This window comes from Streptomyces sp. NPDC038707 (assembly GCF_040636485.1).
In the GTDB taxonomy this organism is placed as follows: domain Bacteria; phylum Actinomycetota; class Actinomycetes; order Streptomycetales; family Streptomycetaceae; genus Streptomyces.
The window spans coordinates 57,672-169,541 of sequence record NZ_JBEZUP010000007.1; the positions used below are offsets into that span (position 1 = coordinate 57,672).

Genomic DNA, 111,870 nt, shown 5'->3' on the forward strand with positions numbered 1-111,870 from the left:
CCCGCCGTGCGGGTGCACCCGGTGCACGGGCAGTGGCTCGTTGTCTGCCAGCGCTCTCCGCCCCGTGGCGGTGGAGCCTGAGCCGGAGTAATGCGCGGCCTGCGCCTGTGGGTGCTGCGTCGCTTCGGCCGGTACGCGGGTCCGCTCTACCTGGCCGTGATCCTCGGCAGCGTGGCCCTGTTTCTTGCCGGAGCCCTAGCGATGCGGTAGCGGCCTCACTGGCTGCTGCCCTCCCTGTCTTCCCGCCCGACCCCTGGCGGGAGTTCCCGAGAAGAGAGAGGTAGTCCGATGGTGGAAGAGAACACCGGTTCGGTGGCCCCCGAGGGGGGTGGCCTGCTCGTCGCGAAGCGGAAGATCGTGGCCGCGCGCACCCGCGCCGAGCAGGAGTCGGACGTCAGCGGTGGTCGTTCCGACGGCAACGACTGACGGGAGCGCCCACGTTGGTTGATGCAGCCTCGTGGGCGGGGCGTCTGGGCGGGGACAAGTTCCTCGCCCGGACGTACCACCGCTCCTACGCGTACTTCCCCGGAGCCGCCGACACGGCGGGGCTGTTCTCCTGGAACGACCTGAATCGGATCATCGCCACGCAACGGCTGGAGCCGCCCCGGCTGCGCCTGTCGGTCGACGGTGAGATGGTCCCGATCCACCGCTATGCGATCCCGACCACAAACCGCCGGTCGGTCACGTGGTCCCGCATCCAGCCGTCCGACTTCCACGCCCAGCTCAGGGACGGGGCGTCGCTGGTCCTCGACGCGGTGGAGAAGATCCACCCCGCCGTGGGAGCGGCTGCCGAAGGGCTGCAACGCTTCCTCGGCACCTCCGTGCAGGTCAACGTGTACGCCTCGTGGACCGAGCGGGAGGGCTTCGGCCGACACTGGGACGACCACGATGTGGTGGTGGTCCAGCTGCACGGCTCGAAGCGGTGGCGCCTGTGGGGCATGACCCGTGAAGCGCCCACCTTCCGGGACGTGGAGTCGCCGGAGGAGCCGGAGGGCGACCCGGTGGCCGACCTCGTTCTGTCCCCGGGTGACGTGCTCTACCTGCCGCGCGGCTGGTGGCACGCGGTCACCGCTGATCAGGGGACGGAATCCCTCCACCTGACTTTCGGCATGGTCACGCATACCGGCGCTGACCTCATGCTGTGGGTCGTCGATCAGCTTCGGGCGTCCCCTGCGTTTCGCAAGGACATTCCACGGTTCGGCTCGCTGGCGGAACAGTCGGACTTCATCGAAGCCGTGCGTGGTGAGGTGGCCGACATGATGGCGGACTCCCGCCTTGTGGAGCGGTGGGCGGAGTCGATCGACACGACCGACCTGGGCCACGCGATTCCCTCGCTGCCGTACGTGGACGGGCTCCCCGCACGGAGGGAGATCACGGTAAAGCTCACCGCTTCGAGGGGTCGCCTGACCCCGAACCGAGCAGAGGGCACAGTCACGTTCTCGGCGGCCGGTACCGCGTGGGACTTCGCCGAGTCCGCAGCGCCCGCGCTGGGCACGCTGCTGACCAACCAGCCGACCACGCTCGGGGAGCTTGCCGACTCCGCCGGACTGGAGGTCAAGGACGTGGCCGAACTGGTCTCCGCCCTCATCGACGGCCATGCCGTCGCAGTCGTGGGGACCGCGCTGTGACCGCCGCGCTCTCCCTAGGGACATACCGCGTGCGTGCCGTCGGTCAGGCGGCACGCACCGCCCTGGCTGCCGGTAGCCCGTGGGTGGACACGGCACCCAACTACGCCCATGGTCGGGCGCATGAGGAGTTGCGCCCGGTTCTCGGGGAGTACCCGACCGTGCGGGTAGCTACGAAGGCGGGGTTCTTCACGGCGGAGCAAGGCCGCACCGCCCTGGACGAAGGCGTGCTCACCCGGTATGAGACGGCCGGCAGGCACAGCCTTGAACAGGGCTTCGTCCGATGGCAGACGGAGCGTTCGTTGGCCGCGCTCGGGCGTGTGGACCTGGTGTTCGTACACAACCCGGAGCACCACGGGCACGGCCTTGACCGTGCTGCTCTGCACTGGCGTGTTCGGGAAGCCTTCACGGCGTTGGAAGGGTTCGCCCGTGCGGGCAGGATCGGCGGGTACGGCGTCGCCACCTGGACGGGTCTGCGCTCGGGAGCGTTCAGCGTGCCCGAGCTTCTCGCGCTGGCGCGGAAGGCGGCGGGTTCCGCCAGCCATCACTTCACGGCCTTGCAGATGCCCGTCAGCCTGATCATGGACGAGCCCATCACGCAAGCACTCAACGGCGGCGGGCCGCTCGTGCAGGCGAAGGACGCGGGGCTGATCACGTTCGGCTCCGCTCCCCTGCACGGCGGCACACTCCTGGACGCCATGACACCTGGACTGGTGAACCTCATCCGCCCCGGCCTGTCGGCCGCAGCCGCTGCCCTGCTGGCTGCTGGCTCGTGTCCTGGCCTCGATGTCGTCCTCACTTCCGCGAGCACCCGCGACCACTGGGACGATGCGGCGATGGCTCTGGCTGCCCCGCTGACAGCCCAGGAACTGAGGAGGGTGACCGATGAACTCGCCGCTGAATAAGGACGTGCAGACCCTGATGGAAGCCGCCCACGACCGGGCGGCCAAGGCACTGGGCCTCACCTGCACGGGGCCGATGGCATGGGGCTTCCTCGGCGTCACCCTCGGACGCCAAGCGGGGGACCGGTGGCTACGGGTCAGCCGGATGGCGAAGCGCAACACGGGCAGGAAGCAGGGGGAAGGCATCGTGGGGGCCTCCCTGCTCGTGCCCGACGCTGTCCCGCGCCCGCGCCTGTACGAGGTGCACGACTGGACTGACGGCGAGTGGGCTTTCGAGGCCGAAGTCCTCGACTGCGTCACGCAACCCATCGTGTCCCCGGACCGAGCCGACATCGACCACGACCCCGGCTTGCCTGACGAGTGGTGGGCGGACCTTCGCCGAGCCCTTGCCTTGCTCGCTGAAGCGGAGGGGGTGAAGGTCACCGTCCGGGACGGCTGGATCGAACGGGCCTTCCCCCAGTTCCTCGGCGTCCCGGCGCCCGCAAAGGTGGAGCGGGTGACCGGGCACGGTGACCTGCACTGGGGAAACCTCACGGCCGCGCCCCTGTGCCTGCTGGACTGGGAGCGCTGGGGCCTGGTGCCCTTGGGCTATGACGCCGGACTCCTCCACGCGAACAGCCTGCTGGTGCCCGAGGTGGCGGACCGCATCCGGCTGGAGTTCGCGGCCTTCCTCGACACCCCTGCCGGCCGAATCGGAGAACTCGCGGCCCTGGCCGAGATGCTGCAAGCCGTAGCCCGTGGCTGGTACCCCGACCTTGCGCCCCACCTTGTCGCCCGCGCGGAGGCGCTCACCGGAGTGCGCCCGCCCGTCCCGGTGCGCTCGGAGGTGAGCGCCTGACTGCGTCCCTGTGCGCCCATCTCAGGCGCTCTCTCCGATGCGCCGGTCAAGGTGGCCCGGGAGATCCCCAGGGCCTTGGCGCTGGCGGTGACGCTCTCTCCCTTGGCGTGCCTGGCACGGGCTACGGCTAGCTCGTCGTCGTCCACGACGGAGGGGCGCCCACCGTGGTTGCCCTTACGGGCCGCACCTTCCAACGTCTTCTTGCAGGCGGGGATGTTGAGTGCTCGGTGGTTGTTGTAGACCCACGCGGGCGTCACGCCCAGGTACTCGGCCAGGTCGGTAACGCTCATCAGACGGGTGTTCTGCAAAGGACGGCTTTTCGGTCAGTGGAGGGATTGGTTCCCCTGGGGCTGCCCATCCCGAGTTATCAGCCTGCTTCCGTCAAACCCGGATGTGTCACATCCGGACTTGTCTGGTTCGTTGTGTTCAGTAGGTTGGCGACCGTGACTGAGAAATCAGAGCTTCCCGAAGAGGGGAAGTACCTCCCCGGAGAGCACTTCACGGAGATGGTGCAGGACATCGGGCCGTGGCGGGTTGCGATGCTGTGGCCGCCCGACGCTGTCGGGGGCGGTCCGCGATCCATCCACATTGAGCCCCGTGATGGTGCTGACTCCCAGGAAGTTGCACGGGGCATCACGACCACGGTCCTCCGCAAGGTGGACATCGCCGCAGCGGCGAAGGAAGCGGAGAGCTCCGCCCCGTTGACGCGCATCGCACGTGGGGCCGTGGAGACTGAAGGGGATCAAGGGTGAGGAAGCGCCACAGCCGTAGCGGCTGGGACAGAACGAGGGGGAACTAGGCGGGTGGCAAAGCGCGGCAACCGGCTCGGTAGGACCCCGGTGGAGATCCCGCGCACGGGCCGACCGGACACCTGGGGCGTGCGTACGCCCCTGCACTTCAACCCGGTGACGGGAGAGGGAGCGCTACTGGATAGGGCGCGAGTGCAGGAACAAGACCGAGGCGGAACGGGCACTCCGTAAGTGACACAGCGACCACGTGGCAGGCACCCTCACGCCCCGCTCAGACATGACCATGGCCCAGCTCATGGACGGGTGGCTCGCCAAGCACCGGGGCGAGGACACCACGAAGGAGGGGGACGAGCCGAAGATCCGGCTGCACATCAAGCCGCACATCGGCAAGGTGAAGGTGGTGGAGGTGACGGACGCGCGACCGGACGAGTTGTAGCGGCTCTTGGAGAGCACGCCCATCGAGGCGAACGGGAACAAGCCGCTCGGCCCCAAGAGCGTCCGCCGCATCCACAACATCTTCTCGGCCGCGCTGGACTCGGTGACCGGACCGAGGAAGCTCCTCGCGGTCAACCCCGCCCATACTGCCAACCCGCCCACGGAACGGCAGATCAAAGCGGCACAGCCGGACTTCCCCACGCTCAACGATCACGAGACGGGGCGGTTCCTGGCGGACATCTGGAAGCCGTGCGGCAACCGGGCCCGTGACGGCGGGCTGACTCACCACTGCCTTCGGGACGCCCCGCTGGGACCTCGTACGCGGCCACCTCATGTCGACGCAGCGAAGTGCTGGGGTGGAAGTGGTCGCTCATCCACTGGGATGAGTGCGCCATCGAACTGGCCTGGATCGTGGTCGAGGAAGGCAACACCTACCGGCTGCGCAAGCTCACCAAGGACGGAGACGACAACGCGATCATCTACGTAGACCAAGCCCTGATGAACGTCCTCAAGTGGCAGAAGGAATGCCAGGACGCGGAGCGGGAACGCCTCGGGGATCTCTGGGTGGACCATGACCTCGTCTTCGCCCGCGACGGCTTCAAGCTGTACCGGGGCGAGGCAGGCGGACCCCAGGACCCCGAGAAGGTGTCGGCCCGCTGGCGCACGGCACGCAACCGTCCGCACCTACCGGAGAACTTCCGGCTGCACGACTGGCGGGCATCGAAGATCACGAACGGCCTCGACAACCACGAGAACCCGGTAGAGGTCTCCGCCAACGCCCGGCACCACTCGCCGGGCTACACCATGGCGCGCTACGGCAGGCGTCGCGCCGAAGGGGCGAAGAAGCTGGCTGCTTCCAGCGCTGCCCGAATCGGCCTGTCATCCCTGGTCTGACCAGGAAGTTCGCTCGGCTGTTGGTCACGTGGTTGGTCACGCCACAGCCGGAGAAACAGAAAAACCCCAGATCAACTGGGGTCTCTGCTGGTGTCCGAGGGGGGACTTGAACCCCCACGCCCGATAAAGGGCACTAGCACCTCAAGCTAGCGCGTCTGCCATTCCGCCACCCGGACCAGGTGTCTGCCGCCTTGCGGGGTGTGTTCCCCGCGGCGACATGGACAACAATACCAAGGTTTCGGAGTGCGTTTCACCTGCGTATCCGCCGCCGAGCCGCGGCGCGGGGTGCTCCCACCTGCGCGGCACTCCGGACGTACGCCGACCGCGACGGACCCCTCACGGTGCGCTACGGGCCGGATTCCGCCGAGTCGCGGTGGCCGGAAGTGCACCTGCCCCTCTGGACACCGCCCACCGGATGCGGGATAACGAGTCCATACAGTATTCGTCGACTGTATGCAATGTACGGTATGCGCACCTACGAAGGGACCTCGTCATGCCCGACACTTCCGACGGCAACCAGGACCCCCACCCCGCCCAGGACCTCGTCTCCGGCGGCCACCTCGTCGCCAAGGCGCTGAAGGCAGAGGGTGTCGACCGGGTCTACACCCTCTGCGGCGGCCACATCATCGACATCTACGACGGTTGCGTGGACGAGGGGATCGAGGTCGTCGACGTACGGCACGAGCAGGTCGCCGCGCACGCCGCCGACGGCTACGCCCGGATCACCGGCAAACCGGGCTGCGCGGTGGTCACCGCCGGCCCCGGTACGACCGACGCCGTCACCGGGGTCGCCAACGCCTTCCGCGCGGAGTCCCCGATGCTGCTCATCGGCGGCCAGGGCGCCCTCGGCCAGCACAAGATGGGGTCGCTGCAGGACCTGCCGCACGTCGACATGATGACGCCGATCACCAAGTTCGCGGCGACCGTGCCGGACACCGCCCGCGCCGCGGACATGGTGTCGATGGCCTTCCGCGAGTGCTACCACGGCGCCCCCGGCCCCTCCTTCCTGGAGATCCCCCGGGACGTCCTCGACGCGAAGGTGCCGCGCGAGCGGGCCCGGGTGCCGCGGCCCGGCGCCTACCGGGCCTCGACCCGCTCGGCCGGTGATCCGGAGGCGGTCGAACGGCTCGCCGACCTGCTGGTGCGCGCCCGCAAACCCGCGATCCTGCTGGGCGGCCAGGTGTGGACGACCCGCGGCACCGAGGCCGCCGTCGAGCTGGTGCGCACCCTGAACATCCCGGCGTACATGAACGGCGCCGGCCGGGGCACCCTCCCGCCCGGGGACCCGCACCACTTCCAGCTGTCCCGGCGGTACGCCTTCTCCCACGCCGACGTCATCGTGATCGTCGGCACCCCGTTCGACTTCCGTATGGGCTACGGCAGGCGCCTCTCCCCCGACGCGACCGTCGTGCAGATCGACCTCGACTACCGGACGGTGGGCAAGAACCGCGATGTCGACCTCGGCATCGTCGGCGACGCCGGACTGGTCCTGAGGGCCGTCACCCAGGCCGCCTCCGGACGGATCGACGGCGGGGCCGTGCGGCGCAAGGAGTGGCTGGACGAGCTGCGCGCGGCCGAACAGACGGCCGTAGGGAAGCGGCTGCCGCAGCTCAGGTCGGACGCCTCGCCCATCCATCCGTACCGGCTGGTCAGCGAGATCAACGACTTCCTCACCGAGGACTCGGTGTACATCGGCGACGGCGGCGACATCGTCACCTTCTCCGGGCAGGTCGTCCAGCCCAAGTCGCCCGGCCACTGGATGGACCCGGGCCCGCTCGGCACCCTCGGCGTCGGCATCCCCTTCGTGCTCGCCGCCAAGCAGGCCCGCCCGGACAAGGAGGTGGTCGCCCTCTTCGGCGACGGCGCCTTCTCGCTGACCGGCTGGGACTTCGAGACCCTCGTCCGCTACGACCTCCCCTTCGTCGGCATCGTCGGCAACAACTCCTCCATGAACCAGATCCGTTACGGCCAGGCCGCCAAGTACGGCAAGGACCGCGAGCGGGTCGGCAACACCCTCGGTGACGTGCCGTACGACAAGTTCGCGCAGATCCTGGGCGGTTACGGCGAGGAGGTCCGCGACCCCGCCGACATCGCCCCCGCCCTGCGCCGGGCCCGCGAGTCCGGGAAGCCGTCACTGATCAACGTCTGGGTCGACCCGGACGCGTACGCCCCCGGAACCATGAACCAGACCATGTACAAGTGAGGTGAACGCCCATGACCGCCAGGGCACTTGAGGGCATACGGGTCCTCGACATGACCCACGTCCAGTCCGGGCCGTCCGCCACCCAGCTGCTCGCCTGGCTCGGCGCGGACGTCGTCAAGCTGGAGGCGCCGGCCGGCGACATCACCCGCAGGCAGCTGCGGGACCTGCCGGACGTCGACTCCCTGTACTTCACGATGCTCAACTGCAACAAGCGCAGCATCACGCTGAACACCAAGACCGAGCGCGGCAAGGAGATCCTCACCGAGCTGATCCGCCGCTCGGACGTCATGGTCGAGAACTTCGGGCCCGGCGCGGTCGACCGGATGGGCTTCGGCTGGGAACGCGTCCAGGAGATCAACCCACGGATCGTGTACGCGTCCATCAAGGGGTTCGGGGACGGCCCGTACACCCGGTTCAAGGCGTACGAGGTGGTGGCGCAGGCCATGGGCGGGGCGATGGCGACCACCGGCTTCGAGGGCGGGCCGCCGCTGGCGACGGGGGCCCAGATCGGGGACTCGGGGACGGGGGTGCACGCCGTGGCGGGGATCCTCGCGGCCCTGTTCCAGCGGGAGCGGACCGGGCGCGGGCAGCGGGTCGACGTGGCCATGCAGCACGCCGTGCTCAACCTGTGCCGGGTGAAGCTGCGCGACCAGCAGCGCCTGGCCCACGGGCCGCTGCCCGAATACCCCAACGAGGACTTCGGCGAGGAGGTCCCCCGCTCGGGCAACGCGTCCGGCGGCGGTCAGCCGGGCTGGGCGGTCAGGTGCGCGCCGGGCGGCCCGAACGACTACGTGTACGTCATCGTCCAGCCCGTCGGCTGGCGGCCGGTCACCGAGCTCATCGGCCGGCCCGAACTCGCCGACGACCCCGAATGGGCCACACCGGAGGCCCGGCTGCCGAAGCTGAACAAGATGTTCCAGCTGATCGAGGAGTGGTCGGCCACGCTGCCCAAGTGGGAGGTGCTGGAACGGCTGACCGCGCACGACATCCCGTGCGGCCCGATCCTGTCCACCAAGGAGATCATCGAGGACGCCTCGCTGGCCGCCGAGGGCATGGTGGTCCGCGTCCCGCATCCCGAGCGCGGCGAGTTCGTCACCGTCGGCAGCCCGATCAGGCTCTCCGACTCCCCCGTGGAGGTGACCGCCTCACCGCTGCTCGGCGAGCACAACGAGGAGGTCTACGCCGGTGAACTGGGACTCGCCGTGGACGAGTTGCCCCTGCTGAAGTCGGACGGGGTGATCTGAGGCGATGGACGCGGACCGGGTGGAACGGGTGCGGGCGGTGCTGGAGTCGGTGCGGGCCCAGGGCCGTACCGCGCTGACCGCGCCCGAGGGCAGGGTGGTCGCCGAGGCGTACGGGATCGCCGTACCGGGCGAGGAACTGGCCGGGGACGTGGACGAGGCGGTGGCCGCGGCGGCGCGGCTGGGCGGGCCGGTGGTGCTGAAGATCGTCTCACCGGACATCCTGCACAAGACCGAGGCCGGCGGGGTGGTCGTGGGGGTGGAGGGCGCGGAGCGGGTGCGGGCCGCGTTCCACGAGATCGTCGGCAACGCGCGCGCCCACGACGCCGGGGCCCGGATCGAGGGCGTGCTGGTACAGGAGTTGCTGCCGGCCGGCCAGGAGGTCATCGTCGGCGCGGTCACCGATCCCGCGTTCGGGAAGGTGGTGGCGTTCGGGCTGGGCGGGGTGCTGGTGGAGGTGCTGAAGGACGTGACGTTCCGCCTCGCGCCGGTCGGTGCCGACGAGGCGCTGTCGATGCTGGACTCCATCCGGGCCGCGGAGATCCTGCGCGGGGTCCGGGGGCGCGCCGGGGTGGACCGGCGGGCGGTGGCCGAGCAGATCCGGCGGGTGTCCGAACTGGTCGCGGATTTCCCCGGGATCGCGGAGGTGGACCTCAACCCGGTGATCGCCACGCCCCGGGGCGCGGTCGCCGCCGACATCCGGATCATCCTCGCCGAGCGGCCGCCCGCACCCCGGCGGACGTACAGCCGCGAGGAGATCCTCACCTCGATGCGCCGGCTGATGCGGCCGCGGGCGGTCGCCGTGATCGGTGCCTCCAACGAGCCGGGAAAGATCGGCAATTCGGTGCTGCGCAACCTGATCGACGGCGGCTTCGCCGGTGACATCCACCCGGTGAACCCGAGGGCCGACGACATCCTGGGCCGCAAGGCGTACCGGAGCGTCGCCGAGGTGCCCGGCGAGGTGGACGTGGCCGTCTTCGCCATCCCGGCCCGGTTGGTGGCGGCGGCGCTGGAGGAGGCGGGACGCAAGGGCGTCCCCAACGCCGTGCTCATCCCGTCCGGGTTCGCGGAGACCGGCGAGCACGCGCTCCAGGCGGAACTGGTGGAGATCGCCGAGCGGTACGGCGTGCGCCTGCTCGGTCCGAACATCTACGGCTACTACTCCACCTGGCAGGACCTGTGCGCCACGTTCTGCACGCCGTACGACGTCAAGGGTCCGGTGGCGCTGACCTCGCAGTCCGGTGGCATCGGCATGGCCGTCCTCGGTTTCGCGCGCACCACGAGGACGGGGGTGTCGGCGATCGTCGGCCTCGGCAACAAGGCCGACCTGGACGAGGACGACCTGCTCACCTGGTTCGGCGAGGATCCGCGCACCGAGTGTGTCGCCATGCACCTGGAAGACCTCAAGGACGGGCGGGCGTTCGTGGCGGCGGCCCGTGAGGTCGTGCCGAGGAAGCCGGTGGTGGTGCTGAAGGCGGGCCGTACGGCGGCGGGCGCGAAGGCGGCCGGCTCGCACACCGGGGCGCTCGCGGGCGACGACGCGGTGTACGACGACATCCTCCGGCAGGCCGGGGTGATCCGGGCGCCGGGTCTGAACGACCTGCTGGAGTACGCGCGCGCGTTGCCGGTGCTGCCCACCCCGAAGGGGGACAACGTCGTCATCGTCACCGGCGCGGGCGGCAGCGGGGTGCTGTTGTCGGACGCGGTGACGGACAACGGGCTGTCGCTGATGGAGATCCCGCCCGATCTGGACGAGGCGTTCCGCCGGTTCATCCCGCCGTTCGGCTCGGCCGGCAACCCGGTCGACATCACCGGGGGCGAGCCGCCGTCGACGTACGAGGCGACGATCCGGCTGGGCCTCGCGGACCCGCGCGTGCACGCCCTGGTCCTGGGCTACTGGCACACCGTCGTCACCCCGCCGATGGTGTTCGCGGAGCTGACCGCGCGCGTGGTGGCCGAGTTCCGCGAGCGCGGTGTCGAGAAGCCGGTGGTGGCCTCCCTCGCCGGGGACGTGGAGGTCGAGGAGGCCTGCCGGTACCTGTTCGAGCGGGGGGTCGTGGCGTATCCGTACACGACCGAGACGCCGGTGGCCGTGCTCGGTGCCAAGTACCGGTGGGCGCGGGCGGCCGGCCTGCTGCGGGGCGGTTCATGAGGTGACCCGGCGGGGTCCCGGCCCGGTGGACCACGGGCCGGGACCCCGCCCGGCGCCTCGGCACCACGGGTTCAGCCCGCCCCCGGTGCCTCGGCACCACGAGTACGGCGTACCCGCCTTCCTCCTCCGCACGGCGCCGGGCCCCACCCCGCGTCCGGCGCACCGTCCGTCCTCCATCCGTTCCCCCCACCGGCGAGGAGCTGGCCTGACATGACGTCAGATCACATGAAGACACGGAGAGTCCCGGCCGAGCCGGACCGGTCGCACCACAACACCTACCGCGAGGTGACCGACGCCCGCGGCCGGGTCTACCGCGTCGGCGAGACGGACCGGGACATCCTCGGTCACTCCCGCAAGCTCATGGTGTACCTCCCCTGGCTCTCCATGATGGCCATCAGCGTCTCGGAGTACGCCTACGGCTCCGCGGAGGACACCTTGTCCGCGGCCCACGGCTGGACCCAGAGCGACACGTTCTGGATCCTGAGCGTCTGGATCTTCTTCCAGGCGGGCATCGCGTTCCCGGCGGGCTGGCTGCGCGAGCGGGGCCTGCTCACGGCGCGCCGGGCGATGTACATGGGCGCCGTGATGTGCCTGCTCGGCTTCCTGGCCCTGGCCCACCTGCGTGACGTCGTGCCGGCGATCGTCGGCTTCGGGGTCGTGGGCGGGGTCGGTTCCGGGCTGATCTACGCCACGTGCATCAACATGGTCGGCAAGTGGTTCCCGGAGCGGCGCGGGGCCAAGACCGGCTTCGTCAACGGGGGATTCGCCTACGGGTCGCTGCCGTTCATCTTCATCTTCAACTACGCCTTCGACACCGGGAACTTCGAGCAGGTGCTGGACCTGATCGGCGGGTACGTGCTGGTCGTGGTCGCGGTCTGCGCGTTCTTCTTCCGGGACCCGCCGAAGAACTGGTGGCCGGCCGATGTGGACCCACTGGCCCGTCCCGGGAACGGTGCCGGTGCCGGTGCCGGTGCCAGTGCCAGTGCCAGTGCCAGAAGCCTGGTGAAGAACCCGCCCGCGGTGCGCCAGTTCACGCCCGGGGAGGCGGTGCGGACCGGGATGCTGCCGCTGATGTGGGTCATGATCGTGATGACCGCGGGGGTGTCCATCTTCGGGATCTCCTTCCAGGTCGACTACGCCAAGGAGGTCGGCTTCGGTCCCCTGGTCGCCGCGTCCTCGATGGGTGTCATGGCCGTCATCAACGGCATCGGGCGCGCGGTGGTGGGCTGGCTGTCGGACCTGTGGGGCCGCAGGACGACGCTGGTGTTCGTCATCGTGGTGCTCGGGCTCGCGCAGTTCGGCGTCATCTGGGCCGGCGAGGCGAAGAACCAGTGGCTGTTCCTGTTCTTCGCCTTCCTCTCCGGCTTCGGCGGCGGCGCGTTCTATCCGCTGTTCGCGGCGCTGACCCCGGACTACTTCGGCGAGAACTACAACGCCACCAACTACGGCCTGGTGTACAGCGGCAAACTGATCAGCGGCCTGTTCGGCGGCGGCCTCGGCTCGATGGTGGTCGGCGCCTGGGGGTACGACGGCGCCTACGCGCTGGCCGGTGGTGTCTCGATGGTGGCGGCGGGGCTCGCCCTGCTGCTGCGGCAGCCGGGCCGGGGCGGCACGGACCGGGTACCGGCGCCGAGGCCGCGTCCGGCCGCCTGACGGCCGGCCGGTCCGACGAGCCGTCATGCCCCGGGCGTTCCCCCCGTTCCCGGCCGGACGGGGGGAACGCCCGGTGCGCGTTGCTCAGGCGCTCTCGCGCTCGTGGTACGACCGCCGGGTGTGCTCGGTGTGTTCGCGCATCAGCCGGGTGGCGCGCTGCTCGTCCCGGGCGGCGATGGCGGCGATCAGTTCCCGGTGCTCGGTCCACGACTGGCCGCCGCGCTGCCGGGCCACCGGGGTGTAGTACCAGCGGACCCGCCGGTCCACCTGGGCGGCGAGCCCGGCGAGGACGGTGTTGCCGGCCAGTTCCATCACCTTGCCGTGGAAGGCCGCGTTGAGGGCGACCGCGCGGTCCACGTCCTCGGCCGTCACGGCCTGCTCGCCCTCGGCGCACAGTTCTTCGAGGACGGCGATGCCGGCGCTGTCCGCGTGCGCGGCGGCCAGCCGGGCCGCCTCCGCCTCCAGCAGGGTGCGGACCGTGAGCAGCTGGTCGGCCTCCTCCTCGGTCGGCTCGTGCACGAACGCGCCCTGGGCGGGCCGCAGATCGACCCATCCCTCGGTGTTCAGCCGCTGCAGCGCCTCGCGCACGGGCTGCCGGGAGACACCGAGGTGCCCGGCGAGTTCGCTCTCCACCAGGTGCTGGCCGGGCCGCAGGGCGCGGGTGGTGATCAGCTCCAGCAGCGCCTCGTACACGCGCTCGCGCAGCGGGCCGGGCCTCTCCAGCCTGGGTACCGCCCCTTGCGGCAGTCCGGTCGACAACATCGCGGTCCTCCTGGGCGGGTCTGAACGCGTGGACGATGGACGCTCAGTATCGATTGTCTTTCGTCTACAGTCTACGGTGCACAGGATCCCAGCTACAGTGCACAGGATCTCCGCTACGGCGCACGGGATCCCGGTCTGGGAGGCGCCAGGACGGACGCGGGGCGCGACGACGGAAGACGCAGCCGCGCGCGGTCCGTTCGCCGGACGTCCTCAGGGGCAGCGCACGACCTGCCCGGCGTACGACAGGTTGCCGCCGAACCCGAACAGCAGGACCGGGTCGCCGCTGCGCAGGGCCCCCCGTTCGAGCAGCTTGGAGAAGGCGAGGGGGATGCTGGCGGCCGAGGTGTTGCCGGACTCGGTGACATCGCGGGCGACCACGGCGTTCACGGCGCCGAGCTTCTCGGCCAGTGGCTCGATGATCCGCAGGTTGGCCTGGTGCAGGACGACCCCGGCGAGGTCCTCGGGGGCGACCCCGGCCTTCTCGCAGGCCTGGCGGGCGATGGCCGGCAGCCGGGTGGTGGCCCAGCGGTAGACGCTCTGGCCCTCCTGCGCGAACCGGGGCGGGGTGCCCTCGATCCGCACGGCGTGCCCCATCTCGGGCACCGAGCCCCACAGCACGGGCCCGATGCCGGGTTCCGTGTCCGGCGGGCAGGCGGTCAGGACGGCGGCGCCGGCCCCGTCGCCGACCAGGACGCAGGTGCTGCGGTCGGTCCAGTCGGTGACGTCGGACATCTTGTCGGCGCCGATGACCAGGGCGCGGGTGGCGGCGCCGGCCCGCAGGGTGTGGTCGGCGGTGGCGAGCGCGTGGGTGAAGCCGGCGCAGACCACGTTGACGTCCAGTGCGGCGGGCCCGGGGATGCCGAGCCGGGCCGCGACGCGGGCGGCGGTGTTCGGGGAGCGGTCGATGGCGGTGGAGGTGGCGACGAGGACCAGGTCGATGTCGTCCGGGGTCAGGCCGGCGGCGGCGAGGGCCTTGGCGGCGGCGTGCGCGGCCAGCTCGTCCACGGGCTCGTCGGGGCCGGCGATGCGCCGGGTCCGGATGCCCACCCGGCCGCGGATCCACTCGTCGCTGGTGTCGACCAGGGCCGCCAGGTCGTCGTTGGTGAGCACCCGGGCGGGCTGGTAGTGGCCGATGGCGACGATGCGCGAGCCGTTCATTGCGGAGATCCCCTCGTTGCCGTGGGTGGCGGGATCCACCAGTGTGCGCAGTGACCGGCCGGTACGGCGGCAGGTGAGGCCACAGGAAACGGGCGCCGGGATTGTGGCCTCCGGTCAGACGGTCGGACGTCCATGTAAGCGGACCCCCCTGCGGGTGATGCGTGCCCCAGGTGCAGGACAATGGGACGGTCGGCGGCCAGCACGCACAGAACCGGGGCTGATCGGAACATGGGACGAGTCACGGAACGACGCAAGGTCCTGCGCATCCGGGACGGGGCGGTCTCCACCCGGGCGGACACGCTCGTCGCGGAGGAACCCCTGGAGATCCGGCTGAACGGCAAGCCGCTCGCGATCACCATGCGGACCCCGGGCGACGACTTCGCGCTGGCGGCCGGCTTCCTGGTGAGCGAGGGCGTGCTGGGCACGGCGGCGGACCTGCGGAACATCGTCTACTGCGCGGGGGCCACGGCGGACGGCTCGAACACCTACAACGTGGTCGACGTGCGCACCGCCCCCGGCCTCGCCCTCCCGGACTTCACCCTGGAGCGGAACGTCTACACCACCTCCTCGTGCGGCCTGTGCGGCAAGGCCAGTCTGGACGCCGTCCGGACGACGGCGCGCTGGCCCCTCGCCGACACTCCCCCGCTGCGGGTCACCCCGGAACTGCTGGCGGACCTGCCCGGCCGGCTGCGGGCGGCCCAGCGGGTGTTCGACCGGACCGGGGGTCTGCACGCGGCGGCCCTGTTCGACGAGGACGGGGAGCTGCTGGACACCCGCGAGGACGTGGGCCGGCACAACGCGGTCGACAAGCTCGTGGGCCGGGCACTGCGGAACGACGCGCTGCCGCTGTCCCGGACGATCCTCATGGTCTCCGGCCGGGCGTCGTTCGAGCTGGCGCAGAAGGCGGTCATGGCGGGCATCCCGGTGCTCGCGGCCGTCTCGGCGCCGTCGTCGCTGGCGGTGGACCTGGCCGCGGAGACCGGCCTGACCCTGGTGGGCTTCCTGCGCGGCACCTCGATGAACGTGTACGCGGGCGACCACCGCATCGCCCTGCGGGAGCCGGCCGCCCACGGCTGACGGGAACCCCGGGCGGCGGCGTCAGCCCGCCGTGGACGTCACCCCGGAGATGCGGGCCAGCAGCTCCAGGAACCGTTCCCGTTCGACGGCCGACAGCGGGGCGAGCAGTTCGTCGTTGGCCTCGCGCGCGGCCTTCTCGCAGCGGACGAGGAGCCGGGCGCCGTCGTCGGTGAGGCTGACGGCGTTCTTGCGCCGGTCGCGGGGGTCGGGGGCGCGCTCGACCAGGCCCTGGGACTGGAGGTCGTTCAGGATGCCGACCACGTCCTTGGGGTCCAGGCTCACGCTGCGCCCGAGGTCGGCCTGTGCGACCGGGGCGAGGTCGCGGACGGCGGAGAGGACGACGTGGTGCCACATCCGCAGCCCCTCGGCCGCCAGGGCGTCGGCGACCAGGGCGCGGCCCCGGGCGGCGGCCCGGCCCAGGAGCCAGCTCGGCAGGGAACGGATCGCGGGCAGGGGTGCTTCGGCCATGACCGCAGCGTAACCGAAGAACCATTGGACTTCCCAACGAACCTCCCCTACCGTTGGGACCCCCAATGAATCCGTGGGAGTTCCCGGCGAACGCTCCCGCGACCGACGGTGCCGGCGTGCCCGGCCCGAGGAGGTGTGCGATGCGTCGCGTCCGGTACGAGTCCCCCGCCGGCCCCCTGTTCCTGGAGGAGGCGCCCGTCCCCGAGCCCGGCCCGGGCGAACTGCTGGTGCGCTGCGCCGCCGTCGGTCTCACCCTGCCGATGGTCCGCAAGGTGACCGAGGCCGCCGCGCCGGTGCCGCTGGGCGGGGAGGTCGCGGGCGAGGTGGTGGCGACCGGCCCCGGTGCGGCCCGCTTCCGGACCGGCGACCGGGTCACCGGGCTGTGCTTCGGCCACGGGTACGCCGACTACGCCGTGATGCACGAGGCCATGGCCTCGCCGGTGCCGGACGACGCCGGCTTCGTCACCGCGGTCGCGCTCGTGCGCAGCGGCCTGGTGGCGTACGGCGCGCTGGAGGCCGCGCGGTTCGCGCCGGGCGAGTCGGTCCTCGTCACGGCGGCGGCGAGCGGCGTCGGGCACCTCGCGGTGCAGCTCGCCCGGGCGCGGGGCGCGGGCCGGGTGGTGGGGGCCGTCTCCGGCGCCGCGAAGGCGGACTTCGTCCGCTCCCTCGGCGTGGACGACTGCGTGCGGTACGACGACGGAAGCTGGGGCGAACCCGTCGACTGCGTCCTGGACGCCGTCGGCGGCGAGCTGCTCACCCCGGCCCTGGCCGCGCTCGCCCCGCACGGCCGTCTGGTCGCCTACAGCTCGGGCGGCGGCACGATCGCGGCGTACGACCTGCTGACGGGCGCCAAGTCGGTGATCGGCTTCCAGATGGCACTGGTCGCCCGTGAGCGGCCCGAGGTGTACGAGCGGTGGCGGCGGGAGCTGTGGCGGCTGTACGCCGAAGGCGCCCTGAAGCCCGCCGTGCACGGGGGGTTCGCCTTGGCCCAGGCGGAGGAGGGGCACCGGGTGATCACCGCCCGGGCCAATCTCGGCAAGGTCGTCCTGCGCCCGTGAGTGCACGCTTCTTGTGAGCCGCGCGGCCCGCAACTACCTTCGGTGGAGCGCACGTTGACATGGGATGTCCGGATGTCCGTATGTCCGGCCGACGAAGGGCGGGTCGCACCGTGCCGTCATGCCTCAGCGCCCGCCTCGGATCCGTACTCGCCCTCGCCGCCGGCCTGCTCCTGCCCCTGTCCCCCGCCCATGCCCAGCCGGCCTCCCCGGCAGCGGAGTTCGAGCAGCAGGTGCTGTTCAAGGCGGCGCAGGATCCCGGTTACGCCTGCTTCCGCATCCCCGCGGTGGTGCGCACGACCGACGGGACCCTGCTGGCGTTCGCCGAGGGCCGGGTCCTCAACTGCGGGGACGCCGCGGACATCGACATCGTGCTCAAGCGCTCCACCGACGGCGGGCGCACCTGGGGGCCGCTCCAGGTCGTCACCGAGGGCGCCGGTGACACCCACGGGAACCCGGCGCCCGTCGTGGACCGCGACACCGGCCGGATCTGGCTCGCCGAGACGTACAACACGGGCCGTACGGACGGCGCCAGCTGCCGGGTGCCCTGCGACCGCACCCCGCACCTCCAGTACAGCGACGACGACGGCGAGACCTGGTCCGCGCCGCGCGATCTGAGCCCCGAGATCCTGCCCGCCCACTGGAACTCCTGGTACGCCACCGGTCCCGTGCACGGCATCCAGCTCACCCGCGGCCGGTACGCGGGGCGCCTGGTCCTCGGCGTCAACACCGAGACCTGGGACGGCACGAGGGTCACCGCCAACCACGCGGCGCTGATCGTCAGCGACGACCACGGCGGCCACTGGCGGATCGGCGCCACCGACACCTGGCCCATCGCCGCCGACGGCACCTTCCGGCAGAAACCCTCCGAACTCACCCTCGCCGAGCGCGCCGACGGCTCCGTCCTGGTCAGCGGTCGGGAGCAGGACGGCACCGACCTCGGACACCGCACCCAGGCCGTCAGCCGCGACGGCGGCACCTCCTTCGCCGGGCCGTTCCGCGGCCTGCCGGACCTGTACACCCCGCAGGTGCAGGGCTCGCTGCTGCGGCTGGGCGACCGGCTGCTGCTCGCCTGCCCCGGCGACCCCGACCGGCGCCGCACGATGATGATCCGCTCCTCCTGGGACGGCGGGCGGACCTGGGAGAGCGCGGACCGGGGCACGGTCGTCACCACGGACTGGTCCGGCTACTCGGACCTGGTGCGCATCGGCTCCACCACGGCCGGCCTGCTCTACGAGGGCGGGACGGCGGACGCCCGGGACGAGATCCGCTTCGCCCGCTTCACCGAGGACACGCTCGCCCCGCGCCGCGGCCCCGGCCCGGTCACCCCCGACCTCGCCCCGCACGCCCGCCCGGCGGCGGTGCTCGGCGGCCCCGGGCGGACCGACGGTGTGTCGGGGAGCGCGCTGGAGTTCGACGGCACGGGCGACGCGGTCCGGCTGCCGTACCGTGCGGGGCTCCCGCTGGGCACGGAGGACTTCACGGTGTCGCTGTGGTTCCGGTACACGGCGACCGCCGGGGAGCAGCCGCTGCTGTGGATGGGCGGGATCGGCACCGGCCAGCCGCAGGTGTGGCTGCGCGGGGAGCCGGCGAGCGACCGGGTGCAGGCACTGATCACGGTACGGAACGCGGCCGCCTCGCCCCAGTCCGCGTCCGTGCGCACCGCGACCGCCTACAACGACGGCCGGTGGCACCACGCCGTGCTCCGCCGGGGCGGCGGGCTGCTGTCGCTGTCCGTCGACGGTACGGCCGTGTCCACGGCGGACCGGCCGGGCTCGGTCAGCCGCAACTCGCCCTTCGGGGTGCACCTCGGTCAGCGCATGGACGGCCGCGCCTTCCTCACCGGCGCGCTGGACGAGGTGCGGGTGTGGGACCGGGCGCTGACCGACGGGGAGCTGGCGGACCCTGACGTGCTGCGCTCAGCGCAGGACACGGTTGTGTGGCTGCCCCTGGACCGGGTCCGCGGCTGACGCAGCGGGCGGGTCCTCCGGGCGCGGGGACGCGTCCTCGGCCGCCTCCGGGTCGTGGGAGCGGCGCTTGGCGATGACCGCGCACACCATCAGCTGCATCTGGTGGAAGAGCATCAGCGGCAGGACGGCCAGGGAGGCCTGGCTGCCGAACAGGACGCTCGCCATGGGCAGCCCGGAGGCGAGGGACTTCTTCGACCCGGCGAACTGCACGGCGATCCGGTCCGCCCGGCCGAAGCCGAGCGCCTTGGCGCCGTACCAGGTCAGGAGCAGCATCACCGCCAGCAGGACGGCCTCCACACCGAGCAGCCCGGCCAGCCGCAGCGGGCTGACCTGGTGCCAGATGCCCTGGTTCATGCCCTCGCTGAACGCGGTGTAGACGACCAGCAGGATGGAGCCGCGGTCGACCAGGCCCAGCACCTTCTTGTGCCGGGCGACGAACTCCCCGATCCAGCGCCGCAGCAGTTGCCCGGCGACGAACGGCACCAGCAGCTGGAGCACGATCTTCACCAGCGAGTCCGTGGAGAACCCGACCGCGTCGCCGCCGAGCAGTCCCGCCGCGAGCAGCGGGGTCAGGACGATGCCGGCGAGGGAGGAGAAGGACCCGGCGCAGATCGCCGCGGGCACGTTGCCGCGGGCGATGGAGGTGAACGCGATGGACGACTGGATGGTGGACGGCACCAGCGTCAGGAACAGCAGGCCCTGGTAGAGCGGCTGGGTCAGCAGGACCGGCACCAGCCCCCGGGCGGCCAGCCCGAACACCGGGAAGACGACGAAGGTGCAGATCAGCACGGTGAGGTGCAGCCGCCAGTGGCGCAGTCCGTCCAGCGCCTCCCCGGTCGACAGCCGGGCGCCGTAGAGGAAGAAGAGGAAGGCGATGGCGGCCGTGGAGGCGCCCGAGGTCACGTCGGCGGCGGTGCCGCGGGCCGGGAGGAGGGCGGCGAGCCCCACCGTCCCGAGCAGCAGCACGATGTACGGGTCGATCGGCAGCCAACTGGGCCGGCGCAGGCGTGTCACGGTGCTCCGATTGCTCTGTCGTGGTGCTCTGTGTCGTACGGTCCCGGGCCCGCAGGGCCCCCCTCCATCGTCCTCCCCTCACCGCCGATCGGGAATCCGGTACACCGCTCTGACTGTGATCGTGGTCCGTGATGACCGCGCTAGGCTCGGGGTGTGTACGACCCGACGCACCTGCGCACCTTCCTGGCGGTCGCCCAGACGCTGAGCTTCACCCAGGCCGCCCGGCGGCTGGGGCTGCGCCAGTCGACGGTGAGCCAGCATGTGCGGCGGCTGGAGGACGCGGCCGGGCGGCAGCTGTTCTCCCGGGACACCCACTCGGTGGAGCTGACGGAGGACGGCGAGGCGATGCTCGGGTTCGCCCGCCGGATCCTGGAGGTGCACGAGCAGGCGGCGGCGTTCTTCTCCGGCACGCGCGTGCGGGGCCGGCTGCGCTTCGGCGCCTCGGAGGACTTCGTGCTGACCCGGCTGCCGGAGATCCTCGAGGGCTTCCGCTACGACCATCCGGAGGTCGACCTGGAGCTGACGGTGGAGCTGTCCGGCACGCTGTACGAGCGGCTGGCCGCCGGGAAGCTCGACCTGGTGCTGGCGAAGCGGCGCCCCGAGGATCCGCGCGGCGAGCTGGTGTGGCGCGACGACCTGGTGTGGATCGGAGCCGAACGGCTGCGGCTGGAGGCGGACCGGCCCGTGCCGCTGATCGTCTATCCGCCGCCGGGCATCACCCGGGCCCGCGCCCTCCAGGTGCTGGAGCGGCACGGCCGTCCCTGGCGGATCGTGTGCACGAGCGGCAGCCTCAACGGGCTGATCGCGGCGGCCCGGGCCGGCCTCGGGGTGATGGCCCACTCCCGGCGGCTGATCCCGCCGGGCCTGTTCCGGCTGCCCGACCGGGCGGGCCTGCCGGACCTGGGCAAGGTCGACTTCGTCCTGGTGCACGGGCGCCGCCGGGGCCCGGCCGGGGACGCCGCGGACGCGCTGGCGGCGGCGGTGCTGGCGGGCGGCGAGCGGCTGCGGCGCAGCGGCGGCTGACCGGCGCGGGCGGCGCGAACGTCACCGCGTCGGCCGGTAGGTCAGCTGCTTGACCCGGCGCAGGAAGGGCGTCGCCTCCACGTGCTGCACCCCGTCCAGGTGGCCGAGGGGGCCGCTGAGGTAGGCGTACAGGGCGGCGGTGTCGCGGACGACGGCGGTGACCACGAGGTGGGAGGGGCCGGCCGTGGCGGCGGCGAACGCGATCTCGTCGTGCCCGGCGAGGGTCCGGCCGACGGAGTCCAGGGCGCCCGGGGAGGTGGTGATCCACAGGATGGCCGACTTGGGGTGGCCGAGGGCCGCGGTGCTGTACTCGATGTCGACGTAGACCGCGCCGGAGGCGATCAGGGCGGACAGCCGGCGTCTGATCGCGGACTCGGAGCGGCCGGTGGCGCGCTGGAGTTCGGGGTAGCCGGCGCGGCCGTCGCGTTCCAGGACGGCGAGCAGCGGGGCGTCCTCGGGCTCCGGCCGGACCACCGGTCCCGGCTCGGGGGGCTCGGGGCGGAGCGCGGCGATCTGGTCCGCGTCCAGCGCCCGGAACTTGGGCAGCCAGCCGACCGGGCCGCCGTAGAAGCGGTGCAGCAGTTGCTGGGCGCGGATCTCGACGACGCTCGGGGTGCGGGGCAGCTTGCCGAGCAGCAGGTCGTCGTGGTCGCCGGGGCTGCGCGGCCGGGTGATGCAGGCGATCTCGGTGCCGCCGGAGCACAGCCCGATCCAGTAGGTGTCCGGCCGCCGGGCGAGGGCGTCGGCGATGACGGCGGCGCCGTCGGGCGCGCAGCGCAGCCGCAGCATCCACTGGTCCTCGCCGAGCCGTACGGCGTCCCGCAGCACGACGACCCGCAGCCCGGCCTCGGCGCACAGGCGGCGGTAGCGGCGGGCGACGGTGCGGTCGGAGACGCCGAGCACGGCGGCGATCCGGCTGAAGGGGGCCCGCCCGTCGACCTCCAGCGCGGACAGCAGCTGGAGGTCGAGCAGATCGAAGGTGCCGGATTCCATCCGCAGCATGCGCTCCCCCGTCGGTTTCCGTCGCGTTCGGCGCCGTGAGACGTCCGATCTGCCGCCGTCCGGTCATCGTACGCGGCGGAACACAGCCGTTCGCACAGGGAGTTGAGGAGATTGCGGAGCTGGGGGACGCTCACGGCGATATGCCTGGGCACGTTCATGCTGCTGCTGGACGTGACCATCGTGGTGGTCGCGCTGCCGGACATGACGGGGTCGCTGCACGCGTCGCTGGGTGACCTGCAATGGGTGGTCGACGGGTACGCGCTGGCGCTGGCCGCGCTGCTGCTCGGGGCGGGGGCGGCGGCCGACATCCTGGGCCGGCGCCGGGTGCACGTGGTGGGCGTGGTGCTGTTCGCGCTGGCCAGTCTGTGGTGCGGGCTGGCCAGCGACCCGGGCGTGCTGGTGGCGGCGCGGGCGGTGCAGGGCGTCGGCGGGGCGGCGATGTTCGCGACGACGCTGCCGCTGCTGGGGTCGGTCTACCAGGGCCGGCAACGCTCGGCCGCGCTCGGGGTGTGGGGCGCGGTCAGCGGCGGGGCCGCGGCGGTCGGCCCGGTGCTGGGCGGGCTGATCACCGAGGGGCCGGGCTGGCGCTGGATCTTCTTCGTCAACCTGCCGGTGAGCGTGGTGGCGGTGTGGCTGACGCTGCGGACGGTCCCGGAGTCGCGCGGGCCGCGCGGCATGCGCGTCGACTGGGCGGGGACGGCGGCCTTCGCCGTGTTCGCGGGCGGGGCGACGTACGCCGTCGTACGGGCCGGCGAGGACGGCTGGACGGCGTCCGCCCCGTCGGCCGCGTTCGCCGTCGCCGCGCTGGCCCTGGTGGTGTTCGTGCTGGTGGAACGGCGGGTGGCACATCCGCTGCTGGACCTCTCGCTGCTGCGCCGGCCGGCCTTCACCGGCACGATGCTGGGCGCGTTCGCCTTCAACGGGGTGGCCTTCGGCGGGGTCCCGTACCTGTCCCTGTGGATGCAGACACTGCTCGGGATGTCGCCGGTGCGGGGCGGGCTGACGCTGCTGCCGATGACGGCGGTGTCGATGGTGGTGGCGGTGCTGGTGGGCCGGTTGCTGCACGGGGTGCCCGCCTGGCTGACGGTCGGCGGCGGGCTGCTGCTGGTCGGCGCGGGCACGCTGGGCCAGGCGGTGCTGGGCGCGGGCTCGGACTGGACGGCGCTGGTGCCGGGATTCGCGCTGGTCGGGGTCGGTACCGGGCTGGTGGCGCCGACGGTGGCCGGGGCGGCGCTGGCCTCGGTACCGGCCGAGCGGGCCGGGATGGCGGGCGGCGCGGTGAACACCGTACGGCAGCTGGGGTACGCGCTCGGGGTGGCCGTCTTCGGCACCGTGCTCACCTCGCGGATGACGGGCCGGCTCCCGGACGGTGCGGCGCACGGACTCGCCGGCGGGGGCGCCGGGGCGCTGCTGCGCGGCGGGGTCCCGGAGCACACCCTGCGGTCCGCGTTCGCGTCCGGGCTGAACGGCGCGCTGGTGGTGGCGGGCCTGGCCGGGCTGGTGGCGGGCGTTTCGGTGATGGTGCTGGTCCGCCGGGGCCGGCCGGCGCCCGCGCGGACCTCCGGAGAGGTACCCGAGAAGGCGGTGACGGCGCGCGGCTGAGGGCGCCGGCCCGCGCACGCCGGTACGGACGGAAGCGGACGCACGCATTCCGGTGGCCGCGACGGCACGGCCCGCGGGGCGGCCACGGGGCGAGGGCTCCGGGTCCGCCCCGCGCTCGTGGGGGCCGGTCGCCGGGGCGGCCGGGGCGGTCCGGAGCCGGAGCGGAGGCTGGTCCCGCACCGGCCGGCCCGCGCGTGCGCGAGCCGCTCCTGGAGATCAGCGACGGCGAGACCCGCGTCACCGGCCGTCCCGCGCCAGCGAGAGCCGCCCCGCACCCGCCGCCGGAGCACGCGCCGCCCTCCGCCACCCGGCCCCGGCGCGTGGGTCGCCCGCCCGGGCAGCCGCCCTACGGTCCGGGCCGACGGGCCGGCCCCGCGCACGGGCCGGGCCCCCCACCGGTCCCCGGCATGCCGTTCGCCGGGCCGCCCGCGCGGGAGAGCCACGGCCCGCCTTCCCGCCGCCGCCGGTCCGCGCGTGCGGATCCGGCCCGCCGTAAGCGGCGCGTACAGATTCGGTGGAGATTACGGTACCGAAACTTACGGACCCGTCAGTAAGGTGTCCGGCCCTTCCCCATGTGCGGGTATTTTCCGGAGACCGTCCGGGCGGAACACGAGGTTTGCCCGGATCCGGCACCCCTCCCGCGCACGGAACGTGTGGGGTAGCTTTCACGGCGCTGTTGCGGTGCGTGGACCAGCGACACCGAGACGCGAGAAACGGGGAGCGAGGTTGCGCGAGTACACCAACCCTCCGCTGGTGTCGCCGCCGCCCGCGGGCGGTCTGGCCGACATCGTCTTCGAGCACGCCGAAACCGATCCGCGGCACATCACGCTCGGCCGCAAGGACGTCTCGGGGCAGTGGCGGGACGTGACCGCCGCCGAGTTCCGCGACGAGGTCGTGGCCCTGGCCAAGGGCCTGCTGGCCAGCGGCATCCGCTTCGGCGACCGCGTCGCGGTCATGTCCCGGACCCGCTACGAGTGGACCCTCTTCGACTTCGCGCTGTGGACCATCGGCGCCCAGGTGGTGCCCGTCTACCCCACCTCCTCGGCCGAGCAGTGCTGCTGGATGCTCCACGACGCCGAGGTGTCCGCGGCCGTCGTGGAGCACGAGGACCACGCGATGACCGTCGCCACCGTCATCGACCGGCTGCCGCGGCTGCGCCGGCTGTGGCAGCTGGACGCCGGCTGTGTGCAGGAGCTGTACGACGCCGGGGCGCACCTGGACGACGAGGTGGTGCACCGGCACCGGCAGGCGGTCACCCCCGACTCGGTCGCCACCGTCATCTACACCTCCGGCACCACCGGCCGGCCCAAGGGCTGTCTGCTGTCCCACGGCAACTTCATGTGCGAGGCGGACACCGTGCTGCGGGGGTGGGAGCCGGTGTTCCACTCCCGGAAGGGCGACGAGGCGTCCACGCTGCTGTTCCTGCCTCTGGCGCATGTCTTCGGGCGGATGGTGGAGGTCGCCGCGATCCGCGGCCGGGTCCGCTTCGGGCACCAGCCGCAGCTGCACGCGTCCGCCCTGCTGCCCGACCTGGCCGCCTTCCGGCCGACGTTCGTCCTCGCCGTGCCGTACATCTTCGAGAAGGTGTTCAACGCGGCCCGCCGCGAGGCCGAGCGTGAGGGCAGGGCGGGGCCGTTCGAGAAGGCCGTCGACGTCGCCGTGCGGTACGCGGAGGCGGTGGAGGCCAAGGCGTGGGGCACCGGGCCGGGCCCGTCGGCGGGGCTGCGGATGCAGCACCAGCTGTTCGACAAGCTGGTGTACGCGAAGATCCGGGCCGCGATGGGCGGCCGGATCCGCAACGCGATGTCCGGCGGATCGGCGATGGACCGCCGGCTGGGGCTGTTCTTCGCGGGCGCGGGCGTGCAGATCTACGAGGGCTACGGCCTGACCGAGTCGACGGCCGCGGCGACCGCCAACCCGCCCGGGCGCACCCGCTACGGCACCGTGGGCCCGCCGGTCCCGGGTGTGACCGTGCACATCGCCGACGACGGGGAGATCTGGCTGCGCGGCGGCACCGTCTTCCAGGGCTACCTCAACAACCGGAAGGCCACCGACGAGACCCTGCACGACGGCTGGCTGGCCACCGGCGACCTGGGCGCGCTGGACGCGGACGGCTATCTGACGATCACCGGCCGCAAGAAGGAGATCCTGGTGACCTCCGGCGGCAAGAGCGTCTCCCCGGGGGTGCTGGAGGAGCGGGTCCGCGAGCATCCGCTGGTCGGCCAGTGCATCGTGGTCGGCAACGACCGCCCCTTCGTCGCCGCCCTGGTCACCCTGGACCAGGAGGCGGTCGCGCACTGGCTGCAGATGCGCGGCAAGCCGGGGACGTCCCCGGCGGAGCTGGTGCGCGACCCGGATCTGGAGGCGGAGGTGCGGCGCGCGGTGGTGGCCGCCAACACGCTGGTGTCGCAGGCGGAGTCGATCCGCACCTTCCGCATCCTGGCGCAGCCGTTCACCGAGGAACAGGGTCTGCTGACGCCGTCGCTGAAGCTGAAGCGGAAGGCGATCGAGAAGGCGTACGCGAACGAGGTGGAGGCCCTCTACCGGGCCTGAGGCCGCCGGTCCGGGCAGCCGCCCGGACCGGCGGCGGGAGTGTGTCGCACGGTCAGGAATGCGGAACGGCCGCTGATCGTTGACCATGGGTGCAACACCTGTCGACAACCGAAGGACCAAGAGGCTCGTGAGCAGCAACGTCCCCCCGATCATCCTCAACAACGGCGTCGAGATGCCCCAGCTGGGATACGGCGTCTGGCAGGTGCCGGACGACGAGGCCGAGCGAGCCGTCGCCACGGCGCTGGAGGCCGGTTACCGCAGCATCGACACGGCGGCGATCTACGGCAACGAGGAGGGCACCGGCAAGGCCATCGCCGCCTCCGGCCTGCCCCGCGAGGAGATCTTCGTCACCACCAAGCTCTGGAACAGCGACCAGGGCTACGACGCCACGCTGCGTGCCTTCGACACGTCGCTGGCGAAGCTGGGGCTCGACTACGTCGACCTGTACCTGATCCACTGGCCGCTGCCGTCCCGGGACGCGTACGTCGACACGTACAAGGCGTTCGAGCAGCTGTACGCCGACAAGCGGGTGCGTGCCATCGGTGTCTCGAACTTCCTGCCCGAGCACCTGCGACGGCTGACCGAGGAGACCTCGGTCGTCCCGGCGGTCAACCAGATCGAGCTGCACCCGCACCTCCAGCAGGGCGAGTCGCGCACCGTCCACGCGGAGCTGGGCATCGCCACCGAGGCCTGGTCGCCGCTCGGCCAGGGCAAGGGCCTGCTGGAAGTGCCCGCGATCGTGGCGATCGCGCGCAAGCACGACCGCACTCCGGCCCAGGTCGTGCTGCGCTGGCACCTCCAGCTGGGCAACATCGTGATCCCGAAGTCCGTGACGCCGTCCCGGATCAAGGAGAACATCGCGGTGTTCGACTTCAGCCTGGACGACGAGGACCTCGCGGCGATCAGCGCGCTGAACGAGGAGCGGCGGCTCGGCCCCGACCCGGCCACCTTCGACATGGCCTGATCACCGGCCCGGCGTGGCCGGGCGGTTCAGTCCGGGCGCACGTCGGCGTGCACGACCTCGAACTCCTCGAGGCCGACCACCTCGACGTGCGCCTTGGCCGACGCCTCGTGACGCGCGCCGGCCATGGCCCCGCGCGAGGCGGCCAGCGCGGCACGGTCGGCGAACAGGGCGCCGGCCACGGCCCGGCCCCCCTCCCGGTCGAGCAGCAGGGAGGTGCGGCACAGCCCCGGCAGCGACTCGGCCCGCGGCACCACCGTTGCCCGGAAGGCGTCGACGACCAGGTCCGCGTCGCGCGGGTCGAACTCCAGCCGGGCGGCGCGCAGCCCGCCGCCCGGCCGGGGGCGGGCGAGCTGGTGGAACACCGCGGCCTCGTAGTTGGCGACCGACACCGTGCCCGCGAAGGGATCCAGCAGCGCCTCGCGCCGCTCGCGCATCACCTCGTCGCTGTTGTGCCGCGCCTCCTCGGTCTCCCACCAGCTCACGGTGAGGAGGGCGCCGAGCTCACGGTTCACGAAGATGCCGGCGCCCCGGTATCCCGGGCGTTCCTCCAGCAGGTCCCGCCCCTCGCTGTTCAGCGACCGCACGGCCGTGTCCAGCAGCGCCGGATCACCGGTCGCGTACACCGCGCGTACGAACATGAGACTCGCCTCCGCAAACGGCGACCGCGGATCAGCCGGACACACCGGACATGTCCGACCCCACCAGTCTCTCCAGCGACCGCAATCACCGCAATGCGCCCGCGTTTCAGCCGTTCGCGACCCGAGGATTGACGGGGGCATGCCGTCCGGGCACGGTGGACGCATCCGGTCAGGAAACTTTCCTAACAGAAGGGCTCCACCGTGCGTCTCCGTATCCTCACCCTCGCCCTCGGTTCCGGCACCGCCCTGCTCGCCGCCGGCCTCCTGCCCGCCCACGCCTCCGCCGCCGCCTCCCCGAAGTCCGCCCAGGAGGGCACGGTCAGCGCCGCCGACCTGCTCGCCAAGGTGACCTCCTGTGCGCAGATATCCAACGGCAAGTACCGGACGGACGAGGAGACCTCGGCCACGGTCCCCGTGTGCGGCAAGAACGGCGCGGTGTTCTGGAAGGCGGACATGGACATCGACTGCGACGGTCAACGCACGGCCAACTGCAACGAGGACCGCGACCCCTGGTTCCAGGACGACACCGCCTTCCACCAGTCCGACGGCAAGGCGCTGAACGCGGAGACCCTGCCGTACGTCGTGGTGCCGAGCACCAGCGGCATCTGGAACTACGCGAACGCCGGGATCAAGGGCGGCGGCGTGGTGGCCGTCATCTACGGCGGCAAGGTCGAGTACGCCGTCGTCGGCGACACCGGCCCCTCGCAGATCATCGGCGAGGCGTCGTACGCCACCGCCAAGGCGCTCGGCATCGACCCGGACCCCGAGACCGGCGGCGCGGACTCGGGGGTGACCTACCTCCTGTTCAAGAACTCCCAGGTCTCCCCCATAGAGAGCCACAGCGCCGCGGTCACCCTCGGGGACCGGCTGGCCAGGCAGTTCCTGGCGGACAACTGACGCCCGTCGTCCGTCAGACGGGCTGGCCCACCGGGCGGACGACCACCGTGTTCACATCCACCCCGGCCGGCTGCCGGATCGCCCAGACCACCGAGTCGGCGATCTGGCCGGCCGTCAGCAGGTGCCCCGGGGGCAGACTGCCGTAGCCGTCCCAGAAGGGCGTCTCCACCCGGCCGGGGGCCACCAGCGTGACCCCGACGCCGAACTCCGTGACCTGCCGCCGGGTGTTCTCGGCGAGCCCGGTCACCGCCCACTTGGTGGCGCCGTACAGATTGCCCGGGCCGTGCACGAACCCGGCGACGCTGCCGACCAGGACGATCCGGCCCCGGGTCTCCTTCAGCGCGTCGATGGAGGCCCGGATGAGCAGGGCCGGACCGAGCACGTTGGTGAGGACCATCTCCCTCCAGCCGGCCGGGTCGCCGTCCGCCACGGTGTCATGGGTGGCGAAGCCGGCGTTGGCGACGACGGTGTCCAGCCGGCCGTACGTCTCCAGCGTGCGGTCGACCGCGCGTCGGACGTCGGCGTGTTCCGAGGCGTCGCCGGTCACCGTCAGCAGCCCCTCGGGACGGCCGAGTTCCTCGGCGAGGTCCCGCAGCCGCCGCTCCCCGCGCCCGGTGACGGTCACCCGGTGTCCGGCGTCGAGCAGTCGCCGCGCCACGGCGGCGCCGATCCCGCTGCCGCCGCCGGTGATGAGCGCGACCGGAGAGTCGTTCGTGGTCATGTGTCTGGCCCCCTGCACGTCGGTGAAGTGCCCGGAGTCCATCACTTGGAGAGCACTCCAGGTCAAGTGCGGGATCAGTGCGGGCGGACGGCGGTGTGCACGGTGAGGGCGCCGAGCACGAACACGTCCGGGCGCACGTGCACGCTCGCCGGGTCGGCCGGGTCCAGGAGCCGGCCGAGGGTGGCGCGGTCGCCGGCGTCCAGCGCCTCGCCGACGCCCTCGCGGACCCGGGACAGGTGTGCGGCGACATAGGCGCGGGCCCGGTCGTCGGCCGGGGCGGGCAGGTCGAGCAGGAAGGTGCGGGTGCCGGTGTGCTTCAGGCCGGCCGCGGTCAGCAGGGCGGGCCAGTCCTCCGTCTCGGCGACGGAGCCCGGCAGTCCGGCCCGCATCCGGGCGAACCACTCCTCTTCCAGGGCGTCGAGCCGGGACTGGAGTCCGGGGCGGCCGATGCCGAAGTCCCGGGGCAGGAAGCGGGAAGGGAGTCCGCCCTCCAGGAGGGCCAGGGTGCCGCCGGGGGCGAGGTGGCCGGCGAACGCGGCGAGCGCGGCCCGCTGGTCGCCGAGGTGGTGCAGGCTGCGGCTGGCCCACAGCAGCCCGGCCGGGCGGTCCAGGCGGCCGAGCGCCTCGGGCAGGTCGCCGGCGACGGTGTCGAAGCGGTCCCCGACGCCGAGGCGGGCGGCGCGGTCGCGGGCGCGGTCCAGCAGCGGGGCGGTGCCGTCGACGGCGACCACCCGGGCGGTGGGGAACGCCTCGGCGAACAGGCAGGAGACGACGCCGGGACCGCTGCCCGCGTCCACGACGAGCCCCGGCTCGGCGACCTGCTGCCCGAGCCAGGCCAGGGCCTGCCGGTAGACGGGGGCGAACAACTCCGCCTGCGACTCCAGCAGGTCGGCCAGTTCGTTCCAGTCGATGTCCGTGCCGTGCCCGTGGCCGTGCGCGTGCCCGTGGCCGGCGTGGTGCGGGTGATGCTGCTCGCGGTGTTCGTGCGCCATGGAGATCAGCCTCTCGGTCCGGTGTGCCGTCAGGGTGCGACGGCACACCGGCCGGAAGCCACTTGCGTTGCCGTTCCGGCAAACGGGGATGCCGGAACGGACCGCCGGGGCCCGGGGGTCGGGCGGGCCCCGGCGGAGTCACCGCGTCACGAAAGCGGCGGGTAGGCGTTCTGCACCAGCTGCTGGAACTGGGCGGAGAACCAGTGCCCGGCCAGCGGCGCGTTCGGCAGCGCCCCCGAGGGGTTGTTGCCGTTGCGTGCGTTGCCGCCGTAGGTGGGGTCGCACATCCGGTCGAAGCCCTTGCCCTCGTCGTTGTCGACGGCGGAGCTGGCACCGTCGGACTCCCCCGGGGGCTTGGCCCACACGTAGGCGTCTATCCCGGCGGCGGGAGCCGCGGTCGGCCGTTCGCCGAGTCCGGCACCGCTCTGGTTGCACCAGTTGCCGACGTGGATGCGCCGGTCGATGCGGCCGCCGTTGACGTAGTTGTCGACCGAGGTCAGCGGGCCGGGGCCGGCGGGCCGGGCGGTGCCGCCCCAGCCGTTGCGGGAGGTGTCGATCAGCATGCCGATGTTGGAGCTGAACCCGGTCGAGATCAGCTTGTCCCGCAGGCCCTGCGCGTACGACTGCTCGTCCACGTACTGGTTCCAGTCGACCCACTTCGACTGGCGGACGGTCTGGCCGTTCACCGTGTCGGAGACCTTGAAGTAAGGCTCCTTGGTCGGGCTGTAGTTGGCCGTGTTGACGATGAAGCCGGCCACGTCGCTCAGGCTCGCGCCGTTGGTCGTGGCGACCTTGTAGAACTCCTGGGCGACCGGGCCGAGGTTGGTGTCCCAGCCGAGCCAGCCGTGGTGGCCGGCGTCGATGTAGTTGTAGACGTTCGAGAGGTTGCCGAGCTTGTCCAGGGCGTAGCTCACGCCCTTCTCGTAGTTGCCGTTGGACTTCATGGTCACGCAGGCGTCGGTGGTGGTGTTGGTGCCGCCGGCGTTGGTGACCAGGTTGGGCAGCGAGTCCGGCTCGATGAGCGCGGAGATGCGCAGGCCCGCGTACTTGGCGTCGGACAGGATCGAGGCGATGGCGTCGATGTACTGCGTCTTGTACTTGTCGATGTCCGTCGGGCCGAGTTCGCCGTTGGAGGCGAGGGCGGCGCAGTCGCGGCCGGGGAGGTCGTAGATGACCAGCTGGACGACCAGGTTGCCGGTGCCCTTCTGCTTCAGGGCCTCGTCCAGGTGGGCGCGCAGGCCCATGCCGCCGTTGACGCCGTTGATGGCCGCGATGCGGTCCAGCCAGACGAACGTGGGCTGGCTGGAGACCCGGCTGCCGCCCGGCTCGGCGGCGGCCAGCTTCGACCACTCCGGGTTCACGTAGACCTTGGAGCCGGAGTACGGGTTGTCGACACGGCCGGCGCCGCCCCCACCGGTGTCCCCGCCGCCGCCCGTGTCGCCACCGCCGCCCGTGTCGCCACCGCCGCCCGTGTCGCCACCGCCGCCGGTGTCACCGCCGCCGCCGCTGTCGACGTTGCAGGCGACCCCGTCGAGGGTGAAGGTGGCGGGCACCGCGTTGGTGCCGCTGTAGGTGCCCTGGAACCCGAAGCTGACCGAACCGCCGGTGGCCAGCGAGCCGTTGTAGCTCTCGTTCGCGGCGGTGACCGCGGTGCCGCTCTGGCTGAGCTTGGCGTTCCAGCCGCTGGTGACCTTCTGGTCACCGGCGTACGACCACTTCAGGGACCAACTCGACTTGGCGGGTGCGTTGTTGGTGATGGTCACGGCGGCGGTGAAGCCGGTGCTCCACTGGTTCTGCACCTTGTAGTCCACGGTGCAGGGGACGGCGGAGGCGGTGGCGGAGGCCGACTGCATGCCCACTGCCGTCCCGGAGGCCCCGGCGATCAGCGCCAGGGCGGCGAGCAGTGATGTTCTGGTACGACTCATGAGTGCGGGTGTCCTTCGGTGTGCTGTCGATGTGATGTCGTGCCGTTCGTGCGGTGTGGTGCCGTGTCGGGAACTACGGGGTGACGGCGCGGAGACGGCCGCGCAGCCCGGTGCCGTACGCGGCGGGTGTGCCGGCGCAGGCGCAGGTGGTGCGGGCGGCAGGGAGTCCGCCCGCCGGGTCGGTGTGTTCGCGGGTGTTCCACTGGCCGAGGTCGTCGCGGTACGCCGCCCCGCCGGCCCGTCCGGGCAGGCGACGGCCGCCGCCGTCGAGCCGGAGCCCGGCCGGCCCCGCGACGCGGCCCGGCCGGGTCTTCACCGGACCCTGGAGGTCCTTCGACCACGGGCCGGTGCCGGTTGGAGGTACGGAGAACGGGGGGTGACGCATGAGCGAGACCTCGCAGTGTGGCGCGCCCTGACGGACACGTTCGACTGATGGAATCGCTCCCACTGGTGCGAAGGAAGGTAGCGCCAACTGGCCGGAAAGCCCAGGGGGGTCGCTTTACTTTTTTACGATCGGGCTCCCCGAATCTTTTCGCCATGTCCAGGTCTTGACCCTCCGTTACGCCGTCTTCACTATGGGAGCGCTCCCACTGGTTCAAGCCTTGACCTCTTCCCCGAGCCGCAGCCGCAAGGAGGAACCAGCACATGGATCCCGGAAGCAGACGCAGAACGGCGCGTCGGTTGTGGACGGCGGTGGCCGCCGCGCTGGCCCTGCCACTGTCGATGCTCGCCACCGGCGCGGAGACCGCCCACGCGGCCGCCGTGCAGTGCAGCGTCGACTACAAGACCAACGACTGGGGCTCGGGCTTCACCGCCGACCTCACGATCACCAACCGCGGTACGGACGCCATCAACGGATGGACGCTGACGTACGCCTACGCGGGCAACCAGAAGCTGAGCGGCGGCTGGAACGGGACCTGGTCCCAGTCCGGCCAGTCGGTCACCGTGAAGAACGCCTCGTACAACGGCGCCATCGCCGCGGGCGCCGCCGTCTCCACCGGGGCCCAGTTCACCTACAGCGGCACCAACACCGCTCCCACGTCCTTCGCCGTCAACGGCACCACCTGCGCCGGCGCCCACCAGCCCCCGGTGACCGTGCTGACCAGCCCGAGCGCGGGCGCGGTCTACACCCAGGGGGCCGCCGTCCCGCTCGCGGCGACCGCCGCGGCGGCCGACAGCGCGTCCATCAGCAAGGTGGAGTTCTACGACGACACCACGCTGCTGGGCACGGACACCACCGCGCCCTACGCGCTCTCGGTCTCAAGCTTGACCGTGGGCAGTCATTCTCTGGTGGCCAAGGCGTACGACAGCCTGGGCGCCTCCGGCACCTCCACCCCCGTGGGCATCACGGTGGCCTCCGGCCCCGCCGTGGTCGCCTCGCCCAGCCAGCTGGGCGTCCAGCAGGGCAAGTCGGGCACGTTCTCGGTGAAGCTGTCCACGCAGCCGAGCGCGAACGTCACGGTGAGCACGACCCGCACGGACGGCAACACCGGCCTGTCCGTGACCGGCGGCTCCTCGCTGACCTTCACCCCGGCGAACTGGAACACCGCGCAGACCGTGACCGTCACGGCCGACTCCTCCGGCACCGGCAGCGCGACCTTCACCGCGTCGGCCACCGGCCACGCCAAGGCGACCGTCACGGTCACCGAGCTGCCCGCGGCGAAGGCGTACGACGCCCGCTTCCTGGACCTGTACGGGAAGATCACCAACCCGGCGAACGGCTACTTCTCCCCCGAGGGCATCCCGTACCACTCGGTGGAGACACTGATCGTGGAGGCCCCGGACCAGGGTCACGAGACCACCTCCGAGGCGTACAGCTATCTGCTGTGGCTCCAGGCGATGTACGGCAAGGTCACCGGCGACTGGTCGAAGTTCAACGGCGCCTGGGAGATCATGGAGAAGTACATGATCCCCACGCACGCCGACCAGCCGACGAACTCCTTCTACAACGCCTCCAAGCCGGCCACCTACGCGCCCGAGTACGACACCCCGAACGAGTACCCGGCGAAGCTGGACACCTCGGTGTCGGTGGGCTCGGACCCGATCGCCGGTGAGCTGAAGAGCGCGTACGGCACGGACGACGTCTACGGCATGCACTGGATCCAGGACGTGGACAACGTCTACGGCTACGGCAACGAGCCCGGCAAGTGCGAGGCCGGCCCGACCGCCACCGGACCGTCGTACATCAACACCTTCCAGCGCGGCGCGCAGGAGTCCGTCTGGGAGACGGTCCCGCAGCCGACCTGTGACGCCTTCAAGTACGGCGGCAGGAACGGCTACCTGGACCTGTTCACCGGCGACAGCTCCTACGCCAAGCAGTGGAAGTACACCGACGCCCCGGACGCGGACTCCCGCGCGGTGCAGGCCGCCTACTGGGCGGACGTGTGGGCCAAGCAGCAGGGCAAGGGCAGTGATGTCTCCGGGACGGTCGCCAAGGCCGCCAAGATGGGCGACTACCTGCGCTACGCGATGTACGACAAGTACTTCAAGAAGATCGGCAACTGCACGAGCACGTCCTGCCCGGCCGGTACCGGCAAGGACGCCTCGCACTACCTGCTGTCCTGGTACTACGCCTGGGGCGGCGCCACCGACACCTCCGCCGGCTGGGCCTGGCGGATCGGCTCCAGCCATGTCCACGGCGGTTACCAGAACCCCCTGGCCGCCTACGCGCTCAGCTCCGTCACCGACCTGAAGCCCAAGTCGGCCACCGGCGCGAGCGACTGGAGCAAGTCGCTCCAGCGGCAGCTGGAGTTCTACCAGTGGCTCCAGTCCTCCGAGGGCGGCATCGCGGGCGGCGCGACCAACAGCTGGGGCGGCCGCTACGCCTCCCCGCCCGCCGGCACCGCCACCTTCTACGGCATGGCCTACGACCCGGCGCCCGTCTACCACGACCCGCCGTCCAACCAGTGGTTCGGCTTCCAGGCGTGGTCGATGGAGCGGGTCGCCGAGTACTACCAGCAGACCGGGAACGCCCAGGCCAAGGCGATCCTCGACAAGTGGGTGAAGTGGGCGCTGTCCAAGACCACGATCAACCCGGACGGCACCTACCGCATCCCCTCCACCCTCCAGTGGTCGGGCCAGCCCGACACCTGGAACGCCACGAGCCCCGGCTCCAACAACGGGCTGCACGTCACCGTCGCCGACTACACCGACGACGTGGGCGTGGCCGCCGCCTACGCCAAGACGCTGACGTACTACGCCGCCAAGTCCGGTGACGCGACGGCCAAGTCCACGGCGAAGGCGCTGCTGGACGGCATGTGGAACAACTACCAGGACAGCCTCGGCATCGCCGTGCCGGAGACCCGGACCGACTACAGCCGGTTCAACGAGAGCGTGTACGTGCCGAGCGGCTGGACCGGCACCATGCCGAACGGCGACGCGATCAACTCCTCGTCCACGTTCTCCTCGCTCCGGTCCTTCTACAAGAGCGACCCGAACTGGTCGAAGATCGAGGCCTACCTCAAGGGCGGCGCAGCGCCCGTGTTCACGTACCACCGGTTCTGGGCCGAGGCGGACATCGCCCTGGCCATGGGCTCGTACGCGGAGCTGCTCGAATAGTCCCCGCCGGCGCTCCGCGTACCCGGCCCCGCCACAGGACGGCGGGGCCACCCGGGCCGGGCGGCCCCCGTCCGCACAGGGGGCCGCCCGGCCCACACGCAATGCCACCTCCGTGACCTTCTTGAATCCCCGTCAGGAAAGGTGTCCCCACCGTGCGCAGAACCCGCATCCTGGTGGCCGCGTTCTCGCTGGCCGCCGGACTGCTCGCCGGCACCCCGCCCGCACTGGCCACCGCCACCTCCGCTCCGCCCCTCGCGGCGGACACCTACACCTGGAAGAACGCCCGGATCGACGGCGGCGGTTTCGTCCCCGGGATCGTCTTCAACCGCACCGAGAAGAACCTGGCCTACGCCCGCACCGACATCGGCGGCGCCTACCGCTGGCAGGAGTCGTCCAAGACCTGGACCCCGCTGCTGGACTCCGTGGGCTGGAACGAGTGGGGCCACACCGGGGTGGTGAGCCTCGCCTCCGATCCGGTCCAGCCGGACAAGGTCTACGCGGCCGTCGGGACGTACACCAACGGCTGGGACCCGGGCAACGGGGCGGTGCTGCGCTCGGCCGACCGGGGCGCGAGCTGGCAGAAGACCGACCTGCCGTTCAAGCTGGGCGGCAACATGCCCGGCCGGGGCATGGGCGAGCGGCTGGCCGTCGACCCGAACCGGAACAGCGTGCTGTACCTGGGCGCGCCCAGCGGCAAGGGCCTGTGGCGGTCGACGGACTCCGGGGTGACCTGGTCGCAGGTGACGAGCTTCCCCAACCCCGGCACCTACCGGCAGGATCCGACGGACACCAGCGGGTACGCGAGCGACAACCAGGGCATCGTCTGGGTCACCTTCGACGAGTCGACGGGCACGTCCGGGACCGCGACGAAGACGATTTATGTGGGCGTCGCCGACAAGGACAACGCGGTCTACCGCTCCACGGACGCGGGCGCCACCTGGACGCGGCTCCCGGGCCAGCCGACCGGGTACCTGGCGCACAAGGGCGTTCTGGACGCCCGGAACGGATATCTGTACCTCGCCTACAGCGACACCGGCGGCCCCTACGACGGCGGCAAGGGCCGGCTGCTGCGGTACGCGACGGCGACCGGCGCCTGGACCGACATCAGCCCGGTCGCGGAGGCGGACACCTACTACGGCTTCAGCGGGCTGACGGTCGACCGGCAGCACCCGTCCACCCTCATGGCGACCGCGTACAGCTCCTGGTGGCCGGACACCCAGCTGTTCCGGTCCACCGACAGCGGCGCCACCTGGACGAAGGCCTGGGACTACACGTCGTACCCGAACCGCGCCAACCGCTACACCATGGACGTGTCCTCCTCCCCCTGGCTGACCTTCGGCGCGAACCCGTCACCGCCCGAGCAGACGCCCAAGCTGGGCTGGATGACGGAGGCGCTGGAGATCGACCCGTTCGACTCGTCCCGCATGATGTTCGGGACGGGCGCCACCGTCTACGGCACCGAGGACCTCACGAAGTGGGACAGCGGCGGGCAGTTCAGCCTGAAGCCGATGGTGCGGGGCCTGGAGGAGACGGCGGTGAACGACCTCGCCGCCCCGCCCTCGGGCGGCGCCCAGCTGTTCAGCGCCCTCGGTGACATCGGCGGATTCCGGCACACGGATCTCACCGCGGTGCCGTCCATGATGTACACGTCGCCCACCTTCACCTCGACCACCAGCCTGGACTTCGCCGAGTCGAACCCGGCCACGGTGGTCCGCGTCGGCGACCTGGACTCCGGCCCGCACATCGCGTTCTCCACGGACAACGGCGCCAACTGGTTCGCGGGCACGGACCCTTCGGGCGTCTCGGGCGGCGGCACGGTCGCCGCGGCGGCGGACGGCAGCCGGTTCGTGTGGAGCCCGGCCGGCACCGGGGTGCGCCACACCACGGGCTTCGGCACCTCCTGGGCGGAGTCCACCGGCATTCCGGCCGGCGCGATCGTCGAGTCCGACCGCGTCGACGCGAAGACCTTCTACGGCTTCAAGTCCGGCAGGTTCTACGTCAGTTCCGACGGAGGGGCGACCTTCACCGCCTCGGCCGCCACCGGCCTGCCGAGCGGGGACAGCGTGCGCTTCAAGGCGCTGCCCGGCGCCAAGGGAGACGTGTGGCTGGCGGGCGGGGCGGCGGACGGGGCGTACGGGCTGTGGCACTCCACCGACGGCGGCGCGAGCTTCACCAAGCTCACGAACGTGGAGCAGGCCGACACCATCGGGTTCGGCAAGGCCGCGCCGGGCGCCTCCTACCAGACGCTGTACACCAGCGCGAAGATCGGCGGGGTGCGCGGCGTCTTCCGCTCCACGGACCGGGGCGCCTCCTGGACCCGGATCAACGACGACGCCCGTCAATGGGGCTGGACCGGCGCCGCGATCACCGGCGACCCGCGGGTGTACGGCCGGGTGTACGTGTCGACGAACGGCCGGGGTGTCATCTACGGCGACGTCTCCGGCACGGGCGGCGGGGACGAGGGCGGCGGGGGCGGGGGCACCGACCCGGCACCGGTGCCCACGGGCGCCTGCACCGTCGACTACAAGGTCACCAACCAGTGGGCCGACGGCTTCCAGGCCGACGTGCGGCTGACCAACACCGGCTCCTCGGCGTGGAACGGCTGGTCCCTCACCTGGTCCTTCGCCGACGGGCAGAAGGTCACGCAGATGTGGAACGCCGGCTACACCCAGGCCGGTGCGACGGTCACGGCGAAGGACGCGAGCTGGAACGGCACGGTGGCGGCGGGCTCGTCGGTGTCCTTCGGCTTCACCGGAACCCGGGCGGGTACGACCAATACCAGACCGGCGTCGTTCAAGCTGGGCGACCGCACCTGTACGGTCGCCTGACGGTCGGCCCGGCGGGGGTACCGTCCACGAGCGGCATCCCCGCCGGGTCCGTCACTTGACGGTCCCGGTGAAGATCGCCGCGTCCGAGTCGAAGTCGGGGCTGACCTCGATCTGGATGAGCTTCTCCCCCTTGGGCAGTTCGCAGCCCCACGGCACGTTCAGGGAACGGCCCGGCAGCAGCTTGGTCTCCGGGCCGCCGTCCAGGCCGGCATCGGAGTCGAAGACCGAGTCGCTGCTCTTGCCGTCCTTGCCGTAGGAGCAGTTGACGGTGAGCTGTGTGACGTCGAGGGCCTTCTTGCCGCCGTTGTTCACCTTGACGGTGAACTGGAGGTACGGCGTGTGCTCCGGCTCGGCGTACTCGCCGGTCACGGCCCGCTTGAGCCCGGAGAGCGAGACCTCGGTGGCCGGTTCGTAGACGGCGGTGTCGTCCAGGGCGTAGACCCCGTCCTCCTCGCCCGCGCCGTCCTCGCTCTCCGCGCCGTCCGCGTTCTCCTCGTCGTCGGCCGCCGCCGCGCCGTCGTCGTCGTCGGCCTGGGTGTCGTCGGCACCCGCGGCGGCGGTCTCGGTGACGGTCACGGTGGGCGCCGGCTTCGCCTCGGCGTCTCCGCTGACGCCCGCGGTGACCAGGGCGGAGACCGCGGCGGCGACGACGGCCGCCGCCACGGCGATGAGCGCGGTACGGGATTTCCGCGGCGGGACGGGCGGCGGCGGGACCGGCGGTCCGTACCCCGGCATGGGCGGTGGAGTGAAGTCGGTGCTCATGGGCCCCCCTGGGACGTGCAGTGTGATCTTCGCATGATCCCTTCTCGAAACGGAATGTGAAAACTCCGTGATGGAATCGTGTCCAGGGGTCTGGTCGCGGCGTTACAGCGGCTCAGGGCGAGGCCGGCGCCGGTTTCCGGAACGCGCGCACGGTGAAGACCGGGTCGGCGCGCGGGCGGTCCTGGTCGGGAAGCGCGGCCAGTCGCGCGACGAACTCCTCGGTGCGCGGCTCGCCGGGCGGCAGCAGGGTGAACCAGCCCCGGCGCAGGTCGGCGATGGTGCGGCGGGGGCTGCGGCCCTGCCCGGGGCTGCGGAAGGAGCCCTGCCCGGCGGGCCGCAGCCCGTGCCGGGCGGCCTCGGCGGTGACGGTGCCGGGAGCGTCGGCGGCGGGCCGGCGCGGACGGTCGGCGAGGGCCGCGTCGATGTCGCTGCCGACGTCGTGCGCCGCGGCCTTGTCGACGGTGGTGACGTACACCCCGCCGGGGCGCAGTACGCGGGCGCACTCGGCGACGACCGCCCGCAGGTCCGCGGGGTCGTCCAGCAGGTGCAGCAGCCAGATGGTGGTGACCGCGTCGAACGTGCCGTCCGCGAACGGCAGTCGGCGGCCGTCGGCCCGGACGAGGACGCCGGGCAGCCGGGCCGCCGCCCGGCGGAGCATGGCGGGGGTGAGATCGGCGCCGGTCACCCGCAGCCCGGGACGCGCGGCGGCGAGCCGCCGGGTGACGGTCCCGGTGCCGCAGGCGACGTCGAGGAGGCGTCCGGGCCCGGGGGGTATCAGGCCGAGGACGGTGTGCGCGGCGGCCTCGGCCCGGGCCTCGCCGCCGCGCGAGGCGTCGTAGCAGCAGGCTTCCTTCTCGTAGTCGAGCACATCGCTCAGTGTGCCCCGTGGCCCGGCGCGATGTCCTCGACCCTGCGGGCCAGTTGGAAGTCCTTGGCGGTGAGGGCGCCGCCCGCGCTGTGGGTGTGCACGGCGAGGGACACGGAGGTGTGGCCGAGGGTCAGGTCGGAGTGGTGGTCCAGCTCGTCCTGGACGGCGGCGATGTGCACGACCAGCGCGGCGGCCGCGACGTGCGAGCCGAGCCGGTAGGTCCGGGTGAGCCGTCCGTCCCGCACCGACCAGCCGGGCAACTCGGCCAGGCGGTCCTCGATCTCCTGATGCGACAGCGGTGCTGCGGTCATGCCGTCCGCTCCCTTCCGGTCCGGGGGTACGGACCCAGCCTGCCACGCCTCCGGTACGGACGGCGGACCGACGCGTGCCGGGCCTCGACTAGGGTCGCGCGTATGACCGTTGCCGCCTCCGCCCGCCCCGTCTCCCCCGTCGCCGGCCCCGGTGTCGGCCCGTTGCTGCGTTCCTGGCGCGAGCGGCGCCGGATCTCCCAGCTGGAGCTGGCGCTGCGCGCCGACTCCTCGGCGCGGCACATCAGCTTCATCGAGACCGGGCGGTCCCGGCCCAGCGAGGAGATGGTGCTGCGGCTGGCCGAGCGGCTCCAGGTGCCGGTGCGCGAGCGCAACGCCCTGCTGCTGGCGGCCGGTTACGCCCCGCGCTATCCGGAGACCCCGCTGGACGATCCGGCGCTGGACGCGCTGCGGGACGGGCTGGAGCGGCTCATCCGGGGCTACGAGCCCTATCCCGCGCTGGTGGTCGACGCCGGGTACACGGTGGTCGCCGCGAACCGGGGCATCGCCCTGCTGCTGGAGGGGGTGCCGGAGAAGCTGCTGGCCCCGGCGCCGAACGCGATGCGGCTGGCGCTGCACCCGGAGGGGCTGGCGCCGCGCATCCGGAACCTGCGTCAGTGGCGCGGGCATCTGCTGGCCCAGATGGAACGGGAGATCGCCCTGCACCGCTCGGAGCGGCTGCGCGCGCTGTACGAGGAGGTGGCGGCCTATCCGGTGTCCGAGCGGGAGCCGGAGGCCGAACCGGCGGAGCCGGTCCCCCACTTCGCGCTGCCGCTGCGCGTGGAGCACGCCGGGCGGGTCCTGTCGTTCGTGTCCTCGATCTCCACGTTCAACACACCGATGGACATCACGGTCGCCGAACTCGCCATCGAGACGTTCCTGCCGGCGGACCGGGCCACCGCCGACCATCTGCGCGCGCTCACCGGCTGACCGGCCCCCCGGCGCCGGGACATCACCCGCCGTTCACCTCGCGGGGGCCGGTCCTGGGAGTGCGCCGGGCCCGGATGTGATCGGATAGGGGGCACCGGGAACCCCGGAGACCGCGACCCTCGCGAAAGGAAGCAACGTGGCAACCACGCGCACCGCGCACACCGTCTGGGAAGGCGAGCTGCTCAAGGGCAGCGGGACCGTCTCCTTCGACTCCTCCGGCATCGGCTCGCAGCCGGTGTCGTGGCCCTCGCGCGCCGAGCAGGCCAACGGCAAGACCAGCCCCGAGGAGCTGATCGCCGCCGCTCACTCCAGCTGCTTCTCCATGGCCCTCTCGCACGGCCTGACCGGCGCCGGCACTCCGCCCACCCGGCTGGAGACCAGGGCCGACGTCACCTTCCAGCCGGGCACGGGCATCACCGGCATCCACCTCACCGTGCGCGGCGAGGTGCCCGGCCTGGACGCGGACGGTTTCGCCGCGGCCGCCGAGGAAGCCAAGAAGAACTGCCCGGTCAGCCAGGCCCTGACCGGTACGACGATCACCCTGACGGCCGAGCTGGCCTGACTCTCGTCCGTGTCCGCGGGCCGCGCCTTCCCACCGGGGCGCGGCCCGTGCCGTCTCCGGGCCTCAGCCGCCCAGGCGCTCCCAGCCGCGCCGGTCCGGACGGGGGCCGAGCCGGCGGGGGTCGCGGGTGCGGTAGACCACGTACGGCCGGAACAGGTACTGCACCGGCGCGCTGAACATGTGCACCAGCCGGCTGTACGGCACGAACGCGATCAGCACCATGCCGACCACCGCGTGCACCTGGTAGAGCACCGGCACGCCCTCCATCAGCCCCGTTCTCGGCTGGAGGGTGAACAGGCTGCGCGCCCAGGGGGCGATGGTGCTCCGGTAGTCGTACCCGTTGCCACCGGTGTGCATCAGTTTGGCGACCATGCCCAGCACGATCGCGCCGAGCAGCAGCAGGTACATCGCCTTGTCGTTGGCCGTGGTGGCCCGGAAGACGGGGGCGCGGGTGCGGCGGCGGTAGACGAGCAGTCCGATCCCGGCGACCGTCAGCGCCCCGGCGGCCGTCCCGCCGTACAGGGACAGCAGGTGGTACATGTGCTCGTCCACGCCGAACGTCTCCGTCCAGGACACCGGCACGAACAGCCCCACGAGGTGTCCCGCGAGCACGAACAGGATGCCGTAGTGGAAGACCGGGGAGGCGACGTTCAGCAGCCGTGACTCGTACACCTGGGAGGAGCGGGTGGTCCAGCCGTACTTGTCGTAGCGGTAGCGCCAGACCAGGCCGGCCACCAGCAGGGCGAAGGCGACATAGGGCAGGGCGCCCCAGAGGAGGACGGTCATCGGCGTGCTCCGGGGTGGGAGGCGGGCAGGGTGGCGCACACCGCGTCCAGGACGCCCGCGTACGGTGTGCCGCAGGCGGTCAGCCGGGCGCGCAAGTGCTCCAGGCCGGCGCGGTGTTCGGTGAGCAGGCCGGTGTCGCCGGTCCGCGCGGTGAACTCCAGCACGGCCGGCAGGAAGTCCGGCAGTTCCTCGCCGCTGAACTCCAGGCCGTGCCGGCGGTAGACCTCCTTGAAGCGCACCAGGGACATCCCGCGCCGCCGGGTGTCGCCGTCCTGCCACCAGCTCAGGTACAGGCTGTGCCGGTTCTTGAGGTCGAAGACCTGCACGTAGTGGGCGGCCAGGTCCAGCAGCGGGGTGACGGCCGCGTGGTCGGTGAACTCCCGCAGCTGCGGGGCGGCTTGTCGCAGCAGCGGCAGGCGGGTGATCAGGTCGTCGTCCGGGTAGGTCAGGCACAGGGCCGCCGCCTGGTGGAGCATGGCGTCCGAGGGCATCAGGCCTCCTTGGCGTCGTCCGAGGTCTGCCGTCTGCGCAGCAGGTGGAAGTTCTCCACCGTCACCAGCGGAAGCCGCCTGCGGCCGGAGTCCCGGCCGAACGGCCCGTCGCCGCCCATGCCGGGGCCGCCCGCGACGTCGAGGCTGCACTCCTCGGGCACCACGGACTCCTCCAGCCGGCGGGCGTCGCCGAGGGCGGCGGTCGGGATGACGTACCGCTCCTCGTACTTGGCGATGGCCAGCAGCCGGTACAGGGCCTCGATGTCGGCCGGGCGCATCCCGGCCGCCGAGGCGACCGCCGGGTCCGGGGTCTCGCCGAGGTTGAGCGCCCGCATGTGGGAGCGCATCGCGGCGAGCTTCTCCAGCGAGGCCCGCACCGGCCCGGTGTCGCCCGCCGTGAACAGCTCCGCCAGGTACTCCAGCGGGATGCGCAGGGTGTCGATGGCGCCGAACAGGTTGCCCGCGTCCTCCCCGTCGTGTCCGGTCCCGGCGAGCGCGTCCACCACCGGCGACAGCGGCGGGATGTACCAGACCATCGGCATCGTCCGGTACTCGGGGTGCAGCGGCAGCGCCACCCGGTAGCGGCTGATCAGCGCGTGCACGGGCGAGCGGCGGGCGGCCTCGGTCCACTCCCGCGCAATGCCCGCGTCCTCGCAGGCGCGCAGCACCGCGGGGTCCTCCGGGTCGAGGAACACCTCCAGCTGGGCCTCGTACAGGTCCTTCTCGTCCGGTACGGAGGCGGCGGCGGTCACCTTGTCGGCGTCGTACAGCAGGACGCCGAGGTAGCGCAGCCGGCCCACGCAGGTCTCCGAGCACACCGTCGGCAGGCCGACCTCGATCCGCGGATAGCACAGAGTGCACTTCTCGGCCTTGCCGGTGGCGTGGTTGAAGTACACCTTCTTGTACGGGCAGCCGGTCACGCACATCCGCCAGCCGCGGCAGTGGTCCTGGTCGACCAGCACGATGCCGTCCTCGGCCCGCTTGTACATCGCCCCGGACGGGCAGGAGGCCACGCACGAGGGGTTCAGGCAGTGCTCGCAGATCCGCGGCAGATAGAACATGAACGTCTGCTCGTAGGCGAACCGCACCTTCTCCGATGCCTCCTGGCGCAGGCGCTCGACCACCGGGTCCAGGTCGCCGTAGGCGGGGGCGCCGCCGAGGTTGTCGTCCCAGTTCGAGGACCACTCGATCTTCATCGGCTCGCCGGTGACCGAGGACACCGGCCGGGCCACCGGGTAGTCGTCGCCGAGCGGGGCGTCGGTGAGGTTGCGGTACTCGTACGTCCAGGGTTCGTAGTAGTCCTTGATCTCGGGCAGCCGGGGGTTGGAGAAGATCCCGGCGAGCTTCTTGAACCGGCCGCCGGCCTTCAGGGTGAGCGCGCCGCGCCGGTTCAGCTCCCAGCCGCCGCGCCACTTGTCCTGGTCCTCGTAGCGGCGCGGATAGCCCTGTCCGGGGCGGGTCTCCACGTTGTTGAACCAGACGTACTCCATGCCGCGCCGGTTGGTCCACGCCTGTTTGCAGGTGACCGAACAGGTGTGGCAGCCGATGCACTTGTCGAGGTTCATCACCATCGCGATCTGGGCCATGGGACGCATCAGTATTCGACCTCCTGGCCGCGCCGGCGGATGACCGTCACCTCGTCGCGCTGGTTCCCCGTCGGACCCAGGTAGTTGAACGCCCAGGACAACTGGGCGTAGCCGCCGATCAGATGGGACGGTTTGAGCAGCAGCCGGGTCAGGGAGTTGTGGATGCCGCCGCGCATCCCGGTGGTCTCCGTCTTCGGCACGCTCACCGTGCGCTCCTGCGCGTGGTGCATGTAGACGGTGCCGGGCGGCATGCGGTGCGAGACGATCGCGCGGGCCACGACCACGCCGTTGCGGTTGACCGCCTCCACCCAGTCGTTGTCCCGTGCCCCGATCGCGTCGGCGTCCTGCGGGGACATCCAGATGGTCTGCCCGCCCCGGGAGAGGGCCAGCATGAACAGGTTGTCCTGGTACTCGGAGTGGATGGACCACTTGTTGTGCGGGGTGAGGTAACGGACCGTCACCTCCCGCTGTCCGTCGGCACCGAGGCGCGGTTCGCCGAACAGCCGGTGCATGTCCAGCGGCGGCCGGTACACCGGCAGGGCCTCGCCGAGTTCGTGCATCCAGTCGTGGTCGAGGAAGAGGTGCTGGCGGCCGGTGAGGGTGTGCCAGGGCTTGTGGTGCTCGGTGTTGAGCGTGAAGGCCGTGTAGCGCCGGCCGCCGGTCTCGCTGCCCGACCACTCCGGTGAGGTGATCACCGGCACGGGCGCCGCCTGGGTGTCGGCGTAGGTGACCCGTTTGCCTTCATGCTCGGCGGCGAGGTGGGCCATCGGCTGCCCGGTGCGCCGCTCCAGCGTGCGGAAACCCTCGGTGGCCAGGCGTCCGTTGGTGGTGCCGGACAGGGCGAGGATGGTGTTCGCCGCCTTCACGGCCGTGTCGAGCGACGGCCGTCCCCTGAAGCCCGTGCCGTTCAACCGACGCAGCTGCGCGACCTCCACGTCCGGGCGCAGGGCAACTCCCTTGGTGGTGAGGCCCAGTTGCTCCACCAGCGGGCCGAGCGCGGCGAACTTGGCGCCCACGGCGGTGTAGTCGCGCTCCACGACGGTCAGGTTCGGCAGGGTCCTGCCGGGTACGGGCTCGCACTCGCCGCGTCTCCAGTCCCGGACCACCCCGCCCGGCTGGGCGGTCTCGCCCGGGGTGTCGTGCTGGAGCGGGCTCGCCACCAGGTCCTTGCGGACGCCCAGGTGGACCGTCGCCAGCTCGCTCAGCTTCTCCGCGAGCGCCTTGAAGGTGTCGAAGTCGGTGCGGGCCTGCCAGGGCGGGTCCACGGCCGGGGTGAACGCGTGCACGAAGGGGTGCATGTCGGTGGAGGACAGGTCGTGCTTCTCGTACCAGGTCGCGGCCGGCAGCACCACGTCCGACAGCAGGGTGGAGGAGGTGTGCCGGAAGTCCAGCGACAGCAGCAGGTCGAGCTTGCCCTCCGGTGCCCGCTCCCGCCAGGTCACGTCCCTCGGCCGCTCGTCGGGGGCGGCCTCCTCGGCGCGCAGCGAGGAGTGGGTGCCCAGCAGGTGGCGGGTGAAGTACTCGGCGCCCTTGGCCGACGAGCCGAGCAGGTTGGCCCGCCACAGGGTCAGCACGCGCGGCCAGTTCTGCGGGGCGTCCGGGTCCTCGCAGGCGAATCCCAGGGTGCCGGCACGCAGTGCGGCCACCGCCTTCGCCACCGGGTCGCCGCTCTCCTCGCCCAGGTCGAGCGGGTTGCGGTCGAAGGTGGGGTACGAGGGCATCCAGCCGGCGCGGGCGGACAGCGCCAGGCAGTCGGCGGCGGTCATCCCGGCGAACCGGCCCTCGCCGAGCGGCGAGGCGAGCACATCGGCGCCGAACCGGTCGTAGCGCCACTGGTCGGTGTGCAGGTACCAGTATCCGGTGCCGATGGCCTGCCGGGGCGGGCGGGACCAGTCGGAGGCGGCGGCCAGCGTCGCCCAGCCAGTCACCGGACGGCACTTCTCCTGGCCCACGTAGTGCGCCCAGCCGCCGCCGTTGCGGCCCTGGCAGCCGGTGAGCTGGAGCAGGGCCAGGAAGGCGCGGTAGATCGTCTCCGAGTGGAACCAGTGGTTGGTGCCCGCCCCCATGATGATCATGCAGCGGCCCCGGGAGCGTTCGGCGGTCCGCGCGAACTCCCGGGCGACGCGCACGCAGTGGGCGGCCGGGACGGAGGTGTGCGTCTCCTGCCAGGCGGGGGTGGCCGGGGTGCGGGCGTCGTCGTAGGAGGCGGGCCAGTCACCGGGCATCCCGGGCCGGGCCACCCCGTACTGGGCCAGCAGCAGGTCGTGGACGGTCGTCACCAGCGGGCCGTCCGCGCCACCCAGCCGGGTGGCCGGCACGCTGCGCCGCAGCACCTCGCCCCGCCCCTGCCCGTGCGCCCCGCCCTCGGTGTCGAACCGGGGCAGCAGCACCTCCACCGGCACCGCGACCTCGCTGCCGTACAGGCTCAACCGGGGCCGGATCTCACCGAGTTCCAGGTTCCACCGGCCCTCGCCCGACTCGGTCCAGCGAAAGCCCAGGGAGCCGTTCGGCACCACCGCGCGGCCGGTCGTCTCGTCCAGGACGACCGTCTTCCACTCGGCGCCCTCCCCGTCCTCTGCGATGTCGGTGGCGCGCAGGAACTTCGCCGGCACCCACGCCCCGTCCCGCTCGGCGAGCGTCACCAGGAACGGCAGGTCGGTGAACCGGCGTACGTAGTCGGTGAAGAACGGCGTCTCCCGGTCGACGAAGAACTCCTTGAGGATCACATGGCCCATCGCGAGGGCCAGCGCGCCGTCGGTGCCCGGGTGCGGGTGCAGCCAGGCGTCGGCGAACTTCGTGGCGTCCGCGTAGTCGGGCGAGACCACCACGACCTTCTGGCCCCGGTAGCGGGCCTCCGCCATCCAGTGGGCGTCCGGGGTGCGGGTCACCGGCACGTTGGAGCCCCACAGCATCAGGTAGGCCGCGTCCCACCAGTCACCGGACTCCGGTACGTCCGTCTGGTCGCCGAACACCTGCGGGGAGGCCACCGGGAGGTCGGCGTACCAGTCGTAGAACGACAGCATGGGGGCGCCGATCAGCGAGTGGTAGCGGGCGCCGGCGGCGTGCGACACCATCGACATCGCCGGGATCGGGGAGAACCCGGCGATCCGGTCGGGGCCGTAGGTCTTGATGGTGTGCACCTGTGCGGCGGCGACCAGTTCCACCGCCTCCTCCCAGCGCGCCCGGACCAGGCCGCCCTTGCCGCGCGCCCGCTGGTAACGGCGGCGCCGCTCGGGGTCGTTCTGGATGTCCGCCCAGGCCAGCACCGGGTCCCCGAGCCGCTGCTTGGCCTCCCGGTACATCTGGAGCAGCACGCCCCGGACGTAGGGGTAGCGCACCCGGGTGGGCGAGTAGGTGTACCAGGAGAACGCGGCGCCGCGCGGGCAGCCGCGCGGCTCGTACTCGGGCCGGTCCGGGCCCACGGAGGGATAGTCCGTCTCCTGGGTCTCCCAGGTGATGATCCCGTCCTTGACGTAGACCTTCCAGCGGCAGGAGCCGGTGCAGTTCACCCCGTGGGTGGAGTGGACCACCTTGTCGTGGCTCCACCGGTCCCGGTAGAAGGCGTCCGCCTGCCGGCCCCCGGTCAGGGTGAGGCTGTGCAGGTCGGGCGCGGGAGTGCCGGGCCCGAAGAAGCGGCCGGCGGACAGCAGGGCCGCGCCGGGCTCCCTGGGCGGTCTCCGCGTGTCGGTCACGTGCGCTCCCTCGGTTCATCCCCACCTCAGAACCTAGGGGCTGCCCCGGAAGGCCACCTGTCCAGGGACCCGTACGGGTCACAGACTCTCGCGGTACTCCCGCAGCAGCTTCCGGGTGCGCGGGACGGACGCGGCGCGGGCCGTCATGTGGTCCAGCACCTCCAGGTGCGCGGCCACCTCGCGGCGGGAGTCCAGGTACAGCGCGCCGGTGAGGTACTCGGTGAACACCATGTCCGGCAACTCCGGCTGCGCGAACCGGAACAGCGTGAACGGCGCGTACGTCCCCGGGTGCGGGCCGGCGGCGAACTCGGCGATCTGGAGCGTCACCCGGTCCCGCTCGGCGTACTCCAGCAGCCGGTCCAGCTGGTCCCGCAGCACCTTCGGGTCCGGGCTCACCGGGCGCCGGAGCACCGTCTCGTCCATGATCACCCACAGGTGGGGCGGGTCGGCGCGGTCCAGCAGCCGCTGCCGTTCCATGCGCAGCGACACGTGCCGGTCGACCGTCTCCGGGGAGGTGTGCCCGATGGTGCCCGCCTCCATCACCGCCCGCGCGTAGTCCTCCGTCTGGAGCAGGCCGGGCACGAAGTGCGGCTCGTAGGAGCGGATGATCCGGGCGGCGCCCTCCAGGCTGACGTACAGGCTGAACCAGTCCGGCAGCACGTCGTGGAACCGCTGCCACCAGCCGGGCCGGTTCGCCTCCTCGGCCAGCCGGACGAACGCCTCGGCCTCCGCCTCGGGCACCCCGTAGGTGGTCAGCAGCACCTGTACGTAGGGGATCTTCAGCGAGACCTCCGCCGTCTCCATCCGCCGCACGGTCGCCGCGGCGACCCTGAGGACCCGGGCGGCCTCCTCACGGCTGAGCCCCGCGGTCTCCCGCAGCTCCTGCAGCCGCCTGCCGAGCACCACCTGGCCCACGGTGGGCGCAGCCCGCCGCTCACTCACAGCCACGCCCTCCCCTACGTGCCGATGAACGCGGGCAGCAGTCTGCCATGCGATCGCCCTTTCGCACATACGGCCTAACCTGCGAACGTGGTCGGGGCCGCCGGCCCGCGGCCCCGGCACGAGACCGCCCCGAGCCGCCGGGCGGGGGCGGCGGAGGGAACGCGGGCCGCCGGGCGCCGGGGGCGGGAGGCGACGGAGGGGACGCGGGCCGCCGGGCGCCGGGGGCTAGGGGCTGGGGGCGGGGGCCGTCGAGCCGTGGAGACCGGGTAGGACACGGGCCGCCGGGGCCGGGGGCCGCCGGACCGTGGAAACCGGGTAGGACACGGGCCGCCGGGGCCGGGGCAAGGGGCCGGGTCGTCGAGGCCGGGCTGTTGCGCCGTGAGGACCGGGTGAGCCACGGGGCCCGGGAGGCCGAGGGCCGGGGGGACCGAGGGCCGGGGGGACCGAGGGCCGGGGGGACCGAGGGCCGGGGGGGCCGAGGGCTCATGGCCCGTGGCCCGGGAGCCGGGGCCCGGGAACCGAGGGCTCGTGGGCCGGGGCCCGGGAGCCGGGGCCCGGGAGCCGGGAGCCGTGGCCCGGGAGCCGGGAGCCGAGGGCCGGGAGCCGAGGGCCGGGGCCCGGGAGCCGAGGGCCGAGGGCCGGGAGCCAGTGGACCAGGTAGGGCACGGGCCGCCGGGCGCCGAGGCCGGGGGGCGTTGCGCCGTGGAGACCGGATGAGCCGCAGGCCGCCAGATGCCGGGGCCCGGGGCCAGAACCGGGGCCCGGAGCCGCCGGACCGAGTAGGGCACGGGCCGCCAAGCGCCGATGCCGAAGGGCCGTTGCGCCGTGGAGACCGGGTGAGCCACGCGCCGCCGAACGCCGGGACCCGGAGCCAGAGTCAGGGCCCAAAACCACCGAATCGGGCAGGAAACAGGCCGCCAGGCGTCGGGGCCCGGGGCCAGGTCGTTGAGCCGTGGGGACCGGAGGGGTGCGGGGCGCCGGGGCGTCCCGTCAGGCGGCCTGTTCCTCCTCCTCGGGGGCGGGGGTCAGGGGGACCTGGGGGCCGTTCAGCTCGTTCAGCCAGCGGCGCAGTATGCGGTGGATCCGCTCGGCGCCGACCGGCTCGGTTCCGTCGGCGGACGGCGGGGAGAGGTCCACCGGGGAGAGTAGGAACGGGCGCGACTGGGCGCCGCCGAGGCCGCCGTGCGAGCCGATCTGCTCCTCGAAGGCGAGCACCTCGCCGTCGGCGGGGTCGTAGGCGGAGTTGACCATGATGTCGGCGGTGTGCGGGAAGGAGTGGGTGCGGCGGACCGCGTCGGCGGCGCCGGGGCCGAAGCGGGCGAGCGGGCCCGGTTCCTCGTCCAGCCGGGCCAGCGGGATCTCGGCGCCGTGCGCGCCGAGCACCACACCGCCGTGCCGCTCGCTGCGCACCAGCAGGAAGCCGATGCCGGGGTGATTGGCGAGGGTGGTGAGCAGGGCGGGATGGCGGGAGTCGATCTCCTCCTTGGTCATCCGGTGCGGGACGTCCGGGAAGGACACCAGGCCGAGGTTGCCGGAGGCCAGGACGACGGGCTCGGGGCGGCGGGCCGGGCGGCGGTGCGCGCCCTTCTCCTCCACCGGGCGGCGCAGCGCGGCCCGGACTGCGGCGCGGGCCTCGGCACCGCTGTGCGTCTGCTCGGCCCGGCGCGGCACGGGCAGTCCGCAGCCGGCCCGGACCAGATCGCCGAGGGTGAGGCCGTAGCGGGCGCGGAACGTCTCGCCGGGGCTCTGCCCGTGGTCGGACAGCACGACGATCCGGTACGGGCGCGGGGCGTGCTCGGCGACGCGTTCGAGCAGGGCCAGGCAGCGGTCGAGTCGCTGGAGGACCTTCTCGGCGTCGCGCCCGTGCGGGCCGGAGTGGTGGGCCACCTCGTCGTAGGCGACCAGGTCGGCGTAGACGGCGGTGCGGCCGGCCAGCATGTCGCCCATGACCGCGGCGACGACGACGTCCCGTTCGACGACGGTGGCGAAGGCGCGGACCAGCGGGTAGAGGCCGCCCCGGGAGACCCGGGGCCGCTGCCGGCGCAGCCGGGCCCGGGTGGACTGGCCGATCTCGCGGGCCACCTCGGCGACGAAGGACAGGGCGGTGCGGACGGCGTTCGCGGGGTCGGAGAAGTAGGCGAAGTAGCCGGCCCGGGAGCGGTTGTCCCGGCCGCGGCGGCGGGTGGCGATGGACAGCACCAGGGCCTGTTCCCCGGCGCCGCCGCTGAAGAGGTTGCCGCGGCTGGCGCCGTCGACGGCGAGCAGTCCGTCCTCCCCCGTGCGCAGGGCGGCGCGGCGCTGGAGTTCGGCCGCGCTGGTCGGCCGGTTGCAGACCATCACCTCGCCGCGGTCCTTCTCGTACCAGCGGAAGGCCGGCACGTCGAAGGTGCTGCCGTGCAGGATGCCGAGCTGGCTGGCACCGGTCTGACTGGACCAGTCGGTACGCCAGGGAGTGAGGCGGTGGGTGGGCGCGTGGACGGGACGGGGGCCGCGGGGCCGGCGGGTGAAGCGGGAGGTGGCGCGCCTCTGGGCAGGGAGGGCGGAGGACGCCTCGTGGCCTCGGAGGGCGGCGATCCGTCCGTGGCCGGGGAGGGCCGGGGCCGGTCCTCGGGGGGAGCGGTCGGCGGCGGCTGCCGGGCGCGGGCCGTCTGCGGCCGGGCTGGTCGCGTCGGCTGCCGTATGCGCGCCCTCGCGGGCCGGCCGTGTCCCGTCGGCTGCCGGACGCGGGCCGTCACCGGCCGGCCGTTCCTCGTCCGTACCCGGTCGCACTCCGTCGAGTGCCGGACGCGAGCCGTCGCCGGCCGGAGTGCCTGTCCCGCCCCCGCCCGGCCGTCCGCCATCCGTACCCGGTCGCACTCCGTCGGCTGCCGGTCCCGAGCCGTCACCGGCCGGCCGTTCCTCGTCCCTACCCGGTCGCACTCCGTCGAGTGCCGGACGCGAGCCGTCGCCGGCCGGAGTGCCTGTCCCGCCCCCGCCCGGCCGTCCGCCATCCGTACCCGGTCGCACTCCGTCGGCTGCCGGTCCCGAGCCGTCACCGGCCGGCCGTTCCTCGTCCCTACCCGGTCGCACTCCGTCGAGTGCCGGACGCGAGCCGTCGCCGGCCGGAGTGCCTGTCCCGCCCTCGCCCGGCCGTCCGCCATCCGTACCCGGTCGCACTCCGTCGGCTGCCGGTCCCGAGCCGTCACCGGCCGGCCGTTCCTCGTCCCTACCCGGTCGTACTCCGTCGGCGGCCGGACGTATGCCCCGCGCGGCCGGATCCGCGTTCTCGTCCGGCGCCAGCCAGCGGGCGACCGTCGGCATCAGGCCCTTGCGGACCGCGGCCGTCAGGACGTCGTGGCCGACGCCGTCGAGCTGGACGCAGACCAGGCCGGGGGCGGTGGGGCAGGGCGGGTGGGCCCGGCGGCCGCGGGTGGCGAGGCGGTGCAGGCGGCGGCGGTACGCCTCGTCGTCGCGCACCGCGAGGGCCGCGCCGGTCGCGGAGGCGACCGCGGACATCACCGCGGCCACGATGACCGCCGTCTCGGGCGCGGCCTCGCCCCGCCCGGAGGGGTTGACCCGCAGGGCGAGCAGCAGCAGGGAGCCGTTGAGGAAGAAGACCAGCAGGCCGAGCACCAGCGCCGGCACGAGCAGCAGGAGCCGGACCAGCAGCGGCCAGACCACGGCGGAGAGGATGCCGAAGGCACCGGCACCACAGGCCGCGGCCACGGCGATGGTGGTGACGCTGTCGCCGTCGGCGGACTGGAGCCGGAAGTCGGGCAGGAGAGCGGCGAGGGCCAGCATGGTGACCGTGGAGACCGCCCATACGGCGACGCTTCGCCCGAGCTGACTGGCGATCCGCCGCCACCGCATGCCCCGCACGCCGTACACCTCACAACCCGGCCCTTCCCGCCCCTCGGGCCAGGAGGACGCTCCTCTCGCTCCAGCGGGCCGGTCGGCCCCGGCTCCACCTTGTCACACGGGGCGCCGGCGGCCGGGCGGACCGGGGTCACCGGCCGTCGTAGCCCGCCGTCGGCATGGACAGGCGGCGGTGCACCCGGGCCTTCATCTGCGCGTCGTACGACGGCTCGGCGCGCCCCACCGTCTCCACGCGCACGCCCCGGCGCGCGCACTCGGCGGTGAACTCCTCCACCGACGACAGGGCCCGGCGCAGCACCCTGAGGCTGGGCGCGACGAACACGTCCACCCCGGGGCGCACCCCCTCCCACAGCGCGCAGTGATCGAAACGCAGACCGCCGACGAGGAGCTCCCGGGCGATGACGTAGCCGCGCTCGGCGGCCCAGCGGGCGCACATGGCGTGCTGGCTGCGGGAGTCCACCAGGAAGGGGTCGGCCTCCAGCTCCTCCAGGGGCGTCAGGCTCGCGATGGCGGTGACCCGCACCGGCGTCAGCGTGCCGAAAAGCCCTCGCGGCTGTCTCATGGCGTCCCCTCACCTCCCGTTTTCGCCGCCGACCCTACTCCTGCCCGTAGGCTTCGGGGAGTCGCGCGAAGGAGGCGGAAGAAGGTGCCGGTGGAGATCACCTGGTGGGGTCACGCCACCTGTGTGGTGGAGGATACGAACATCAGGGTGCTCACCGATCCGCTGTTCGCCCGCCGGCTGGCGCATCTGCGCCGCCGCCGGGGCGCCGTGCCGCCCGCCGGGGCCCGCCGCGCCGACCTCGCGCTGGTCTCGCACCTGCACGCCGACCATCTGCATCTGCCCTCGCTGGCCTGCCTCGCGCCGGGCACGCGCCTGCTCGTGCCCCGGGGCGCACCACGGGCGGTACCCGGACTGCGCCGGCTGCGGCAGTTGCGGATCACCGAGGTGGCGCCCGGTGACGAGGTGCGGTTGGGCGAGGTGCGGGTCCGGGTGGTGCCGGCGCTGCACGACGGGCGGCGGCTGCCGGTGGGCCGGCACCGCTCCCCCGCGCTGGGCTACGTCGTGGAGGGCGAGGCGCGGACCTACTTCGCCGGTGACACCGGGCTGTTCGACGACATGGCCGAGCGGGTCGGTCCGGTGGACGCGGCGCTGCTGCCGGTGGGCGGCTGGGGGCCGTACCTCGGGGAGGGCCACCTGGACGCGGGACGGGCGGCGCGCGCGCTGGCGCGGCTGGCGCCGCGGATCGCTGTGCCGGTGCACTACGGGACGTACTGGCCGATCGGCATGGACGCGGTGCGCCCGCACGAGTTCCACGCGCCGGGCGACGAGTTCGTGCGGCTGGCGGCGGTGGCCGCGCCGCATGTGGCCGTGCACAAGCTGGCGCACGGCGAGAGCGTGCGGCTGGAGGTCGCGCGGTGACCTGGCTCGCCGACGCGTCGGCCGCCGTGACGCCCGGGCCCGCGCAGCAGGCGGTGGGCTATCCGTCGTTGTTCCTGCTGGTGTTCATCGGGGCGCTGGTGCCGGTGGTGCCGACGGGGGCGCTGGTGAGTTCGGCGGCGGTGGTCGCGCTGCACCGGATGGCGCCGGTCTCGCTGGCGCTGGTGTTCGTGACGGCGTCGCTGGCCGCGTTCCTCGGGGACATGGCGCTGTACTGGCTGGGGCGGCGCGGGACGCGGTCCAGGAACGGGTCGCGGTGGCTCGCGGCGATCCGGGCCCGGGCACCGGAGGAGCGGCTGGCGCAGGCGCGGGGGAAGCTCGCCGAGCACGGGACCGCCGTGCTGGTGCTGTCCCGGCTGGTCCCCGCGGGGCGGATACCGGTGATGCTGGCGTGTCTGCTGGCGGAGTGGCCGCCGCGGCGGTTCGCGCGGGGGAATCTGCCGGCGTGTCTCGCCTGGGCGGCCACGTACCAGGTGATCGGGATCGTCGGGGGTGCGCTGTTCGAGGAGCCGTGGGAGGGGGTCGCGGTGGCGGTGCTGCTGACCCTCCTGATCGGCGCGGTGCCCGGTGTGTGGCGGCGGGTCCGGGCCACCGGGTGAGCCCCCGCCGCCGGGCCGGGGCGCGCGGTGCCGTCCCGGGGCCCTTCACTCCAGCACTCTCGAGGCGCCGACCGGGAGGTCCCACAGGTCTTCGCGCTCCAGCCCCGCCTTCTCCCAGGCGGCCCGGACCCGGGTGAGCGGTTCCAGGACCGGCTCCGCCGAGAGGATGAACGTGGCCCAGTGCATGGGGGCCATGCGGCGGGCGCCGAGGTCCAGGGTGGCTTGGACCGCCTCCTCGGGGTCGCAGTGGACGTCGCTGAGCCACCAGCGGGGGTCGTAGGCGCCGATGGGCATCAGGGCGAGGTCGATGCCGGGGTAGCGGCGGCCGATGCGGGAGAACCAGTGGCCGTACCCGGTGTCGCCGGCGAAATAGAGGCGCTGTCCGTCCGGCGCGGTGAGGACCCAGCCGCCCCACAGGCTGCGGCAGGTGTCGGTGAGGGTGCGCTTGGACCAGTGGTGGGCCGGTACGAAGTCGAAGCGGGTGCCGGACAGTTCGGCGCCCTCCCACCAGTCCAGCTCGGTGACGCGGGTGAACCGGCGGCGGCGGAACCAGCGGCCGAGGCCCGCGGGCGCGAACACCGGGGTGTCGCGCGGGAGCCGGCGCAGGGTGGGGGCGTCCAGGTGGTCGTAGTGGTTGTGGCTGATGACGACGGCGTCGACGCGGGGCAGGGCGTCCCAGGGCACGCCGACGGGCGTGACGCGGGCCGGGGTGCCGAGGATGCGGCGGGACCATACCGGGTCGGTGAGGACGGTGAGCCCGCCGATCCGGACGATCCAGCTGGCGTGTCCCGCCCAGGTCACGGCGAGGGTGCGGGCGTCGACGCGGGGCAGCGGGCCGGGTTCGTACGGCAGTGCGGGGATGTCCGCCAGGCCGTCGGGGCCGGGCCGCACGGCGCCTTCTCGGGCGAACCGCGCGAGGGCCTTCAGGCCGGGCAGGGGCGCGGTCAGCCGGTCGTGGAAGGTGCGCGGCCACACCCGGTGTCCGCCCAGCGGGCGGGGCTCGGCCAGCGGCGGGAAGGGGTCGGCGAGGGGGGCCGGCGCGCCGGGTGCCGTGGTCGTCGTGGCCGGGCCGGGCTCGTGCGTCTGCTGCGTCATCGAGGAGGCTCCCATCGCTGAGCGTCGTCGCGGAGATCGTCGAAGGCCGACTTCAAGGACACCAACGCGCTCTGCACCTGCGGCAGTTCCAGGGGCGCGGGTGACTCGAGGCATTCCGTGCGCTCCTCGTCGGTACCGCCCAGCAGGGGCCCGGTGGCGAGCCGTACGCGCAGCGCCCCGAGGTCGTCGCCGAAGCGGTGGCCGCCGGGCGCGGGCATGCCGAGCCGGGCGGTGAGGAGGTCCTCCAGCTCCTGGGCGTCGGCGACCCCCCGGGCGGCCAGCGGCTCGCGCAGCGGTCCGAGGTCGGCGTACAGGTGGCGGCCTGCCTGCGGGGGCCGGGCGAGCGCGCCGGCGGCGACCACGGCGGCGTGCGCGGCGGCGGCCAGGTGCGCGTGCAGCCGGACGGTGGCCTCCCGGCGTTCGACGACGGGCGGGGGCTCGTCGAGGGCGTGGCGGGCGGCCGCGGCGACGGGTGCGGCGATCCGCGCGCCGAGGGCGGTGAGGACGTCGAGCACGCGTGCGTGGAGCTGCTTTCCGGCGCCGGTGGCCGGGAAGCGGGCGACGGCGGCGGGCCAGCCGGCCGGCAGCAGGGCGCCGGCCAGGTCGGTGACGACGGTGACCTCGTCGGGCCACATCTCGGCCGGGCTGAGCAGGACGGTCTCGTGCGGTGCGTGCACGGTGTCCCGCCAGGTCTCGTCGCTGACCAGGTGAAGGCCCTCGGCGGTGGCGGCCTCGACGGTCTCGTGCAGCAGTTCGGGCGGGGCGACGGTGGCGGTGGGGTCGTCGGCGACGGAGAGCACCAGCAGCCGGGGGTCGCCGCCCTCGGCCCGGACCCGGCGCACGGTCTCCAGCAGGGCGTAAGGGTCGGGGACGCCTCCGCTCTCGGCGGGGGTCGGGACGTGGAAGACGGGCCGGCCGAGGAGCCGGGCGTACGGCGCCCACCAGGCGGCGCAGGGGCGGGGTACGAGGATGTCGGCGCCGTCGCCGGCCAGCGCGGCGGTGATGGCGAGCAGCAGGGCGGGGGCGCCGGGGGCCGCGGCGATCCGGTCGGGGACACAGGACAGTCCGCGGCGGGTCCAGTAGCCGCAGGCCGCCTCCAGCAGGGCGGGGGCGCCGCCGACGGGCTCGGCGTCGGCGCGGCCCGCCGCGGCGGTGAGTACGGCGGCCAGTCCGGGCGGGACGGGCAGGCCGTCGGCGGGGAGCGGTGGGCCGTAGCGGACGGGGCCGTGGTCCTCCCGGCGGTCCCGTCCGGGGTCCGTCCGCCGCATGTCCGCCTCCGCGAGTCCGTGGTGCCGTCGTATCGCCCTGCCGAACCGGGCGTTCCCCGTGGCCGTGCGTGTCGTGTCCGGTGGGTGCGGGGCGGAGGGTGCCGGTGGGGCCCTGCCGGTTCCCCCGGGACGGCGTGTACCCGCCGGACGGCTCTCCATGAGCGCGGGCCGGTGTCGCCGGGCTCACATCTCGGCGGACCGGGCCGCCGCGAGCCGGGTGCGGCCGTACAGCCGGTAGCCGGCGCCCGCGCAGGCGACGGCGATCAGGCCGGCGCCGGCGGCGAGCGCGGGCACCGAGTCCTCGAAGGTGCCGCCCGCTCCCGCGTCCACGCCGTGCTGGACGCCGGCCGGGCGGCAGCCCTCGGTGTCGCGGTCCGCCCGGGAGTCCTCGCATCCGTGGCCGCCCTGGTCTCCGCCGCCCTGGTCCCCGCCGACCTGCCCCGCCGCCTGCTCCCCCGAGCCGTCCCGCCCGGCACCGTCCCATCCGCCCGGCTCCCGGGCCGCACCGTCCGGCCCGACGGTGTCCGGTCCCACCGTGTCCGGCCCGCCCCCGGCCTCCTCCGGCATGCCCCAGCCGCCGCCGTCCGGCCCGGCGCCCTCCTTCCCCGCGTCTCCCACGCCTCCCGCGCCGTCCGGGGCACCACCCCCGTCCGGGACGCCGCCCTCGCGCCCGCCGGTGCCCTGCCGGGCGTCCTCGCACCCGGGGGCTATGGGAGCGGCGCCCAGGGCACCCGGTTCCGGCACCGGTACCGGAACCGGCCCGACGACGGGATCACAGAGCGCGGGGACGGGGACGGGGGCCGCGCGGGCGGCGGGCCCGGTCAGGGCGAGCACGGCACCGGCGGCGAGGGCGGCGGACAGGGCGCGGGCGGTGCGGCGCATGGGCGGGGCTCCTCGGCAGGGCGGCGGGGGCGGTCGGACGGCCGTACGCCGGCACACCGGTACCACGGCGACGCCGTGCGGCGCCCGGCCACGGGGGCACGGTCGGTGCCCCCGCTGCCATCACAGCCCGCCCGGGGCCGTCCCGCGCGCGGCCGGAGCCCATTCGCGCTACCCCTGGAGCCGGCCGGGTGACTCGCCCCCGCCCGGAACCGCGCCGACCGGCAGGGAGCACCCGGGCGCGCCGTCCCCGGCAGCTCCCCGGAACCGCGAGGACGGCGCGGGACGCGACGGACCCCGCCACCGCGGCGAACGCCCCTGACCACCCGGCGCCCCTCCCCGCGCCGCCGCCGGCACATCGACCACCGGCCGACCGCTCCCCCACCCGGCGACGGCCCCGGACCCGGACCACCGGCGAACCGCCCCCTGGCCCCGGAACCCGGTGCCGCGCCACCGTCCCGAGCCCACTGTCCGCCCCGCCCGGAGGTTTTCCGTGTGCCGCGCAGGTGACTCGGTACGGGCTGACCTGATCGTCCGCTTCGCTCTCTCCACCCGGGAGGTCTGTCCATGAGCACCAAGGTCTCGGACCACATTCTCGAACGCCTGCGCGCATGGGGCGTGGAACAGGTCTTCGGCTATCCGGGCGACGGCATCAACGGACTGCTCGCCGCCTGGGGCCGCGCCGAGGACCGGCCGCGGTTCATCCAGTCCCGGCACGAGGAGATGTCCGCCTTCGAGGCGGTCGGGTACGCGAAGTTCAGCGGGCGCATCGGGGTGTGCGCGGCGACCTCCGGACCCGGCGCCATCCACCTGCTCAACGGCCTGTACGACGCGAAGCTGGACCACGTCCCCGTGCTGGCCATCGTCGGCCAGACCAACCGGACCGCGATGGGCGGCTCCTACCAGCAGGAAGTCGACCTGCACACGCTGTACAAGGACGTCGCCTCGGAGTTCGTGGAGACCGTGACGGTGCCCGAGCAGCTGCCGAACGTCCTCGACCGGGCGATCCGGACGGCGTACGCCCGGCGCTGCCCGACCGCGCTGATCATCCCGGGGGACGTGCAGGAGCTGGACTACTCGCCGCCGACCCACGCGTTCAAGATGGTGCCGTCCAGCCTGGGGATGAGCGAGTTCACGGCGACCCCGACCGACGAGGCGCTGCGCCGGGCGGCGGACGTGCTGAACGCGGGCGAGAAGGTGGCCGTCCTGGTCGGCCAGGGCGCGGCGGGGGCGGTCGCGGAGGTGCGGGAGGTCGCCGAGCTGCTCGGCGCGGGGGTGGCGAAGGCGCTGCTCGGCAAGGACGTGCTCAGTGACGAACTGCCGTATGTGACGGGCCCGATCGGGCTGCTGGGCAGCCGGCCGTCGTACGAGCTGATGCGGGACTGCGACACGCTGCTGACCATCGGCTCGTCGTTCCCGTACACGCAGTTCATGCCGGAGTTCGGCAAGGCGCGGGCGGTGCAGATCGACATCGACGCGCACATGATCGGCATGCGCTATCCGTACGAGGTGAACCTGGTCGGCGACGCGCGGGCGACGCTGCGCCGGCTGATCCCGCTGCTGACGGCGGAGGGCCGGAGCCGCAAGTGGTACGACACGGTGTGCGCGAACGTGCAGCGCTGGCACCAGACGATGGAGCGGCGGGCGGCGGTGACGGCCGATCCGATCAACCCCGAGTACGTGGCCCGGGCGCTGGACCCGCTGCTGCCGGACAACGCGATCCTGACCTCGGACTCCGGTTCGGTGGCCAACTGGTACGCGCGGCACATCACGATGCGGCCGGGGATGCGCGGTTCGCTGTCCGGGACGCTGGCGACGATGGGCCCGGGGGTGCCGTACGCGATCGGGGCGAAGTTCGCGCACCCGGACCGGCCGGTGTTCGCGCTCGTCGGGGACGGCGCGATGCAGATGAACGGGCTGGCGGAGATGATCACGGCGGCGAAGTACCGGGACCGCTGGACGGATCCCCGGCTGGTGGTGGCCGTGTGGAACAACCAGGACCTGAACCAGGTGACCTGGGAGATGCGGGCCATGGAGGGCGCGCCGTCGTTCCTGCCGTCGCAGTCCATCCCGGACGTGCGGTACGCGGACTTCGCCCGTTCCCTCGGCCTGACCGGCATCCGGGTGGAGAAGCCGGAGGACGTGGTGGCGGCCTGGCGGGCCGGGCTGGAGGCGGACGGGCCGGCGGTGCTGGAGTTCCTCACCGACCCCGCCGTACCGCCGATCCCGCCGCACGCGAGCTGGGAGCAGATGGAGGCGACGGCCGCCTCGATCCTGAAGGGCGACGCCGACCGGGGTTCGGTCGTCAAGCAGGGGCTGAAGGCGAAGGTGCAGGAGTTCCTGCCGGGCCGGGCCAAGCAGTGACCGTACGGGACGAATCCCGGATCGGGCGCGAAGGCCCGTGTCGGACGCGTGGCACCGGGTACGCGGTGCGGACCTTCGACCCTTGGAGGGAGAGACATGCAGCGAGGCAGTGACCGGCTGAACGTCCACCGGGACGACGAGATGAAGCATGAACTGAGGGGTCTGCTCCGTTCCGGCCATCCCACGCGCGTGGAGGAGTGGCACGACCCGGAGCCGGCCGCGGACGACGACCCGGAGGTCTGGAGCGGCCCGGTGGGCGGCCTCGGGTCCCCGGCGTCGCTGGAGCGGAACCGGCTGGAGCTGGCCCGGCACCTGAGCCGGCACTCCTTCCCCGCGCAGCCGGGCGAGCTGGCCCGGGCACTGCGCCGGGGCAACGCGCCCGGTGGGCTGATCGACGCGGTGGCCGGTCTGCCGCGCGAGGAGCGGTACGAGAACCTGCAGCAGCTGGCCGAGGCGCTGGTGGGGGGCGCATGAGGGTCCCGGTACCGGGTCTCGGCGGTGGCACGGACCAGGCGGCCGAGATCGCGCGGGGCGCCACGGTCGTCACCGGCGAGGTCACCACGCGTTTCCTGCTGTACGGACTGCTGCCCGGCTGGTTCCTGCCGGGGCTCGCCGACTGGGCGATGCACCGGCGCACCCGGATCGAGGACACGTCGGGGACGAAGGAGTCCCTGATCCACTCTTTGATGATGGCGGAGGTGGGCGCCCCCATCGCGCTCACCCTGCGCTACGAGGTCAATCCGCTGCTGCTGGCCGTGCAGCTGGGCGCGGCGGCGGTGCACGAGGCCACCGCGCTGTGGGACGTGCGGACGGCGGAGGACAGCGACCGCGAGGTCACGCCGCTGGAGCAGCACATCCACAGCTTCCTGGAGTCGCTGCCGTTCGGCGGGCTGGTCTCGCTGATGTGTCTGCACTCCGACCAGGTGCGGTCGCTGCTGCGGGGAGGGCGCGGGGATCCGGACGCCTGGCGGCTGGTGCCGCGCCGGCGCCCGCTGTCGCCGGGCTATCTGGCGGGCATCGGGGTCGCGATCGGCGCGTGTGTGCTGCTGCCGTACGGCGAGGAGCTGCTGCGCTGCCGGCGGGCGGCCAGGGAGAGGAAGCGCCGTGCCCGGGCCCGCCGGGCGGCGCTGCGGAAACTGAAAGGAGCCTGAACATCATGCGTATCGCGTTTCTGGTGGCACCCGAGGGCGTCGAGCAGGTCGAGCTGACCGAGCCGTGGAAGGCGGCCTCGGACGCCGGGCACGAACCGGTGCTGGTGTCGACCCAGTCCGGGAAGATCCAGGCGTTCAACCATCTGGACAAGGCGGACACCTTCCCGGTGGACGAGGTGGTGGAGCAGACGTCGGCCGGGTCGTTCGGCGCTCTGGTGCTGCCGGGCGGGGTCGCCAACCCGGACTTCCTGCGGATGGACGAGAAGGCCGTCGCCTTCGTGAAGGACTTCTTCGACCGGGGCCGGCCGGTCGCCGCGATCTGCCACGCGCCGTGGACGCTGGTGGAGGCCAATGTGGTGCGCGGGCGGGTGCTGACGTCCTGGCCGAGTCTGCGGACCGACATCCGCAACGCGGGCGGCACCTGGGTGGACGAGCAGGTCAAGATCTGCGACCACGGCTCCAACACGCTGGTGACCAGCCGCAAGCCGGACGATCTGAAGGCGTTCTGCGACGCGTTCGTCCACGTGTTCGCCGGAGAGGCCGGCTGACCGCCGCCCGACCGTAGAAACGACACGGGGCCGGCCCGCTCGCGGGCCGGCCCCCTCGTGTGCCCCGTGGGGCCGTGCGCGTCAGGTACCGGACGCGTCCGGGGTCGCCGACTCCCCGCAGCCGCGCTCACGGGCGCCCTCGCGGGTGCGGCCCGCGCTCACCAGGCGGCGGGGGTTGCGCCGCAGGTACTCGCCCTCCAGCTGCGCCATCCGCTCGTTGTGGGCCCGCAGTGCGTCGTTCGAGCCGTACAGCAGCGTGTCGTGGCGCGTGCGGTGGATCGTCTCCAGCTCCTTCATGAGCTGCTGGTCGTCCAGCCGGCTGGGGTCGACTCCGGTCATGGTGGTGCCCCGCTCGTCGTGTTCGTTCATGGGGTACGGGTACCCGCCCGGCACGCACTGCCCCCGAGTGATTTCCGGGAGGAATCCATGGAACTCGCGTTCCTGAGTCCACTGTACGAACATCCGGGGTCATGGGCCTCCGCATACGTCGACCTGTCGCAGCACGGGGAGGACATGCACAGCCTGCGGCGGCTGACGGCCGACGCGGTGGCCCGGCAGTTGCGCGAGCAAGGCGCCGACGAGGCCACCTGCCGGGCGGTGCACGACGCCGTGGCGTCCCTGGAGCGCTCCGCCGAGCCCTTCGGGCGGGCCCTCTTCGCACGGGACGGCGAGGTGGTGCTCCAGGTGCCGCTGGCCCAGGCCCCGCCGCGGGGCCTGGTGCACTGGGGCACGCTGCCGCACGTCACCCCGCTGCTGGACCTGGCCGGTGAGGACCCGGTGTCGCTGGTGGCGTACATCGACCGCACCGGGGCCGACTTCGAGCTGCGCAGCGCGGTGCTGTGCGAGGAGGCCGGACACGTGACGGGCAGCCGGCAGTGGCCGATGCACCGGGCGAAGGCCTCCGACTGGTCCGAGCGGCACTTCCAGCTGAAGGTGGAGGAGACCTGGGAGCACAACGCGCGGGAGATCGCGGGGGCGCTCGCGGCCTGCCAGGCCGAGACCGGCGCCGACCTGCTGATCCTGTGCGGGCAGGAGCGGGAGTGCCGGTCGGTGCACGAGCAGCTCCCGGCGCAGCTGCGGGACCGGGCCGTCGAGGCCGCGCACGGAGTCAACAGCCGGCTGCTGCCGCGGGAGGTGGAGGAGATCCGGACCCGGCACGTACGGGAGCGGATCCTGGCGGAGATGGACCGGTACCGGTCCGCCCGGACCTCCGACGAGGAGCGGCGGGCGGCGGCCGTCGAGGGGGTACCGCCGCTGATCGAGGCGGCCCGCGAGCACCGGCTGGCCGAGCTGCTGATCCTGCCGGACGGGCCGGACACCCGGCGCGAGGTGTGGATCGGCGAGGACCCGGACCTGCTGGCGGAGCGCCGTGGCGAGCTGTCGGACCTCGGCGAGCGGCATGCCTGGCCGGCCCGTGCCGACGACGCGCTGGTACGGGCGGCCGTGGTGACGGACGCACCGGTCTACTCGCTGGCGCCGGTGCTGGAGGAGACCGGCGAGGGGGTCCCGGCGGGTGGCATGGGCGCGCTGCTGCGCTGGCGGTAGCGGCCCCGGGGCCCGGGCGGGCCCGGGGTCACCGGGTCCGCTCGACGCGGCGTTCGTCCCAGACCGGTTCCGGGGTCTCGCGGACCCGGCCGTCGCTGCCGAAGACCAGGAAGCGGTCGAAGGAGCGGGCGAACCAGCGGTCGTGGGTGACCGCGAGGACCGTGCCCTCGAAGGCCTCCAGTCCCTCCTGGAGGGCGTCGGCGGACTCCAGGTCGAGGTTGTCGGTGGGCTCGTCCAGCAACAGCGCGGTGGCACCGGCCAGTTCGAGCAGCAGGATCTGGAAGCGGGCCTGCTGTCCGCCGGAGAGCCGGTCGAAATTCTGCTCGGCCTGTCCGGTGAGTTCGTAGCGGCGCAGCCGGGACATGGCCGCGCCCCGGTCCTGGGCGTGTTCCTTCCACAGGATGTCCAGCAGGGTGCGGCCCTGGAGTTCGGGGTGTGCGTGGGTCTGCGCGAAGTGGCCGGGCACGACCCGGGCGCCCAGCTTCCACTCGCCCGTGTGCGCGACGTCCTCGCCCGCGAGCAGCCGCAGGAAGTGGGACTTGCCGGACCCGTTGGAGCCGAGGACGGCGACCCGTTCGCCGTAGAAGACCTCCAGGTCGAACGGCTTCATCAGGCCGGTCAGTTCGAGACCTTGGCAGGTGACGGCCCGTACGCCGGTACGGCCGCCCTTCAGGCGCATGGTGATGTCCTGCTCGCGGGGCGGCTCCGGCGGCGGGCCGGCCTCCTCGAACTTGCGCAGGCGGGTCTGGGCGGCGGCGTACCGGGAGGCCATCTCGTGGCTGACGGCGGCGGCCTGGCGCAGGTTCAGCACCAGCTTCTTCAGCTGGGCGTGCTTCTCGTCCCAGCGGCGGCGCAGCTCCTCGAAGCGGGCGAAGCGTTCGCGGCGGGCCTCGTGGTAGGTGGCGAAGCCGCCGCCGTGCACCCAGGCGTCGGCGCCGGCCGGGCCGGGCTCGACGGAGACGATCTTCTCGGCGGCGCGGGCGAGGAGCTCGCGGTCGTGGGAGACGAACAGGACGGTCTTGCGGGTCTCGGCGAGCTGCTGCTCCAGCCACCGCTTGCCGGGCACGTCGAGGTAGTTGTCCGGCTCGTCCAGCAGCAGCACCTCGTCGGTGCCGCGCAGCAGCGCCTCCAGCACCAGCCGCTTCTGCTCGCCGCCGGAGAGAGTGCGCACCTGGCGCCACTGGGCGCGTTCGTAGGGGACGCCGAGGGCGGCGGTGGTGCACATGTCCCACAGGGTCTCGGCCTCGTAGCCGCGCGCCTCGGCCCAGTCGGCGAGGGCCTGCGCGTAGCCGAGCTGGGCGGCCTCGTCGTCGACGGTCATCAGGGCGTGCTCGGCGGCGTCGACGGCCTTCGCGGCGTCCCGGATGCGGGGCGGGGCGACGGAGACCAGCAGGTCCCGTACGGTCGTCTCGTCCCGTACGGAGCCGACGAACTGGCGCATCACGCCGAGGCCGCCGCCGACGGTGACCGTGCCGCCGTGCGGTTTCAGCTCGCCGGAGATCAGCCGCAGCAGCGTGGTCTTGCCGGCGCCGTTCGGGCCGACCAGGGCGACGACGGCGCCCTCCCCGACCCGGAAGGAGACATCGCCCAGCAGCGACCTTCCGTCGGGGAGGTGGTACTCCAGGTGCGCGGCTTCCAGATGTCCCATGGACAGGCATTCTGCGCGGCGCCCGGGGACGGGGGCAAACGCATATCGGAGGGCCTCCGGGGCTCCCGCCGCGCCCCGCGGGACGCGCGCACAGGAAACGGCTCGTTCCGGGTATCCGCATGTCATGAGCCCTGACCTGGACCTGACGGCCGCCGCGTCGTCCGCCGCCCGCGCCCCCCTGCGTACGCTCCTCGCCCTCGACGGCCGGCTGTTCGAGGCCGCCGCCGCCTGGCGCTGGCCCGGCGCCGAGCGGGTGCTGCCCCGCCTGAGCCGGGCCGCGAACCACGGCGTGCTGTGGTGTGCGTCGGCCGCCGCCCTGGCCGCGAGCCGCACGCCCCACTCCCGCCGGGCGGCGGCCCGGGGGCTGGCCTCGCTCGGCCTGGCCTCGCTGACGATCAACACGCTCGGCAAGCGCTCGGTGCGGCGGGCCCGGCCGGTGCTGGACCCGGTCCCCCTGGTGCGGCAGCTGAAGCGGCAGCCGATCACCACCTCCTTCCCGTCCGGGCACGCGGCCTCGGCGGCGGCCTTCGCGACCGGGGTGGCGCTGGAGTCGCCGGTGTGGGGCGCGGCGGTCGCGCCGGTGGCGTTCTCGGTGGCCGCGTCCCGGGTCTACACCGGGGTGCACTTCCCGAGCGACGTGCTGGCCGGGGCGGCGCTCGGGGTGGGCGCCGCCTTCCTGGTACGGCGGCTGTTCCCGCCCCGCGCCCAGGTACGGCTGCCCGCCCGGTCCCGGGTCGAGGTGCCCGCGCTGCCCGAGGGCGAGGGGCTGGTGCTCGTCGCCAACCGGGCCTCGGGAACGGCGGACCGGGTCGGCGCGCTGCACGACGCGCTGCCTGCGGCGGAGATCGTGGAGTGCGCGCCGGAGGACGTCGGGGAGGAACTGGAGAAGGCGGCGGCGCGGGCCCGGGTGCTCGGGGTGTGCGGCGGCGACGGCACGGTGAACGCGGCGGCCCGGGTGGCGCTCCGGCACGGCCTGCCGCTCGCGGTGCTGCCGGGCGGCACCCTCAACCACTTCGCCGCCGACCTGGGCGTGGCGGACGAGCGCCTGCTGGCCCGCGCGGTGCGGCACGGCGAGGCGGTCCGGGTGGACGCGGGCCGGTTCGTCGCCGGGAACCGGGAGGGCCTGTTCCTGAACACGCTGAGCCTCGGCGTGTACCCGGAGCTGGTGCGGGTCAGGGAGCGCTGGTCGCACCGGATCGGCGGCTGGCCGGCCGGGGTGCTCGGCGCGCTGCGTGTGCTGCGGGCGGGCGAGCATCCGCTGGAGGTGGAGGTGAGCGGCGAGACACGGCCGCTGTGGCTGCTGTTCGTCGGCAACGGCGTCTACCACCGGATGGGGCTCACGCCGGGCCGCCGGACCGACCTGGCGGACGGGCTGCTGGACGTGCGGGTGGTGCACGGCGGCCGTAGGCCCGCCCTGCGGCTGCTCGCAGGGGCCGTGGCGGGCCCGCTGACCCGGTCCCCGGCGCACTCGGCGGTGCAGGTCAACCGGCTGCGGCTGACCGGTCTCGCCCCGGGCACCCCGCTCGCCTACGACGGCGAGGTCACGTCGGTGTCGGGCGAGGTGACGCTGGAGAAGCTGCCGGAGGCGCTGACGGTCTACCGCCCGCTGGGCATCACCGGCTGACCTCATCCTGACCCTCCGTCAGTCCACATGACGATACGCGAGTCTCATCATTCGGCACGGGCGCGTACGGTGAGGGCGTACCGGCGGACGGGTATCGGCCCGTCCGCCACGAGGGGTGAAGGGGTACGGCCATGCCGCAGGCACAGGAGACCGCCGTCTACACGCACGGGCACCACGAGTCGGTGCTGCGCTCGCACACCTGGCGGACCGCCGCCAACTCCGCGGCCTATCTGCTCGGCCACCTGAAGCCCCACATGAAGATCCTGGACATCGGCTGCGGTCCGGGCACCATCACCGCCGACCTGGCGGAACTGGTCCCCGACGGCCACGTCACCGGCGTGGACCGGGCGCCCGGCGTCCTGGAGCGGGCCCGGGCCACCGCCGCCGGCCGGGGGCTGGCCAACACCGACTTCGCGGTGGCCGACATCCACGCCCTGGACTACCCCGACGACACCTTCTGCGTGGTCCACGCCCACCAGGTGCTCCAGCACGTGGGCGACCCGGTGCGGGCGCTGCGCGAGATGCGCCGGGTGACGAGGCCGGGCGGGATCATCGCCGTACGCGACGCGGACTACGCGGCGATGACCTGGTACCCGGCGGTGCCGGGGCTGGACGACTGGCTGGACCTGTACGAGGCGGTGGCCCGGGCCAACGGCGGCGAGCCCGACGCCGGGCGCCGGCTGAAGGCGTGGGCGCTGGCCGCCGGGCTGACCGAGGTCACCGCCACGACCAGCACCTGGACGTTCGCCACCGCCGAGGAGCGGGCCTGGTGGAGCGGCCTGTGGGCGGACCGCACCCTGGACTCCGCCTACGCCGGACAGGCGGTCCAGGGCGGCCACGCCACGGTGGAGCGGCTGCGCGCGGTGTCCGAGGCGTGGCGGGAATGGGGCCGGCGGGAGGACGGCTGGTTCGCGGTTCTGCACGGGGAGATTCTGTGCCGTAAAGAAGCCTGATCCGCGGATTTCCGGTAACACGGTCGGCAGGAGGTTTTCACATTATGGTTCCCATCCTGCTGGTACTGCTTCTGGCCCTCATTCTTTTCGGCGCCGGATTCGCGATAAAGATTCTCTGGTGGATCGCCCTGGCGGTGCTGGTCGTCTGGCTCCTGGGTTTCCTCGTCCGCGGCACGACGACCGGCGGCGGCAGGGGGCGATGGTACAGGTGGTGACATGACGCCCCGGCACGCTCCCTAGTCGCGGGGCAGCAGCGGTCCGAGCGGCCCGAGGTCCAGATTCAGGTCCTCGGGCCGCAGTCCGTAGCGGTCCCGCAGCTCGGCCATGCGCTCCTCCAGGAGCATCAGGGTCAGCCCGATCCGCTCCTCCTGCTCCTCGGTCAGCTCGCCGGTGTCGAAGCGGCGCACGGCCTGCCGTTCCATGAGCTGGCGCAGCAGTTCCACCACGGTCAGCACCAGTTTCACCAGGTCGCGCTCGACCGTGTCGGGTTCCAGGTCGAGCCGCTTGGGCGGGGTCACACGGCCTCCTCGGAGGGCTTGGCGGGCAGGGACCCGGCGGGCTCGAACGGCGAGGGCACCGTCGCGTTGACGGAGCTGATCAGCGCGTTCAGGTCGATGCGGACCAGGTCGACGTCCGCGATCCGCAGGGTGATGTCCCCGGTGATCACGACTCCGCCGGCCAGCAGCCGGTCGAGCAGGTCGACAAGCGCGATCTCCCGCCGTTCGACAACGGTCACGACACTCCCTCCGCGGCGTCCGCCGCGCCGCCGGTACCCCCGGTACCCGCGGCATCCCCGGTTTCCCCGGTTTCCCCTGTGAATGAATAGGCGGCCCACGGGCCGGTCAGCTCCACCCGGAATCCGGGCTCCTCGTCCTTCGTCCGGTCCACCAGTTCCACGAATTCCTCGGAATGGGCCCGGGACACCAGATAGGCCGCGTTGAGCACGTTCAGCCCCGGTGTTCCGGAGAGCGCGGAATTCTGCGGAGGGTGCAGCCGGAAATCCTCGGCCCGCCCGGCGAGGCGCTGGTGCAGCGCGTGCGCGAACCGCTCGGCCCGCTGCCAGGTCTCCTCCTTGGCCTGGCCCCGGGCGCGCCGCTGCCGCAGGTAGTCCCGGCCGCTGGCGGGCTTCGCGGGGGCGGCGGGTGCGGACGCGGCGAACTCGGCGGTCTCCTCGGCGTACACCTTCACGCCCCACTCGACCCGGCCGTCGAGCCGGTCCAGCAGCGCCCGGAAGTGGTCCTCGCGGGCCTCGATCATGACGCGTACGGCACTGTCGTCACGGAAGACGGTGGCGAGCCGAAGCGGCAGCGGGGTGGTGACGGTGGTGAGCGCGTCGACCACCCCCTGATGGGCCCGGGCGGTCGCGGCGAGCCAGTCCAGGTCCTCCAGGTGCGCCTTCAGCTCCTCCTCGCCGAAGTCGGCCTCCGGGACCGTACTGACCACGGCGACCAGCCCGTGGTGGTGGAGCAGGCCGGCCGGGGCGCCCCCGACGCCCGTCAGCTCGGCCTGCAGCGGCGTCCCGAAGGGACGGCAGACGGCGTACACGTACCGCAGTCCGGTCATGGGGCCTCCTTCGGGGCGCGGCCCGGCTCGAGTTCCTCGAGCCGGGCGAGCCGTTCACGCAGTTCGGCGTTCTCCCGGGCCAGCTCGTCGCGGCGGGCCCGGGAGGACAGGGCGGGATCGCTCTCCCACCAGTCGATGCCCATCTCCTTGGCCTTGTCCACCGAGGCGACGATCAGGCGCAGCTTGACGGTGAGCAGTTCGATGTCGAGCAGGTTGATCCTGATGTCACCCGCGATGACGACACCCTTGTCGAGCACCCGTTCGAGGATGTCGGCGAGGTTGGCTCCCGATGCCTGTCCGTAGGGCTCGGGCAGGCGGCTCGGTGTCGTCATCGACCGCTCCCGCGCCCGGCGTACCCGGGTTCCTCTTCCTCGTCCTCCTCGTACTCGTCGTAGGCGCCCTCCTCGCCCTCACCGGGCTCCTCCTCGGGCTCCTCTTCCTCGTCCTCCTCGTCCTCGTACCCGGCCTCGTACTCCTCGGGCTCCTGGTCCTCCTCGTCCTCGTCGGACTCGTCGGACTCGTCGGACTCGTCCTCGTACGCGGGCTCCCGGTCGTCCTCCGGCTCCCCGTCGTCGTCCGGCTCCCGGTCCTCGTCCGCGTCCTCGGGCGCCTGCTCCTCGGGCTCGCCTTCCCGCTCCTCCTCGGCGACGGCGTCCTCGTGGGTGCGGACCACCTCGCCGTCGCGGATCTCGCCGCGCCAGGAGTCCTCCGCCTCTCCCTTGAGGGTGATGAAACGGGCGAAGTTCTTCAGGTCCAGCCTGGCCCGGCGGCCCTGGGCGCGCCAGATGTTGCCGGTCTTCTCGAACAGGCCGGTCGGGTAGTACTCCATGACCAGCAGCACCCGGGTGAGGTTCTCCTCCAGCCGGTGGAAGGAGACCACGCCCTTGGTGGTGCCCTTGGCGCCCTCCGAGGTCCACTGGATGCGGTAGTCGGGTATCTGCTCGGTGGTGTGCGCCTTCCAGCTGCGGGAGGACCAGAAGACCTTCGCCTGCCAGTCGGAGTGGGTGTCGTCGGAGCGGCTCGCGCTCTTGACGCCCTTGGCGAAGGTGCTGAAGCTCTGGTACTGCGTCCACTGGTCGTACGCGGTGCGCAGGGGCACGCCGACGTCGACGGACTCCATGATGACGGTGGGCTTCTTGCCCGCGCCGCCCTTCTTGCCCTTGCTCCCCCCGAGGTTTCTGACCGCGTCCATCACGTTCTCCTTGGCGCGGGAGGCGCCCAGTTCCAGCGCCGAGCGCAGCGGGCCCTTGCCCTCGGCCAGCTTGCGGCCGCCTTCCAGTGCCAGCTTGGCGAAGCCCGGGCTGTTGCCCTCGGCGATGTCGTTGAGCCGGACGGTGGTCTCGCCGAGCTTGCGGCCGACGCCGGCCAGCAGCCGTTCGGCCTGCGCCGTCATGTACGCGCGGGCCTCCTCCTTCAGCCGGTCGGCGGCCTCGCTGCGGGCGAGGCCGGCGAGCGGGCCCGCCGGGTTGCCGTCCGAGGCCCGGGAGGCCGTGGAACGGAGGGTCTCGGTCATCGGTCATCGCCGCCCTTCGACTGCCGGGAGGCGGTACCGCGGCGGGACCCGCCGGCCGCGGCCGTCCGCTTCGCCGCCGCCTTCCCGGCCGCGCCCGTCTTCCTGGTCGCTCCCTTCCCGGCGGCGGACAGCGGTTTCCTGGCCGGCTTCCGCCCGGGAGCCTTCTTCTCGGGGGCCTTCTTCTCGGGGGGCTTCCGCTCGGACGCCCCCTCATCAGGGGCCTCGCCTCCTTCGGGGGCCTCCCCGTCGGCCTTCTTCCGGGGTGCCTCGTCCTCGTCCTCCCCGGGTTCCTCGCCGGAGCCCGCGGGCACGGCGCCGGACAGCTGGTCGCGCACCTGGCCGGTACGGCTGTGCAGCCGGTCGGCGAGCGAGCTCATCTGCCGCTCGACCATCGCGCCGGTGGCCGCCTTGCCGACGCCCCGCAGGTCCTGGCGCAGCTGGTCCCCGATCTCCTGGAACTGGGGGTTGTTCTTCAGTTGCTGGTTCACCACGTCCGCGAGCATCTTCGGACTGAGGTTCAGCTTCTTGCCGGCCACCAGGGAGCCGACGGCGAGCGCCATCTTCAGCTTCTTCGTGCGGCCGAGCAGATATCCGGCCCCTACGGCGAGGCCCAGTGCCGTTCGGTTCATCGTCCCGTCCCGTTGCCTGTCGTGTCGCCGGAGTGCAGCGCGGTCTCCAGCCGGTCGAGCAGTTCGTCCTCACGCCGGTCGAACTCCTCCTCGGTGATCTCGCCCGCCTCCAGCTGCTCTTCGAGGCGGGCGAGCTCGGCCCGTACGGTGGCGGGGTCGTAGTAGATCCGTTCCGCCTCGCGGAGTACCTGCCTGACGGCCCAGCCTGCGCCGCGCACAGGGGCGAGCGGCAGCATCAGCACTTCGCCGATCAGTCCCACGGTGTCCTCCTTCCGTCGGGCCGGGAGCGCTAGCGCGCGCCGGCGTCCGCGCCGGTCGTGGTGCCGGCGGGCTGGGCCGGGCCGGGTTCGACGAAGCTGTACGGCGGCAGCGGCCCGTGGATGCGCAGGTCGAGGTGGGGGTGGCTCTGGCGGACCTCCTCCACGGCGGCCAGGAAGCGGTCGGCCGTCTCCCGTGGCACGAGGTACGACACGTTCAGCAGCCAGCCGGTGGACTCGGGGCCCACGTTGACCGCGGTCGCGGCCGGCGCCAGCAGGTCCCGCACCTGGTCGGCGTCGTCGCCCTCCTTGGCCTTGACCAGGCCGGCGACCAGTTCCCCGAGGCGGATCTTGTCGTCGTAGCTGCCTCCGCCGGAGCGGCGGTTGGCCTCGGCGAGGGCGCGCGCCTCGGTGTTCTCGGCCATCACCAGGTGCAGCACGGCCTCCTCGACGTGGGTGGCCTTGACGTTGTACTCGACCTTGCCGTCGAGTTCGCGGAGCCGTTCCGCGTAGTGGTCCGCCCGCTCGGTGAGGACCTGGACGACCGCGTCGTCGTCCGTGGCGACGCTGCCGAACCGCATGGGCAGCACACAGCCGCCTGCCCCGGCCTCGGCGAGCACGTTCTGGTGCGCGAGCAGGTCGCGGCGCTTGGGGCGCAGGTCCTCGGGGGCGTCGCTGACCACGGCGGCCAGGTCACCGGCCGTGAGGACGCGCACCGGGCGGGCCGGCTCACCCACCCCGGTCATGCCCTCGGGCAGCGCCGGGTGCGACCGGGTGGTGATGCCGTAGACGTAGGTGCTCACTCCTGCTCCTCCTTACTGCGCGACGGAGCCTTGCGGGCGCGCGGCCGGGACTCGCTCTCCCCTTCCTGGCGGGCCTGGTTGAAGGCGTCGGAGATGGTCTGGGCGGCACCGGACAGCGCGCCCTTGGACTTGCCCCGGGCGCCCTTCTCGGTGATCTCGCCGACGACCTCGGGCAGGCCGGGGCTCTTGCGCGGACCCGACTCCAGGTCCAGCCGGTTGCACGCCTCGGCGAAGCGCAGATACGTGTCGACGCTGGCCACGACGACCCGTACGTCGATCTTCAGGATCTCGATGCCGACCAGGGAGACGCGGACGAACGCGTCGATCACGAGACCCCGGTCGAGGACGAGCTCGAGCACGTCGTAGAGGCCGCTGCTGCCGCCTCCGCCTCCGGTCTGCTGTGCCGGAACAACAGTCATGCCGGCGATTCCTCCTCGTGCCTAGTAGGTGCACGGTCCGGGCGGTCGGGCGCGCGGTGGCTCAGCGGCCACCGCGCGCGTCGGCCCTGCCGCGCTCGTAACGGCGGACGCGCCGGTATCCGGTCAGCTGCCCCTCGGGGTCCAGCTCGACCTGGTAGCTCGCCATCAGACTCATGGTGTCGGGCACCCGGGCGAGTTCCAGCACCTCGACCTCGAGGGACCAGCCGTCCTCGGTCTGCTCGAAGGAGGAGACGGTCTCGGGGACGAGTCCGGTGAGTTCGGTGAGCTGGGCGCGCGCCTGGCGCAGCACCTCCATGAGGGCCGGCCGGCGGCCGTCCGCTTGGTTCTCGTTCCGTTCCTTGCGCGCACTGTCGTGCGTGTCGTGAGAGTTCTGGGGTTCTTGTGAACTCTGTGTCTTCGGTGTGCTGTTTGTGTTCGACATGGCCACCTCTCCCCTGCGTGTGGCCGTTCCTCCCTTGGCCAAACCTCAGGAGCGCATGTCATCGAGGCGGCGCCGGGCCGGACCGAGGGAGCGGCCCCGCCGCGGCAGGCCGGCCCACGGTTCGGTACGGGCCTGGTCGACGGCGTCGGCGAGGGTCCACCGGCGGGCGTCGAGCACCGGTTCGTCCACCTGCTTCCAGGCTAGGGGGACGGCGACCGGGGCGCCTGGCAGGGCGCGCACGGTGTAGGGGGCGACGGCGGTCCGGGCGCAGGCGTCGCGCTGGACGTCGAGGTGGAGGCGGCCCGCGCGGTCCTTCTTGCGGGCGGCGGTGGTGAGCCGGTCCGGGTGCCGGGCGGCGGCGAAGTCGTCGCCGGGGGGATCGAGGTCGAAGACCAGCCGGTCGGGACATCCGGGTCCGCCCGCCCGGTCGGTGCGCGAGAGCCGGCGGTGCAGGGTGATGCAGGCCTGGCCGGCGAGGTACAGCAGGGTGGCGGTGTCGTCGCGGACCACGTGGGTGACCGTGCCGCCCTCTTTGGCGACCTCGGCGCGGGTGATCCAGTCGGGACAGTGCCCCGGGACGTTCTTCTGCGGGAAGCGCTCGCCGTCCAGGCCGTCCGGGTACCGCTCCAGCATCAGCGGACGGCCCCGCAGGTGCGGCAGCAGGTACGGCGCGACGGACCGGTAGTAGTCGGCGAGGTCGCCCTTGGTGTACCCGGGTGCGCCGGCGCGGCCGGGGAAGAGGACCTTCCCCGGCCGCTGGAGCTCCACGGTGTGCCGGCCCGCCCGGATCGTCCGCGCGGCGCCGTGGCTCATCGCACGACCGCCTCCTCGACCAGCAGCCGGGCCGCCGCCGCGATGCCCACGGCGTCGATGCCGGCCGCGTGCAGCTGCTCGTCCGGGGCGGCCGAGCCCGGCATGGTGCGCACCGCCAGCCGGACCAGCCGGGGGGCGGGCCGGCCGTCGGCGAACACCTCGGCGACGGCGTCGCCGAGGCCGCCCTCCGGGTGGTGGTCCTCCACGGTGAGCAGGCAGCCGGTCTCCTCGGCGGCCCGGCGCAGGGCGGCCGCGTCGACGGGCTTGACCGAGTACAGGTCGATGACCCGCACCGCGATGCCCTCCTCGGCGAGCCGGTCGGCGGCCGTGAGCGCCTCGGGCACGGTCACCCCGGCCGCGACGAGGGTCAGCCGGTCGTCGTCGCCGGAGCGCAGCGTCTTGCTGCCGCCGACCGGGAACTCCTCGTCCGGGCCGTAGATCACCGGGGACTTGCCGCGGGAGGTGCGCAGATAGCGGATGCCGTCCAGCCCGGCCATGGCCGCGACCAGCCGGGCCGTCTGGTTGGCGTCGCACGGGTAGAGCACCGTGGAGCCGTACACGGACCGGAACATCGCCAGGTCCTCCAGGCCCATCTGCGAGGGTCCGTCCTGTCCGATGGCGACCCCGGCGTGCGAGCCCACCAGGTTGATCCCGGAGCCGCTGATGGACGCCATGCGCACGAAGTCGTGGGCGCGGGTGAGGAACGCGGCGAACGTGGCGGCGTACGGCACCCAGCCGCGCGTGGCCATGCCGACGGCGCTGGCGACGAGCTGCTGCTCGGCGATGTAGCACTCGAAGTAGCGGTCGGGGTGTTCCTTGGCGAACTCCTCGGTGCGGGTGGAGTCGCCGACCTCGCCGTCCAGGGCGACGACGTCGCCGCGGGCGGTGCCGAGCGCGGCCAGGGCCTTGCCGAAGGCGTCCCGGGTGGCGACCTCCTCGCCCAGGTCGTACCGCGGCAGCCGGACCGGTTCGGTCGTGTGGGAGCGCAGCGCGGCGGCGACCTGCGGCTCGTTCACCCGGATCCGCAGGTCGCGCTGCCCGCCGAGTTCGGCGATGGCGTCCTCGGCCTCGGGCAGCGGCTTGCCGTGCAGTCCCTCGCGGTCCTCCACGGCGGCGACGCCCTTGCCCTTGAGGGTGCGGGCGAGGATCACGGTGGGCTGCCCGGCGGTGGACAGCGCCTCCCCGTACGCCCGGTCGATCTTGTCGACGTCGTGCCCGTCGATCTCGACGGTGTGCCAGCCGAAGGCCTGGAAGCGGCGGGCGTAGGCGTCCAGGTCGTGGCCGTGCCGGGTGGGTCCGCGCTGGCCGAGCCGGTTGACGTCCACGATGACGACGAGGTTGTCCAGGTTCTCGTAGCCCGCGTGTTCGGCGGCCTCCCACACCGAGCCCTCCGCCAGCTCGCTGTCGCCGCACAGCACCCACACCCGGTAGCCGGTGCGGTCCAGCCGCTTCCCGGCGAGGGCGATGCCGACCCCGACCGGCAGGCCCTGGCCGAGCGAACCGGTGGCCGTCTCCACCCAGGGCAGCCGGCGGGGCGTCGGATGGCCCTCCAGCCGGCTGCCGAGCCTGCGGAAGGTGACCAGCTCGCCGTCCTCGATCGCGCCGGCCGCCTTGTACGCGGCGTACAGCAGCGGGGAGGCGTGCCCCTTGGACAGCACGAAGCGGTCGTTGGCGGGGTGTTCGGGGCGCTCGAAGTCGTAGCGGAGGTGGTGGGCGAGCAGGACGGCCAGCAGGTCGGCCGCGGACATCGAGGACGTGGGGTGCCCCGATCCGGCGGCAGCGGACGCCCGCACGCTGTCCACGCGCAACTGCTGGCCGAGTTCGGCGAGTTCGTCGGTGTTCATGAGTCTCCTAGGTCTCCTCGCGGTTCTTGGAACGGGTTCGTACGCGGTCGCGGGCTCAGCCGGCCGGGCCCGGGCCGCCGGGGCGCGGGACGGAGCCGGGGGCGGGATGCCCGTCCGGGCGGATGCCGCGGCTCTCGTGGGTCATGGGCTCGTCTCCCCCGCAGCCCGCGGCCCGTTGGTGTCCCTCGTGTCCGTCCGGCGCACCGGGCTCCGGGCCGCCCGGGATCCGCGCCGGTTCCGGCGCGGCCGTCTCCAGGGGCTGTGACCAGGCCCGGGCCAGCCCCAACTGCACGCCCTGGCGCGGGAGTACGGCGTCCAGGAGCCAGTCGGCGGCGACCCGGACCCGGTTGCCGGGCAGCGCGGCCAGGTGGTAGCCGCGGGCCACCGCGCCCGCCGCCGGGCCGGACAGCGGGATGCCGAACGGGCCGGCGACGGCCCGGACCCCGCCGAGGTCGACGGCGCAGCCCCGGTTCCGGGGACGGTACGGGCGCCGGCGCCGGCCGAGCCCGAGCGAGGCGGCCAGGTTCTCCCCGGCCGTCCGGCCCTGCCGCCAGGCGTGCCGGGCCGTCGGCGCCGGGTACCCGCCCGGCGTGTCCGGGTCGGGCACGGCGGCGGCGTCCCCGCACACGAACACCTCGGGACGGCCGGGCAGCCGCAGATACGGGTCGACGGTCAGCCGCCCCCGCTCCAGCGGCTGCCCGAGGGCCGCCACCAGCGGATCGGGCCGTACGCCCACGCACCACACGAGGGTCCGGGAGGCGAGGAACTCCCCGTCGTCGAGGAGCACCCCGTCCCGGGTGGCCTCCCGTACCGACGTGCCCGTGCGCACCTCCACCCCGCGCGCCCGCAGCACCCGCTCGGCCGTACGGGACAGACGCTCGTCCAGCTCCGGCAGCACACGGGGCGCCGCCTCCAGCAGGACCCAGCGGGGGCGCAGGCCGGCGGGCAGCGGCTGCCGGCGGGCCAGCCGGCGGGTGAGCAGCTGGGTCTGGGCGGCCACCTCGGTGCCGGCGCAGCCGGCCCCGGCCACCACGAAGGTGCACCGGGCGGCGGCGGCCTCCGGACTGTCGGCGGCGGCCAGCTCCACCTGCCGGATCACGTGGTCACGCAGGCAGAGCGCCTCGGCCGGGCCGCGGAAGCCGTGCGCGTGCTCGGCGACGCCGGGGACCGGCAGCAGGGTGCGCACGCTGCCGACGGCCAGCACCAGCCGCTCGTAGCCGAGCCGGCCCGTGCCGCCCTCGGGGTCGCGGTAGTGCACGGTGTGCCCGTCCAGGTCGACGTCCTCCGCCTCGCCGAGGACCAGCCGCACCCCGCGCAGGGTGGCGGGCAGCGACACGGTGACCCGGCGGGCCTCCAGGACACCGGCGGCGACCTGGGGCAGCAGCGGCCTGTGGAGATAGTGGTCGGTCGGGTTGACCAGCGTGATGTCGGCGCGGTTGCGGGTGAGCCGGACCAGGGTGCGGGCAGCCCGGTACCCGGCGGAACCGGCGCCGACGATCACGACGCGGGGTCGGCTCACGGTGCTCCTCCGGCGGTGCGGCTCGTACGGGTCTTCCGCGTAACCGGGGCCGGGCGGGCCAAACGCCGTGCGGGCCACCGGTACGCCGGGCCGAGGCACCGGTACGCCGGGCGCGCTCCCCCGCCGCGCCCCGGTGACGGCGTTTCGCGCGGGCGCGCCCGGTTACCCGGAGCCGGTCCGGCCGGGCACCGCCGGTCACCCGCGTACGGCACGCACCACCGCGTCCGCACGGGTCACCGCGTCCGGCACGGACCACACCAGGACCGGCATCGGCCACGCGGAGGTTTCCCATGCCCGAGTACGGCTATTTCCTGGCGGCGGAGGAACACGACCCCGCGGCCCTCGTCGAGCAGGCCCGGATGGCCGAACAGGCCGGGTTCCAGGCGCTGTGGATCTCCGACCACTACCACCCGTGGAACGACGCGCAGGGGCAGAGCCCGTTCGTGTGGTCGGTGATCGGGGCGCTGTCCCAGGCGGTGTCGCTGCCCGTCGAGACGGCCGTGACCTGTCCGACCGTACGGATCCACCCGGCGGTGCTCGCGCAGGCCGCGGCGACCAGCGCGGTGATGACCGAGGGCCGCTTCCGGCTCGGCGTGGGCACCGGCGAGGCGCTGAACGAGCACATCCTCGGCGACCGGTGGCCCCCGGTGCGGGTGCGGCTGGAGATGCTGGAGGAGGCCGTCGAGGTGATGCGCCGGCTGTTCACCGGCGAGGAGGTCAGCCACCACGGCAAGCACTACACGGTGGAGAACGCCCGGCTCTACACGGTCCCGGACGAGCCCGTCCCGATCGACATCTCGGCCTTCGGGCCCAAGGCGATCTCGCTGGCCTCCCGGGTGGGCGACGGCTACATCACGATGATGCCGGACGAGGAGATGGTCACCCGCTTCCGCGAGGGCGGCGGCGGGACGAAGCCGGTCAGCGGCGGCACGAAGGTGTGTTACGGCACCAACCGCGAGGAGTGCGTCCGTACGGTGCACCGGCTCTGGTACAACGAGCTGCTGCCCGGTGAGATGGGGCAGGTGCTGCCCTCGCCCCGGCACTTCGAGCAGCTGCACGAGCTGGTCACCGAGGACATGGTGCGGGAGAAGGTGGTGTGCGGGGACGACGCGGACCAGCACGTGAGCACGTTGCGGGCGTTCGCCGACGCCGGGTTCGACCGGGTGTACGTGAACCAGATCGGGCCGGATCAGCGGGGATTCTTCGACTTCTACCGCACGAAGGTGCTGCCGCGGCTGACCGGATGAGAGATGCCCCGCGCCCCCCTGGGCCGGCCGCGCCGCCCCATGCCATCGGGGCCATCGGGCTCCGCCGTCAGGCCCGGTGACGCGGGGTGTCCGGCGGGTCCTGGGGCATCGGCGGGTACGGCATGCCCAGGCCCATCGGCGGGGTCGCCGGCGGGGCGCCGCCGATCACGCGGTGCGGGGTGTGCGGGGTGTGCCGGCCGTGGGCCGCGCCGCGCAGGCAGTACGCGAGCACACCGAACAGCGCCGCCGTGACCAGGGCCGCGGCCCAGCCGGGCAGGCCGGACGCGAGGGCGAGGCCGACCGCGACGGCCACCGCGCCGCCCGCGTACAGGGCGACGGCGCCGGACGCGGCGTAGAGCACGGCGGTGCGGCGCTGCTTGCGGGACTGCTCGCGCAGTTCGTCGCGTACCGTCTCGCGTGCCACCTGGGCCAGTTCCTCGACCAGGTGCCGGTCCAGATGATGTTCCAGGTGTTCCGAACGCTTGTCCATACCGCGCGGGTACCCGTCCCTCACGGTGCGTAACGCGAGGGCCGTGCGCGCCTCCCGCGGCCCCAACTAGGCTCCTCCACATGGAGATTCTGGGCGCTTCGCTGCGCATCTGCGTCGACGACCTCGAGACCGCCGTCCCCTTCTACGAGCGTCTGACCGGCGGCAGAGCGCTGCGCTTCGCGCGCGGTGGTGTCGAGGTCGCCGCGGTCGGTTCGTTCCTGCTGATGAGCGGCCCCGAGGAGGAGCTGGAGATCCTGCGCAAGGTGGCGGCGACGATCGCGGTGCGGGACGTGGACGAGGCCCACCGGCTGCTGACCGGGCTGGGCGCGCGGATCGTCGCCGGCCCGGTGCCGACCCCGGCGGGCCGCAACCTGCTGGCGGTCCACCCCGACGGGTCGGTCTTCGAGTACGTGGACCAGCGCGGCTGAGCCGGTCAGCCGCGCATCTCGGTGGTCAGGGCCCAGCGTTCGTGGTCGCGCCAGGCGCCGTCGATGTAGATCATGTCGGGCGAGAAGCCCTCCAGCCGGAACCCGGCGCCCCGGGCGAGGGCGATGGAGGCGGCGTTGTCCGGCTGCACGTTGATCTCCAGCCGGTGCAGGCCCAGCGGCCCGAACGCGTGCCCGATGACCAGTTCCAGGCCCTCGCGCATCAGGCCCCGCCCGGCCGCGTGCGCGAAGGCGCCGTACCCGAGGGCACCGCACTGGAAGCCGCCCCGCACGATGTTGTTGATGTTGATGAACCCGGCGATGTCCCCGCCGTCCCGCGCGCACACCAGGAAGCCGGCCCGGGCCGGGTCGTCGATCAGCCGGCCGGCGTAGTCGGCGTACGCCTCGTCGGTGTCCGGCGGGAACAGCCAGGGCCGGTGCAGGTCCTTGCTCTCCCGGGCCCGGGCGGTGAACTCGGGGCCGTCTTCGAGGGTGAAGGACCGGATGCCCACACGGGGGCCTTCGGCCAGGTAGCGGGACGGGTGGTGCGGCATCGGCCCAGCCTACGGCGTCAGTGCAGGGCCGGCTCGTCCAGGGTGAGCGTGCCCGCCTCCGTGTCGAGGGTGGCGGCCACCCCGAGCGGAACCGTCAACGCCCCGGCGCAGTGCCCGAATCCGACGTCCCCGGCGACCGGGACCCCGAGAGGGCCGAGCCGGTCCGCGAACAGGGCCCGCAGCTCCTCCCGGTCCGCGCAGTCCTCCCAGGAGCCGAGCAGCACCCCGCGCACCCCGTCCAGCCAGCCGGCCCGCAGGAGTTGGGTGAGGTACCGGTCCAGCCGGTAGGCGGACTCGCCGACGTCCTCCAGGCAGAGCAGTCCGCCGCGCGCCGAGGGCCGGGCGTGCGGCGTGCCGAGTTCCGCCGCGAGCAGGCACAGGCAGCCGCCGAGGGTGACGCCCCGGGCCCGGCCGGGGACGAGGGCGGTGCCGCCGAAGGCGAGGGTGCGGACGGTCTCGGGCGCGAACAGGGTGGCCCGCAGGTGCTCCTGGGCGCGCTGGCTCTTGATGAAGTCGGCACCGGCCGCCATCGGCCCGTGCAGCGAGACCAGGCCCAGCCGGGCGGCGATGGCCTCGTGCAGCGCGGTCACGTCGCTGAAGCCGATGAACAGCTTGGGGCCGGCCGCGCGCAGGGCGTCCCAGTCGAGCAGGTCGATCATGCGCTGGGCGCCGTAGCCGCCGCGGGCGCACAGCACCGCGTCCACGGCGGGGTTGCACCAGGCGCTCTGGAAGTCGGCGGCGCGGTCGGCGTCGGTACCGGCCAGGTAACCGAACCCGGGGTGCCGGTCCAGGACGTGGGGACCGGCCACCGGGTCGAGGTCCCAGCCGCGCAGCACGTCCAGGCCCGCCTGGAGCCGCTCCTCGGGCACCGGGCCGCTGGTGGCGACGACGGCGACCCGGGCGCCCGGGGCCAGCCGGGGCGGGCGGACGAGTTCCTTCACGGGGTCAGCTCCAGTTGCGGTGCGGGCGGTGCCGGATCCAGCCCGAACACCTGGGTGTACAGCGAGAGTTCCGCCTCCAGGGCGCGGATCATGGTATCGGCACGGCGGAATCCGTGGCCCTCGCCCTCGAAGGTGAGGTACGCGTGCGGGACGCCCCGGCCGGCGGTCCGGGCGAGGAAGCGTTCGCACTGGGCGGGCGGGCAGATGACGTCGTCCAGGCCCTGGAGCAGCAGGAACGGCACGGTGAGCCGGTCGGCGTGGGCGGTCGGGGAGCGTTCGGCGTACCGGGCGGGGACCTCGGCGCGCGGACCGATCAGCGAGTCCAGGTAGCGGGACTCGAAGTCGTGGGTCTCCCCGGGGCCCCAGGTGGCCAGGTCGAGCACGGGATAGAGGATGGTGCCGCAGGCGTAGACGTCGGTCGTGGTCAGGGAGGCGGCGGCGGTCCAGCCGCCGGCGCTGCCGCCCCGGACGGCCAGCCGGGCGGGGTCGGCGATGCCCTCGGCGGCGAGGGCCCGGGCGACGGCCGCGCAGTCCTCGACGTCCACCACGCCCCACCGCTCGCGCAGCCGCTCCCGGTAGGCGCGGCCGTATCCGGTGGAGCCGCCGTAGTTCACCTCGGCGACGCCGATGCCCCGGGAGGTGAAGTAGGCGATGGCCAGGTCCAGGACCAGCGGGGCCCGGCCGGTGGGTCCGCCGTGCGCCCAGATCACGTACGGCGGCCGTTCGCCGTCGGGTGCGGTGCGCGCGGGATGGTGCGGCGGGTACACATGGGCGTGCACCTCGCGGCCGTCGGGGCCGGGGAAGGCGCGGACCTCGGGCCGCGGGTAGTAGGCGGGGTCGACGGGGTCCCGGTGGCGGGCGCCGGCCACCCGGGCGCGGCCGGTGACGGTGTCCAGTTCGACCACCTCGTACCCGGTGTGCGGGCCGGCGCCGACGGTGACGACGCGCTGGCCGTGCACGGCGAGGGCGGGTGCGCACTCGGTCCAGGGCCCGGCGGCGTCGACGAGCTCGCCGGACTCCGGGTCCAGTATCCCGAGCGCGGCCGGTCCGCGTCCGTGCAGGACCGCCAGCAGGCCGTTGTCCAGCGGGGCGAACCAGCGCAGCCCGAGCTTCCACAGCGGCCCGCCGAACTCCTCCTCGCGGGGGCACAGCGGGATGCCGTCGCGGTAGAGGTTCCACCAGCCGCCGCGGTCGCTCGCGTACAGCAGACGGCCGTCCGGGGCCCACTCCACCTGGCAGACGGACTCGTCCGGCCCGCCGGCGACCGTGCGGGCGCCGGTCAGCCGGCCGTCGCCGGTCACGTCGGCGACCAGCAGGTCGGTGCCGTCCCAGGGCATCCGCGGATGGTCCCAGCCGAGCCAGGCGGCCCGCCGTCCGTCGGGCGAGAGCCGGGCGCCGGTCACGAACCGGTGCCGGGCAGCGGTGAGTTCGCGCACGGCGGCGCGGTCGCCGGCGGCCGAGCCGTCCAGCGGTACGGCGGCCAGGACCCGCCGTACGTCGTCCGGCCCGTCCCCGGTGTGCTCCTCCAGCACGCACCACACCTCGCCGCGGGCGAGGTCCACGCGGGGCTCGGCCCAGCGCAGGCCGCCGCCCACCGGGGAGACGGGGGTGAGCGGGACGGGTGCGCCGCCGGGCTCGTACCGGTACAGCCGCTGGTCGGCGACGTGGGTGAACACGATCAGCGGCTGGCCGTCCGCCACCAGCCCGGTCCAGGGCCGGCCGCCGTACTCGATGACCCGGCTGCGGACGTCCCACGGCGCGGGCAGCACGGTCTCCTCGGCGCCGTCGGCGCCCCGCCGGACCAGGGCCCGCCGGCCGCCCTCGGCCGGCCGGGGCTCGGTCCACCAGATCTCGTCGCCGACGAAGTCCACCCACTCCGGGCGGCCGTCGTGCGCGGCGGCGAGCGCGGCGGTGACGGGCGAGGGCCAGGATCCGTACGGCGCGGTGCGCATCTGCTCCCCCATCGGTCAGGCCGCCCTCAGGAAACGGTCCAGGACGCGGACGCCGAAGTGCAGCGCCTCGACGGGCACGCGCTCGTCCACGCCGTGGAACAGCGCCTGGTAGTCGAAGCCGGCGGGCAGCTTCAGCGGGACGAAGCCGTAGCCGGTGATGCCGAGCCGGGAGAACTGCTTGGCGTCCGTGCCGCCGGCCATGCAGTACGGCACCACGTGCCCGCCGGGCGCGAACTCCTCGACGGCGGCCCGCATCCCGGCGAACAGCGGGGTGTCCACCGGTGCCTGGAGGGCCACTTCGTGATGGGCGAACTCCCAGTGGACGTCGGGGCCGGTGAGCCGGTCCAGGGTGGCGGCGAACTCCTCCTCCGTGCCCGGGAGATACCGTCCGTCGACGTGGGCGACCGCCTCGCCGGGGATGACGTTGAGCTTGTAACCGGCGTCCAGCATGGTCGGGTTGGCGCTGTTGCGGACGGTCGCCTCGACCAGTGCGGCGGCGGGGCCGAGCTTCTCCAGCAGCCGGTCCACGTCGGTGCGGCCGGCCTCGATGCCGTACAGCGCGGCGAGCGCGTCCAGGGCGGCCCGTACGGTGGGGGTGAGCCGTGGCGGCCACTCGTGCTCGCCGATGCGGGTGACGGCGGCGGCCAGCCGGGTCACCGCGTTCTCCCGGTTGACCTTGGAGCCGTGCCCGGCCCGGCCGCGCGCGGTGAGCTTCAGCCAGGCGGTGCCCCGCTCCCCCGCCGCGATCGGGTAGATCTCCCGGCCGGAGCCGTCGTGGAAGGTGAAGCCGCCCGCCTCGCTGACGCCCTCGGTACAGCCCTCGAACAGTTCGGGATGCCGGTCGGCGAGGAATCCGGAGCCGTCCTCGGCGCTGGCCTCCTCGTCGGCGGTGAAGGCGACGACCAGGTCTCGGCGGGGCCGTACGCCCTGCCGGGCCCAGGAGCGGATCACCGCGAGGATCATCGCGTCCATGTTCTTCATGTCGACGGCGCCCCGCCCCCACACCACCCCGTCCCGGACCTCCCCGGAGAACGGGGGCACGCTCCAGTCGGCGGCCTCGGCGGGTACGACGTCCAGGTGACCGTGGACCAGCAGCGCGTCGGCGGACGGGTCGGTGCCCTCGATCCGGGCCACCACGTTGGTACGGCCCGGGGTGCGCTCCAGCAGCAGGGGGTCCAGGCCGGCCCCGGCCAGCCGCTCGGCGGCGTACTCGGCGGCCGGCCGTTCCCGGCAGTCGCCGCCGCCCCGGTTGGTGGTGTCGATGCGGATCAGGCCGGAGGTGAACTCCACGACCTCGTCCAGTGCCTGCGGGTCAGCCATACTGCTCCTCCACGGCGGCGGAGGCGATCGTGGTGACCGCCTTGAACGTCCTGATGCCCTCGTACATGGTGGCGCTGGTGTAAGCCACCTTGCGCTCGCCGGTGCGCGCCACGCCGGGGACGACGGTGACGGCCCGGGCGAGGTGCTCGGCGTCGAACTCGACGGCGACCGTGAACGGCCCCGCCTCGGCGGGCTGGTGACGGACCGCCAGCCGGGCGCCCTCCTTGGCGGCGGCGCGGATGTCGGCGGCGGTGCGGGCCGGGGTCCGGCACACGGCCGCGTAGCGCGACACATGGTCCTTGACGGCCACCTTGGGTGCCTCGGGCGCGTAGCCCAGGGCGTCGTCGCAGGCCACGTCGTCGCCGGTGACGAGGACGACCGGGACGCCGTACTCGGCGACGACGTACGCGTTGAGCAGACCCTCGCTGGCCCGGACGCCGTTCAGCCACACACCGGTGATCTGGTTGGCGAGGTAGGTGTGGGCGAGGACGCCCTCCATGCCGGCGCCGGCGTGGTAGCCGACGAAGGCGATGCCGTCGACGTCGCCGTGCTGGACGCCCTCCACCATCGACAGCGCCTTGTGCCGGCCGGTCAGCATCTCCACCCGCTCGTCGAGCCGTTCCAGCAGCAGGTTGCGCATGGTCCAGTGGGCCTCGTTGACCAGCACCCGGTCGGCGCCGCCGTCGAAGAAGCCCTCCGCGGCGGCGTTCACGTCCGAGGTGAACATCGACCGGCACCGCTCCCACTGCGGCGTCCCCGGCAGCACGTCGGCGGGCCAGGTGACACCCGTGGCCCCCTCCATGTCGGCACTGATGAGGATCTTCATGCCGTGTCACGTTACGCGCCGGACCACGCCCTGGCCACGACCCCGGCGGGCGACGCGGACCCCGGATCACCCCCGCCCCGGCACCCCGGCCGGCCCCGGCGAGCCCCGCCGCACAGTCCAGCCCCGGCGCACAGTCCAGCCCCGGCGCACAGTCCAGCCTTGGCGCACAGTCCAGCCTTGGCGAACCACACACCCCGGCGAGCGGCCACGCCCAGCCACCGCACCAGACCCGCGGCCACGGCGCCTCCGCCGAACCCACCAGGGGCCGGCGAACCCACCAGACCCGCGGCCGCTCCGGCCCGGGCAAGCGGCCAGGCCCGGCCGACCCGCGCGTCTCGCGGCCACCGCACATCCGGTGCACCCGCCGCCTCCCGATGGCACTCCGCCCCGGCGAACTCCGCCGGCCCCCGGCCACCGCTCCGCCCCGGCAAGCGGCGGCCCCGGCGCCCCCGCCCGGCTCCCGGTCACTCCGGTCCCGGCGATCCCGCGAGATCCCACGGCCGCCCGGCCGACCCCGGCCACCCTCCGGCCCCGGCAACCACCCCGCGGGACGGCACCGGGGTGCCCCGCCGCAGCCCGGGAACTCCGCCAGGCCCCCAGCGCCCCTCCGGCCCCCGGCCGCTCCGCCCGAGCGATCCCGCCACACCCCGGCGAGCGCTCCGCCCCCGGCGAACCCCGGCACAAGCCGGACGCCGTCCCCGGCCCCGGGCGATCGGCCGGGGTCCGGCGAACCCGCCCGGCCACGGCCGGCGTCGCGGCCCGGCACCTCAGTCGATCCCCACCGGTCAGCCGGGGCCCGGCAGACCTGTCAGTTCCAGGCCGTCGCTGGCGGCCCGGCCGTCACGCCGGCCCGCGGCGCCCCGTCATGCCCGGGCGAGGACGAACCAGTGGGCCGGGAGGTCGATGCGGGTGCCGTCGGGGAGGTGTTCGGTCTGCGGCACGGTGGTCTCGCCGTCGGCCAGGACGGTGAGGCCGGCCTCGGCGAGCAGGCGCGGGATCTCCTCGTCGGGGGCGGCGGCGGGCTTGAGGCCGTGGTGGAAGACGCGGCGCAGCTTGGGCGGCGGACCGGCCGGGTCGGCGGCGGCGCGGCTGAGGACCTCCCGGGAGGCGGAGGTCAGCTCGACCACGAAGGCGCGGCCCTCGGTGCCGATGATCTCGGCGACGGCGGCGGCCACCGCGGGGCGCGCGGCCGGTTCGCTCTGGTGGATGACGGCCCGCATGTACACGTGGCTGTCGCCGAGCCGCCGGTGCAGGGCGCGGACGGCGTCGGTGTCGGTGAGGTCGAGCTGCCGGAACTCGGCGGGGGCGGCACCCGCGGCGCGGCGGGCGTGCTCGACGGCCGCGTGCGAGAGGTCGACGCCGACGGCGCGGGCGAACCGCGTGGCCAGATAGCGGGTCTGGGTGCCATTGCCGCAGCCGAGGTCGACGATCGTACGGTCCGGGTCGGCGTGGCGCAGGAGCAGCTCGCTGTGCGGCGCGGCGCTCAGCGAGGGGTCGGAGTCCCATATCGCCTCCCCCCGGGCGCCGGAGGTCTCGCTCCAGTAGCTCTCCCACGCGTCGCGATAGGTGTCCGAGATGTTCATGCGCTCTCCCCACGGGTCGGTTCCGTGATCGGGATATCGCGGCGGACCGGCGTGGGGCAAGGGGCGCGCGTGACGTTCCCGGGCGGAACGCGGCCGGCGGTCAGCGGCCGGGGGTGAGGGCCTGTTCGAACCAGACCGTCTTGCGGTGCCCGGTGGCGCTGGCGCCCCACTCCCGGGCCAGCCGGCTGACCACGCGCAGTCCGCGGCCGGACTCGTCGTCGGGGCCGGCGCTCAGCAGGGCGGGCAGGGCGGGTTCGTCGTCGGTGACCTCGAACAGCAGCGCGTCGGTGCGTACGATCCGCAGGCCGATCCGGTCGCTCGCGGCGTGCAGGACGGCGTTGGTGACGACCTCGCTGACCAGCAGCTCGGCGGTCTCCACCGCCTCCGGCAGGCCCCAGTCCAGCAGTTGTGCGCGCACCAGGCGGCGGGCCCGGGACACCTCGCCCGGTGCGGAGTCGAGCCGCCACTCGGCCACCTGGTCGTCGGGGATGCCGTTGAGGCGCGCCATGAGCAGGGCGACGTCGTCCTTGCGTCCGCCGTGGGTGTTCAGCGCCCGGATGATGGTGTCGCAGGCGTCGTCCATGGAGGCCGCGGGGTGGGCGGCGGACTCGCAGAGCGCGGCCAGGCCCTCGCCGATGTCGGAGCCGCGCACCTCGACCAGGCCGTCCGTGCACAGCACCAGCCGGTCGCCGGGCGCCACCTTGACCCGGACGGCCTCGAACGGGACGCCGCCGACGCCGATCGGGGCCCCGGTGGGCAGGTCGAGGAGCCGGCTGCCGCCGTCCTCGGCGCGGACCAGCACGGGCGGGATGTGGCCGGCGTTGGCGAGGGTCAGTTCGCCGCGGATCGGGTCGTAGACCGCGTACAGACAGGTGGCGAGGTAGGTGTCGCCGAGCCGGCGGGCCAGGTCGTCCAGGTTGCGCAGGAGCTGGGCGGGCGGGGTCTCCATGGCTGCCATGGTCTGTACGGCGGTGCGCAACTGGCCCATCATCGCCGCCGAGTTCAGGCCGTGTCCCATGACGTCGCCGACCACGAGCGCGGTGCGGGAGCCGGACAGCTTGATGGTGTCGAACCAGTCGCCGCCGATCCTCCCGAGCCGGGTGCCGGGCAGATAGCGGGTGGCGACGTCGCAGCCGGCCATCCGCGGGCTGATCTGCGGCAGCATGCTGTCCTGGAGGGTGTCGGCGACGTTCTCCTGGTACGTGTACATGCGTGCGTTGTCGAGCACGAGGCCCGCGCGGGCGGCGAGTTCGGCGCCGGTGGTGCGGTCCATGTCGTCGAACTGCGGCCGGTCGGGGCGGCGCATCAGCACCATGAAGCCGAGGACGACATTGCGCGCCTTGAGCGGGACGATCAGCAGCGACCGGCCGCCGATGAGCGGCCTGAGGTCGCGCTTCTCGAACTCGCCGGAGATCCGCTCGGACAGCTCGTCGGTGACCCGGGGGACGAGGACGGGCTCGCCGGTGACCATGCACTTGTAGAACGGGGTGTGCTCGGGGAAGGCGAAGGCCTCGCCGACGGGCACGGTGTCGTCCCAGCGGCCGGGTTCGTCGTTGTGCTCGACCCAGACCCGGAACATCACGGTGCTGGCGTCCGGCGGGCCGTCCGGGAAGCCCTCGCCGGCCAGCACCGCGGCGCGCAGGTGGGTGCCGGCGAAGTCCGCGAACCGGGGCACGGCGGCGCTGGTGACCTCGCGGATGGTCTCGCCGAGGTCCAGGGAGGAGCCGATGCGGGAGCTGACCTCGTTCAGGAACTCCAGACGCTCGCGGACGGCGGCGTACTCCAGGTCCCCTTCGGCGCCGGCCGGGACCGCCGCGGCCACGGGCCGTTCCCGCGCCGTTGCGGCCGCGGGTCCGGGGACGGCCTCGGCGGTGGTGCGGCCGGGGCGGCGGGGCACGCCCCAGTACGGGGTCACGGGCACCCGTTCGTACTGGCTGAACTCCAGGATGGGGTAGCCGAGTTCGAGGACCTGGGAGACGATGCGGGCGCTCAGCCCGGGGCCCATGTTGGGCAGGATGTCGGGCAGGCGCCGTTCGAGGTCCTCGGAGGCGGGCAGTTCGGTGTGGCGGGCGAAGCCGGGCGTGATGCGTTCGGTGGCCCGGCCGGCGTGGCCGCGTCCGGCGCGCAGCCGGGTGGCGTCGGCGACGAGCACGAGCAGCCGGGACGGGCCCGGGCCGACCAGTGGGTAGGCCCACCACAGGACGTCGATCCGGTCGTCGGCGCCGGGTCCCTCGGGGCAGAGCCGGGCGCAGCCGGCCTGCGGGTAGCCGTGCTGCCCGTCGAGCGCGGCCTCCAGGTCGCTGCCGGAGGCGTCGTACGGCGCGGACGCGTCCCGCGGGTCGTCCGGCTCGTCGGGGAGGGCGCCGGAGACGGGCAGCAGATCGGCGGCGGGCCGGCCCACGGCCTCCTCCCGGCCGACGCCGAACAGGCGCCGTGCACCGCTGCTCCAGTGGGACACCAGACCGGCGCGGTCGACGACGACCACGGCCAGCGGGACCCGGCCCGCCGCGGTGTCGCCGAAGCCGCGCCCGGCGGGCGCGTCCCGCTCGTTGCCACGGTCCATGGCCCAGGCCCTTTCTCCCCACGGCTGTCCGCAAAACGATCTGTGCCGCCAGCCACTACGGTAAGGCGGCCGCCGGTCGCGATGTGTGGCAATCCTGGAATTGGGTGCACCTGATGCACCGGCGCACGGCCCGGCGCGCTGCGTGCGCCCCCCCGGTCAGTCCTCGTGCCCCAACTGGAGGTCGCGTTCGGTGCGTCCGCCCCCCGCGACCTGGAGCACGGTGGCGACCGGCGGGTAGCCCGCGGCGATGACGGTGTACTCGCCGGAGGAGAGGTCCACGAACCGGAACGTCCCGTCCGCTCCGGTGGTGAGGGTGTCGACCACGTTGCCGGCGGCGTCCAGCAGGGTCACCCGGGCCTCCTCCACGGGGCGTCCGCCGCCGGCCCGGACGGTGCCCCGGAGCACGGCGCCGCCCGCGAGTTCGATGTCCTGCCGGGTCTCCCGGGAGGCCTGCACGGTGACCGGGAGCGCGGCGGGCCGGAAGGCGGGGGCGCTGGCGGCGAGGGTGTACTCGCCGGCCACCAGCTCGGTGATGACGTAGCCGCCCTCGCGCCCGCTGCGGGTGGTGGCGACGACCTCGCCGTGCACGTTGGTGAGGGTGACGGTGGCGTCCCGGACGGGGCTGCCGTCGGCGGTGAGCACACTGCCGGCCAGGCGTCCGGCGCCGCCGAGGACGACGTCGAGTTCGACGGGACGTTCGCCGACGGTGACGGAGACGGCCTGCGGCTGGTGTCCGCCGGCGGCGGCGATCAGCACGTAGGAGCCGGAGCCGGGCGTGCCGAGCGCGTACCGCCCGTCCTCGCCGCTGGCGCCCCGGCCGACCTGCTGCCCGGCGATGTCGATGAGGGTGAGGGCGGCGCGGGGCACCACGGTGCCGTCGGGGTGCTGGACCGTGCCGCAGACGGGGATGCCGGCCGTGAACGGCGCACGGGCGTGCGGGAGCGGGATGTTCACCGGTGCGGTCTCCTGGCCGGTGGCGGGGGCGTGGTGGGACACCAGGGGTTTCTCCTTGAGGAAGAAGGCGAGGAGCAGGCCGAGGGCGAGCACCGGGACGAGGTAGAGGAAGATCCGGGGCATGGCGTCGGCGTAGGCGCGGATGTAGGCGTCGCGCAGGGCCGGGGGCAGCGCGTGGACGAGCTGCGGGGTGATCGAGTCGGCGGCGGGCAGACGGGCGGCCGCGCCCGGGGGCAGCTCGGCGCGCAGCGAGGAGGCCAGCCGGTCGGCGAAGAGGGTGCCGAAGACGGCGGCGCCGACGCTGCCGCCGATCTGCCGGAAGTAGTTGTTGGCGCTGGTGGCGCTGCCGAGGTCGGCGGGGCGTACGGAGTTCTGCACGGCGAGCACGAGGACGGGCATCACCAGGCCGATGCCGGTGCCGAGGACGGCCATCCAGATGCTGTAGTGCAGCCGGGGGGTGTCGGTCTGGAGCCGGGACAGCAGCCACATGCCGGCGACGGAGACGGCGCTGCCGAGCACGGGGTAGACGCGGTAGCGGCCGGTGCGGCTGATGAGGTGGCCGCCGACGATGGAGGCGCCGACGATCCCGGCCATCATGGGCAGCATGAGCAGCCCGGACTCGGTGGCGCTGGCCCCGTCGACCATCTGCAGGAAGGTCGGCAGATAGCTGGCGGCGCCGAACAGGGCGACGCCGACGACCAGGCCGACCAGGCCGCTGACGGTGAACACGGAGTCGCGGAACAGCCGGAGCGGGATGAGGGGTTCGGCGGCGAAGTGCTCGGCGACGAGGAAGAGGACGGTGGTGAGGAGGGCGCCGGCGGCGAGGAAGAGGATGGGCCGGGAGTCCCAGGCGTACTCGGTGCCGCCCCAGCTGGTGAGCAGCACCAGGCAGGTGGAGGCGGCGGCGAGCAGGATGGCGCCGGGCACGTCGAGCCGGGCCCGCACGGGCGGCCGGGGCAGTCTGAGCACGACGGTGACGACGGCGAAGGTGACCAGGCCGAAGGGCACGTTGACGTAGAAGCACCAGCGCCAGGAGAGATGGTCGGTGAAGTAGCCGCCGAGCAGCGGGCCGGCGACGGAGGCGAGGCCGAAGGCGGCGCCGATCAGGCCCATGTACCGGCCGCGTTCGCGGGGCGGCACGATGTCGGCGATGATCGCCTGCACGCCGATCATGAGTCCGCCCGCGCCGACGCCCTGGAGCGCGCGGTAGAGGACCAGCTGGTCCATGCTGCCGGCCCGGCCGGCGAGCGCGGAGCCGACGACGAAGACGGCGATGGCGAACTGGAAGACGCCCTTGCGGCCCACGAGGTCGCCGAGCTTGCCGTACAGGGGCAGGCCGATGGTGGAGGTGAGCAGGTAGGCGGTGATGGCCCAGGACATCTTGTCCAGGCCGTGCAGTTCGCCGACGACCTTGGGCAGGGCGGTGGCGACGATCATCTGGTCCAGGGCGGCCAGCAGCAGCGCCAGCATCAGCCCGCAGAACACCAGCCGGACCCGGCGGGGCGACAGCGGCGCGGCGGACGCGGGGGACGGCGGCGCGGCCGCGGTCTCCTCGCCGGCCGCCGGTGCCACGGCCGGCTCCTGCTGCGCCAGTGTCGTCCCGCCCACGGACCGCTCCCCTCGTTGCGCCTCGCGCGTTTCCCGCGTGAGGGGACAACGGGGATCGGTTGCCTGGGGTTACGGCTCCGCCCGGCCCGGGACGGAGATCCACTCGAACCGGTGAAGGAGGCAACCGCAGGTCAACCCCCTTGTACCGCCCGGCAGTTGGGCTACTTCTCGACCTCGGCGGCGAGGTTGGCGAGCAGCGCGTCGTAGATCCGGCCGAGGCCCTTGGGCGCGAAGGTGCGCTCGAAGAAGCCGCCGATGCCGCCGGCGCCCTGCCAGGTGGTGGTGACGACCACGCGGGAGCGGCCCTCGCCGGCCGGGGTGACGCGCCAGGTGGTGACCATCGACGAGTTGCGGTCCTTCTCCACCAGCTCGCCGTCGGTGGGCTCGCTCACCTCGAGCAGGCAGTCGCGCACCCGCTTGCTGGTGGCCTGGAGCTTCCAGTGGACGAGGGTGCCCTCGCCGTCGCCGCCCTCGCGCACCTCGTACTCGCTGAACTGCTCGGGCAGCAGCCGCTGCCGGGTGCCGCGGTAGTCGGCGAGGGCGTCGAACACCTTCTCCGCGTCCGCCGCGACGACCCGCTCGGTAGTGGCCTCGACCTGCGCCATTGCGTTCCTCCAGGACCTGTTGTGCACGACTGGGACAAGCCAACCACCCCGGCGCCCGACGGCCCAAATCGGGGTCCGCCCGATCGCGATGAGATGCCGCGGGTCCTGTACCCGACACGGAGAAGACGGCTTCCCGTTGCCCAGGGCATTATCCTGGAAGTCACGCACGTATTTCCGAGGAACGACGGCCGTCGGGCGTCCCGACCGTCAGGCCCTGTTCAGGATGAACTTCTCGTGCTCGCCGCCGTTGGCGTTGATCTGGCAGTTGACCGTTCCACCGGGGCCGGTGGCGGTGGTCACCCCGCTGCCGGTCACCATCCGGAGATAGATTCCCGGAAAGGCCGCCGACTCGAAGGAGAACGAGCCGTCCGCCTGGGCTCGGAGGTGGCACTTCTCGTACGGTCCGATACCGCACTGACAATTCACCTTGCCACCACCGGCCATGGTGGCGGGGACCCCAGTGCCGTCCATCCTCAGGAACACGTTCGAGAAGGCCGCCGACTCGAAGGCGTACGACCCGTCCGCCTGCGGCCGGACCTTGTACCCCGTCCAGGGGCCGGTGCCGTACGGGCAGTTCACAGTCCCTCCACCCGGGTCGGTGGAGGAGGTCACCCCGGTGCCGTCCATGCGCAGGTAGATATTCGGGAAGAACGTGGACTGGATCGTGACGGGTGCGTCCCCGAGCTTCGCCAGGCCGGCTGCCGATAACGGCATTATTGCCTCTCCTCCGTCAGGAAGATGCAGGATACGAGCAGAATCCAGCGCCGATGGCATCAGCCTTTGGGGTGCTGGATATCCGGGAACAGAGGAAACCCGTCCACCGTTGCGCTTCGGCGAGTGTTTCCGACCTGTCGTGAATTGGACAGCCGCCGCGGACGGCCGGGAAATCCCGGGTCGGGCAGTTGCCGGACCGCCCGCGCCCGACCGGACGACTCCTGTCCGGCGAAGACGGCGGCCCTCTCGCGCGGTGCGGTCCCGCACGGCCTGCCGGGTTCCCGCCGGTGGCGCGGCGGCCGGTAATTCCTGGCCGCCGCCCGGCGTCCGCCCCTAGGGTTCCGCCATGGACGAGCAGGACATACGCATCCGCCCGATGACCCTCGCCGACTGCGACCGGGTCTCGGAGATCCGCGTGCGCGGCTGGCAGCACGCCTACCGGGGGCTGGTGCCGCAGCCGTATCTGGACCGGCTGAGCGTCGCCGCGGACGCCGAGCGGCGGCGGGAGCGGTTCGCGGACGGCGCCGGCCCCGTGGTGAACCTGGTCGCCGAGCGGGACGGCCGGGTGCTCGGCTGGGCGGCCGTCGGGCCGTACCGGGACGGGGACGCGTACACGGCGGACGCCGAGCTGTACGCGGTCTACGTCGATCCGGCGCACCTCGGCGGCGGGATCGGGCGGGCGCTGCTGGCCGCCGCGGCCGGGCGGTGCCCGGCGGGCGCGCGGCTGCTGCTGTGGGTGCTCAAGGGCAACGCGCCCGCGCGCCGCTTCTACGAGCGTGCCGGGTTCCGGGCCGACGGGGCCGAGGAGCCCTTCGACGCGGACGGTGTGCCCGTGTCCGAGGTCCGGTACGTGCGTGCCCCGGCCGGCTGACGGTGCCTCAGGTGGGCTGCTGCTGCGGGAGCCTGGCCAGGGCGCGCACCGCCGCCTCGGCGAGCGCGGGGTGGGCCAGCGCCTCGTTCAGCACCCGCCGGGCGCGGTCGTCGCCGAGCATGCCCAGGCCCTCCACACAGGCGAGGGCGACCCGCCGGTAGGGGTCGTGCGGGCTGAGCCGCCGCTCCAGGGTGGTGATGAGCGCGGGCACGGACTCCGGGGCGCGCAGGGCGACCAGCAGCCGGACCGGGTGCAGGGCGTAGGCGACGCGGAGTTCGTTGGTGGCGAGGGCGGCGGCGGCCCGGGCGGTGCGGGGGTCGCCGAGGCGGGCGAGGGCGTGCGCGGCGGAGGCGCAGCGCGGCGGGTCACGGTGGTTGAGCAGCAGCACCAGCGCCTCGAAGGCCCGCCGGTCGCCCGCGCGGCCGAGCCGGAAGGCGGCCAGTTCCCGGGCCCACAGCGGCTGTCCGGGCGCGGTGAGCACCTCGGCGAGTTCGTTCTGGTCCTCGGTGGCGAGCAGGCGGTCGAACGCGGCCGTGCCGCCCGACTCCTGCCGTAGGCGTTCCGTGAGCGAGCGCACCTCTTCGTCCACGAGGTCCAGCGTAGGCGGGTCGTGGCGGAGGGGGGAGGTGCCTCACACGGAAGTGTTGCCCCGGGGGGCTGGCGCGCTCGTTACCCGCCGGTTAAGCTCAGACGAGCGAGTACCCCTCGCACTCCGCTGGCGACGGTCTGGTGACGCGGCCGTCGCGAGCGAGCTCCTGTCGGTTCGGTACACCGTATGTACCGCGGTACGACCCGGCTTCGGGACAGAGCCGGTCGGAACCCCCGCCGTGCGCGGGCGTGTACGCGCCCGTGGCCCGGCGGCGCTCACCGGGCGTGTGCGCTCGCGGCCCGGAAACACCCGCATCCCTTCGCACCGCGGTGCGCTCCGGCGCACCCGGCGCTCCCCTTCCGCACCGTGCACGCCCCCGGGCGTCCCCGGCGCGCTCCTCGTCGTCACCCTCATTCCTGGAGTCCCGCGATGGCCGCTCCCCTGTCCGACACCCCTCTGTCCCCGTCCTCCCCGCTGCGGAAGGTCGCCGTCGTCGGCCTCGGCACCATGGGCACCGGCATCGCCGAGGTCCTGGCGAAGGCCGGCCGCGAGGTGACCGGCATCGATGTCGGCGAGGCACAGACCGCCAGGGCGCTCGCCGCCCTGGAGGCCGCCACCGCCCGCGCCGTGGAGCGCGGCCGGCTCACCGGCGAGGAGCGCGCGGGGATGCTGGCCCGGGTGCGCACCGCCACCGACCTCACCGCGGCGGCCGACGCCGACCTGGTCATCGAGGTGGTCCCGGAGTCGTACGAGACCAAGCAGCGGATCCTGTGCGAACTGGACGGCATCGTCCGCCCGGACACCATCCTGGCGACCGGCACCAACGCGCTGTCGGTGACCCGGCTGGCGGCCGGCTCGGCCCGCCCCGAGCGCGTGCTCGGCCTGCACTTCTTCAACCCGGCGCCGGCCATGAAGCTGGTGGAGGTCGTCTCCTCGGTGCTCACCGCGCCGCAGGCCGTCGCCGCCGTCACCGACCTGGCGCTCGAGCTGGGCAAGGAGCCGGTCTCGGTCGGCGACCGCCCCGGCTTCGTCGCGGACGGGCTGCTGTTCGGCTATCTGAACCAGGCGGCGGCGATGTACGAGTCGAAGTACGCCTCCCGGGAGGACATCGACGCCGCCATGCGGCTCGGCTGCGGCCTGCCGATGGGCCCGCTCGCCCTGCTGGACCTGATCGGCGTCGACACCGCGCGGACGGTCCTGGAGGCCATGTACGCCGAGTCCCGGGACCGGCTGCACGCGCCCGCCCCGATCCTCGGGCAGCTCAGCGAGGCGGGCCTGACGGGCCGGAAGGCCGGGCGCGGCTTCTACACCTACGCGACGCCGGGCAGCGCGACGGTCGTCCCGGACGCGCTGACCCCGGCGGCCGGGGACACCCGGGCCGCGAGCCGTCCGGTGCGCTCGGTGGGCGTCGCCGGCTCGGGCACCATGGCGTCCGGCATCGCCGAGGTCTTCGCCAAGGCCGGCTACGACGTGGTCCTCGCCGCCCGCAGCGAGGAGAAGGCGCAGGCCGCCAAGGCGCGCGTCGGCAAGTCGCTCGCCCGCTCCGTCGGCAAGGGCCGGCTGACCGCCGAGGCCGCCGCCGAGACCCTGGAGCGGATCGTCCCGGCGGGCTCCTACGACGCCTTCGCCGGGGTGGACCTGGCGGTGGAGGCGGTCGCGGAGGACCTGGACGTCAAGCGGCAGCTGTTCGCGGCGCTGGACAAGGTGTGCAAGCCGGGCGCGGTCCTGGCCACCACCACCTCCTCGCTGCCCGTGATCGCCTGCGCCCGCGCCACCTCGCGCCCGCAGGACGTGATCGGGATGCACTTCTTCAACCCGGCCCCGGCGATGAAGCTGGTCGAGGTGGTCCGCACGGTGCTGACCGCCGACGACGTCCACGCGACCGTGCGCGAGGTCTGCGGCCGGATCCGCAAGCACGCGGTGGACTGCGGCGACCGGGCCGGGTTCATCGTCAACGCGCTGCTGTTCCCCTACCTCAACAACGCGGTCAAGATGGTGCAGGAGCACTACGCGTCCCTGGACGACATCGACGCGGCCATGAAGCTGGGCGGCGGCTACCCGATGGGCCCGTTCGAACTGCTGGACGTGGTCGGCCTGGACGTGTCGCTGGCCATCGAGAAGGTGCTGCACCGCGAGTTCCGCGACCCCGGCCTCGCTCCGGCGCCGCTGCTGGAGCACCTGGTGGCCGCGGGCTGCCTCGGCCGCAAGACCGGCCGGGGCTTCCGCGAGTATGCCCGCCGCTGACGGCGCCGGCGACTGGTTCCGGACGGAGCCGGACTGGGGCGGGCTGCTCGGCCCGGCCGCCGCTCCCCCGCCCCCGGCGGGCGGGGGACACCCCGGACCTGCACACCGACGTGGGCACATGCAGTACGTTCGGGTCATGTCCCAGCCCGCCAAGTCCTCCCGTACACCAGCTACGCCCGACGCGCCGGAAAGTGCCGCAGGCAGTCGCGCCGCCGCCCAGCGGCTCAAAATGCGCCGAGAACTGGCGGCGGCAGCCATGGAGCTGTTCGCGACCAAGGGGTACGAGGCCACCACCGTCGACGAGATCGCCGCCGCGGCGGGGGTCGCCCGGCGCACCTTCTTCCGCCACTTCCGCTCCAAGGAAGAGGCGATCTTCCCGGACCACGACGACACGCTGGTCCGCGCCGAGGCCGTGCTCAACGCCGCCCCCGCGCACGAGCACCCGCTCGACACGGTGTGCCGCGGCATCAAAGAGGTCATGAAGATGTACGCCGCCGCGCCGGAGATCTCGGTGGCCCGCTACAAGCTGACGCGCGAGGTGCCCACCCTGCGCGAGGCCGAGATCGCCTCGGTGGCCCGCTACGAGCGGCTGTTCACCCGCTATCTGCTCGGCCATTTCGACGAGCACGCGCACGCCGACGACGCCAACGACGACCCGCTGCTGGCCGAGGTCGCCGCCTCGGCCGTGGTCACCGCGCACAACCACGTCCTCAGACGCTGGCTGCGGGCGGGCGGCCAGGGGGACGTGGAGGCCCAGCTCGACCACGCCTTCGCCATCGTCCGCAAGACCTTCGGCACCGGCATCGGGGCCGGCCGGGAGGGCGCCCCGCGCACCCCGGCGGCCACCGCCGCCCCGCAGGGCGAGGTCCTGGTGACGGTGGCCCGCACCGACGCCCCGCTCGACGAGGTGATGCGCACCATCGAACAGGCGCTGAAGGAACGGTCGTAGCGGAAGGGCCGGCACCGGCCGGACCGTGACAGACGGGCAGTGAGTGGCACTGAGTGCCGCCCACTGCCCGTTTCGTTTGCCGAGCGTTGATCGATCATCGCTCATCTGTTACGTAAAGATTTCATCTGAGAGCAATTTCTGGCACTCAGTGCCTTGCCACCTGACACGCCGTGTCATACGTTGAGGGCGTCCGGGCGGCCGGCGAACAGCGATCACCTGCTCGCCGGCTGTCCCCGGGGGCCCCTCGCCCGCGCGCCCGGACGCCTGCGTCACAGGCAACCCTCCCGCGCCACAAAGCGCTGCCGAAGCACCACCCCGCCGAACCGACGGCACCCCCTTTCCACCCTCAGCAGCACGCATCCCAGCACCGACGAACCCTCAGGCGCCCCTCCCTCAGGGCGCTCACCGCCGGAGGCAACACCGTGACCGTGAAGGACATCCTGGACGCGATCCAGTCGCAGGACGCCACGTCCGCCGACTTCGCCGCCCTGCAGCTCCCCGAGTCGTACCGCGCGATCACCGTCCACAAGGACGAGACGGAGATGTTCGCGGGCCTTCAGACCCGCGACAAGGACCCGCGCAAGTCGATCCACCTGGACGAGGTCCCGGTGCCCGAACTGGGCCCCGGAGAGGCCCTGGTGGCCGTCATGGCCTCCTCGGTCAACTACAACTCGGTGTGGACCTCGATCTTCGAGCCGGTGTCGACGTTCGCCTTCCTGGAGCGCTACGGCAGGCTGTCGCCGCTGACCAAGCGCCATGACCTGCCGTACCACATCATCGGCTCCGACCTCGCGGGCGTCGTGCTGCGCACCGGCCCCGGCGTCAACGCCTGGCGGCCCGGCGACGAGGTCGTCGCGCACTGCCTGAGCGTCGAGCTGGAGTCGCCCGACGGCCACGACGACACCATGCTCGACCCGGAACAGCGCATCTGGGGCTTCGAGACCAACTTCGGCGGCCTCGCGGAGATCGCGCTGGTCAAGACGAACCAGCTGATGCCGAAGCCGGAGCACCTCACCTGGGAGGAGGCCGCGGCCCCGGGCCTGGTCAACTCCACCGCCTACCGCCAGCTGGTCTCCCGCAACGGCGCCGCGATGAAGCAGGGCGACAACGTCCTGATCTGGGGCGCGAGCGGCGGACTCGGCTCCTACGCCACCCAGTTCGCGCTCGCCGGCGGCGCCAACCCCATCTGCGTCGTCTCCTCGCCCCAGAAGGCGGAGATCTGCCGGAAGATGGGCGCCACGGCGATCATCGACCGCACCGCCGAGGGCTACAGGTTCTGGAAGGACGAGCACACCCAGGACCCCAAGGAGTGGAAGCGGTTCGGCAAGCGCATCCGCGAACTCACCGGCGGCGAGGACATCGACATCGTCTTCGAGCACCCCGGCCGCGAGACCTTCGGCGCCTCCGTCTACGTCACCCGCAAGGGCGGCACCATCACCACCTGCGCCTCGACCTCGGGCTACATGCACGAGTACGACAACCGCTACCTGTGGATGTCCCTGAAGCGGATCATCGGCTCGCACTTCGCCAACTACCGCGAGGCGTACGAGGCCAACCGCCTGATCGCCAAGGGCAAGATCCACCCGACGCTGTCGAAGACGTACTCCCTGGAGGAGACCGGCCAGGCCGCCTACGACGTCCACCGCAACCTGCACCAGGGCAAGGTCGGCGTGCTGTGCCTGGCGCCCGAGGAGGGGCTCGGCGTGCGCGACCAGGAGATGCGCGCGCAGCACATCGACGCCATCAACCGCTTCCGGAACGTCTGAGAGCCGCAGATGACAGAGCGTCAGCCTCCGGCCGGCCGGAGGGAAAAGGACCGTCCGTGGCTCATGCGGACGTACGCCGGCCACTCCACGGCACAGGCGTCGAACGAGCTGTACCGGCGCAATCTCGCCAAGGGCCAGACCGGTCTGTCGGTGGCGTTCGACCTGCCGACCCAGACCGGCTACGACCCCGACCACGTCCTCGCCCGCGGCGAGGTCGGCCGGGTCGGTGTGCCCGTCGCGCACCTGGGCGACATGCGCCGGCTGTTCCAGGACATCCCGCTGGAGCAGATGAACACCTCGATGACGATCAACGCCACCGCCATGTGGCTGCTGGCGCTCTACCAGGTCGTCGCCGAGGAGCAGGGCGCGGACATCTCGAAGCTCCAGGGCACGACCCAGAACGACATCGTCAAGGAGTACCTGTCCCGGGGGACCCATGTGTTCCCGCCGGGGCCCTCCCTCCGGCTGACGACGGACATGATCGCGTACACGGTCTCCCACCTCCCGAAGTGGAACCCGATCAACATCTGCAGCTACCACCTCCAGGAGGCGGGAGCCACGCCGGTGCAGGAGATCGCGTACGCGATGTCCACCGCGATCGCCGTCCTGGACGCCGTGCGCGACTCGGGCCAGGTGCCGCCGGAGCGCATGGGCGACGTGGTCGCGCGGATCTCCTTCTTCGTCAACGCGGGCGTCCGCTTCGTCGAGGAGATGTGCAAGATGCGGGCGTTCGGCCGCATCTGGGACGAGATCACGCGCGAGCGGTACGGCATCGAGGACCCCAAGAAGCGCCGCTTCCGCTACGGCGTCCAGGTCAACTCGCTCGGCCTGACCGAGGCGCAGCCGGAAAACAACGTCCAGCGGATCGTGCTGGAGATGCTGGCGGTGACCCTCTCGAAGGACGCCCGCGCGCGTGCCGTGCAGCTGCCCGCCTGGAACGAGGCCCTGGGTCTGCCGCGCCCCTGGGACCAGCAGTGGAGCCTGCGCATCCAGCAGGTGCTCGCCTACGAGAGCGACCTGCTGGAGTACGACGACATCTTCGAGGGCTCGAAGGTGATCGAGGCCAAGGTGGACGAGCTGGTCGCCGACGCCCTCGCGGAGATCGGCCGCATCCAGGAGATGGGCGGCGCGCTGGCCGCCGTGGAGTCCGGCTACCTGAAGTCGCGGCTGGTCGCCGCGCACGCCGAGCGGCGGGCGCGGATCGAGTCCGGCGAGGAGAAGATCGTCGGCGTCAACATCTTCGAGGGCACCGAGCCGAACCCGCTCACGGCCGACCTGGACACCGCGATCCAGACGGTGGACCCGGCGGTCGAGAACCGGGTCGTCGAGGCCCTGCGGAACTGGCGGGACACCCGCTACCAGCCGCCGTTCAACCACCCGCGCCCGTGCAAGGCGCTGGAGCGGCTGAAGGAGGCCGCCAAGGGCACCGACAACCTGATGGAGGCCACCCTGGAGTGCGCCCGCGCCGGGGTGACGACCGGCGAGTGGGCCGCCGCGCTGCGCGAGGTGTTCGGCGAGTACCGGGCGCCCACCGGGGTGTCCTCCGCGCCGGTGGCCGTCCCCGCCGAGGCCGGTTCGGCGCTCGCCGACGTGCGCGCCAAGGTGGAGGCCACCGCCCGCGACCTGGGCGTCGGCAAGCTGCGGTTCCTGGTCGGCAAGCCCGGCCTGGACGGACACTCCAACGGCGCCGAGCAGATCGCCGTGCGCGCCCGGGATGCCGGCTTCGAGGTGGTCTACCAGGGGATCCGGCTCACCCCGGAGCAGATCGTGGACGCGGCCCTCGCCGAGGACGTGCACGCGGTCGGCCTGTCGGTCCTGTCCGGCTCGCACGCCCAGCTGGTCCCGGACGTGCTCGGGCGGCTGCGTGTGGCCGGTGCCACAGAGATACCCGTGATCGCGGGTGGCATCATCCCCAGCGGTGACGCCGAACAGCTCAGGGCCGCCGGAGTGGCCGCGGTGTTCACCCCGAAGGACTTCGACATCACCGGGATCATCGGCCGCATCGTGGACGAGATCCGGAAAGCGAACAAGCTCGACCCCCTGGAGGTCCCCGCATGACAACGGTCAACCGCCTTCGTCCCCGGCGCTCCTGCCTGGCCGTACCGGGCAGCAACCCGCGCTTCCTGGAGAAGGCGCAGGGCCTCCCGGCGGACCAGGTCTTCCTGGACCTGGAGGACGCGTGCGCGCCGCTCGCCAAGCCCGAGGCGCGGCACACCATCGTCAAGTTCCTCAACGAGGGCGACTGGACGGGCAAGACCCGGGTGGTCCGGGTCAACGACTGGACCACCGAGTGGACGTACCGGGACGTGGTCACGGTGGTCGAGGGCGCCGGCCCCAACCTCGACTGCATCATGCTGCCCAAGGTGCAGAACGCCCAGCAGGTCGTGGCGCTGGACCTGCTGCTGACCCAGATCGAGAAGACCATGGGCTTCGAGGTCGGCCGGATCGGCATCGAGGCGCAGATCGAGAACGCGCAGGGCCTGAACCACGTCAACGAGATCGCCGAGGCCAGTGACCGGCTGGAGACGATCATCTTCGGCCCGGCCGACTTCATGGCGTCGATCAACATGAAGTCGCTCGTCGTGGGCGAGCAGCCGCCCGGCTACCCGGCGGACGCCTACCACTACATCCTGATGAAGATCCTGATGGCCGCCCGCGCCAACGACCTCCAGGCGATCGACGGCCCCTACCTCCAGATCCGCAACGTCGACGGCTTCCGCGAGGTGGCCGGCCGCGCCGCCGCGCTCGGCTTCGACGGCAAGTGGGTGCTGCACCCCGGCCAGGTCGACGCCGCCAACGAGGTCTTCTCGCCCTCCCAGGAGGACTACGACCACGCCGAGCTGATCCTGGACGCGTACGAGTACTACACCTCCGAGGCGGGCGGCAAGAAGGGCTCCGCGATGCTCGGGGACGAGATGATCGACGAGGCCAGCCGCAAGATGGCCCTGGTCATCGCGGGCAAGGGCCGGGCCGCCGGGATGCGGCGCACCAGCACGTTCGAGATCCCGGAGGCGTGAGCGCGATGCAGTTCGGACGCACCTTCGAGGAGTTCGAGGTCGGCGCGGTGTACAAGCACTGGCCGGGCAAGACGGTCACGGAGTACGACGACCACCTCTTCTGTCTGCTCACCATGAACCACCACCCGCTCCACCTGGACGCCCACTACGCCGGGGGGACGACCGACTTCGGCAAGAACGTGGTGGTCGGGAACTACGTCTACTCCCTGCTGCTCGGCATGTCCGTCCCGGACGTCTCCGGCAAGGCCATCGCCAACCTGGAGATCGAGTCGCTCCGGCACGTCGCGCCGACCTTCCACGGCGACACGGTCTACGGCGAGACGACCGTGCTGGACAAGTGGCCCTCGAAGTCGAAGGACGACCGGGGGATCGTGCACGTCGAGACCAAGGGTTACAAGCAGGACGGCACCCTGGTGTGCGTCTTCCGCCGCAAGGTGATGGTGCCCACCGCGACGTACATCGAGGAGCGCGGCGGCGAACAGCCGGGCCGCCCCGAGTTGAAGGAACAGGGGAAGTAAACGATGGCCCGTCTCGCCCAGACCGCCGGACTGACCGACGTCCAGCAGGAGATCCTCGCCACCGTCCGGGACTTTGTCGACAAGGAGATCATTCCGGTCGCGACCGAGCTGGAGCACCGCGACGAGTACCCGCAGCAGATCGTGGACGGCCTGAAGGAACTCGGCCTGTTCGGTCTGATGATCCCCGAGGAGTACGGGGGCCTGGGCGAGTCGCTGCTCACCTACGCGCTGTGCGTGGAGGAGATCGCCCGGGGCTGGATGTCGGTGTCCGGCATCATCAACACCCACTTCATCGTCGCGTACATGCTCAAGCAGCACGGGACGCGGGAGCAGAAGGACCATTTCCTGCCGAGGATGGCGGCCGGCGACATCCGGGGCGCCTTCTCGATGTCGGAGCCGGGCCTCGGCTCCGATGTGTCGGCCATCACGTCCAAGGCGGTGCGGGACGGCGACGAGTACGTGCTGAACGGCCAGAAGATGTGGCTGACCAACGGCGGCACCTCCTCGCTAGTGGCCGTCCTGGTCCGCAGTGACGAAGGACACCCCGAGGGCACGGCCCCGCACAAGTCGATGACCACCTTCCTGGTCGAGAAGGAGCCGGGCTTCGGCGAGGTCCGCCCGGGCCTGACCATCCCCGGCAAGATCGAGAAGATGGGCTACAAGGGCGTCGACACCACCGAGCTGATCATGGACGGCCTGCGCGTTCCGGCCGACCGGGTGCTCGGCGGGGTCACCGGCCGAGGTTTTTACCAAATGATGGACGGCGTGGAGGTCGGCCGGGTCAACGTGGCGGCGCGCGGCTGCGGCGTCGCCCAGCGCGCCTTCGAGCTGGGCGTCCGGTACGCCCAGCAACGTCACACTTTCGGCAAGCCGATCGCCCAGCACCAGGCCGTGCAGTTCAAGCTGGCGGAGATGGCCACCAAGGTCGAGGCCGCGCATGCGATGATGGTCAACGCGGCCCGCAAAAAGGACTCCGGGGAACGAAACGACCTGGAGGCCGGCATGGCGAAGTACCTGGCCTCCGAGTACTGCAAGGAGGTCGTGGAGGACGCCTTCCGGATCCACGGCGGCTACGGCTTCTCCAAGGAGTACGAGATCGAGCGCCTCTACCGGGAGGCCCCGATGCTGCTCATCGGTGAAGGTACCGCCGAGATCCAGAAAATGATCATCGGCCGCCGACTGCTCGAAGAGTATCGATTCCAGGGCTGATTGTCCGGGTACGGGGTGTTTTCTTCGAGAAGAAGATCACACCCCGTAGACGTTCTTCAGCCGCCGACTCGGCTTCCTGGCTTGCCCAGTTGCGGGCCGCGCCCGGTACGATCCGGGAAAGCCGCCGTCCCCCGTCAGAGCGCGGCATCATCCGCTACGAAGGTCATCCATGCCCCACTCCTCTGCACACCGCGACAGCCTGGTAGGCGCACGCCTCGCGCGCGGAGCATCGCCGTGGCTCCTCCCGACCGTGGCCACCGCAGCCGTCAGCCTGGTCCGGGCCCGCCGATCCGGCGCGGCCAGGGCCGTCGCCGTGCCCGCCACCGCACTCGCGGCGGGCATGCTGTGGTTCTTCCGCGACCCCGAGCGCGAGATCGCCCCCGGCCGGGTCATCTCGCCCGCCGACGGCGTGGTGCAGAGCATCATGCCGTGGAAGGACGGCCGCACCCGCGTCGCGATCTTCATGAGCCCGCTCAACGTCCACGTCAACCGCGCGCCCCTGTCGGGCACGGTGACGTCCGTCGAGCACATCCCGGGCGGCTTTGTTCCGGCTTTCAACAAGGAGAGCGAGAACAACGAGCGCGTAGTCTGGCATTTCGACACCGAACTCGGCGACATCGAGATGATCCAGATCGCCGGCGCGGTGGCCCGCCGCATCGTGCCCTACATCCCCGAGGGCACGAAGGTCGAGCAGGGCGACCGCATCGGTCTGATCCGCTTCGGCTCGCGTGTCGACCTCTATCTGCCCGAGGGCGTGGAGGTCGCGGTCGAGGTCGGACAGAAGACCGTGGCTGGGGTGACTCGCATTGACCGTGATTGATCCGGAGACCCAGGCGGGCTGGGTGCCCGAGGCCGACGAGGTGGACGAAGAGGAGGAGATGCCCCTCTCTCTGCGTCTGTCGATAGCGGACACGCTCACGCTGGGCAACGCCACGTGCGGCTTCATGGCGGTGTACTTCACCACCACCGGCATCCTCATCCCGCACCTCACCGGCAGCCAGGAGTCCGGCATGGCCCGCCACAGCGCGGCCACGGCGGTCATCCTGATGCTCTGCGCGGCGGTCTTCGACCTGTTCGACGGCCTGGTGGCGCGCAAGCTGCGCTCGTCGCCGATGGGCGCGGAGCTGGACAACCTGTCGGACCTGATCAGCTTCGGCCTGGCACCCGCGTACTTCGTGCTCGTCTACGGCATGGTCGCCGACGACGCGCACCAGCGGGTGGCGGCGGTGGGAGCGATCGTGGTGCTGCTGGCCGTGGTGCTCAGACTGGCCCGGTTCAGCTGCGTGACCATGAAGGACGGCATGTTCCAGGGCATGCCCTCGCCGTTCGGCGCGCTGACCGTCGTCTCGATCGTGCTGCTGGAGCTGCCGTTCGTGGCGACGCTGCTGGCGATCCTGGGGACGGCGTGGCTGATGGTGAGCCGGGTGGAGTACCCGAAGCCGCGGGGCCGGCTGGCCGGGGCGATGCTCTGCTGGATCGTGCTGTCGATGGGGCTGCTGGCCGCGTGGGCCTTCGACGCGCCGAGCGGTCAGCTGCTGCTCCAGACGGGGTGCGCGCTGCAGCTGGTGATGGCCGCGGTGATTCCGCTGTTCGCCACGGCCCGGCGGGTGAACAACTTCCGCGACAACCGTCGTGAGGCGCGGGCGGCGCAACTGCCGTAGCGGCGCTTTGACGAGGGGCCCCTTACCCGGGTTGGGTAAGGGGCCCCTCGCTTGTGCCCGGGCCTCCGGGGACTCCGCCCCCAGACCCCCGCTGTGCCGCCCGCCCACCCACCCGGCTCGGGCCAGGTCGAGAGCCTGCCGCCCAGCTACCGCCCGTCACCCGCTCCCGCCGCAGCCGGGGCGAACGCTGCCGTCCCCGGCACGGGCCAGGTCGAGAGGCTGGCGCGCGACTCCCGCCCGTCACCCGCTCCCGCCACAGCCGGGGCGAACGCTCCCACCACCACAGCCATCCCGGCTCGGGCGTGGGGTAGGGGCCGCGGCCTGGCCGGTCAGCTCTGTGGCCTGCCGAGTCTGGTGGTGGGTGGGCAAGGCCGGGGGTCTGGGGGCGGAGTCCCCAGGGGCCTCAGCCCAGGTGAGCCTCGGCGATCCGGGCGGCGACCCGTTCCAGGATCGGCCCGGCGTCCGCGATGCACTTGGCGACGTCCGGCTCGACCGAGGTCAGGGGGTAGGCCTCCGAGATGCCGGCCCGCCGCAGCGCCTCCTCCGGCAGGGCGAGCCGTCCGCAGACGGCCACCACCGGCTTGCCCGCGGCCCGCGCCGCCGCGGCCACCCCCGCCGGCGCCTTCCCGTGCAGCGTCTGCTCGTCCAGCGAGCCCTCGCCGGTGATCACCAGGGACGCCCGTTCCAGGGCGGGTGCGAAGCCCAGGACGTCCAGCATGACCTCGATGCCGGGGCGGAACCGGGCGCCGAGGAGCAGCGCGCCGTAGCCGATGCCCCCGGCCGCGCCCGCGCCCGGGGACGCGGCGTACTCGGCGGCCCGCGGACCCACCTCGGCCTCCAGCACCTTCGCGAAGTGGGCCAGCGCCGCGTCCAGCGCCTCCACGTCGTCCGGCGAGGCGCCCTTCTGCGGACCGTAGACGGCGGGCGCGCCCTTCGGTCCGGTCAGCGGGTTGTCGACGTCACTGGCCAGCACCAGCTCCACCGAGGACAGCCGCGGGTCCAGGCCGGAGAGGTCGGTGCGGGCCAGGCCGGCCAGGCCGCCGCCGCCCGGGGCCACCGGCTCGCCCGCCTCGGTGAGGAACCGGGCGCCGAGCGCGGACAGCATGCCCGCGCCGCCGTCCGTCGTGGCGCTGCCGCCGACGCCGAACACGATGGTCCGGGCGCCCGCGTCCAGCGCGGCCCGCAGCAGTTCCCCGGAGCCGTACGTGGAGGCCGTCAGGGGCGCGAAGACCCCGGCCGGCAGCCGCTGGAGGCCGCTCGCCTCCGCCATCTCGACGACCGCGGTGCCGTCACGCAGCGCGAACGCGGCCGTCACCTCCTCGCCGAGCGGCCCGGTCACCCGGACCTCGTGCCGTTCGAAGCCGGCCGCGACCGCCGCGTCCACGGTCCCGTCGCCGCCGTCGGCCACGGGCAGCGCCTCCACCGCCAGGTCCGGCACGACCCGGCGCAGCCCGGCCGTCACCCGCTCGGCGACCTGCACGGCCGTCAGCGAGCCCTTGAACTTGTCCGCGGCGATGAGCACCCGACGGGTCTCGTTCACTGCAGCGTCCGCCACCTTGTCTTCCCCTTGCTCTCCGGGCCCCGCGCACGGCGGGGCCAGTCGCGCCGCTGTGACGATAACCGCAGGACACCCCCGCCGTCATGCCCCGCCCGAACCGTGGAAGGCGGCACGGAGCGGGCCGCGGCGGGTACCCCGTCGCCATGAGCACCCAGCACACCGCACCAAACCTCGCCGACCGGCTGCACGGCGGCTGGCTCGGCCGGATCGCGGGCAACATGCTCGGCAAGCCGGTCGAGCAGGGCGAGGTGTGGACCCGCGACCGGATCGACCGCTATCTGCGCCGGGCCGCCGCCCTGCCGCTGACCGACTACCTGCCCGAGCCCGCCGACCCGGCCGAGGCCGCCGCGCTGCGCCCGGAGTGGCGGTGCTGTGTGCGCGGCCGGATCGACGGCAGCTGCCGGGACGACGACGTCGACTACGCGATCCTGGGCCTGCGCCTGCTGGAGACCCACGGCTTCGGCTTCAGCACCGAGCAGGTCGGCGACCTGTGGCTGCTCGGGCTGCCGTACCTGCAGACGTTCACGGCGGAACGGGCCGCGTACCGGAATTTGGCGAACGGTCTGCGGCCGCCGCTGACCGCGACGTACGACAACCCGTACCAGGAGTGGATCGGCGCGCTGATCCGCGCCGACGTCTACGGCTGGACCTGCCCCGGTGATCCCGCCCGGGCCGCCGGCCTGGCCCGCCGGGACGCGGTGCTCTCGCACACCGGCAACGGCGTCTACGGCGCGATGTGGGCCGCCGCGCTGATCGCGGCCTCCTTCACCGCCCCGGCCGTCAGGGACGCGCTGGAGGCGGCGCTCGGGGTCGTACCGGCGGGCAGCCGGCTGGCCCGGACGGTACGGCGGGTCGCGAGCCTGCACGAGGCCGGGCTGCCGTGGGAGCAGACCCTGGCCACGGCGGCCGAGGAGACCGCGGGGCTCGGCTGGATCCACGTCGTCCCCAACGCGGCGGTCCTCACCGCCGGGCTGCTGTACGGCGAGGACGACTTCACCCGGACCCTCGCGCTGACCGTGCGCGGCGGCCTGGACACCGACTCCAACGGGGCGACGGCCGGCTCGGTGGCCGGGGTGCGCACCGGGGCGCGGGCGATCCCGGCCCGGTGGCGGGAGCCGCTGCGGGACACGGTGCGCAGCGCGGTGTTCGGCTTCGACGGCGTACGGATCAGTGCGCTGGCCGAACGCACCCTGCGCCTGGCGACGGCGGGTTCGTAGGGCGGGCCGGCTGGTTACCCTGGCCCGATGACCACGACTCCTGACTTCGCCGCGTACATCGCGAGCCTGCCCCGGGTCCTGGCCGGGGCCGCCGCGCTCTTCCGGGACGCCGAGGGCCGCGTGCTGCTCGTGGAGCCGAACTACCGCGAGGGCTGGGCGCTGCCGGGCGGGACCATCGAGTCGGACACCGGGGAGACGCCGCGCCAGGGCGCCCGCCGGGAGACGCTGGAGGAGATCGGGCTGGACCGCCCGCCGGGCCGGCTGCTCGCGGTGGACTGGGCGCACGGCGCGGGCCGGCCGCCGCTGGTGGCGTACCTGTACGACGGGGGTGTGCTCACCGAGGAGGAGCTGAAGTCCATCCGGCTCCAGGAGGAGGAACTGCTGTCCTGGCGCCTGGTCGCCCGCGAGGAGCTGACGGCGTATCTGCCCGAGGTGCTGGGCCGCCGGGTGCTGGCCGCCCTGGACGTGCTGGCGGAGGGCGGCGGCACGGTGGAGCTGGAGAACGGCCGGCGGGTGGCCTGACCGCTCAGCCCTCCGGGTCGCGGGGCCGCGCGTCCACCTCGCGCAGCGCCTCTTCCCGGGCGGCGGCCCGGGCCTCGGTGCGGTGGCCGCGCTCGACGTAGTCCCGGACCACCAGCTCGACGGCGTCCTGCGGACTGCCCACCCCCGCGAGCACCATGACCTCCACGACGAGCGCGGCGTCGAGCGAGACAGTCACCTTGGCCATGAGGGGACGGTACACCGGAGGGCTCCGCTCCGGGACCCCGCGCCGTACCGCCCGGCATATCCGTTCGCGGCGGCCCGCGTGCCCGCCCTACCCTCGGTGCCATGGCCAAGCCCCTCGTCGCCCTGCTCAGCGGGGCCGGCATCTCCACCGACTCCGGAATCCCCGACTACCGCGGTCCGAACGGGCTGTGGCGGCGCGACCCGGAGGCCGAGAAGCTCGTGACGTACGAGTACTACATGGCGGACCCGGAGATCCGGCGCCGGTCCTGGCTGATGCGGCGCGAGAGCGGTGCGCTCGGGGCCCGGCCGAACGCGGCGCACCGGGCGGTCGCCGAGCTGGAGCGGTCCGGGGTCCCGGTCCGGGTGCTCACCCAGAACGTGGACGGACTGCACCAGCTGGCCGGACTGCCCGCCCGCAAGGTGCTCGAACTGCACGGCAGCGCCCGGGGCGTGGTCTGCACCCGGTGCCACACCCGGGGGCCGATGGAGGACGCGCTGGCCCGGGTGGAGGCCGGCGAACCGGACCCGCCGTGCCTGGAGTGCGGCGGCATCCTGAAGCCGGCGACAGTGATGTTCGGCGAGCGGCTCGATCCCGTGGTCCTCGGCGAGGCCGCGGCCATCGCCAAGGCCTGCCAGGTGTTCGTCGCCGTCGGCAGCAGCCTCCAGGTGCAGCCCGCCGCCGGGCTGGCCGGGGTCGCCGCCGACCACGGCGCCCGGCTCGTCGTCGTCAACGCCGAGCCGACGCCGTACGACGACCGGGCCGACGAGGTGATCCGCGAACCGATCGGCACGGCACTGCCCGCCCTGCTGGACCGGCTGGCGGCGGAAGCCGGCGTCTAGGGTCGCGGGTGGTCAGAACAGGGCCTCGTCCGCTCCGCGTTCGAAGTCCAGCAGGCGGCGCTTGCGGTCCAGGCCGCCGCCGTAGCCGGTGAGGTCACCGCTCGCGCCGACCACCCGGTGGCAGGGGACGATGATGCCGACCGGGTTCTTGCCGTTGGCGAGGCCGACCGCGCGGGAGGCCTTGGGGTTGCCGAGGGCGTCGGCCAGCTCGCCGTAGGAGCGGGTCTCGCCGTACGGGATCCGGGTCAGCTGCTCCCAGACCATGCGCTGGAACGGGGTACCGTGCAGCCGGAGTTCCACGGTGAACTCCTTCAACTCGCCCGCGAAA

Annotated in this window: 100 protein-coding genes, 1 tRNA gene and 1 pseudogene (1 of these 102 cut by a window edge); 47 read left to right on the top strand and 55 right to left on the bottom strand. The window is 73.1% G+C overall.

Going from position 1 to position 111,870, the window contains the following annotated elements:
* Nucleotides 1–288: 288 nt before the first annotated feature.
* Genes AB0E62_RS12140 through AB0E62_RS12155 form a run of 4 tightly spaced genes read left to right on the top strand, consistent with a single transcriptional unit; the run spans nt 289 to nt 3,365 of the window.
* Nucleotides 289–426: a hypothetical protein gene (locus AB0E62_RS12140; RefSeq protein ID WP_356149248.1), complete on the top strand. Its 138-nt coding sequence runs from the start codon at nt 289–291 to the stop codon at nt 424–426.
* A 14-nt stretch (nt 427–440) separates the two neighbouring features.
* Complete coding sequence (locus AB0E62_RS12145; protein ID WP_362191421.1) at nt 441–1,628, top strand: cupin domain-containing protein; 1,188 nt, start codon at nt 441–443, stop codon at nt 1,626–1,628.
* The gene (locus AB0E62_RS12150) at nt 1,625–2,530 is read left to right on the top strand and encodes an aldo/keto reductase (protein ID WP_362191423.1); all 906 of its coding nucleotides are present in this window, start codon (nt 1,625–1,627) and stop codon (nt 2,528–2,530) included. The genes AB0E62_RS12145 and AB0E62_RS12150 overlap by 4 nt, the downstream gene beginning before the upstream one ends.
* Nucleotides 2,511–3,365 (top strand): hypothetical protein, encoded by an 855-nt coding sequence (locus tag AB0E62_RS12155; RefSeq protein WP_362191425.1) that lies wholly within the window; start codon nt 2,511–2,513, stop codon nt 3,363–3,365. Before AB0E62_RS12150 ends, AB0E62_RS12155 begins: the two co-directional genes overlap by 20 nt.
* Before the next feature lie 101 nt (nt 3,366–3,466).
* On the opposite strand, the pseudogene AB0E62_RS12160 reads toward AB0E62_RS12155, so the two are convergent.
* A pseudogene (locus AB0E62_RS12160) lies at nt 3,467–3,655 on the bottom strand (hypothetical protein); the annotation flags it as partial.
* A gap of 706 nt (nt 3,656–4,361) precedes the next feature.
* Between AB0E62_RS12160 and AB0E62_RS12165 the strand changes: the two are divergent.
* Nucleotides 4,362–4,550, top strand: coding sequence for a hypothetical protein (locus AB0E62_RS12165; RefSeq protein ID WP_362191427.1), 189 nt, complete (start codon nt 4,362–4,364; stop codon nt 4,548–4,550).
* Between the two features lie 347 nt (nt 4,551–4,897).
* A complete protein-coding gene (locus AB0E62_RS12170; RefSeq protein WP_362191429.1) occupies nt 4,898–5,443 on the top strand; it encodes a hypothetical protein in 546 nt (181 codons plus the stop codon).
* 88 nt (nt 5,444–5,531) lie between these two features.
* On the opposite strand, the gene AB0E62_RS12175 is transcribed toward AB0E62_RS12170, so the two are convergent.
* Nucleotides 5,532–5,619 (bottom strand) — tRNA-Leu (locus AB0E62_RS12175).
* Nucleotides 5,620–5,936: 317 nt separating this feature from the next.
* Here AB0E62_RS12175 and AB0E62_RS12180 point away from each other — a divergent pair.
* The 4 genes from AB0E62_RS12180 (at nt 5,937) to AB0E62_RS12195 (ending at nt 12,692) form a co-directional block, all read left to right on the top strand.
* The gene (locus AB0E62_RS12180) at nt 5,937–7,646 is read left to right on the top strand and encodes a thiamine pyrophosphate-binding protein (RefSeq protein ID WP_362191431.1); all 1,710 of its coding nucleotides are present in this window, start codon (nt 5,937–5,939) and stop codon (nt 7,644–7,646) included.
* Nucleotides 7,647–7,657: 11 nt separating this feature from the next.
* Nucleotides 7,658–8,890, top strand: coding sequence for a formyl-CoA transferase (gene frc / locus AB0E62_RS12185; RefSeq protein ID WP_362191433.1), 1,233 nt, complete (start codon nt 7,658–7,660; stop codon nt 8,888–8,890).
* Between the two features lie 4 nt (nt 8,891–8,894).
* Nucleotides 8,895–11,039, top strand: coding sequence for an acetate--CoA ligase family protein (locus AB0E62_RS12190; RefSeq protein ID WP_362191435.1), 2,145 nt, complete (start codon nt 8,895–8,897; stop codon nt 11,037–11,039).
* A 210-nt stretch (nt 11,040–11,249) separates the two neighbouring features.
* Nucleotides 11,250–12,692: an OFA family MFS transporter gene (locus AB0E62_RS12195; RefSeq protein WP_362191437.1), complete on the top strand. Its 1,443-nt coding sequence runs from the start codon at nt 11,250–11,252 to the stop codon at nt 12,690–12,692.
* 84 nt (nt 12,693–12,776) lie between these two features.
* Here AB0E62_RS12195 and AB0E62_RS12200 read toward each other — a convergent pair whose 3' ends face one another.
* Nucleotides 12,777–13,454: a GntR family transcriptional regulator gene (locus AB0E62_RS12200; protein WP_362191439.1), complete on the bottom strand. Its 678-nt coding sequence runs from the start codon at nt 13,452–13,454 to the stop codon at nt 12,777–12,779.
* Between the two features lie 210 nt (nt 13,455–13,664).
* Entirely contained in the window at nt 13,665–14,612 is a 948-nt protein-coding gene (locus AB0E62_RS12205; RefSeq protein WP_362191441.1) for a beta-ketoacyl-ACP synthase III, read from the bottom strand.
* A 228-nt stretch (nt 14,613–14,840) separates the two neighbouring features.
* Here AB0E62_RS12205 and fdhD point away from each other — a divergent pair, with 228 nt between their 5' ends.
* On the top strand, nt 14,841–15,689 hold the full coding sequence (gene fdhD / locus AB0E62_RS12210) for a formate dehydrogenase accessory sulfurtransferase FdhD (protein WP_362191443.1): 849 nt from the start codon (nt 14,841–14,843) through the stop codon (nt 15,687–15,689).
* A 21-nt stretch (nt 15,690–15,710) separates the two neighbouring features.
* Here fdhD and AB0E62_RS12215 read toward each other — a convergent pair whose 3' ends face one another.
* Entirely contained in the window at nt 15,711–16,157 is a 447-nt protein-coding gene (locus AB0E62_RS12215) for a MarR family winged helix-turn-helix transcriptional regulator (RefSeq protein ID WP_362191445.1), read from the bottom strand.
* A 140-nt stretch (nt 16,158–16,297) separates the two neighbouring features.
* On the opposite strand from AB0E62_RS12215, the gene AB0E62_RS12220 reads away from it, so the two are divergent.
* Together AB0E62_RS12220 and AB0E62_RS12225 are read left to right on the top strand one after the other, a co-directional pair.
* Nucleotides 16,298–17,215 carry a zinc-binding dehydrogenase gene (locus tag AB0E62_RS12220; protein WP_362191447.1) on the top strand — a complete coding sequence of 306 codons (918 nt, stop codon included), beginning with the start codon at nt 16,298–16,300 and terminating at the stop codon, nt 17,213–17,215.
* 110 nt (nt 17,216–17,325) lie between these two features.
* Nucleotides 17,326–19,182 (top strand): sialidase family protein, encoded by a 1,857-nt coding sequence (locus AB0E62_RS12225; RefSeq protein WP_362191449.1) that lies wholly within the window; start codon nt 17,326–17,328, stop codon nt 19,180–19,182.
* Here AB0E62_RS12225 and AB0E62_RS12230 read toward each other — a convergent pair.
* Nucleotides 19,132–20,196 carry a bile acid:sodium symporter family protein gene (locus AB0E62_RS12230; protein ID WP_362191451.1) on the bottom strand — a complete coding sequence of 355 codons (1,065 nt, stop codon included), beginning with the start codon at nt 20,194–20,196 and terminating at the stop codon, nt 19,132–19,134. The genes AB0E62_RS12225 and AB0E62_RS12230 overlap by 51 nt on opposite strands.
* A 153-nt stretch (nt 20,197–20,349) precedes the next feature.
* On the opposite strand from AB0E62_RS12230, the gene AB0E62_RS12235 reads away from it, so the two are divergent.
* Complete coding sequence (locus tag AB0E62_RS12235; protein ID WP_362191453.1) at nt 20,350–21,219, top strand: LysR substrate-binding domain-containing protein; 870 nt, start codon at nt 20,350–20,352, stop codon at nt 21,217–21,219.
* Nucleotides 21,220–21,240: 21 nt separating this feature from the next.
* On the opposite strand, the gene AB0E62_RS12240 is transcribed toward AB0E62_RS12235, so the two are convergent.
* Nucleotides 21,241–22,221, bottom strand: coding sequence for an Lrp/AsnC family transcriptional regulator (locus AB0E62_RS12240; RefSeq protein WP_362191455.1), 981 nt, complete (start codon nt 22,219–22,221; stop codon nt 21,241–21,243).
* A gap of 111 nt (nt 22,222–22,332) precedes the next feature.
* Here AB0E62_RS12240 and AB0E62_RS12245 point away from each other — a divergent pair, with 111 nt between their 5' ends.
* The 3 genes from AB0E62_RS12245 (at nt 22,333) to AB0E62_RS12255 (ending at nt 27,340) form a co-directional block, all read left to right on the top strand.
* Nucleotides 22,333–23,823 (top strand): MFS transporter, encoded by a 1,491-nt coding sequence (locus tag AB0E62_RS12245; protein ID WP_362191456.1) that lies wholly within the window; start codon nt 22,333–22,335, stop codon nt 23,821–23,823.
* 726 nt (nt 23,824–24,549) lie between these two features.
* The gene (locus AB0E62_RS12250; protein WP_362191458.1) at nt 24,550–26,376 is read left to right on the top strand and encodes an AMP-dependent synthetase/ligase; all 1,827 of its coding nucleotides are present in this window, start codon (nt 24,550–24,552) and stop codon (nt 26,374–26,376) included.
* Between the two features lie 127 nt (nt 26,377–26,503).
* Nucleotides 26,504–27,340: an aldo/keto reductase gene (locus AB0E62_RS12255; RefSeq protein ID WP_362191460.1), complete on the top strand. Its 837-nt coding sequence runs from the start codon at nt 26,504–26,506 to the stop codon at nt 27,338–27,340.
* 26 nt (nt 27,341–27,366) lie between these two features.
* Here AB0E62_RS12255 and AB0E62_RS12260 read toward each other — a convergent pair whose 3' ends face one another.
* Nucleotides 27,367–27,978: a hypothetical protein gene (locus AB0E62_RS12260; protein WP_362191462.1), complete on the bottom strand. Its 612-nt coding sequence runs from the start codon at nt 27,976–27,978 to the stop codon at nt 27,367–27,369.
* A 201-nt stretch (nt 27,979–28,179) separates the two neighbouring features.
* On the opposite strand from AB0E62_RS12260, the gene AB0E62_RS12265 reads away from it, so the two are divergent.
* The gene (locus AB0E62_RS12265) at nt 28,180–28,875 is read left to right on the top strand and encodes a glycoside hydrolase family 75 protein (RefSeq protein ID WP_362191464.1); all 696 of its coding nucleotides are present in this window, start codon (nt 28,180–28,182) and stop codon (nt 28,873–28,875) included.
* 13 nt (nt 28,876–28,888) lie between these two features.
* On the opposite strand, the gene AB0E62_RS12270 is transcribed toward AB0E62_RS12265, so the two are convergent.
* The 4 genes from AB0E62_RS12270 to AB0E62_RS12285 all read right to left on the bottom strand — a co-directional run bounded on the left by AB0E62_RS12270 (nt 28,889) and on the right by AB0E62_RS12285 (nt 32,898).
* Nucleotides 28,889–29,596 (bottom strand): SDR family oxidoreductase, encoded by a 708-nt coding sequence (locus tag AB0E62_RS12270; RefSeq protein WP_362191466.1) that lies wholly within the window; start codon nt 29,594–29,596, stop codon nt 28,889–28,891.
* A 74-nt stretch (nt 29,597–29,670) separates the two neighbouring features.
* On the bottom strand, nt 29,671–30,588 hold the full coding sequence (locus AB0E62_RS12275; protein WP_362191468.1) for a methyltransferase domain-containing protein: 918 nt from the start codon (nt 30,586–30,588) through the stop codon (nt 29,671–29,673).
* Nucleotides 30,589–30,734: 146 nt separating this feature from the next.
* Entirely contained in the window at nt 30,735–32,513 is a 1,779-nt protein-coding gene (locus tag AB0E62_RS12280; protein WP_362191470.1) for a glycoside hydrolase family 6 protein, read from the bottom strand.
* A gap of 73 nt (nt 32,514–32,586) precedes the next feature.
* On the bottom strand, nt 32,587–32,898 hold the full coding sequence (locus tag AB0E62_RS12285) for a hypothetical protein (protein ID WP_362191472.1): 312 nt from the start codon (nt 32,896–32,898) through the stop codon (nt 32,587–32,589).
* Nucleotides 32,899–33,158: 260 nt separating this feature from the next.
* Between AB0E62_RS12285 and AB0E62_RS12290 the strand changes: the two genes are divergently transcribed.
* Together AB0E62_RS12290 and AB0E62_RS12295 are read left to right on the top strand one after the other, a co-directional pair.
* Nucleotides 33,159–36,071, top strand: a complete 2,913-nt coding sequence (locus tag AB0E62_RS12290) for a glycoside hydrolase family 48 protein (protein WP_362191474.1) — start codon at nt 33,159–33,161, stop codon at nt 36,069–36,071.
* A 152-nt stretch (nt 36,072–36,223) separates the two neighbouring features.
* Nucleotides 36,224–38,899, top strand: coding sequence for a cellulose binding domain-containing protein (locus AB0E62_RS12295; protein ID WP_362191476.1), 2,676 nt, complete (start codon nt 36,224–36,226; stop codon nt 38,897–38,899).
* Nucleotides 38,900–38,950: 51 nt separating this feature from the next.
* Here the strand turns inward: AB0E62_RS12295 and AB0E62_RS12300 are convergent, their stop codons facing one another.
* The 3 genes from AB0E62_RS12300 to AB0E62_RS12310 form a co-directional block, all read right to left on the bottom strand.
* A complete protein-coding gene (locus AB0E62_RS12300) occupies nt 38,951–39,661 on the bottom strand; it encodes a hypothetical protein (RefSeq protein WP_362191478.1) in 711 nt (236 codons plus the stop codon).
* Between the two features lie 112 nt (nt 39,662–39,773).
* Nucleotides 39,774–40,529, bottom strand: a complete 756-nt coding sequence (locus AB0E62_RS12305) for a class I SAM-dependent methyltransferase (protein WP_362191480.1) — start codon at nt 40,527–40,529, stop codon at nt 39,774–39,776.
* A 5-nt stretch (nt 40,530–40,534) separates the two neighbouring features.
* The gene (locus AB0E62_RS12310) at nt 40,535–40,840 is read right to left on the bottom strand and encodes a 4a-hydroxytetrahydrobiopterin dehydratase (protein ID WP_362191482.1); all 306 of its coding nucleotides are present in this window, start codon (nt 40,838–40,840) and stop codon (nt 40,535–40,537) included.
* Between the two features lie 102 nt (nt 40,841–40,942).
* Between AB0E62_RS12310 and AB0E62_RS12315 the strand changes: the two genes are divergently transcribed.
* A complete protein-coding gene (locus AB0E62_RS12315; RefSeq protein WP_362191484.1) occupies nt 40,943–41,767 on the top strand; it encodes a helix-turn-helix transcriptional regulator in 825 nt (274 codons plus the stop codon).
* A 136-nt stretch (nt 41,768–41,903) separates the two neighbouring features.
* Entirely contained in the window at nt 41,904–42,329 is a 426-nt protein-coding gene (locus AB0E62_RS12320) for an OsmC family protein (RefSeq protein WP_362191486.1), read from the top strand.
* A gap of 63 nt (nt 42,330–42,392) precedes the next feature.
* On the opposite strand, the gene narI is transcribed toward AB0E62_RS12320, so the two are convergent.
* The 7 genes from narI to AB0E62_RS12355 form a co-directional block, all read right to left on the bottom strand.
* Entirely contained in the window at nt 42,393–43,115 is a 723-nt protein-coding gene (narI, locus tag AB0E62_RS12325) for a respiratory nitrate reductase subunit gamma (RefSeq protein WP_362191488.1), read from the bottom strand.
* The gene (gene narJ, locus AB0E62_RS12330; protein WP_362191490.1) at nt 43,112–43,606 is read right to left on the bottom strand and encodes a nitrate reductase molybdenum cofactor assembly chaperone; all 495 of its coding nucleotides are present in this window, start codon (nt 43,604–43,606) and stop codon (nt 43,112–43,114) included. Before narJ ends, narI begins: the two co-directional genes overlap by 4 nt.
* Entirely contained in the window at nt 43,606–45,201 is a 1,596-nt protein-coding gene (gene narH / locus AB0E62_RS12335; RefSeq protein WP_362191492.1) for a nitrate reductase subunit beta, read from the bottom strand. The genes narJ and narH overlap by 1 nt, the downstream gene beginning before the upstream one ends.
* Nucleotides 45,201–48,884, bottom strand: coding sequence for a nitrate reductase subunit alpha (locus tag AB0E62_RS12340; RefSeq protein ID WP_362191494.1), 3,684 nt, complete (start codon nt 48,882–48,884; stop codon nt 45,201–45,203). The genes narH and AB0E62_RS12340 overlap by 1 nt, the downstream gene beginning before the upstream one ends.
* Before the next feature lie 78 nt (nt 48,885–48,962).
* Nucleotides 48,963–49,826 carry a helix-turn-helix transcriptional regulator gene (locus AB0E62_RS12345; RefSeq protein WP_362191496.1) on the bottom strand — a complete coding sequence of 288 codons (864 nt, stop codon included), beginning with the start codon at nt 49,824–49,826 and terminating at the stop codon, nt 48,963–48,965.
* Between the two features lie 990 nt (nt 49,827–50,816).
* A complete protein-coding gene (locus AB0E62_RS12350; RefSeq protein ID WP_362191773.1) occupies nt 50,817–53,675 on the bottom strand; it encodes a phage holin family protein in 2,859 nt (952 codons plus the stop codon).
* 136 nt (nt 53,676–53,811) lie between these two features.
* Complete coding sequence (locus AB0E62_RS12355; RefSeq protein ID WP_030789189.1) at nt 53,812–54,213, bottom strand: hypothetical protein; 402 nt, start codon at nt 54,211–54,213, stop codon at nt 53,812–53,814.
* Nucleotides 54,214–54,327: 114 nt separating this feature from the next.
* Here AB0E62_RS12355 and AB0E62_RS12360 point away from each other — a divergent pair, with 114 nt between their 5' ends.
* Entirely contained in the window at nt 54,328–55,101 is a 774-nt protein-coding gene (locus AB0E62_RS12360; RefSeq protein ID WP_362191498.1) for an MBL fold metallo-hydrolase, read from the top strand.
* Complete coding sequence (locus AB0E62_RS12365; protein ID WP_362191500.1) at nt 55,098–55,718, top strand: VTT domain-containing protein; 621 nt, start codon at nt 55,098–55,100, stop codon at nt 55,716–55,718. The genes AB0E62_RS12360 and AB0E62_RS12365 overlap by 4 nt, the downstream gene beginning before the upstream one ends.
* 45 nt (nt 55,719–55,763) lie before the next feature.
* Here AB0E62_RS12365 and AB0E62_RS12370 read toward each other — a convergent pair whose 3' ends face one another.
* The 3 genes from AB0E62_RS12370 to AB0E62_RS12380 form a co-directional block, all read right to left on the bottom strand.
* The gene (locus AB0E62_RS12370) at nt 55,764–56,813 is read right to left on the bottom strand and encodes an MBL fold metallo-hydrolase (RefSeq protein WP_362191502.1); all 1,050 of its coding nucleotides are present in this window, start codon (nt 56,811–56,813) and stop codon (nt 55,764–55,766) included.
* Nucleotides 56,810–58,081 carry an aminotransferase class I/II-fold pyridoxal phosphate-dependent enzyme gene (locus AB0E62_RS12375; RefSeq protein WP_362191504.1) on the bottom strand — a complete coding sequence of 424 codons (1,272 nt, stop codon included), beginning with the start codon at nt 58,079–58,081 and terminating at the stop codon, nt 56,810–56,812. The genes AB0E62_RS12370 and AB0E62_RS12375 overlap by 4 nt, the downstream gene beginning before the upstream one ends.
* Before the next feature lie 183 nt (nt 58,082–58,264).
* On the bottom strand, nt 58,265–58,963 hold the full coding sequence (locus AB0E62_RS12380) for a hypothetical protein (RefSeq protein ID WP_362191506.1): 699 nt from the start codon (nt 58,961–58,963) through the stop codon (nt 58,265–58,267).
* 564 nt (nt 58,964–59,527) lie between these two features.
* On the opposite strand from AB0E62_RS12380, the gene AB0E62_RS12385 reads away from it, so the two are divergent.
* The 4 genes from AB0E62_RS12385 (at nt 59,528) to AB0E62_RS12400 (ending at nt 63,023) form a co-directional block, all read left to right on the top strand.
* On the top strand, nt 59,528–61,324 hold the full coding sequence (locus AB0E62_RS12385; RefSeq protein WP_362191508.1) for a thiamine pyrophosphate-requiring protein: 1,797 nt from the start codon (nt 59,528–59,530) through the stop codon (nt 61,322–61,324).
* Between the two features lie 96 nt (nt 61,325–61,420).
* Entirely contained in the window at nt 61,421–61,798 is a 378-nt protein-coding gene (locus AB0E62_RS12390; protein WP_362191510.1) for a DUF2795 domain-containing protein, read from the top strand.
* A complete protein-coding gene (locus AB0E62_RS12395; protein ID WP_362191512.1) occupies nt 61,795–62,475 on the top strand; it encodes a diguanylate cyclase in 681 nt (226 codons plus the stop codon). The genes AB0E62_RS12390 and AB0E62_RS12395 overlap by 4 nt, the downstream gene beginning before the upstream one ends.
* Nucleotides 62,476–62,480: 5 nt before the next feature.
* The gene (locus AB0E62_RS12400) at nt 62,481–63,023 is read left to right on the top strand and encodes a type 1 glutamine amidotransferase domain-containing protein (protein WP_362191514.1); all 543 of its coding nucleotides are present in this window, start codon (nt 62,481–62,483) and stop codon (nt 63,021–63,023) included.
* Nucleotides 63,024–63,104: 81 nt separating this feature from the next.
* Here the strand turns inward: AB0E62_RS12400 and AB0E62_RS12405 are convergent, their stop codons facing one another.
* Nucleotides 63,105–63,392: a DUF6158 family protein gene (locus AB0E62_RS12405; RefSeq protein WP_362191516.1), complete on the bottom strand. Its 288-nt coding sequence runs from the start codon at nt 63,390–63,392 to the stop codon at nt 63,105–63,107.
* 57 nt (nt 63,393–63,449) lie between these two features.
* Between AB0E62_RS12405 and AB0E62_RS12410 the strand changes: the two genes are divergently transcribed.
* Nucleotides 63,450–64,568 carry a Vms1/Ankzf1 family peptidyl-tRNA hydrolase gene (locus AB0E62_RS12410; RefSeq protein WP_362191518.1) on the top strand — a complete coding sequence of 373 codons (1,119 nt, stop codon included), beginning with the start codon at nt 63,450–63,452 and terminating at the stop codon, nt 64,566–64,568.
* A gap of 28 nt (nt 64,569–64,596) precedes the next feature.
* Here the strand turns inward: AB0E62_RS12410 and AB0E62_RS12415 are convergent, their stop codons facing one another.
* Nucleotides 64,597–66,216 carry an ATP-binding cassette domain-containing protein gene (locus AB0E62_RS12415; RefSeq protein WP_362191520.1) on the bottom strand — a complete coding sequence of 540 codons (1,620 nt, stop codon included), beginning with the start codon at nt 66,214–66,216 and terminating at the stop codon, nt 64,597–64,599.
* Nucleotides 66,217–66,340: 124 nt separating this feature from the next.
* On the opposite strand from AB0E62_RS12415, the gene AB0E62_RS12420 reads away from it, so the two are divergent.
* From AB0E62_RS12420 to AB0E62_RS12430, 3 genes are all read left to right on the top strand, one after another.
* Nucleotides 66,341–67,840, top strand: a complete 1,500-nt coding sequence (locus AB0E62_RS12420; RefSeq protein WP_362191522.1) for a phosphatase PAP2 family protein — start codon at nt 66,341–66,343, stop codon at nt 67,838–67,840.
* Between the two features lie 131 nt (nt 67,841–67,971).
* Nucleotides 67,972–68,793 carry a class I SAM-dependent methyltransferase gene (locus AB0E62_RS12425; RefSeq protein ID WP_362191524.1) on the top strand — a complete coding sequence of 274 codons (822 nt, stop codon included), beginning with the start codon at nt 67,972–67,974 and terminating at the stop codon, nt 68,791–68,793.
* A gap of 44 nt (nt 68,794–68,837) precedes the next feature.
* Nucleotides 68,838–69,008, top strand: a complete 171-nt coding sequence (locus AB0E62_RS12430) for a hydrophobic protein (RefSeq protein ID WP_362191526.1) — start codon at nt 68,838–68,840, stop codon at nt 69,006–69,008.
* A 21-nt stretch (nt 69,009–69,029) separates the two neighbouring features.
* Here AB0E62_RS12430 and AB0E62_RS12435 read toward each other — a convergent pair whose 3' ends face one another.
* From AB0E62_RS12435 to AB0E62_RS12495, 13 genes are all read right to left on the bottom strand, one after another.
* Nucleotides 69,030–69,311: a gas vesicle protein K gene (locus tag AB0E62_RS12435; protein WP_030605837.1), complete on the bottom strand. Its 282-nt coding sequence runs from the start codon at nt 69,309–69,311 to the stop codon at nt 69,030–69,032.
* Nucleotides 69,308–69,529, bottom strand: a complete 222-nt coding sequence (locus tag AB0E62_RS12440) for a gas vesicle protein (protein WP_362191529.1) — start codon at nt 69,527–69,529, stop codon at nt 69,308–69,310. The genes AB0E62_RS12435 and AB0E62_RS12440 overlap by 4 nt, the downstream gene beginning before the upstream one ends.
* Complete coding sequence (locus AB0E62_RS12445) at nt 69,526–70,356, bottom strand: GvpL/GvpF family gas vesicle protein (protein WP_362191531.1); 831 nt, start codon at nt 70,354–70,356, stop codon at nt 69,526–69,528. Before AB0E62_RS12445 ends, AB0E62_RS12440 begins: the two co-directional genes overlap by 4 nt.
* The gene (locus tag AB0E62_RS12450) at nt 70,353–70,688 is read right to left on the bottom strand and encodes a gas vesicle protein (protein ID WP_344346003.1); all 336 of its coding nucleotides are present in this window, start codon (nt 70,686–70,688) and stop codon (nt 70,353–70,355) included. The genes AB0E62_RS12445 and AB0E62_RS12450 overlap by 4 nt, the downstream gene beginning before the upstream one ends.
* On the bottom strand, nt 70,685–71,869 hold the full coding sequence (locus AB0E62_RS12455; protein ID WP_362191533.1) for an SRPBCC family protein: 1,185 nt from the start codon (nt 71,867–71,869) through the stop codon (nt 70,685–70,687). Before AB0E62_RS12455 ends, AB0E62_RS12450 begins: the two co-directional genes overlap by 4 nt.
* A complete protein-coding gene (locus tag AB0E62_RS12460; protein ID WP_362191535.1) occupies nt 71,866–72,498 on the bottom strand; it encodes a DNA primase in 633 nt (210 codons plus the stop codon). Before AB0E62_RS12460 ends, AB0E62_RS12455 begins: the two co-directional genes overlap by 4 nt.
* A complete protein-coding gene (locus AB0E62_RS12465) occupies nt 72,495–72,758 on the bottom strand; it encodes a gas vesicle protein GvpG (RefSeq protein WP_030789253.1) in 264 nt (87 codons plus the stop codon). Before AB0E62_RS12465 ends, AB0E62_RS12460 begins: the two co-directional genes overlap by 4 nt.
* A 29-nt stretch (nt 72,759–72,787) precedes the next feature.
* Nucleotides 72,788–73,558, bottom strand: a complete 771-nt coding sequence (locus AB0E62_RS12470; RefSeq protein WP_362191537.1) for a GvpL/GvpF family gas vesicle protein — start codon at nt 73,556–73,558, stop codon at nt 72,788–72,790.
* The gene (locus tag AB0E62_RS12475; protein ID WP_362191539.1) at nt 73,555–73,977 is read right to left on the bottom strand and encodes a gas vesicle structural protein GvpA; all 423 of its coding nucleotides are present in this window, start codon (nt 73,975–73,977) and stop codon (nt 73,555–73,557) included. The genes AB0E62_RS12470 and AB0E62_RS12475 overlap by 4 nt, the downstream gene beginning before the upstream one ends.
* 61 nt (nt 73,978–74,038) lie before the next feature.
* Nucleotides 74,039–74,419 (bottom strand): gas vesicle protein, encoded by a 381-nt coding sequence (locus tag AB0E62_RS12480; protein ID WP_362191541.1) that lies wholly within the window; start codon nt 74,417–74,419, stop codon nt 74,039–74,041.
* A gap of 45 nt (nt 74,420–74,464) precedes the next feature.
* Nucleotides 74,465–75,232, bottom strand: coding sequence for an ATP-dependent DNA ligase (locus AB0E62_RS12485; protein WP_362191543.1), 768 nt, complete (start codon nt 75,230–75,232; stop codon nt 74,465–74,467).
* Complete coding sequence (locus AB0E62_RS12490) at nt 75,229–77,076, bottom strand: transketolase (RefSeq protein ID WP_362191545.1); 1,848 nt, start codon at nt 77,074–77,076, stop codon at nt 75,229–75,231. The genes AB0E62_RS12485 and AB0E62_RS12490 overlap by 4 nt, the downstream gene beginning before the upstream one ends.
* Before the next feature lie 55 nt (nt 77,077–77,131).
* Nucleotides 77,132–78,595: an FAD-dependent oxidoreductase gene (locus AB0E62_RS12495; RefSeq protein WP_362191547.1), complete on the bottom strand. Its 1,464-nt coding sequence runs from the start codon at nt 78,593–78,595 to the stop codon at nt 77,132–77,134.
* Nucleotides 78,596–78,885: 290 nt separating this feature from the next.
* Here AB0E62_RS12495 and AB0E62_RS12500 point away from each other — a divergent pair, with 290 nt between their 5' ends.
* Nucleotides 78,886–79,842, top strand: coding sequence for an LLM class F420-dependent oxidoreductase (locus tag AB0E62_RS12500; protein WP_362191549.1), 957 nt, complete (start codon nt 78,886–78,888; stop codon nt 79,840–79,842).
* A gap of 67 nt (nt 79,843–79,909) precedes the next feature.
* On the opposite strand, the gene AB0E62_RS12505 is transcribed toward AB0E62_RS12500, so the two are convergent.
* Nucleotides 79,910–80,332: a phage holin family protein gene (locus AB0E62_RS12505; RefSeq protein ID WP_362191551.1), complete on the bottom strand. Its 423-nt coding sequence runs from the start codon at nt 80,330–80,332 to the stop codon at nt 79,910–79,912.
* An 80-nt stretch (nt 80,333–80,412) separates the two neighbouring features.
* Here AB0E62_RS12505 and AB0E62_RS12510 point away from each other — a divergent pair, with 80 nt between their 5' ends.
* Entirely contained in the window at nt 80,413–80,760 is a 348-nt protein-coding gene (locus AB0E62_RS12510; RefSeq protein ID WP_362191553.1) for a VOC family protein, read from the top strand.
* Nucleotides 80,761–80,765: 5 nt separating this feature from the next.
* On the opposite strand, the gene AB0E62_RS12515 is transcribed toward AB0E62_RS12510, so the two are convergent.
* The 10 genes from AB0E62_RS12515 to AB0E62_RS12560 all read right to left on the bottom strand — a co-directional run bounded on the left by AB0E62_RS12515 (nt 80,766) and on the right by AB0E62_RS12560 (nt 94,377).
* A complete protein-coding gene (locus AB0E62_RS12515; RefSeq protein WP_362191555.1) occupies nt 80,766–81,311 on the bottom strand; it encodes a GNAT family protein in 546 nt (181 codons plus the stop codon).
* A gap of 17 nt (nt 81,312–81,328) precedes the next feature.
* Nucleotides 81,329–82,252, bottom strand: coding sequence for an LD-carboxypeptidase (locus tag AB0E62_RS12520; protein ID WP_362191557.1), 924 nt, complete (start codon nt 82,250–82,252; stop codon nt 81,329–81,331).
* Entirely contained in the window at nt 82,249–84,216 is a 1,968-nt protein-coding gene (locus AB0E62_RS12525) for an LpqB family beta-propeller domain-containing protein (protein WP_362191559.1), read from the bottom strand. Before AB0E62_RS12525 ends, AB0E62_RS12520 begins: the two co-directional genes overlap by 4 nt.
* 3 nt (nt 84,217–84,219) lie before the next feature.
* Nucleotides 84,220–85,524 (bottom strand): M20/M25/M40 family metallo-hydrolase, encoded by a 1,305-nt coding sequence (locus AB0E62_RS12530; RefSeq protein ID WP_362191561.1) that lies wholly within the window; start codon nt 85,522–85,524, stop codon nt 84,220–84,222.
* Nucleotides 85,517–86,350 (bottom strand): M55 family metallopeptidase, encoded by an 834-nt coding sequence (locus AB0E62_RS12535; protein WP_362191563.1) that lies wholly within the window; start codon nt 86,348–86,350, stop codon nt 85,517–85,519. The genes AB0E62_RS12530 and AB0E62_RS12535 overlap by 8 nt, the downstream gene beginning before the upstream one ends.
* 863 nt (nt 86,351–87,213) lie before the next feature.
* Complete coding sequence (locus AB0E62_RS12540; protein WP_362191565.1) at nt 87,214–87,933, bottom strand: class I SAM-dependent methyltransferase; 720 nt, start codon at nt 87,931–87,933, stop codon at nt 87,214–87,216.
* Nucleotides 87,934–88,033: 100 nt separating this feature from the next.
* Nucleotides 88,034–90,496, bottom strand: coding sequence for a SpoIIE family protein phosphatase (locus AB0E62_RS12545; RefSeq protein ID WP_362191567.1), 2,463 nt, complete (start codon nt 90,494–90,496; stop codon nt 88,034–88,036).
* 156 nt (nt 90,497–90,652) lie between these two features.
* On the bottom strand, nt 90,653–93,058 hold the full coding sequence (locus tag AB0E62_RS12550; protein ID WP_362191569.1) for an MFS transporter: 2,406 nt from the start codon (nt 93,056–93,058) through the stop codon (nt 90,653–90,655).
* Nucleotides 93,059–93,219: 161 nt separating this feature from the next.
* Complete coding sequence (locus tag AB0E62_RS12555; RefSeq protein WP_318200500.1) at nt 93,220–93,663, bottom strand: SRPBCC family protein; 444 nt, start codon at nt 93,661–93,663, stop codon at nt 93,220–93,222.
* A gap of 207 nt (nt 93,664–93,870) precedes the next feature.
* A complete protein-coding gene (locus AB0E62_RS12560) occupies nt 93,871–94,377 on the bottom strand; it encodes a hypothetical protein (protein ID WP_362191572.1) in 507 nt (168 codons plus the stop codon).
* A gap of 346 nt (nt 94,378–94,723) precedes the next feature.
* Here AB0E62_RS12560 and AB0E62_RS12565 point away from each other — a divergent pair, with 346 nt between their 5' ends.
* On the top strand, nt 94,724–95,248 hold the full coding sequence (locus tag AB0E62_RS12565) for a GNAT family N-acetyltransferase (protein ID WP_362191574.1): 525 nt from the start codon (nt 94,724–94,726) through the stop codon (nt 95,246–95,248).
* 7 nt (nt 95,249–95,255) lie between these two features.
* Here AB0E62_RS12565 and AB0E62_RS12570 read toward each other — a convergent pair whose 3' ends face one another.
* Complete coding sequence (locus AB0E62_RS12570) at nt 95,256–95,837, bottom strand: adenylosuccinate lyase (protein WP_362191576.1); 582 nt, start codon at nt 95,835–95,837, stop codon at nt 95,256–95,258.
* Between the two features lie 429 nt (nt 95,838–96,266).
* Between AB0E62_RS12570 and AB0E62_RS12575 the strand changes: the two genes are divergently transcribed.
* The 9 genes from AB0E62_RS12575 (at nt 96,267) to pssA (ending at nt 107,201) form a co-directional block, all read left to right on the top strand.
* The gene (locus AB0E62_RS12575; RefSeq protein WP_362191578.1) at nt 96,267–98,081 is read left to right on the top strand and encodes a 3-hydroxybutyryl-CoA dehydrogenase; all 1,815 of its coding nucleotides are present in this window, start codon (nt 96,267–96,269) and stop codon (nt 98,079–98,081) included.
* A gap of 118 nt (nt 98,082–98,199) precedes the next feature.
* Entirely contained in the window at nt 98,200–99,030 is an 831-nt protein-coding gene (locus tag AB0E62_RS12580) for a TetR family transcriptional regulator (RefSeq protein ID WP_362191580.1), read from the top strand.
* A gap of 428 nt (nt 99,031–99,458) precedes the next feature.
* Nucleotides 99,459–100,796, top strand: a complete 1,338-nt coding sequence (ccrA, locus tag AB0E62_RS12585) for a crotonyl-CoA carboxylase/reductase (RefSeq protein ID WP_362191775.1) — start codon at nt 99,459–99,461, stop codon at nt 100,794–100,796.
* 9 nt (nt 100,797–100,805) lie between these two features.
* A complete protein-coding gene (locus tag AB0E62_RS12590; RefSeq protein WP_362191582.1) occupies nt 100,806–102,854 on the top strand; it encodes a protein meaA in 2,049 nt (682 codons plus the stop codon).
* On the top strand, nt 102,851–103,813 hold the full coding sequence (locus tag AB0E62_RS12595) for a CoA ester lyase (RefSeq protein ID WP_030605907.1): 963 nt from the start codon (nt 102,851–102,853) through the stop codon (nt 103,811–103,813). Before AB0E62_RS12590 ends, AB0E62_RS12595 begins: the two co-directional genes overlap by 4 nt.
* Before the next feature lie 5 nt (nt 103,814–103,818).
* Nucleotides 103,819–104,331 carry a MaoC family dehydratase gene (locus AB0E62_RS12600; RefSeq protein WP_362191777.1) on the top strand — a complete coding sequence of 171 codons (513 nt, stop codon included), beginning with the start codon at nt 103,819–103,821 and terminating at the stop codon, nt 104,329–104,331.
* 3 nt (nt 104,332–104,334) lie between these two features.
* Nucleotides 104,335–105,540 carry an acyl-CoA dehydrogenase family protein gene (locus AB0E62_RS12605; RefSeq protein ID WP_362191584.1) on the top strand — a complete coding sequence of 402 codons (1,206 nt, stop codon included), beginning with the start codon at nt 104,335–104,337 and terminating at the stop codon, nt 105,538–105,540.
* Nucleotides 105,541–105,709: 169 nt separating this feature from the next.
* Complete coding sequence (locus AB0E62_RS12610) at nt 105,710–106,360, top strand: phosphatidylserine decarboxylase (RefSeq protein ID WP_362191586.1); 651 nt, start codon at nt 105,710–105,712, stop codon at nt 106,358–106,360.
* A gap of 22 nt (nt 106,361–106,382) precedes the next feature.
* Nucleotides 106,383–107,201: a CDP-diacylglycerol--serine O-phosphatidyltransferase gene (gene pssA / locus AB0E62_RS12615; RefSeq protein WP_362191779.1), complete on the top strand. Its 819-nt coding sequence runs from the start codon at nt 106,383–106,385 to the stop codon at nt 107,199–107,201.
* Between the two features lie 403 nt (nt 107,202–107,604).
* On the opposite strand, the gene AB0E62_RS12620 is transcribed toward pssA, so the two are convergent.
* Nucleotides 107,605–108,741: a glycerate kinase gene (locus AB0E62_RS12620; protein WP_362191588.1), complete on the bottom strand. Its 1,137-nt coding sequence runs from the start codon at nt 108,739–108,741 to the stop codon at nt 107,605–107,607.
* A gap of 161 nt (nt 108,742–108,902) precedes the next feature.
* Here AB0E62_RS12620 and AB0E62_RS12625 point away from each other — a divergent pair, with 161 nt between their 5' ends.
* Entirely contained in the window at nt 108,903–109,976 is a 1,074-nt protein-coding gene (locus AB0E62_RS12625) for an ADP-ribosylglycohydrolase family protein (RefSeq protein ID WP_362191590.1), read from the top strand.
* A gap of 27 nt (nt 109,977–110,003) precedes the next feature.
* Nucleotides 110,004–110,498 carry an NUDIX hydrolase gene (locus tag AB0E62_RS12630; RefSeq protein ID WP_362191592.1) on the top strand — a complete coding sequence of 165 codons (495 nt, stop codon included), beginning with the start codon at nt 110,004–110,006 and terminating at the stop codon, nt 110,496–110,498.
* Nucleotides 110,499–110,502: 4 nt separating this feature from the next.
* On the opposite strand, the gene AB0E62_RS12635 is transcribed toward AB0E62_RS12630, so the two are convergent.
* On the bottom strand, nt 110,503–110,703 hold the full coding sequence (locus tag AB0E62_RS12635; RefSeq protein ID WP_362191593.1) for a DUF2191 domain-containing protein: 201 nt from the start codon (nt 110,701–110,703) through the stop codon (nt 110,503–110,505).
* Between the two features lie 101 nt (nt 110,704–110,804).
* Between AB0E62_RS12635 and AB0E62_RS12640 the strand changes: the two genes are divergently transcribed.
* The gene (locus AB0E62_RS12640) at nt 110,805–111,542 is read left to right on the top strand and encodes a Sir2 family NAD-dependent protein deacetylase (RefSeq protein WP_362191594.1); all 738 of its coding nucleotides are present in this window, start codon (nt 110,805–110,807) and stop codon (nt 111,540–111,542) included.
* Between the two features lie 12 nt (nt 111,543–111,554).
* Here the strand turns inward: AB0E62_RS12640 and AB0E62_RS12645 are convergent, their stop codons facing one another.
* A protein-coding gene (locus AB0E62_RS12645; protein ID WP_362191595.1) for a methylated-DNA--[protein]-cysteine S-methyltransferase crosses the window boundary here: on the bottom strand, nt 111,555–111,870 show its 3' portion. Its footprint extends 173 nt past the window's final position; the window shows 316 of its 489 coding nt (coding positions 174–489); the start codon falls outside the window, past its right edge; the stop codon is at nt 111,555–111,557.

What these genes read in the sequence shown, in the direction of transcription:
- AB0E62_RS12515 (WP_362191555.1), bottom strand. Translation starts at nt 81,311, where the DNA reads ATGCCGCACCACCCGTCCCGCTACCTGGCCGAAGGCCCCCGTGTGGGC.
- AB0E62_RS12275 (WP_362191468.1), bottom strand. Translation starts at nt 30,588, where the DNA reads ATGGCGCACGAACACCGCGAGCAGCATCACCCGCACCACGCCGGCCAC.
- AB0E62_RS12310 (WP_362191482.1), bottom strand. Translation starts at nt 40,840, where the DNA reads ATGACCGCAGCACCGCTGTCGCATCAGGAGATCGAGGACCGCCTGGCC.
- AB0E62_RS12315 (WP_362191484.1), top strand. Translation starts at nt 40,943, where the DNA reads ATGACCGTTGCCGCCTCCGCCCGCCCCGTCTCCCCCGTCGCCGGCCCC.
- AB0E62_RS12610 (WP_362191586.1), top strand. Translation starts at nt 105,710, where the DNA reads ATGCCCCACTCCTCTGCACACCGCGACAGCCTGGTAGGCGCACGCCTC.
- AB0E62_RS12410 (WP_362191518.1), top strand. Translation starts at nt 63,450, where the DNA reads ATGGAACTCGCGTTCCTGAGTCCACTGTACGAACATCCGGGGTCATGG.
- AB0E62_RS12425 (WP_362191524.1), top strand. Translation starts at nt 67,972, where the DNA reads ATGCCGCAGGCACAGGAGACCGCCGTCTACACGCACGGGCACCACGAG.
- AB0E62_RS12445 (WP_362191531.1), bottom strand. Translation starts at nt 70,356, where the DNA reads ATGACCGGACTGCGGTACGTGTACGCCGTCTGCCGTCCCTTCGGGACG.
- AB0E62_RS12280 (WP_362191470.1), bottom strand. Translation starts at nt 32,513, where the DNA reads ATGAGTCGTACCAGAACATCACTGCTCGCCGCCCTGGCGCTGATCGCC.
- AB0E62_RS12535 (WP_362191563.1), bottom strand. Translation starts at nt 86,350, where the DNA reads ATGAAGATCCTCATCAGTGCCGACATGGAGGGGGCCACGGGTGTCACC.
- AB0E62_RS12485 (WP_362191543.1), bottom strand. Translation starts at nt 75,232, where the DNA reads ATGAGCCACGGCGCCGCGCGGACGATCCGGGCGGGCCGGCACACCGTG.
- narI (WP_362191488.1), bottom strand. Translation starts at nt 43,115, where the DNA reads ATGACCGTCCTCCTCTGGGGCGCCCTGCCCTATGTCGCCTTCGCCCTG.
- AB0E62_RS12480 (WP_362191541.1), bottom strand. Translation starts at nt 74,419, where the DNA reads ATGTCGAACACAAACAGCACACCGAAGACACAGAGTTCACAAGAACCC.
- AB0E62_RS12375 (WP_362191504.1), bottom strand. Translation starts at nt 58,081, where the DNA reads ATGCGGCGGACGGACCCCGGACGGGACCGCCGGGAGGACCACGGCCCC.
- frc (WP_362191433.1), top strand. Translation starts at nt 7,658, where the DNA reads ATGACCGCCAGGGCACTTGAGGGCATACGGGTCCTCGACATGACCCAC.
- AB0E62_RS12240 (WP_362191455.1), bottom strand. Translation starts at nt 22,221, where the DNA reads ATGCTGCGGATGGAATCCGGCACCTTCGATCTGCTCGACCTCCAGCTG.
- AB0E62_RS12300 (WP_362191478.1), bottom strand. Translation starts at nt 39,661, where the DNA reads ATGAGCACCGACTTCACTCCACCGCCCATGCCGGGGTACGGACCGCCG.
- AB0E62_RS12430 (WP_362191526.1), top strand. Translation starts at nt 68,838, where the DNA reads ATGGTTCCCATCCTGCTGGTACTGCTTCTGGCCCTCATTCTTTTCGGC.
- AB0E62_RS12540 (WP_362191565.1), bottom strand. Translation starts at nt 87,933, where the DNA reads ATGAACATCTCGGACACCTATCGCGACGCGTGGGAGAGCTACTGGAGC.
- AB0E62_RS12475 (WP_362191539.1), bottom strand. Translation starts at nt 73,977, where the DNA reads ATGACTGTTGTTCCGGCACAGCAGACCGGAGGCGGAGGCGGCAGCAGC.
- AB0E62_RS12200 (WP_362191439.1), bottom strand. Translation starts at nt 13,454, where the DNA reads ATGTTGTCGACCGGACTGCCGCAAGGGGCGGTACCCAGGCTGGAGAGG.
- narJ (WP_362191490.1), bottom strand. Translation starts at nt 43,606, where the DNA reads ATGCCCTCGGACGCCATGCTCCACCAGGCGGCGGCCCTGTGCCTGACC.
- AB0E62_RS12260 (WP_362191462.1), bottom strand. Translation starts at nt 27,978, where the DNA reads ATGTTCGTACGCGCGGTGTACGCGACCGGTGATCCGGCGCTGCTGGAC.
- AB0E62_RS12510 (WP_362191553.1), top strand. Translation starts at nt 80,413, where the DNA reads ATGGAGATTCTGGGCGCTTCGCTGCGCATCTGCGTCGACGACCTCGAG.
- AB0E62_RS12285 (WP_362191472.1), bottom strand. Translation starts at nt 32,898, where the DNA reads ATGCGTCACCCCCCGTTCTCCGTACCTCCAACCGGCACCGGCCCGTGG.
- AB0E62_RS12370 (WP_362191502.1), bottom strand. Translation starts at nt 56,813, where the DNA reads ATGACGCAGCAGACGCACGAGCCCGGCCCGGCCACGACGACCACGGCA.
- narH (WP_362191492.1), bottom strand. Translation starts at nt 45,201, where the DNA reads ATGCGTCCCATGGCCCAGATCGCGATGGTGATGAACCTCGACAAGTGC.
- AB0E62_RS12565 (WP_362191574.1), top strand. Translation starts at nt 94,724, where the DNA reads ATGGACGAGCAGGACATACGCATCCGCCCGATGACCCTCGCCGACTGC.
- AB0E62_RS12180 (WP_362191431.1), top strand. Translation starts at nt 5,937, where the DNA reads ATGCCCGACACTTCCGACGGCAACCAGGACCCCCACCCCGCCCAGGAC.
- AB0E62_RS12460 (WP_362191535.1), bottom strand. Translation starts at nt 72,498, where the DNA reads ATGAACCGAACGGCACTGGGCCTCGCCGTAGGGGCCGGATATCTGCTC.
- AB0E62_RS12595 (WP_030605907.1), top strand. Translation starts at nt 102,851, where the DNA reads ATGACAACGGTCAACCGCCTTCGTCCCCGGCGCTCCTGCCTGGCCGTA.
- AB0E62_RS12635 (WP_362191593.1), bottom strand. Translation starts at nt 110,703, where the DNA reads ATGGCCAAGGTGACTGTCTCGCTCGACGCCGCGCTCGTCGTGGAGGTC.
- AB0E62_RS12525 (WP_362191559.1), bottom strand. Translation starts at nt 84,216, where the DNA reads ATGGGGGAGCAGATGCGCACCGCGCCGTACGGATCCTGGCCCTCGCCC.
- AB0E62_RS12490 (WP_362191545.1), bottom strand. Translation starts at nt 77,076, where the DNA reads ATGAACACCGACGAACTCGCCGAACTCGGCCAGCAGTTGCGCGTGGAC.
- AB0E62_RS12215 (WP_362191445.1), bottom strand. Translation starts at nt 16,157, where the DNA reads ATGGCCGAAGCACCCCTGCCCGCGATCCGTTCCCTGCCGAGCTGGCTC.
- AB0E62_RS12555 (WP_318200500.1), bottom strand. Translation starts at nt 93,663, where the DNA reads ATGGCGCAGGTCGAGGCCACTACCGAGCGGGTCGTCGCGGCGGACGCG.
- AB0E62_RS12500 (WP_362191549.1), top strand. Translation starts at nt 78,886, where the DNA reads ATGCCCGAGTACGGCTATTTCCTGGCGGCGGAGGAACACGACCCCGCG.
- AB0E62_RS12630 (WP_362191592.1), top strand. Translation starts at nt 110,004, where the DNA reads ATGACCACGACTCCTGACTTCGCCGCGTACATCGCGAGCCTGCCCCGG.
- AB0E62_RS12415 (WP_362191520.1), bottom strand. Translation starts at nt 66,216, where the DNA reads ATGGGACATCTGGAAGCCGCGCACCTGGAGTACCACCTCCCCGACGGA.
- AB0E62_RS12395 (WP_362191512.1), top strand. Translation starts at nt 61,795, where the DNA reads ATGAGGGTCCCGGTACCGGGTCTCGGCGGTGGCACGGACCAGGCGGCC.
- AB0E62_RS12530 (WP_362191561.1), bottom strand. Translation starts at nt 85,524, where the DNA reads ATGGCTGACCCGCAGGCACTGGACGAGGTCGTGGAGTTCACCTCCGGC.
- AB0E62_RS12420 (WP_362191522.1), top strand. Translation starts at nt 66,341, where the DNA reads ATGAGCCCTGACCTGGACCTGACGGCCGCCGCGTCGTCCGCCGCCCGC.
- AB0E62_RS12560 (WP_362191572.1), bottom strand. Translation starts at nt 94,377, where the DNA reads ATGCCGTTATCGGCAGCCGGCCTGGCGAAGCTCGGGGACGCACCCGTC.
- AB0E62_RS12625 (WP_362191590.1), top strand. Translation starts at nt 108,903, where the DNA reads ATGAGCACCCAGCACACCGCACCAAACCTCGCCGACCGGCTGCACGGC.
- AB0E62_RS12390 (WP_362191510.1), top strand. Translation starts at nt 61,421, where the DNA reads ATGCAGCGAGGCAGTGACCGGCTGAACGTCCACCGGGACGACGAGATG.
- AB0E62_RS12590 (WP_362191582.1), top strand. Translation starts at nt 100,806, where the DNA reads ATGACAGAGCGTCAGCCTCCGGCCGGCCGGAGGGAAAAGGACCGTCCG.
- AB0E62_RS12350 (WP_362191773.1), bottom strand. Translation starts at nt 53,675, where the DNA reads ATGCGGTGGCGGCGGATCGCCAGTCAGCTCGGGCGAAGCGTCGCCGTA.
- AB0E62_RS12605 (WP_362191584.1), top strand. Translation starts at nt 104,335, where the DNA reads ATGGCCCGTCTCGCCCAGACCGCCGGACTGACCGACGTCCAGCAGGAG.
- AB0E62_RS12640 (WP_362191594.1), top strand. Translation starts at nt 110,805, where the DNA reads ATGGCCAAGCCCCTCGTCGCCCTGCTCAGCGGGGCCGGCATCTCCACC.
- fdhD (WP_362191443.1), top strand. Translation starts at nt 14,841, where the DNA reads ATGGGACGAGTCACGGAACGACGCAAGGTCCTGCGCATCCGGGACGGG.
- AB0E62_RS12580 (WP_362191580.1), top strand. Translation starts at nt 98,200, where the DNA reads ATGCAGTACGTTCGGGTCATGTCCCAGCCCGCCAAGTCCTCCCGTACA.
- AB0E62_RS12575 (WP_362191578.1), top strand. Translation starts at nt 96,267, where the DNA reads ATGGCCGCTCCCCTGTCCGACACCCCTCTGTCCCCGTCCTCCCCGCTG.
- AB0E62_RS12140 (WP_356149248.1), top strand. Translation starts at nt 289, where the DNA reads ATGGTGGAAGAGAACACCGGTTCGGTGGCCCCCGAGGGGGGTGGCCTG.
- AB0E62_RS12600 (WP_362191777.1), top strand. Translation starts at nt 103,819, where the DNA reads ATGCAGTTCGGACGCACCTTCGAGGAGTTCGAGGTCGGCGCGGTGTAC.
- AB0E62_RS12220 (WP_362191447.1), top strand. Translation starts at nt 16,298, where the DNA reads ATGCGTCGCGTCCGGTACGAGTCCCCCGCCGGCCCCCTGTTCCTGGAG.
- AB0E62_RS12505 (WP_362191551.1), bottom strand. Translation starts at nt 80,332, where the DNA reads ATGGACAAGCGTTCGGAACACCTGGAACATCATCTGGACCGGCACCTG.
- AB0E62_RS12190 (WP_362191435.1), top strand. Translation starts at nt 8,895, where the DNA reads ATGGACGCGGACCGGGTGGAACGGGTGCGGGCGGTGCTGGAGTCGGTG.
- AB0E62_RS12205 (WP_362191441.1), bottom strand. Translation starts at nt 14,612, where the DNA reads ATGAACGGCTCGCGCATCGTCGCCATCGGCCACTACCAGCCCGCCCGG.
- AB0E62_RS12545 (WP_362191567.1), bottom strand. Translation starts at nt 90,496, where the DNA reads ATGGACCGTGGCAACGAGCGGGACGCGCCCGCCGGGCGCGGCTTCGGC.
- AB0E62_RS12455 (WP_362191533.1), bottom strand. Translation starts at nt 71,869, where the DNA reads ATGACCGAGACCCTCCGTTCCACGGCCTCCCGGGCCTCGGACGGCAAC.
- AB0E62_RS12270 (WP_362191466.1), bottom strand. Translation starts at nt 29,596, where the DNA reads ATGACCACGAACGACTCTCCGGTCGCGCTCATCACCGGCGGCGGCAGC.
- AB0E62_RS12450 (WP_344346003.1), bottom strand. Translation starts at nt 70,688, where the DNA reads ATGACGACACCGAGCCGCCTGCCCGAGCCCTACGGACAGGCATCGGGA.
- AB0E62_RS12405 (WP_362191516.1), bottom strand. Translation starts at nt 63,392, where the DNA reads ATGAACGAACACGACGAGCGGGGCACCACCATGACCGGAGTCGACCCC.
- AB0E62_RS12380 (WP_362191506.1), bottom strand. Translation starts at nt 58,963, where the DNA reads ATGCGCCGCACCGCCCGCGCCCTGTCCGCCGCCCTCGCCGCCGGTGCC.
- AB0E62_RS12400 (WP_362191514.1), top strand. Translation starts at nt 62,481, where the DNA reads ATGCGTATCGCGTTTCTGGTGGCACCCGAGGGCGTCGAGCAGGTCGAG.
- AB0E62_RS12385 (WP_362191508.1), top strand. Translation starts at nt 59,528, where the DNA reads ATGAGCACCAAGGTCTCGGACCACATTCTCGAACGCCTGCGCGCATGG.
- AB0E62_RS12155 (WP_362191425.1), top strand. Translation starts at nt 2,511, where the DNA reads ATGAACTCGCCGCTGAATAAGGACGTGCAGACCCTGATGGAAGCCGCC.
- AB0E62_RS12290 (WP_362191474.1), top strand. Translation starts at nt 33,159, where the DNA reads ATGGATCCCGGAAGCAGACGCAGAACGGCGCGTCGGTTGTGGACGGCG.
- AB0E62_RS12195 (WP_362191437.1), top strand. Translation starts at nt 11,250, where the DNA reads ATGACGTCAGATCACATGAAGACACGGAGAGTCCCGGCCGAGCCGGAC.